The 83,138-nt window shown below is 71.2% G+C and carries 80 protein-coding genes and 1 riboswitch; of the genes, 42 read left to right on the top strand and 38 right to left on the bottom strand.

Annotated elements, in window-relative coordinates; genetic code table 11:
- Nucleotides 1-487: 487 nt before the first annotated feature.
- Nucleotides 488-1,129 (bottom strand): DNA-3-methyladenine glycosylase, encoded by a 642-nt coding sequence (locus IEY79_RS19195; protein ID WP_189108744.1) that lies wholly within the window; start codon nucleotides 1,127-1,129, stop codon nucleotides 488-490.
- Between the two features lie 75 nt (nucleotides 1,130-1,204).
- Here IEY79_RS19195 and IEY79_RS19190 point away from each other — a divergent pair, with 75 nt between their 5' ends.
- The 3 genes from IEY79_RS19190 (at nucleotide 1,205) to IEY79_RS19180 (ending at nucleotide 3,313) form a co-directional block, all read left to right on the top strand.
- Nucleotides 1,205-1,987, top strand: coding sequence for a sporulation protein (locus IEY79_RS19190; protein WP_189108743.1), 783 nt, complete (start codon nucleotides 1,205-1,207; stop codon nucleotides 1,985-1,987).
- Between the two features lie 85 nt (nucleotides 1,988-2,072).
- A complete protein-coding gene (locus IEY79_RS19185) occupies nucleotides 2,073-2,612 on the top strand; it encodes a YbhB/YbcL family Raf kinase inhibitor-like protein (protein ID WP_189108742.1) in 540 nt (179 codons plus the stop codon).
- A 188-nt stretch (nucleotides 2,613-2,800) separates the two neighbouring features.
- Nucleotides 2,801-3,313: an HNH endonuclease gene (locus IEY79_RS19180; RefSeq protein ID WP_189108741.1), complete on the top strand. Its 513-nt coding sequence runs from the start codon at nucleotides 2,801-2,803 to the stop codon at nucleotides 3,311-3,313.
- A 115-nt stretch (nucleotides 3,314-3,428) separates the two neighbouring features.
- Here IEY79_RS19180 and IEY79_RS19175 read toward each other — a convergent pair whose 3' ends face one another.
- From IEY79_RS19175 to IEY79_RS19160, 4 genes are all read right to left on the bottom strand, one after another.
- On the bottom strand, nucleotides 3,429-4,196 hold the full coding sequence (locus tag IEY79_RS19175) for a sulfite exporter TauE/SafE family protein (protein ID WP_189108740.1): 768 nt from the start codon (nucleotides 4,194-4,196) through the stop codon (nucleotides 3,429-3,431).
- A gap of 161 nt (nucleotides 4,197-4,357) precedes the next feature.
- Nucleotides 4,358-5,287, bottom strand: a complete 930-nt coding sequence (locus tag IEY79_RS19170) for an SPFH domain-containing protein (RefSeq protein WP_189108739.1) — start codon at nucleotides 5,285-5,287, stop codon at nucleotides 4,358-4,360.
- A gap of 146 nt (nucleotides 5,288-5,433) precedes the next feature.
- The gene (locus tag IEY79_RS19165) at nucleotides 5,434-5,862 is read right to left on the bottom strand and encodes an NfeD family protein (protein WP_189108738.1); all 429 of its coding nucleotides are present in this window, start codon (nucleotides 5,860-5,862) and stop codon (nucleotides 5,434-5,436) included.
- Nucleotides 5,863-6,025: 163 nt separating this feature from the next.
- Entirely contained in the window at nucleotides 6,026-6,817 is a 792-nt protein-coding gene (locus IEY79_RS19160; protein ID WP_189108737.1) for an ABC transporter ATP-binding protein, read from the bottom strand.
- Nucleotides 6,818-6,941: 124 nt separating this feature from the next.
- Between IEY79_RS19160 and IEY79_RS19155 the strand changes: the two genes are divergently transcribed.
- Nucleotides 6,942-7,730, top strand: coding sequence for an Rv1486c family protein (locus IEY79_RS19155; protein WP_189108736.1), 789 nt, complete (start codon nucleotides 6,942-6,944; stop codon nucleotides 7,728-7,730).
- 89 nt (nucleotides 7,731-7,819) lie between these two features.
- On the opposite strand, the gene IEY79_RS19150 is transcribed toward IEY79_RS19155, so the two are convergent.
- The 3 genes from IEY79_RS19150 to IEY79_RS19140 form a co-directional block, all read right to left on the bottom strand.
- Complete coding sequence (locus tag IEY79_RS19150) at nucleotides 7,820-8,065, bottom strand: chaplin (protein WP_189108735.1); 246 nt, start codon at nucleotides 8,063-8,065, stop codon at nucleotides 7,820-7,822.
- 140 nt (nucleotides 8,066-8,205) lie between these two features.
- The gene (locus IEY79_RS19145) at nucleotides 8,206-8,853 is read right to left on the bottom strand and encodes a response regulator (RefSeq protein WP_308426679.1); all 648 of its coding nucleotides are present in this window, start codon (nucleotides 8,851-8,853) and stop codon (nucleotides 8,206-8,208) included.
- Nucleotides 8,846-9,991: a GAF domain-containing sensor histidine kinase gene (locus IEY79_RS19140; protein ID WP_189108734.1), complete on the bottom strand. Its 1,146-nt coding sequence runs from the start codon at nucleotides 9,989-9,991 to the stop codon at nucleotides 8,846-8,848. The genes IEY79_RS19145 and IEY79_RS19140 overlap by 8 nt, the downstream gene beginning before the upstream one ends.
- Before the next feature lie 197 nt (nucleotides 9,992-10,188).
- Here IEY79_RS19140 and IEY79_RS19135 point away from each other — a divergent pair, with 197 nt between their 5' ends.
- From IEY79_RS19135 to IEY79_RS19125, 3 genes are all read left to right on the top strand, one after another.
- Complete coding sequence (locus tag IEY79_RS19135) at nucleotides 10,189-10,887, top strand: SDR family NAD(P)-dependent oxidoreductase (protein ID WP_189108733.1); 699 nt, start codon at nucleotides 10,189-10,191, stop codon at nucleotides 10,885-10,887.
- Between the two features lie 26 nt (nucleotides 10,888-10,913).
- A complete protein-coding gene (locus IEY79_RS19130) occupies nucleotides 10,914-12,038 on the top strand; it encodes an S-adenosylmethionine:tRNA ribosyltransferase-isomerase (RefSeq protein WP_229700963.1) in 1,125 nt (374 codons plus the stop codon).
- Nucleotides 12,039-12,298: 260 nt separating this feature from the next.
- The gene (locus IEY79_RS19125; protein WP_189108732.1) at nucleotides 12,299-13,048 is read left to right on the top strand and encodes a transglycosylase SLT domain-containing protein; all 750 of its coding nucleotides are present in this window, start codon (nucleotides 12,299-12,301) and stop codon (nucleotides 13,046-13,048) included.
- Between the two features lie 128 nt (nucleotides 13,049-13,176).
- On the opposite strand, the gene IEY79_RS19120 is transcribed toward IEY79_RS19125, so the two are convergent.
- Nucleotides 13,177-15,768: an ABC transporter ATP-binding protein/permease gene (locus tag IEY79_RS19120; protein ID WP_189108731.1), complete on the bottom strand. Its 2,592-nt coding sequence runs from the start codon at nucleotides 15,766-15,768 to the stop codon at nucleotides 13,177-13,179.
- Between the two features lie 285 nt (nucleotides 15,769-16,053).
- Between IEY79_RS19120 and serB the strand changes: the two genes are divergently transcribed.
- Nucleotides 16,054-17,289 carry a phosphoserine phosphatase SerB gene (gene serB / locus IEY79_RS19115; RefSeq protein ID WP_189108730.1) on the top strand — a complete coding sequence of 412 codons (1,236 nt, stop codon included), beginning with the start codon at nucleotides 16,054-16,056 and terminating at the stop codon, nucleotides 17,287-17,289.
- Nucleotides 17,290-17,404: 115 nt separating this feature from the next.
- On the opposite strand, the gene IEY79_RS19110 is transcribed toward serB, so the two are convergent.
- The 4 genes from IEY79_RS19110 to IEY79_RS19100 form a co-directional block, all read right to left on the bottom strand.
- On the bottom strand, nucleotides 17,405-17,923 hold the full coding sequence (locus tag IEY79_RS19110; protein WP_189108729.1) for a SixA phosphatase family protein: 519 nt from the start codon (nucleotides 17,921-17,923) through the stop codon (nucleotides 17,405-17,407).
- An 85-nt stretch (nucleotides 17,924-18,008) separates the two neighbouring features.
- Entirely contained in the window at nucleotides 18,009-18,215 is a 207-nt protein-coding gene (locus tag IEY79_RS19105; RefSeq protein ID WP_189108728.1) for a hypothetical protein, read from the bottom strand.
- Between the two features lie 171 nt (nucleotides 18,216-18,386).
- Nucleotides 18,387-18,503 (bottom strand): SGM_5486 family transporter-associated protein, encoded by a 117-nt coding sequence (locus IEY79_RS38025; RefSeq protein WP_268240593.1) that lies wholly within the window; start codon nucleotides 18,501-18,503, stop codon nucleotides 18,387-18,389.
- A gap of 17 nt (nucleotides 18,504-18,520) precedes the next feature.
- A complete protein-coding gene (locus IEY79_RS19100; RefSeq protein ID WP_189108727.1) occupies nucleotides 18,521-19,816 on the bottom strand; it encodes a CynX/NimT family MFS transporter in 1,296 nt (431 codons plus the stop codon).
- Between the two features lie 104 nt (nucleotides 19,817-19,920).
- On the opposite strand from IEY79_RS19100, the gene IEY79_RS19095 reads away from it, so the two are divergent.
- Nucleotides 19,921-20,595: a FadR/GntR family transcriptional regulator gene (locus IEY79_RS19095; RefSeq protein WP_189108726.1), complete on the top strand. Its 675-nt coding sequence runs from the start codon at nucleotides 19,921-19,923 to the stop codon at nucleotides 20,593-20,595.
- A 19-nt stretch (nucleotides 20,596-20,614) separates the two neighbouring features.
- Here IEY79_RS19095 and IEY79_RS19090 read toward each other — a convergent pair whose 3' ends face one another.
- The 3 genes from IEY79_RS19090 to fabG all read right to left on the bottom strand — a co-directional run bounded on the left by IEY79_RS19090 (nucleotide 20,615) and on the right by fabG (nucleotide 22,769).
- Entirely contained in the window at nucleotides 20,615-20,896 is a 282-nt protein-coding gene (locus tag IEY79_RS19090; protein ID WP_373292580.1) for a hypothetical protein, read from the bottom strand.
- Nucleotides 20,897-21,274: 378 nt separating this feature from the next.
- Nucleotides 21,275-22,045, bottom strand: coding sequence for an enoyl-ACP reductase FabI (gene fabI, locus IEY79_RS19085; RefSeq protein ID WP_189108725.1), 771 nt, complete (start codon nucleotides 22,043-22,045; stop codon nucleotides 21,275-21,277).
- A 4-nt stretch (nucleotides 22,046-22,049) separates the two neighbouring features.
- Entirely contained in the window at nucleotides 22,050-22,769 is a 720-nt protein-coding gene (gene fabG / locus IEY79_RS19080) for a 3-oxoacyl-[acyl-carrier-protein] reductase (protein ID WP_189108724.1), read from the bottom strand.
- Between the two features lie 190 nt (nucleotides 22,770-22,959).
- On the opposite strand from fabG, the gene IEY79_RS19075 reads away from it, so the two are divergent.
- From IEY79_RS19075 to IEY79_RS19055, 5 genes are all read left to right on the top strand, one after another.
- Nucleotides 22,960-24,483, top strand: a complete 1,524-nt coding sequence (locus tag IEY79_RS19075; RefSeq protein ID WP_189108723.1) for a TldD/PmbA family protein — start codon at nucleotides 22,960-22,962, stop codon at nucleotides 24,481-24,483.
- Between the two features lie 82 nt (nucleotides 24,484-24,565).
- Nucleotides 24,566-25,963, top strand: a complete 1,398-nt coding sequence (locus IEY79_RS19070; protein WP_189108722.1) for a metallopeptidase TldD-related protein — start codon at nucleotides 24,566-24,568, stop codon at nucleotides 25,961-25,963.
- Between the two features lie 66 nt (nucleotides 25,964-26,029).
- A complete protein-coding gene (gene tyrS, locus IEY79_RS19065; protein WP_189108721.1) occupies nucleotides 26,030-27,307 on the top strand; it encodes a tyrosine--tRNA ligase in 1,278 nt (425 codons plus the stop codon).
- 181 nt (nucleotides 27,308-27,488) lie between these two features.
- Nucleotides 27,489-27,863, top strand: a complete 375-nt coding sequence (locus tag IEY79_RS19060; RefSeq protein ID WP_189108720.1) for a DUF3099 domain-containing protein — start codon at nucleotides 27,489-27,491, stop codon at nucleotides 27,861-27,863.
- Nucleotides 27,864-28,092: 229 nt separating this feature from the next.
- A complete protein-coding gene (locus IEY79_RS19055; protein ID WP_189108719.1) occupies nucleotides 28,093-28,350 on the top strand; it encodes a hypothetical protein in 258 nt (85 codons plus the stop codon).
- Here the strand turns inward: IEY79_RS19055 and moaA are convergent.
- From moaA to IEY79_RS19040, 3 genes are all read right to left on the bottom strand, one after another.
- Nucleotides 28,333-29,322 carry a GTP 3',8-cyclase MoaA gene (gene moaA, locus IEY79_RS19050; protein ID WP_229700958.1) on the bottom strand — a complete coding sequence of 330 codons (990 nt, stop codon included), beginning with the start codon at nucleotides 29,320-29,322 and terminating at the stop codon, nucleotides 28,333-28,335. The genes IEY79_RS19055 and moaA overlap by 18 nt on opposite strands.
- A 211-nt stretch (nucleotides 29,323-29,533) precedes the next feature.
- Nucleotides 29,534-31,183, bottom strand: coding sequence for a monocarboxylic acid transporter (locus IEY79_RS19045; RefSeq protein ID WP_373292579.1), 1,650 nt, complete (start codon nucleotides 31,181-31,183; stop codon nucleotides 29,534-29,536).
- The gene (locus IEY79_RS19040) at nucleotides 31,180-31,551 is read right to left on the bottom strand and encodes a DUF485 domain-containing protein (protein WP_189108718.1); all 372 of its coding nucleotides are present in this window, start codon (nucleotides 31,549-31,551) and stop codon (nucleotides 31,180-31,182) included. The genes IEY79_RS19045 and IEY79_RS19040 overlap by 4 nt, the downstream gene beginning before the upstream one ends.
- Nucleotides 31,552-31,786: 235 nt before the next feature.
- Here IEY79_RS19040 and IEY79_RS19035 point away from each other — a divergent pair, with 235 nt between their 5' ends.
- Nucleotides 31,787-33,319, top strand: coding sequence for a S8 family peptidase (locus IEY79_RS19035; protein ID WP_189108717.1), 1,533 nt, complete (start codon nucleotides 31,787-31,789; stop codon nucleotides 33,317-33,319).
- 49 nt (nucleotides 33,320-33,368) lie between these two features.
- Here the strand turns inward: IEY79_RS19035 and IEY79_RS19030 are convergent, their stop codons facing one another.
- Entirely contained in the window at nucleotides 33,369-34,031 is a 663-nt protein-coding gene (locus tag IEY79_RS19030; protein WP_229700957.1) for a lysoplasmalogenase, read from the bottom strand.
- Entirely contained in the window at nucleotides 34,028-34,861 is an 834-nt protein-coding gene (locus IEY79_RS19025) for a sterol desaturase family protein (RefSeq protein WP_189108716.1), read from the bottom strand. The genes IEY79_RS19030 and IEY79_RS19025 overlap by 4 nt, the downstream gene beginning before the upstream one ends.
- Before the next feature lie 196 nt (nucleotides 34,862-35,057).
- On the opposite strand from IEY79_RS19025, the gene IEY79_RS19020 reads away from it, so the two are divergent.
- The 5 genes from IEY79_RS19020 to IEY79_RS19000 all read left to right on the top strand — a co-directional run bounded on the left by IEY79_RS19020 (nucleotide 35,058) and on the right by IEY79_RS19000 (nucleotide 39,880).
- Nucleotides 35,058-36,056, top strand: a complete 999-nt coding sequence (locus IEY79_RS19020; protein WP_189108715.1) for a DEDDh family exonuclease — start codon at nucleotides 35,058-35,060, stop codon at nucleotides 36,054-36,056.
- Between the two features lie 63 nt (nucleotides 36,057-36,119).
- On the top strand, nucleotides 36,120-36,353 hold the full coding sequence (locus IEY79_RS19015; protein WP_189108714.1) for a metallothionein: 234 nt from the start codon (nucleotides 36,120-36,122) through the stop codon (nucleotides 36,351-36,353).
- 118 nt (nucleotides 36,354-36,471) lie between these two features.
- Nucleotides 36,472-37,260 (top strand): SURF1 family cytochrome oxidase biogenesis protein, encoded by a 789-nt coding sequence (locus IEY79_RS19010; RefSeq protein WP_189108713.1) that lies wholly within the window; start codon nucleotides 36,472-36,474, stop codon nucleotides 37,258-37,260.
- 29 nt (nucleotides 37,261-37,289) lie between these two features.
- Entirely contained in the window at nucleotides 37,290-39,119 is a 1,830-nt protein-coding gene (locus IEY79_RS19005) for a glycoside hydrolase family 15 protein (protein WP_189108712.1), read from the top strand.
- Nucleotides 39,120-39,124: 5 nt separating this feature from the next.
- Nucleotides 39,125-39,880 (top strand): SDR family oxidoreductase, encoded by a 756-nt coding sequence (locus tag IEY79_RS19000; RefSeq protein WP_189108711.1) that lies wholly within the window; start codon nucleotides 39,125-39,127, stop codon nucleotides 39,878-39,880.
- A gap of 111 nt (nucleotides 39,881-39,991) precedes the next feature.
- Here IEY79_RS19000 and amaP read toward each other — a convergent pair whose 3' ends face one another.
- Genes amaP through IEY79_RS18975 form a run of 5 tightly spaced genes read right to left on the bottom strand, consistent with a single transcriptional unit; the run spans nucleotide 39,992 to nucleotide 42,327 of the window.
- Nucleotides 39,992-40,570: an alkaline shock response membrane anchor protein AmaP gene (gene amaP / locus IEY79_RS18995; protein ID WP_189108710.1), complete on the bottom strand. Its 579-nt coding sequence runs from the start codon at nucleotides 40,568-40,570 to the stop codon at nucleotides 39,992-39,994.
- Between the two features lie 4 nt (nucleotides 40,571-40,574).
- Nucleotides 40,575-41,270 (bottom strand): DUF6286 domain-containing protein, encoded by a 696-nt coding sequence (locus IEY79_RS18990; protein WP_189108709.1) that lies wholly within the window; start codon nucleotides 41,268-41,270, stop codon nucleotides 40,575-40,577.
- The gene (locus tag IEY79_RS18985) at nucleotides 41,267-41,611 is read right to left on the bottom strand and encodes an Asp23/Gls24 family envelope stress response protein (protein ID WP_189108708.1); all 345 of its coding nucleotides are present in this window, start codon (nucleotides 41,609-41,611) and stop codon (nucleotides 41,267-41,269) included. The genes IEY79_RS18990 and IEY79_RS18985 overlap by 4 nt, the downstream gene beginning before the upstream one ends.
- Before the next feature lie 6 nt (nucleotides 41,612-41,617).
- The gene (locus IEY79_RS18980; protein ID WP_189108707.1) at nucleotides 41,618-41,809 is read right to left on the bottom strand and encodes a hypothetical protein; all 192 of its coding nucleotides are present in this window, start codon (nucleotides 41,807-41,809) and stop codon (nucleotides 41,618-41,620) included.
- A 35-nt stretch (nucleotides 41,810-41,844) separates the two neighbouring features.
- Nucleotides 41,845-42,327, bottom strand: a complete 483-nt coding sequence (locus IEY79_RS18975; protein ID WP_189108706.1) for an Asp23/Gls24 family envelope stress response protein — start codon at nucleotides 42,325-42,327, stop codon at nucleotides 41,845-41,847.
- 93 nt (nucleotides 42,328-42,420) lie between these two features.
- On the opposite strand from IEY79_RS18975, the gene IEY79_RS18970 reads away from it, so the two are divergent.
- Entirely contained in the window at nucleotides 42,421-43,149 is a 729-nt protein-coding gene (locus IEY79_RS18970; RefSeq protein WP_189108705.1) for a hypothetical protein, read from the top strand.
- Between the two features lie 207 nt (nucleotides 43,150-43,356).
- On the opposite strand, the gene IEY79_RS18965 is transcribed toward IEY79_RS18970, so the two are convergent.
- From IEY79_RS18965 to IEY79_RS18955, 3 genes are all read right to left on the bottom strand, one after another.
- On the bottom strand, nucleotides 43,357-44,148 hold the full coding sequence (locus tag IEY79_RS18965) for an enoyl-CoA hydratase/isomerase family protein (protein ID WP_189108704.1): 792 nt from the start codon (nucleotides 44,146-44,148) through the stop codon (nucleotides 43,357-43,359).
- A gap of 130 nt (nucleotides 44,149-44,278) precedes the next feature.
- Nucleotides 44,279-44,497, bottom strand: a complete 219-nt coding sequence (locus IEY79_RS18960) for a helix-turn-helix domain-containing protein (RefSeq protein ID WP_023542602.1) — start codon at nucleotides 44,495-44,497, stop codon at nucleotides 44,279-44,281.
- Nucleotides 44,498-44,835: 338 nt separating this feature from the next.
- Nucleotides 44,836-46,434, bottom strand: coding sequence for an ABC-F family ATP-binding cassette domain-containing protein (locus IEY79_RS18955; protein ID WP_189108703.1), 1,599 nt, complete (start codon nucleotides 46,432-46,434; stop codon nucleotides 44,836-44,838).
- Between the two features lie 235 nt (nucleotides 46,435-46,669).
- Between IEY79_RS18955 and IEY79_RS18950 the strand changes: the two genes are divergently transcribed.
- Nucleotides 46,670-47,071: a VOC family protein gene (locus IEY79_RS18950; protein ID WP_189108702.1), complete on the top strand. Its 402-nt coding sequence runs from the start codon at nucleotides 46,670-46,672 to the stop codon at nucleotides 47,069-47,071.
- Nucleotides 47,072-47,149: 78 nt separating this feature from the next.
- On the opposite strand, the gene IEY79_RS18945 is transcribed toward IEY79_RS18950, so the two are convergent.
- The 3 genes from IEY79_RS18945 to IEY79_RS18935 form a co-directional block, all read right to left on the bottom strand.
- Nucleotides 47,150-48,583 (bottom strand): hypothetical protein, encoded by a 1,434-nt coding sequence (locus IEY79_RS18945; RefSeq protein WP_373292578.1) that lies wholly within the window; start codon nucleotides 48,581-48,583, stop codon nucleotides 47,150-47,152.
- Nucleotides 48,584-48,765: 182 nt separating this feature from the next.
- A complete protein-coding gene (locus IEY79_RS18940) occupies nucleotides 48,766-49,893 on the bottom strand; it encodes an alpha/beta hydrolase (RefSeq protein ID WP_189108701.1) in 1,128 nt (375 codons plus the stop codon).
- A gap of 95 nt (nucleotides 49,894-49,988) precedes the next feature.
- Nucleotides 49,989-50,756, bottom strand: a complete 768-nt coding sequence (locus tag IEY79_RS18935) for a class II aldolase/adducin family protein (protein WP_189108700.1) — start codon at nucleotides 50,754-50,756, stop codon at nucleotides 49,989-49,991.
- 237 nt (nucleotides 50,757-50,993) lie between these two features.
- Between IEY79_RS18935 and IEY79_RS18930 the strand changes: the two genes are divergently transcribed.
- From IEY79_RS18930 to cobI, 9 genes are all read left to right on the top strand, one after another.
- Entirely contained in the window at nucleotides 50,994-52,262 is a 1,269-nt protein-coding gene (locus IEY79_RS18930; RefSeq protein WP_189108699.1) for an inorganic phosphate transporter, read from the top strand.
- A 50-nt stretch (nucleotides 52,263-52,312) separates the two neighbouring features.
- Complete coding sequence (locus IEY79_RS18925) at nucleotides 52,313-52,546, top strand: hypothetical protein (RefSeq protein ID WP_189108698.1); 234 nt, start codon at nucleotides 52,313-52,315, stop codon at nucleotides 52,544-52,546.
- A 436-nt stretch (nucleotides 52,547-52,982) separates the two neighbouring features.
- Nucleotides 52,983-53,058: riboswitch (cobalamin riboswitch) on the top strand.
- Nucleotides 53,059-53,200: 142 nt separating this feature from the next.
- Nucleotides 53,201-54,187, top strand: coding sequence for a cobalamin biosynthesis protein (locus IEY79_RS18920; protein ID WP_189108697.1), 987 nt, complete (start codon nucleotides 53,201-53,203; stop codon nucleotides 54,185-54,187).
- A complete protein-coding gene (locus IEY79_RS18915; protein ID WP_189108696.1) occupies nucleotides 54,184-55,746 on the top strand; it encodes a cobyric acid synthase in 1,563 nt (520 codons plus the stop codon). Before IEY79_RS18920 ends, IEY79_RS18915 begins: the two co-directional genes overlap by 4 nt.
- A complete protein-coding gene (gene cobN / locus IEY79_RS18910) occupies nucleotides 55,743-59,474 on the top strand; it encodes a cobaltochelatase subunit CobN (RefSeq protein ID WP_189108695.1) in 3,732 nt (1,243 codons plus the stop codon). The genes IEY79_RS18915 and cobN overlap by 4 nt, the downstream gene beginning before the upstream one ends.
- A 100-nt stretch (nucleotides 59,475-59,574) precedes the next feature.
- Nucleotides 59,575-61,632, top strand: coding sequence for a putative cobaltochelatase (locus tag IEY79_RS18905; protein WP_189108694.1), 2,058 nt, complete (start codon nucleotides 59,575-59,577; stop codon nucleotides 61,630-61,632).
- Nucleotides 61,632-62,231, top strand: coding sequence for a cob(I)yrinic acid a,c-diamide adenosyltransferase (cobO, locus tag IEY79_RS18900; RefSeq protein ID WP_189108693.1), 600 nt, complete (start codon nucleotides 61,632-61,634; stop codon nucleotides 62,229-62,231). Before IEY79_RS18905 ends, cobO begins: the two co-directional genes overlap by 1 nt.
- Nucleotides 62,228-63,736 (top strand): cobyrinic acid a,c-diamide synthase CobB, encoded by a 1,509-nt coding sequence (locus tag IEY79_RS18895; RefSeq protein WP_373292577.1) that lies wholly within the window; start codon nucleotides 62,228-62,230, stop codon nucleotides 63,734-63,736. Before cobO ends, IEY79_RS18895 begins: the two co-directional genes overlap by 4 nt.
- Nucleotides 63,733-64,488, top strand: coding sequence for a precorrin-2 C(20)-methyltransferase (gene cobI, locus IEY79_RS18890; protein ID WP_189108692.1), 756 nt, complete (start codon nucleotides 63,733-63,735; stop codon nucleotides 64,486-64,488). The genes IEY79_RS18895 and cobI overlap by 4 nt, the downstream gene beginning before the upstream one ends.
- Before the next feature lie 17 nt (nucleotides 64,489-64,505).
- Here cobI and IEY79_RS18885 read toward each other — a convergent pair whose 3' ends face one another.
- On the bottom strand, nucleotides 64,506-65,270 hold the full coding sequence (locus tag IEY79_RS18885) for a ZIP family metal transporter (RefSeq protein WP_189108691.1): 765 nt from the start codon (nucleotides 65,268-65,270) through the stop codon (nucleotides 64,506-64,508).
- A 92-nt stretch (nucleotides 65,271-65,362) separates the two neighbouring features.
- On the opposite strand from IEY79_RS18885, the gene cobM reads away from it, so the two are divergent.
- The 6 genes from cobM to cobC are packed head-to-tail and all read left to right on the top strand — an operon-like array spanning nucleotide 65,363 to nucleotide 71,848.
- Nucleotides 65,363-66,190 (top strand): precorrin-4 C(11)-methyltransferase, encoded by an 828-nt coding sequence (gene cobM / locus IEY79_RS18880; protein ID WP_189108690.1) that lies wholly within the window; start codon nucleotides 65,363-65,365, stop codon nucleotides 66,188-66,190.
- A complete protein-coding gene (cbiE, locus tag IEY79_RS18875; RefSeq protein ID WP_189108689.1) occupies nucleotides 66,187-67,470 on the top strand; it encodes a precorrin-6y C5,15-methyltransferase (decarboxylating) subunit CbiE in 1,284 nt (427 codons plus the stop codon). The genes cobM and cbiE overlap by 4 nt, the downstream gene beginning before the upstream one ends.
- Entirely contained in the window at nucleotides 67,467-69,191 is a 1,725-nt protein-coding gene (gene cobJ / locus IEY79_RS18870; RefSeq protein ID WP_189108688.1) for a precorrin-3B C(17)-methyltransferase, read from the top strand. The genes cbiE and cobJ overlap by 4 nt, the downstream gene beginning before the upstream one ends.
- Nucleotides 69,188-69,826 carry a precorrin-8X methylmutase gene (locus tag IEY79_RS18865; RefSeq protein WP_189108687.1) on the top strand — a complete coding sequence of 213 codons (639 nt, stop codon included), beginning with the start codon at nucleotides 69,188-69,190 and terminating at the stop codon, nucleotides 69,824-69,826. The genes cobJ and IEY79_RS18865 overlap by 4 nt, the downstream gene beginning before the upstream one ends.
- Nucleotides 69,823-70,773 (top strand): sirohydrochlorin chelatase, encoded by a 951-nt coding sequence (locus IEY79_RS18860; RefSeq protein ID WP_189108686.1) that lies wholly within the window; start codon nucleotides 69,823-69,825, stop codon nucleotides 70,771-70,773. Before IEY79_RS18865 ends, IEY79_RS18860 begins: the two co-directional genes overlap by 4 nt.
- The gene (gene cobC / locus IEY79_RS18855; RefSeq protein ID WP_189108685.1) at nucleotides 70,757-71,848 is read left to right on the top strand and encodes an Rv2231c family histidinol phosphate aminotransferase CobC; all 1,092 of its coding nucleotides are present in this window, start codon (nucleotides 70,757-70,759) and stop codon (nucleotides 71,846-71,848) included. Before IEY79_RS18860 ends, cobC begins: the two co-directional genes overlap by 17 nt.
- Nucleotides 71,849-71,911: 63 nt before the next feature.
- Here the strand turns inward: cobC and IEY79_RS18850 are convergent, their stop codons facing one another.
- Both IEY79_RS18850 and IEY79_RS18845 read right to left on the bottom strand, forming a co-directional pair.
- Nucleotides 71,912-72,838 carry an SCO1860 family LAETG-anchored protein gene (locus tag IEY79_RS18850; RefSeq protein WP_373292576.1) on the bottom strand — a complete coding sequence of 309 codons (927 nt, stop codon included), beginning with the start codon at nucleotides 72,836-72,838 and terminating at the stop codon, nucleotides 71,912-71,914.
- Nucleotides 72,839-73,087: 249 nt separating this feature from the next.
- Complete coding sequence (locus tag IEY79_RS18845) at nucleotides 73,088-74,179, bottom strand: amidohydrolase family protein (RefSeq protein WP_189108683.1); 1,092 nt, start codon at nucleotides 74,177-74,179, stop codon at nucleotides 73,088-73,090.
- Between the two features lie 116 nt (nucleotides 74,180-74,295).
- Between IEY79_RS18845 and IEY79_RS18840 the strand changes: the two genes are divergently transcribed.
- The 5 genes from IEY79_RS18840 to thpD all read left to right on the top strand — a co-directional run bounded on the left by IEY79_RS18840 (nucleotide 74,296) and on the right by thpD (nucleotide 79,028).
- Nucleotides 74,296-75,408 (top strand): pyridoxal-phosphate-dependent aminotransferase family protein, encoded by a 1,113-nt coding sequence (locus IEY79_RS18840; protein ID WP_189108682.1) that lies wholly within the window; start codon nucleotides 74,296-74,298, stop codon nucleotides 75,406-75,408.
- Between the two features lie 324 nt (nucleotides 75,409-75,732).
- Nucleotides 75,733-76,284 (top strand): diaminobutyrate acetyltransferase, encoded by a 552-nt coding sequence (gene ectA / locus IEY79_RS18835; protein WP_189108681.1) that lies wholly within the window; start codon nucleotides 75,733-75,735, stop codon nucleotides 76,282-76,284.
- A gap of 59 nt (nucleotides 76,285-76,343) precedes the next feature.
- Nucleotides 76,344-77,612, top strand: coding sequence for a diaminobutyrate--2-oxoglutarate transaminase (ectB, locus tag IEY79_RS18830; RefSeq protein WP_189108680.1), 1,269 nt, complete (start codon nucleotides 76,344-76,346; stop codon nucleotides 77,610-77,612).
- A gap of 114 nt (nucleotides 77,613-77,726) precedes the next feature.
- Complete coding sequence (locus tag IEY79_RS18825; protein WP_189108679.1) at nucleotides 77,727-78,125, top strand: ectoine synthase; 399 nt, start codon at nucleotides 77,727-77,729, stop codon at nucleotides 78,123-78,125.
- A 6-nt stretch (nucleotides 78,126-78,131) separates the two neighbouring features.
- Nucleotides 78,132-79,028, top strand: coding sequence for an ectoine hydroxylase (gene thpD / locus IEY79_RS18820; protein ID WP_189108678.1), 897 nt, complete (start codon nucleotides 78,132-78,134; stop codon nucleotides 79,026-79,028).
- Nucleotides 79,029-79,098: 70 nt separating this feature from the next.
- Here thpD and IEY79_RS18815 read toward each other — a convergent pair whose 3' ends face one another.
- From IEY79_RS18815 to IEY79_RS18805, 3 genes are all read right to left on the bottom strand, one after another.
- Nucleotides 79,099-80,148: an aminotransferase class V-fold PLP-dependent enzyme gene (locus IEY79_RS18815; protein WP_189108677.1), complete on the bottom strand. Its 1,050-nt coding sequence runs from the start codon at nucleotides 80,146-80,148 to the stop codon at nucleotides 79,099-79,101.
- 69 nt (nucleotides 80,149-80,217) lie between these two features.
- On the bottom strand, nucleotides 80,218-80,952 hold the full coding sequence (locus tag IEY79_RS18810; protein ID WP_189108676.1) for a DsbA family oxidoreductase: 735 nt from the start codon (nucleotides 80,950-80,952) through the stop codon (nucleotides 80,218-80,220).
- Nucleotides 80,953-81,050: 98 nt separating this feature from the next.
- Complete coding sequence (locus tag IEY79_RS18805; protein ID WP_189108675.1) at nucleotides 81,051-83,060, bottom strand: elongation factor G; 2,010 nt, start codon at nucleotides 83,058-83,060, stop codon at nucleotides 81,051-81,053.
- Nucleotides 83,061-83,138: the final 78 nt, after the last annotated feature.

The raw sequence follows: 83,138 nt of genomic DNA, 5'->3' as shown, positions 1-83,138 counted from the left end.
AACCAGTCGGAATAAGACCAGTCATTCACAGCGTCCTCGCTGTGTTTCTATCAAAGGAACCCGAACCCAACCCACCAATGTGGACCAGGCCGGGGTATCAACATATCTGGCGTTGACTTTTGGCACGCTGTTGAGTTCTCAAGGAACGGACGCTTCCTTCGTACTCACCCTCTCGGGCTTTCCTCCGGGCTTCCCTTCGGTCCTGCTGTCTTGCGTTTCCGACTTTATCAGAACCTTTCGGCGCCTGATTCCCAGTCGGCGGGCCGCCCAATGAGTTATCCGCTTTCGCGTTTCCCTTTCGGCGTGTCCACTACGTTAACCGATTCCCCGGGCGACTCATAATCGGGTCTGGAGAGTTCGAATTTCGGCATGCCGAAATAGAACCCGTCAGGGGAAATCGTAGGTAGTGGGTGGCCGCCTCAGGCTGCTGAAGAGCAAGACCCGTGTAAAGCGGCTCGGACTACATTAGGCGTCCCGCCCCGGCGCGTCAAGTTGCCCGTCTGCGTGGAGTGTGGGCGCGGTACGGGCTCACCGTCGGGTCGCCGTCGATCCAGAACCGCCAGGGGTGCGGGGCGCCTTCGCCGCCCACTCCGGTGCGTGGGCCGCTGCGTACCTGGTCACGGGGCGGCGGCGTACCCATGAGTACCGACAGGGGCGCGTCGCCGTCGGCGCACACGTCCGTGCCGTTCAGCGCGCGGTCGACGTCAAGGCCCGTGGCCAACCGGGCGGGACCTTTGGCCAGTTCCTTGTCGTTGCGGGCCGAGACCCGTCGTTTCCGTACCTGCTCCGCTCCCTCCCGGATCTCACCGGCGCGCAGCAGTACACCGCTCGCCCGGCCCTCCGGGCCGCACACCAGGTTGAGGCAGTGCCACATGCCGTACGTGAAGTAGACGTATGCGTGGCCGGGGGGGCCGAACATCACGCTGTTGCGGTCGGTGCGGCCGCGGTAGGCGTGGGAGCCCGGGTCGATGTCGCCCGCGTACGCCTCCACTTCCGTGAGGCGGAGTTCTATCGTTCCTTCCGCCGTGCGGCGCAGGAGAGTTCGGCCCAGCAGGTCGGGGGCGACTTCCAGCACGGGCCGGTTGAAGAAGTCACGGGGCAGCGGCGTACGGTCGGGGCGCTCGATCATGTCGTCCGAGCGTAGCGGGGGAACCGCCCGCGGTCGTGACGCGTATGTAGAGGTCAGGATCTAGGAGGAGTGACTATGGGCTTCAAGAGGCTGCTCGCGAGCATGGGCGCCGGCGGCGCGTCCGTCGAGACCGAGCTGACCGAGCAGAACGTCGTGCCGGGCGGGGTCGTCCAGGGCGAGGTGCGTATCCAGGGCGGATCGGTCGACCAGCAGATCGAGGGACTCTCCGTCGGTCTCCAGGCCCGTGTCGAGGTCGAGGGCGGGGACCAGGAGGTCAAGCAGGACCTGGAGTTCGTCAAGCAGCGTCTCGGTGGTGCCTTCGAGGTCAAGGCCGGTGGGGTCCACATCGTGCCGTTCGGACTTGAGATCCCGTGGGAGACCCCGGTCACGAGCATCGGCGGGCAGCAGCTGCACGGCATGCACATCGGTGTGACGACGGAGCTGGAGATCGCCCGCGCGCTGGACTCCGGCGACCTGGACCCGATCAACGTGCACCCGCTGCCGGCGCAGCAGGCGATCCTGGACGCCTTCATCAGCCTGGACTTCCGGTTCCGCAGCGCGGACATGGAGCGCGGCCACATCCGGGGGACGCGTCAGCGGCTGCCGTTCTACCAGGAGATCGAGTTCGCGCCGCCGCAGCGGTACCGCGGGCTGAACCAGGTCGAGCTGACGTTCGTCGCGGACGACCGTGAGATGGACGTCATCCTGGAGATGGACAAGAAGCCGGGTCTCTTCAGCGAGGGCAGTGACTCCTACCGCGCCTTCAAGGTGGGTCTGAACGACTTCCAGGGCACCGACTGGGCCGCCTATCTCAACCAGTGGATCGCGGACGTCGGCGGGCGTCGCAACTGGGCCTGAGGTCCGTAGGCCTTAGTCTCGGCTTCGGAAGGCCGCCGGGTCCCGCGAGGTCCGGCGGCACCAAGCCGAATCCGGAGGTTCTGTAGTGACCGAGGCGAAGAGGGCTCCACTCCCTCATGACTTCCTCCCGCCGGTGCCGTCCTTCACCGTGGTGAGCGACGACATCGCGCCCGGTGCGGTCCTGAAGGACGCCCAGGTCTTCGCGGCGGGGAACACGTCGCCGCATCTGCGGTGGGAGGGGTTCCCCGCGGAGACCAAGAGCTTTGCCGTGACGTGCTTCGACCCGGACGCGCCGACCGGCAGCGGTTTCTGGCACTGGGCGCTGTTCGACATCCCGGCGTCGGTCACCGAGCTTCCGGCGGGGGCCGGTTCCGGCTCTTTCGAGGGGCTGCCCAAGGGCGCCGTGCACGCCCGTAACGACTACGGGTCGAAGGACTTCGGGGGCGCCGCTCCCCCGGCGGGTGATCCCGCGCACCGTTATGTGTTCACGGTGTACGCGGTGGACAGTGACACGCTGGGCCCGGACTCTGACGCCTCGCCCGCGGTCGTCGGCTTCAATCTGCGGTTCCACACGCTCGCGCGTGCGCAGCTGATCGGTGAGTACGCCGCACCCGCGGAGAGCTGACCGTTCAGCTGTTGTTTGCCCTGCCCTGGTCTTGGAGAGATCAGAGCAGGGCATTTTTTCGTTGCGGGGGTTATTGGGGTCGTCCTCGGAACTCGGTAGGCGGATATTGCGTTGTCCATCTTGGCGCGCCCGGCCAGAGTTGATCCCAGCCCGCCGTCCGGCGGGACGGCACACGGGAGGTGGGCGGAATGCGGGACACGCTGGTGCTGAATGCGAGCTTCGAGCCGCTGTCGACGGTGACACTCAACCGTGCGGTGGTGCTGGTCCTTCAGGACAAGGCCGTCGTCGAGCAGTCCCACCCGGCTCTGCGGGTGCGTGCGGCCGCGGTGGATCTGCCGGTGCCCCGGGTGATCAGGCTCTGCAGGTATGTACGGGTGCCCTTCCGAAGACAGGCACCGTGGTCGAGGCGTGGGGTGCTGATACGGGACCAGCACCGGTGCGCGTACTGCGGGCGGCGCGCGACGACCGTGGACCATGTGCTGCCGAGGTCGCGTGGCGGTGCGGACAGCTGGCTCAATACGGTCGCCTCGTGTGCCGAGGACAATCACCGTAAGGCCGACCGGACACCGGAGCAGGCGGGGATGCCGCTGCTGAACGAGCCTTTCGTGCCGTCGCCGGCCGATGCGATGCTGCTGGCGCTGCGGGCCGGTGAGCGGTCGGCGCTGCCGCAGTGGCTGGCGGGGGCCGGTGCGGCCGCGTAGGTCTTGAGGCCGCGTAGACCCTTGAGTTCTTCCTCTTCCGTCGCTCCCGTCGCCGTTGTCGCCGGACAGCCCGTCTCCGTAGTGCCGGAGGCGGGCTCTCGCGTACGGGGTCCGCTCAGCGGGTGACGAGTTGGACGATGGCGGCCGTGCCGACGATCACGATCATCGTGCGCATCACGGTGGGTGAGAGTCGCCGGCCGACCTTCGCGCCGAGTTGGCCGCCGATGGCGGAGCCGACGGCGATGAGGACGACGGCTGTCCAGTCGAACTCGGCCACGAAGAGGAAGAAGATCGCGGCGATGGTGTTCACGATCGCGGCGAGGACGTTCTTGACGGCGTTGAGGCGCTGCATCTCCTCGTCGATCAGCATGCCCATGAGGGACATGTAGATGATTCCCTGGGCGGCTGTGAAGTAGCCGCCGTAGACGCTGGCGGCCATGACGCCGCCGAAGAGGAGCGGTCCGCCGTCGGTCTTTGTGACGACGTTCTTCCGCGCGCGGTGGCGCTGGACGCTCTTGGAGAGCCGGGGCTGGAGGATCACCAGGACGAGGGCGAGGCTCACCAGGATCGGCACGATCGTCTCGAAGGCCGTCGAGGGCAGTGAGACGAGCAGGATCGCCCCGCAGAGCCCGCCGCAGACGGCGGCTGTGCCCAGGCGGATGATGCGCCGCCGCTGTCCGGTGAGTTCCGCGCGGTATCCGATGGCTCCGCTGACGGCGCCCGGTATCAGGCCGAGCGCGTTGGAGACGGTGGCGGTGACGGGCGGCAGGCCGGTGGCGAGCAGCACGGGGAAGGTGATCAACGTGCCCGAGCCGACGATGGCGTTGATGGTGCCGGCGCAGGTGCCCGCGACGAACACGGCGAGCATCTCCCAGATGGTCACGCGACACGTCCCTCGGTGATCGGTGGTTGTTGAACCGATCATGCCCGAGGGCGGGGCCGTTCCCGTACGACGGGTGGTGCGTCGCACGGGAACGTGACGTACGGATCAGAGACGGACGGATCAGGGAGAGGAGCGCGGATGGTGCCGGGCGGTGGAGCCCGTCAGTCGAGCGGTGCCTGCTGGCGGCGCTCCTTGCCGGTGTTGAAGCCCGGTACGCCGGAGCCCAGGTTGTCGAACGCTCCGCTGAGTCCCTTGAGCGCGTCGCCGATCTCGCTGGGCACGATCCAGAGCTTGTTGGCGTCGCCCTCGGCGATCTTGGGGAGCATCTGGAGGTACTGGTAGGCGAGGAGTTTCTGGTCGGGGTCGCCGGCGTGGATGGACTCGAAGACCGTACGGATGGCCTGGGCCTCGCCCTCGGCGCGCAGGGCGGCCGCCTTGGCCTCACCTTCGGCGCGCAGGATCGCGGACTGCTTCTCGCCCTCGGCGGTGAGGATCGCGGACTGGCGGATGCCCTCGGCGGTGAGGATCGCGGCGCGCTTGTCGCGGTCCGCGCGCATCTGCTTCTCCATCGAGTCCTGGATGGAGGTCGGCGGCTCGATGGCCTTGAGCTCGACGCGGTTGACGCGGATGCCCCACTTGCCGGTGGCTTCGTCGAGGACGCCGCGCAGGGCCGCGTTGATCTCCTCGCGGGAGGTGAGGGTCCGCTCCAGGTCCATGCCGCCGATGATGTTGCGCAGCGTGGTGACGGTGAGCTGTTCGATCGCCTGGATGTAGCTGGCGACCTCGTACGTCGCGGCGCGGGCGTCCGTGACCTGGTAGTAGATGACGGTGTCGATGTTGACCACCAGGTTGTCCTGGGTGATCACCGGCTGGGGCGGGAAGGGGACGACCTGTTCACGGAGGTCGATGCGGTTGCGGATCGAGTCGATGAACGGGACCACGATGTTCAGGCCCGCGTTGAGCGTGCGGGTGTAGCGCCCGAAGCGCTCCACGATGGCGGCGCTCGCCTGCGGGATGACCTGGATCGTCTTGATCAGGGCGATGAATACAAGCACCACCAGGATGACCAAGACGATGATGATTGATGGCATCGCGTTCTCTACTGCCCTTCGCTGCCGAACTGCCGGACTGTCAGATGATCGAGTTTCGCAGAACATGCCTGCGTGTGCGGGGCGTTCGGTCTGGTTGCCTGGTCGGGCTCACGTGGCGCGGGGTGCGCGGCGGCCCTTGGAGGCGGTCACATCACCACCGCGGTGGCGCCGTCGATGTCGGCCACGTCGACCTTCTCCCCCGGTTCAAAGGCCTGTTCGGCGTCGAGTGTGCGTGCCGACCAGATCTCTCCGGCGAGTTTGATCCGGCCGCCGCTTCCGTCGACCCGTTCGACGACAACGGCCTGACGCCCCTTCAGGGCGTCGATTCCGGTGGCCAGCCGGGGAGTTCGGGCGCCTTGTCTGGCCGCCAGGGGCCGGACGACGGCGATGAGCGCGACCGAGACCACCACGAAGACAAGGACCTGCGCCACGATTCCGCCACCGAGCGCGGCGACGACGGCACCGGCCACCGCGCCCGCGGAGAACATCCCGAACTCGGGCATCGCCGTCAGGACGAGCGGTATCGCCAGTCCCACGGCCGCGATCAGCCACCACACCCATGCTTCGATTTCCACATCATCATGGTAGGTGGGCGGGTCCGGTCCGGACAGGGGGTGCGATCAGGTCATCTACGCTGCCCAGGCGCCGTCTTGGCCCTCGGCGGCCATGAGACGGCCGTGGGATCGGCGTGGGATCGGCGTGGGATCGGCAGGGGACGACCGCGCGATCGGCGTGGGATCAGCGCAGCGGGAGACCGCGTGCGGACCAGCGGTCGTCGGACTGCTCCACGACGAGGGGGAGGCCGAAGCAGAGGGAGAGGTTACGGGACGTCAGCTCGGTCTCCATGGGGCCGGCGGCGAGGACCTTGCCCTGGCGGATCATGAGGACGTGGGTGAAGCCGGGGGCGATCTCCTCGACATGGTGGGTGACCATGATCATGGAGGGGGCGTACGGGTCCCTGGCGAGCCGGCCGAGGCGGCGTACGAGATCCTCCCGGCCGCCGAGGTCGAGACCGGCGGCGGGCTCGTCGAGCAGGAGCAGTTCGGGGTCGGTCATCATGGCGCGGGCGATCAGGGTGCGCTTGCGCTCACCCTCGGAGAGGGTGCCGAACCTGCGGTCGAGGTACTCGGTCATGCCGAGCCGGTCGAGGAAGGCGCGGGCGCGCTGTTCGTCGACGTCGTCGTAGTTCTCGTGCCAGGTGGCGGTCATGCCGTACGCGGCGGTGAGGACCGTCTGGAGCACGGTCTGGCGCTTGGGGAGCTTCTCGGCCATGGCGACGCCGGCGATGCCGATGCGGGGGCGGAGTTCGAAGACGTCGACCTTGCCGAGCTTGTCGCCGAGGATCTTCACCTTGCCGGCGGAGGGGAAGAGGTAGCTGGAGGCGAGGTTGAGGAGGGTCGTCTTGCCGGCGCCGTTGGGGCCGAGAATCACCCAGCGTTCGCCTTCCTTGACGGACCAGGAGACATCGTCCACCAGAGCGCGTCCGTCGCGGACCACGGATACGTCCACCAGCTCCAGTACATCGCTCATGAGCGCGTTGTCTCCCCATGCAGTCTTGAGATCTGGCATGCGCCTGTGGGCGCAGCTCCACAGGGAAAACCTACGCCACCGGTCCGGGGGCCAACTCCTTAGGTCCGTTCCCTAGGCTGGGGCCATGCTTTCCGAACCACGCTCAGGACTGTTGGCGGCCTGGGGAAATGCCCTCCTTGCCGGTTTCGTATCGCCGGACGACGCGGCTCTCGCGATCGTCGGGCCGGACGCGGTGCACCGGGTGGCGGGGCTGCCGGGCGAATCGGGGCCGGTCGGGCTGACGCTGGCGCTCGGGCGGCTGCGCGCGCTGGGGGTGACCGGGTACCGGGTGGCGCTGCCGGCGCCGGGTCATCCGCTGGGGCTCAGCGGGCCGCCGGAGTTCAACGCCCGTGCGCTGGAGGCGGAGGAGGCGGTGATCGCCTCGGGGGCGCCGTACGGGCTGGTGCCCGAGGTGTCCGCGGCGGGGCCCGAGGGCGATCTTCATGTGGAGGTGGCCTGGCACTGTCTGCCGGTGCGCGAGGCGCCGCCCGCGGACGTGCCGTCGCTCGGTGAGGCGGAGCGGGAGCTGGCCGAGGCGCTGCGGGACGCGACGAACGCGCTGTCGCAGCTGGACGTGGCGGCGTCGGGGCCGGTGGCCGAGGCGGCGCTGGACGCGTACCGGGCGCGGTCGGAGCGTGGCCGGGAGGTGCTGGCTCCGGGCTATCCGCCGCGTGCCGTACGGGTGCTGGAGCTGGCGCAGCGGGTGGGGCTGCTTGTCGCGCTGGCGCGGGAGCACGGGCACGGCGGGGCGGTGAGCGCGTCGGAGATGGCGGCGCGTGGTGAGTTGCTGCGGCCGGTGGAGCGGGTGTCGCGGCGGGCGCAGGTCGCCGCGTACAACGCGTATGTGGAGGAGATGGAGCGCGGGCCGCGCTGAGCGGGGCCCTGGTGTGTGAGATGTGGCACGGCCCCGGTGCCCGTCGCTGAGGACGGGCACCGGGGCCGTGGCGCCTGGCGGGCGGTGGATCAGTGGTTCAGGCCGAGGTTGCCGAACGCCGGGTTGAGGACGCCGATCACGTTGACCGTGTTGCCGACCGCGTTCACGGGGATGTGGATCGGAGCCTGAACGAGGTTGCCGGAGCCGACGCCCGGGGAGTGCACGGCCTTGCCGTCGGCGTGGGAGCCGCCGGTGGCGAAGGCGGCGCCGGAGCCCGCGGCGACGAGACCGCCGGCGATCATGGTGAGGGCGGCGGCCTTCTTAAGGTTGTTCATTTTCAGGATCCTCCATCGCAAGGGCCGCGGCGGTTCTCCGCGGCACGTCATGGAGAACGCCCGGACGCCTCCGGGGATACGCCGTGTGGGGGACATACACCCGACGGTATGAATCTCAGATCGGAATACGACGCTCCGGATCAGCCGGTGATGCCGTGCCGTACGGCCCACAGCGCCGCCTGCGTACGGTCCGCGAGATCCAGCTTCATCAGGATGTTCGAGACATGCGTCTTGACGGTCTTCTCCGAGAGGACGAGCGCGCGGGCGATCTCCCGGTTGGAGCGGCCGTCCGCGATCAGGGTGAGCACCTCACGCTCCCGGTCGGTGAGCGAGGACCCCCTGCCCTGTCCGGACCCGGGGTCGTCCTGGGCGAGCAGGGCGCCCGCCACCTCCGGCTGGAGCAGGACATGGCCGGCGTGTACGGAGCGGATGGCGCCGGCCAGCGCCTCCGGGTCGACGTCCTTGTACACATAGCCCGCGGCCCCGGCCCGCAGCGCGGGCACCACCGTGCGCTGCTCGGTGAAGCTCGTCACGATCAGCACCCTGGCCGGGTTGGCGAGCTCGCGGAGCTTGCGCAGCGCCTCGATACCGTCCGTGCCCGGCATCTTGATGTCCATCAGGACGACGTCCGGGCGCAGCTCCTCCGCGCCGGCCACACCCTCGTCGCCGTCGGACGCCTCGCCGACGACCTCTATGTCGTCCTGGATCTCCAGGAAGGTACGCAGTCCGCGGCGGACCACCTGGTGGTCGTCCACCAGCAGTACACGGATTCTCTTGTCGTCAGCCACCGGGAACTTCCATCTCGATCGTGGTGCCCTGTCCGGGCGCCGATTGCACCGTCAGCCTGCCGCCGACACCGCTCGACCTGTCCCGCATCGAGACGAGCCCGAGGTGGCGGCCGGCCCTGCGGACCGTCCTCGGTTCGAAGCCCTTGCCGTTGTCGGTGATGCTGAGCACCGCGCCCTGGCCCCGGCGGGCGATGGTCACGTCGACCCGCTCGGCGCCGGAGTGGCGCAGTGCGTTGTGGAGCGCTTCCTGGGCCACGCGCAGCATCGCCTCCTCCTGGGAGGCGGGCAGGGCCCGTACGCCGCAGCTGTCGAAGGTGACATGCGCGGCGTGCGCGCGGTCGAGGACCTGGATCTGGGTGCGCAGGGTGTGGACGAGGCCGTCCTCGTCCAGGGCCGCGGGGCGGAGCTCGACGACGGCGGCGCGCAGCTCGTCGGCGGCCTCGGCGGCGAGGTCGGCGACCTGCTGGAGTACGCCCTTGGCCCGTGCCGGGTCGCGGTCGATGAGGCTGGAGACGGCCTGGGCGGTCAGCCGCAGCGAGAAGAGTTTCTGGCTGACGGCGTCGTGGAGCTCGTGGGCGAGCCGTGAGCGTTCCTCGGCGATGGTCAGCTCCCGGCTGCGCTCGTACAGCCTGGCGTTGGTGAGGGCGATCGCCGCGTGCTGGGCGAGGATGCCGAGCAGTTCCTCGTCCTCCTCGGTGAATCCGCAGCCGCCGGCCGGCTTGGGGCAGCGCTTGTTGGCGAGGAAGAGCGTGCCGATGGTCTCGTCGCCGTCGCGGATGGGCAGCCCGAGGAAGTCGGACATGTCGGGGTGGGCGGCGGGCCAGCCCTCGAAGCGGGGGTCCTCCTTCACATCCGCGAGCCGTTCGGGCCGCGCGTCGTGCAGCATCGCCGCGAGGATGCCGTGCTGGCGCGGGAGCGGGCCGATGGCCTTCCACTGGGCGTCGCTGACGCCGTCGACCACGAACTGGGCGAAGCCGCCGTGGTCGTCGGGCACCCCGAGCGCGGCGTACTCCGCGTCCAGCAGCTCACGGGCGGAGGCGACGATCGTCTTGAGGACGTCCCGCACCTCCAGATGCCTGCTCATCGCGAGGAGTGCGGTGCTCACGGCCGCGAGCCCGGAGCTCGGTCGATGGCTCATGGCCTCACCGTACCGGCGGCCGGGACGGGCCGGATCGGACCTCGGACGCAGGGGACGAGGGCTTGCGGCCTAGGCCGAAGTGCCTCCGGGCGCAGGGACCCGCGCCCGAGGCGACGGGCCGGTTGTCCTTTCTATGTTGAGGACAACGGCACCCGGCGACGCCCGGGGCCGACGCGAGGCGAGAAGGAGCGGACGCCATGTCGGTAGCGATCATCACGGGGGCTTCCAAGGGACTGGGGCGCGCACTCGGCGGGGCGCTCGCCGAGGACGGGTGGGACCTGGTGCTCGACGCCAGGACGCCGGGCGCCCTGGAGGACGCGGCCCGGGAGATCAGGGCCCACGGGACGCGTGTGACCGCGATCCCCGGGGATGTGACCGATCCCGTCCACCGCGCGGAGCTGGTCGCGGCGGCGGGCGCGCTCGGCGGGCTCGATCTGCTGGTGAGCAACGCCAGCGCGCTGGGCGCCGAGCCGCTCGTACGGCTGGACGAGCTGGCGCTCGACGGGCTGCGCGCCGCGCTGGAGACGAATGTGGTGGCGGCGCTCGGGCTGGTGCAGGAGTCCCTGCCGCTGCTGCGGGCGGGCGGCGCGGGCACGGTGATCGCCGTCAGCTCGGACGCGGCGGCGGAGGCGTACGAGACCTGGGGCGGGTACGGGGCGTCCAAGGCCGCGCTCGACCATCTGGCTGCCGTGCTCGCCGTGGAGGAGCCGGGGCTGCGGGTGTGGACGGTCGATCCGGGTGACATGCAGACCGATCTGTACGCGGCTGCCGTGCCGGACGACGGTGACGCACGGCCTGATCCGCGGTCCGTGGTGCCGGGCTTCTTGCGGCTGCTCCGGCAGCGGCCGACGAGCGGGCGCTACTCGGCCACCTCGTTGCTGGGGGTGGCCTTGTGACCGGGGCGGGCACCCGGCGGACGGGCCTGGAGGGGCCGGGCGGCCCGAAGGGGCTGGAGGGGCTGCGGGTGCCCGACGGGCTCTCCGCGCGGGTGCCGGCCGAGCAGCGCGGCTCGGGGCGGGACGACGTACGGCTGCTGGTGTCCCGGGGCACGGAGGTGTCGCACCACGTCTTCGGGGAGCTGCCCGGGCAGCTGCGGGCGGGGGACGTGCTGGTGGTGAACACCTCGCGGACGCTGCCGGCGGCCGTCGACGCGCGGCTCGGGGCCGAGCGGCTGGTCGTCCACTTCTCCACGCGGGGGGACGACGGCCGGTGGGCGGTGGAGCTGCGGACGCCGGGGCCGCCGGGCCGGAGCGGGCACAAGGGAGCGACGCTGGCGCGTGCGGGGGGCCCGGCCGGAGCGGTGGTACGGCTGCCGGGCGGCGGGCACCTCGTGCTTCAGGAACCGCTCGACCCGGCGGGCACGCGGCTGTGGTGGGCGCGGGTCGACGGAGGCGGGGACGTGCCGGGGCTGCTGGGGCGGCACGGCCGTCCGATCCGCTACGGGTACACGGAGCGGGACCAGCCGCTCTCGGCGTACCAGACGGTCTTCGCGCTCCCCTCCCCCGACGGCACGGGCTCGGCGGAGATGCCGAGCGCCGGCCGGCCGTTCACCGCGCGGCTGGTGGCGGAGCTGGTGAGCCGGGGGGTGCAGTTCGCACCGATCAGGCTGGACACGGGGGTGGCGTCGGCCGAGGCGCACGAGCCGCCGTACCCGGAGCGCTTCGAGGTGCCGGCGACCACGGCCCGCCTGGTGAACGCGGCCGTGGCGGGCGGCGGGCGGATCGTCGCGGTCGGGACCACGGCCGTGCGGGCGCTGGAGTCGGCGGCCGGTCCTCGCGGGGGCGTTCGGGCGGCTTCGGGCTGGACGGATCTGGTGATCACGCCGCGGCGCGGGGTGCGCGTCGTCGACGGGCTGCTGACCGGGCTGCACGAGCCGGAGGCCTCGCACCTGCTGATGCTGGAGGCGATCGCCGGCCGCGAGGCGCTGGAGGCCGGTTATACCGAGGCTGTACTGCATCTCTACCTCTGGCACGAGTTCGGCGACGTCCACCTCGTACTGCCGGACGAGAACGCTCACTCTCCGAGTTGCGCCAGCAACCTCTGGTGAAACCGGACCCTGCCTAATGTGACGCCGCACATAGGACGCAGATCACTTACGAAGGTATGTAGTGGACATATCGACGGGTGTAGAGATGTCATAAATGGGTAGTGCGGTGTCTCATTTACCCCCCTTTCAACTATCACGGGTCGTACGTCACACCTTTGCCACAGGGTTTTGCTGCCGCTAAGAATTGCAGCCGTCGCCGCCGCTCAGGCATCTGGCTATCCGGCCTCCGCGACGCCCCGCTATTCGAAGAGGTATGTCGTATGACCGCGCCCAGCACCACTGGCAACCGACTGAACAAGAGCCACCGGCTCTCGATCGCCGGCGTGACAGCTGCCGCCGCCGCGGCCCTCACCTTCTCCTTGATCCCGGGTAACGCATCCGCCGAGGGCTCGGGCAAGGCCGTGGCCGCGTCCACGTCCGCGTCCACGTCCACCGCCCCGGTGGCGTTCAACTCGACCACGGGCGGCACGCAGGCCGCCGCCATCCAGAAGAGCCTGGCCAAGCAGCACAGCATGGCCGACCGCATCGCGGAGATTCACGCGAAGCAGGACTCGGCCGAGGCCAAGGCCAAGGCCAAGGCGAAGTCCGACGCCAAGGCCGACGCCAAGGAAGAGGCAGCCGCGAAGGCGAAGAAGCGTGCGGCCGCGAAGGAGAAGGCCAACCGCTCCGCCGACCGCAAGCCCACCTACGCCAACAACCTGAACGGGTGGATCAAGGAAGCCCTGCACATCATGAAGAAGGAGAAGATCCCCGGCACGTACGAGGGTCTGCACCGCAACATCATGCGTGAGTCCAGCGGTGACCCGAAGGCGATCAACAACTGGGACATCAACGCGAAGAACGGCGTCCCGTCGATCGGCCTGCTCCAGGTGATCAAGCCGACCTTCGACACGTACCACGTCAAGGGCACGCCGCACAGCCAGTACCACCCGGTCGCCAACATCGTGGCCGCGGCAAACTACGCCGCCGACCGGTACGGCTCGATCGACAACGTCGACAGCGCGTACTGAGTCATCGCACGACAAGGCACGGCCACGCACGACCACGCACCGACGCGTGGTACCCGTGACACGCACAGACGCCGGTGGGCGGCACCCCGCGAAGGGGTGCCGCCCACCGGCGGCGTGCGTGTTCCGCGTTACTTGCGCATGACCTCCGGCTCGTGGCGGCGCAGCAACCGCGCCACCACAAAGCCGCACACGATGCCGATGAGCAGCAGGACCGAGAGGTTGAACCCCCACTGCCCGATCGAGTGGTCCCAGAGCGGGTCCAGATCGTTGGGGCTCTTCGGCTCCCACGGCGGCATCAGATGCGCCAGGTCGAGGGTCGAGCCGGTGCCGGCGATAGCCCAGCGCGAGGGCATCAGCCAGGCGAACTGCTCCAGGCCGGGCGAACCGTAGACCTGGAAGAGCGTGCCGGTGAAGACGACCTGGACGATCGCGAACATGACCAGCAGCGGCATGGTCTTCTCGGCGGTCTTCACCAGCGAGGAGATCACCAGACCGAACATCATCGACGTGAAGCCCAGCGCGATGATCACGATGCACATCTCGACGGCCGGCGGCATGATCAGGCCCTCGTCGGGCAGCGCGCGCGGCGCGAAGCCGATGCCGCAGATGATGACGCCCTGGAAGGCCGTGATCACGCCGAGCACGATGACCTTGGACATCAGATACGCGGAGCGGGACAGACCGGTGGCCCGTTCCCGTTCGTAGATCACCCGTTCCTTGATCAGTTCTCGTACGGAGTTGGCCGCACCCGAGAAGCACATGCCGACCGCGAGGATCAGCAGGATCGTTCCGGCCTTGCCGTTGAACTGGGCCGGCGGGTCCGGCGGTCCCAGACCGAAGTCCGCCGGGATCACGACGCTCACCACGCCGAGGACGGCGGGCAATATCACCATCAGACCGAGGAAGCCCCGGTCCGAGGCGATCACCGAGGAGTAGCGGCGGATCAGCGTCCACAGCTGGGAGCCCCAGCTCTGCGGCTTCGGCGGGCGCATCTGCTGCGGCGAGGGCATATGGACGGACTGCGCGGCGACGGCGTCGATGTCGGCGGCGTACATCTGGTAGTGCTGCGAACCGCGCCAGCGGCCCGCCCAGTCGTAGTCGCGGTAGTTCTCGAACGCCGAGAAGACATCGGCCCAGGTGGTGTAGCCGAAGAAGTTGAGCGCTTCCTCAGGCGGTCCGAAGTACGCCACCGAGCCGCCGGGCGCCATGACGAGCAGCTTGTCGCAGATCGCCAGCTCCGCCACCGAGTGGGTGACGACGAGGACGGTACGGCCGTCGTCGGCGAGGCCCCGCAGGAGCTGCATGACGTCGCGGTCCATGCCCGGGTCGAGGCCGGAGGTCGGCTCGTCCAGGAAGATCAGCGACGGCTTGGTCAGCAGTTCGAGTGCGACGGAGACACGCTTGCGCTGGCCGCCGGAGAGCGAGGTGACCCGCTTCTCCTTGTGGATGTCGAGCTTGAGTTCGCGAAGCACCTCGTCGATACGGGCCTCGCGCTCGGACTCGGCGGTGTCACCGGGGAACCGGAGCTTGGCGGCGTACTTGAGCGCCTTCCGTACGGTCAGCTCCTTGTGCAGGATGTCGTCCTGCGGGACCAGACCGATGCGCTGGCGCAGCTCGGCGAATTGCTTGTACAGATTCCTGTTGTCGTACAGGACGTCGCCCTCGTTGGCGGGCCGGTAGCCGGTGAGCGCCTTGAGGAGCGTGGACTTTCCGGAGCCCGAGGGGCCGATGACCGCGATCAGCGACTTCTCGGGGACACCGAAGGAGACGTCCTTGAGGATCTGCTTGCCGCCGTCGACCGTCACCGTGAGGTGGCGGGCGGAGAACGAGACCTCACCGGTGTCGACGAACTCTTCCAGCCGGTCGCCGACGAGGCGGAAGGTCGAGTGACCGACGCCCACGATGTCGTTCGGGCCGAGGAGCGCCGTTCCGGACTTGGCCATCGGCTGACCGTTGACGTACGTGCCGTTGTGGGATCCGAGGTCGCGGATCTGGAAACGGCCGTCGGGCGTCGAGGTGAACTCGGCGTGCAGACGGGAGACCTGGAGGTCGGAGACGACCAGTTCGTTCTCCAGCGCACGGCCGATGCGCATCACCCGGCCGAGAGCCACCTGGTGGAAGGTGGTCGGGCTGCGGTCCCCGTACACCGGTGGGGCCCCCGCCGCGCCACCGGATCCGGGACCGCCATGACCACCGGGACCGCCGGGCGCGGGGCCCCCCGGCCCTCTGTGCTGCGACGGTACGTAGCCAGGCTGCTGTTGCTGCTGTTGCTGGGGCGGCTGCTGTTGCTGCGGCGGCCAGCCCTGCTGCTGAGGAGGCTGCTGCTGAGGGGTCCAGCCGGGCCCGCCCTGCGGTTGCGGCTGCGCGGGCGCGTGCTGCGCCTGCGCGTGCTGCGCCTGCGGCGTCTGGGGCGCTGCCGCGCCGTTGAGACTCAGCCGCGGTCCGTCGGTCGCATTGCCGAGATGCACGGCGGTACCGGGACCGATTTCCAACTGGTGGATCCGCTGGCCCTGCACATAAGTGCCGTTGGTGCTGCCGTGGTCCTCAATTACCCAACTACGGCCCCCCCAGCTGATGGTGGCGTGACGCCACGAGACACGCGCGTCGTCGATCACCAAGTCGCCCTGCGGATCACGCCCCAGGCTGTACGACCTGGACTGGTCGAGCGTCCAGGTCCTTCCGTTCAATTCAAGTACGAGTTCCGGCACTCCATGCCCCACTTGTTGTCCCCCGGGTTACCCCCATCACAGGGAGTCTAGGGATGGCGAACATCGTGGGGAACTATTTCAGGCCCGGCCCCTTATACGAAAGTCGGGCCTCACGAAAGAGCGCAAAATCCCGTTCGTGGCGCGGCGAAACGTAAGTGAACACGCTCAAACCCCACAAGCGGGACGGGGGTCGGGACCGGGGCCGGGTCGTATGCCGGCGCGGGGTTCGGGGACGGCTGTCCGGCACGCGGGACACCCGGTCGCCCCACCCGTCCCGCCCGATACGGTGGGATCACCATGAGCGCATCGCAGCCCCGTCAGACCACTGACGCAGCCCCCACGCTTCTCGTCAAGATCTTCGGGAAGGACCGCCCGGGGATCACCGCAGGCCTCTTCGACACCCTCGCCGCCTACTCGCTCGACGTCATAGACATCGAGCAGGTCGTCACCCGTGGCCGTATCGTCCTGTGCGCGCTCGTCACCTCGCCCGAGGCCGGCGGCAGCACGGAGGGCGAGCTGCGCGCGACCGTCCACAGCTGGGCCGACTCCCTGAAGCTCCAGGCGGAGATCATCTCCGGGACCGGCGACAACAGGCCGCGCGGCAGCGGCCGTTCCCATGTCACCGTGCTCGGACATCCGCTGTCCGCCGAGTCGACGGCGGCCATCGCCGCACGCATCACCTCGACCGGCGGGAACATCGACCGTATCTTCCGGCTGGCCAAGTACCCGGTCACGGCGGTGGAGTTCGCGGTGTCCGGCACGGCGACCGAACCGCTGCGCACCGCGCTGGCGACGGAGGCGGCCGAGATCGGGGTGGACGTCGCGGTCGTCTCGGCCGGGCTGCACCACCGGGCGCAGCGGCTGGTCGTCATGGACGTCGACTCGACCCTCATCCAGGACGAGGTCATCGAACTCTTCGCCGCGCACGCGGGCTGCGAGGAGCAGGTCGCGGAAGTGACGGCCAGGGCGATGGCCGGTGAGCTGGACTTCGAGCAGTCGCTGCACGCGCGCGTGGCGCTGCTGGCCGGACTCGACGCGTCGGTGGTGGAGAAGGTACGCGCGGAGGTACGGCTCACGCCCGGCGCCCGCACCCTGATCCGTACGCTCAAGCGGCTCGGCTACCAAGTGGGCGTCGTGTCGGGCGGGTTCACCCAGGTGACGGACGGGCTGAAGGACCAGCTCGGGCTGGACTTCGCCTCGGCGAACACGCTGGAGATCGTGGACGGGAAGCTCACGGGGCGGGTCGTGGGCGAGATCGTCGACCGGGCGGGCAAGGCCAGACTGCTGCGCCGGTTCGCCGCGGAGGCCGGGGTGCCGCTGTCCCAGACCGTGGCGATCGGCGACGGTGCCAACGACCTCGACATGCTGAACGCGGCGGGGCTGGGGGTCGCCTTCAACGCCAAGCCCGTGGTCCGCAGGGCCGCGGACACGGCGGTGAACGTGCCGTTCCTCGACACCGTGCTCTATCTGCTGGGGATCACGCGTGAAGAGGTCGAAGAGGTGGAGACCGCGGAGGCGGGCCCGTCGCTCTGAGACGAGGCCCTGCCCCGGACCCGTACGCGAGACGGAAGAGCCCCGGCACGCACACCGTGCCGGGGCTCTGTCGTAAGGGAGTTGGGGCGGTCGGGAGGGTGGGAGAGGCGCGTGGTCAGTCGTGCGGGGCCCAGTATTCGAGCAGTGTCCCCACGTCGGGCTCCACGGTCTTCCACGAGCCCGCGATCTCGATGACGGCGAACGCCGAGGTCGGGAACGCGCTCGCGGTCAGCCGGCCCAGCGCGTCACCCTCGGCGCGCGCCGAGAGAGCGTCGGCGAGGGCGTGCATACCCGGGTTGTGGCCGATCAGAAGGAGATCCTTCACCTCGTCCGGCGTCTCGGTGACCAGTGCCAGGAGATCGCCGAGCGTGGCGTCGTACAACCGGTCCTCGTAGACGGTCCTGGGCCGTGACGGCAACTCGTGCACCGCCAGTTTCCAGGTCTCGCGCGTACGGGCCGCCGTCGAGCAGAGGGCAAGGTCGAAGGCGATGCCGGTCTCCGCAATCCGGCGGCCGGACACCGGGGCGTCCGCGCGGCCTCGCTCTGCGAGCGGCCTCTCGTGGTCGGCCACGTCGGGCCAGTCGGCCTTCGCGTGCCGGAGTAGGACAATCCTGCGGGGTGTTTCGACGCTCATGCATCCCAGCTTCGCACGAAATGCGCCGTCAGGCGCGGGGTGTTGAAGGGGCCGCCCGACAGGGGGGAGCGTGACTACGACGCCACTAGCGGGCGAGCGTCTGCTGGATCTGGATCACCACACCGCCGACACCGGGCTCGCTCGCCGCGGCGCCGGCCGGGACGGGACCGGCCATCAGCAGCAGGAGCGCGGCGAACGCGAGGGCCGGGAGCACCACCGCCCACCAGGGCAGACGGATGTCGACGCTGTCGGGGGACGAGTGGTGGGACCGGGTGTGCGTAGGGGCCGCCATGGCCGCCTCCGTAGGTCAGCGGTTGAAGTACCTCAAAGCTACGGATCACCGGCCCCCGCTCCCATCCGGAGACCCACCCACTTGACCCTGACCCTGACCCCCTAGGGGGAGGTGGGGCCAGCCCTACCCTCCCTTCGGGCGGCTCACTCGCCGTACCCCCCACCGGGACGCTCAGGGGGAGGCGATCGAGGCGATGACGGCGATCACGACCATGATGCCGATGATCGTGCCGAACATCATCAGCAGTTTCTTCTGGCCGTTCTGGGGATTCGGATCAAGGACTGGCATGCGCCCAGTTTCTCATCTCAGCATTCGTCCTCGACCGTGCGGTCCCGGCCCGCGACGACCCCCAGAATGATCTGCGGCACCATGAGCCCGCCCATCAGCGTGATCGGCAGCTCCCAGCCGCCGCTGTGCTGGTAGAGCACGCCCACCAGCAGCGGACCCGGAATGGAGATCAGATAGCCGGTGCTCTGCGCGAAGGCGGACAGCCGCACGACCCCGGCGCCCGTCCTCGCGCGCATGCCGATCATCGTGAGTGCCAGCGGAAAGGCACAGTTGGAGACGCCCAGGAGCACCGCCCACACCCAGGCCCCGGCGGCGGGCGCGAGAAAGAGCCCCGCGTAGCCGGTCAGACCGCAGGCTCCCAGGGCGACCACGATCGGACCCTGGTTCTTCATGCGGGTGGCCAGCCGGGGGATCACGAAGGCCAGCGGGACGCCCATGACCATCGTGACGGCGAGCAGCAGCCCCGCCGTGCCCGCCGAAACCCCCGCGTCGCGGAAGATCTGCGGCATCCAGCCCATGGTGATGTACGCGCCGGTGGCCTGGAGGCCGAAGAAGCAGCCGAGCGCCCAGGCGGTAGGGCTGCGGACGATCCTCGGCCCCGCCGCCGGCGCCGCCGAGGCCGGCGCCCGCCCGCGCTCGGGCCGCCGCCCCGTGGCCTTCCGGTCGCGTACGAGAAGCGCCGCCCACGGGAGTACGGCGACGGCGGCGACCACCGCCCACAGCCCCAGGCCGAGACGCCAACTGCCGCCCAGCGCCGAGGTCATGGGGACGGTCGCGGCCGCCGCCACGGCCGTGCCCGCGGACAGCGCCATCGAGTAGAGGCCGGTCATGGTGCCGACCCGGTCGGGGAAGTACCGCTTCACGATCACCGGCATCAGCACGTTGCCGACGGCTATCCCCATCAGCGCCAGCGCGCTCGCCGCGAGGAAGGCGGCCGTGCCGGTGGTGAAAGGGCGGATCAGCAGACCGGCCGTGATGGCCACCATTCCCGCGCAGACCACCGTGGCGGGCCCGAAGCGGCGGGCCAGGCGCGGGGCCGTGACGCCGAAAACGGCGAAACAGAGCGCCGGGACGGAGGTGAGGACGCCGGCGACGCTGCCGCTCATATGGAGTCCGACGCGTACGTCTTCGAGCAGCGCGCCGAGGCTGGTGATGGCGGGGCGGAGATTGACGGCCGCGAGGACGAGCCCGACGACGAGGAGCCTCGTCAGCCACACGGTCTTCCCGGGTGAGGGCACCGGTGCGGAAGAATCGGCGGGCAGGGGCGCGGCGTCCTCCCGGAGCGGGAGTGGGGTCGTGGTCTCGTCCAGCATGGAGCCATCATAGAATCATGGGATGATTGGTTGTCCAATCGCTTGACGTCATCCACGGGACCTCGGGCACACGTCGTCCCTCGGCAGCGAGAACTTGGAGCACCATGGCCCTGACCTCTCCCCGGAGATCCGCGCTCTCCGATCAGGTGATCACCGAGCTGCGGAACCAGATCACGTCGGGCGAATGGCCGGTCGGCTCACGCATCCCCACCGAGCCCGAGCTGGTCGAGCAGCTGGGCGTGGCCCGTAACACCGTCCGCGAGGCGGTCCGGGCGCTGGCGCACAACGGGCTCCTGGACATCCGGCAGGGCTCGGGCACCTATGTCGTCGCCACGAGTGAGCTCGCCGGTGTGATGCACCGCAGGTTCGCCGACGCCGACGCCCGGCACATCGCGGAGGTGCGCTCCACCCTCGAAGCCTCGGCGGCCCGGCTGGCGGCCGAGCGCCGCACGGAGCGGGACGTGCGGCAGCTGGACACATTGCTGGCGCGCCGCGAGGAGGCGTGGGCCGGCGGGGACGCCGATCTGTTCGTGGCCGCGGACGCGACCCTGCACCTGGCGGTGGTCTCGGCCTCGCACAACGAGGTGCTCACCGCGCTCTACGCGGATCTGAGCGATCTGCTGCGCGACGGTCTGCGCGCCGATGTGGGCCGTGAGCTGCGCCCCGCGTTCCATCTGGACCACTCGCGGCTGGTGGAGGCCATCAGGGCGGGGGACACCGAAACGGCGGGCGCGGAGGCGGCGAGCCACGCCTTCAGCTGTCTGCGCGAGACGGCCTGAGGGCGGCCGGGAGCCCCGGTCAGGGCACCACGCGCGCGTGGCTGACCCAGGCCGATTCGATCTCTTTCCAGCAGCGCCCGGTGAGCCGGACGTAGCCGGCGGGCCGGGCCTCCGCGGGCGCGCTGTCGGAGTCGACGTCCCACCAGCGCGCGCACTCGATGTGCAGCTGGACCCGGTCGGTCTCCGGGTACGGGTTGTGGCAGAACGCGGTCACCACGGAGCCCTCGGCCGCCGTACGGCAGGAAGCCCCGAACGGTTCACGCTCGCGCTCCTTGTCGCGCCCGTCCCGACGGTCGCGCACGCCGTCGGGGCCGTCGGCGCCGTTGGTGTCGTGGGAGTCGTCGGCCTCGTGGGCGTCGTCACTGTCCGCGTCCACCGCGACGCGGTCGACACCCAGTACGTCCGCCGCCGAGGTCCTGGCCGCCGGGGGCGGCGACTCGTCCCGTACGACTGCCGTGACGGCGAGGCCCGCCACGATCAGCACCGCCGCCGTCAGCGAGGCAGCCGCCTTGCGCGCTTTCCGGTACACAGCGACACCTCCTCCCCGATCAGTGTGCGGGGAGTTGTCGCTCTTCTCGACTCCTACGGTCACGGAAAGTGACGGTCGAGGCTGTACGACGCACGGAACCGCGTGCCGCCGTGGGGCGGTCACGCGGTTCCGTGGTCGAGCTGTCTTCGCTCAGGCACCCATCATGTGGACGCCGCCGTCGACGTGCAGGATCTCGCCCGTCGTCTTCGGGAAGAAGTCGGACAGCAGCCCGACGACACCACGGCCGGTCGGCTCCGGGTCGGACAGGTCCCAGCCGATGGGCGCGCGGTGGTTCCACACGTCGGCCAGCTCCTCGAAGCCCGGGATGGACTTGGCGGCCATGGACCTGAGGGGGCCGGCCGAGACCAGGTTGCAGCGGATGTTCTTGGCGCCCAGGTCACGCGCGAGATAGCGGTTGGTGGATTCGAGCGCCGCCTTGGCGATGCCCATCCAGTCGTACTTGGGCCAGGCGAACTGCGCGTCGAAGGTCAGGCCGACGACCGAGCCGCCGCGCTCCATCAGCGGAAGGCAGGCCATGGTCAGCGACTTGAGCGAGTACGCCGAGACATGCACCGCCGTACCGACGTCCTCCCACTCCGCCTCCAGGAAGTTGAAGACTCCCTGCGGGCCGAAGGCGATCGAGTGCACGATGCCGTCGAGGCTCGCACCCTCGCCCTGGTGCTCCCGGATCCGGTCGGCGAGGGAGTCCAGATGCTCCTGGTTGGTGACGTCCACCTCGATGACGGGGGCCGGCTTGGGCAGCCGCTTGGCGATGCGCTCGACGAGCGAGAGGCGCCCGAAGCCGGTGAGGATGACGTCCGCGCCCTCTTCCTGCGCCACCTTGGCGGCGTGGAAGGCGATGGAGGCGTCGGTGAGGACGCCTGTGACGAGAATGCGCTTGCCGGCGAGGATTCCACTCATGTGATCAGTGACCCATGCCCAATCCGCCGTCAACGGGAATGACGGCTCCAGTGATGTACGCGGCGTCGTCCGAGGCGAGGAAGCGGACCGCCGCCGCGATCTCCTCGGGCTGTGCGTAACGGCCGAGGGGGACGTTGGCGACGATGTTCTGGCGCTGCTCGTCGGTGAGCACGTTGGTCATGTCGGTGTCGACGAAACCGGGCGCCACGACGTTGAACGTGATGTTGCGCGAGCCGAGTTCACGGGCGAGCGAGCGGGCGAAGCCGACAAGGCCGGCCTTGGAGGCCGCGTAGTTCGCCTGGCCGGCCGAGCCGAGCAGCCCGACCACGGACGAGATGAGGACGACGCGGCCGCGCCTGGCGCGCAGCATCGCGCGGTTGGCGCGCTTGACGACCCGGAAGGTGCCCGTGAGGTTGGTGTCGAGGACGGAGGTGAAGTCCTCCTCCGACATCCGCATCAGCAACTGGTCCTTGGTGATGCCGGCGTTGGCGACCAGCACCTCCACGGGGCCGTGCGTCTCCTCGATCTCCTTGTAGGCCTGCTCCACCTGCTCGGAATCGGTGATGTCACAGCGGACGGCCAAGCAGCCCGAATCCGTCAGGGCCTTGGGCGGTTCGCCCGAGCGGTAAGTGATGGCGACCTTGTCGCCGTTGCCGGCGAAAGCCAGGGCGATGGCAAGGCCGATGCCCCGGTTTCCTCCGGTGACGAGAACCGAGCGGCTCAACGGAGCACCTTTCGTAGCTGTCTGGTACCTGCAAAACCTATCGCCCGAGCCGCCCGTCCGTGGACTCGGGCATGGACAGCGCCTCGGTACGGTCACTGTGGGGTCCCTACATAAACGCGGCGAAACCCCGCTCCGTACCGCATGATTCACTGCGGACACCTTTACCGAGGCGTGTGAAAGGGAGGCCGACGTGCCCCACGAGGTAGATCAGTCGTTTCTGGCACTGCCGCTGAGGGCGCTCGCCGACGCGGCCCTCGCCAGGGCGCGTGCGCTCGGCGCCGATCATGCCGACTTCCGGTTCGAGCGGGTACGGAGCGCGGACTGGCGCCTGCGGGACGCCAGGCCCGCCGGGTCGTCGGACTCGACCGATGTCGGGTACGCGGTACGTGTCGTGCACGGCGGCGCCTGGGGGTTCGCCTCGGGGGTCGACCTGACGATGGACGCCGCGGCCAGGGTCGCGGGACAGGCCGTGGCGATGGCGAAGCTGTCGGCGAAGGTGATCGCGGCGGCGGGTTCGGACGAGCGTGTGGAGCTGGCCGACGAGCCGGTGCACGCGGAGAAGACCTGGGTGTCGGCGTACGACATCGACCCCTTCGAGGTACCCGACGAGGACAAGAGTGGACTTCTCGCGGAGTGGAGCGCGCGGTTGCTGCGCGCGGAGGGTGTCGCGCATGTGGACGCCTCGCTGCTGACCGTCCACGAGAACAAGTTCTACGCGGACACGGCGGGCACCGTCACCACACAGCAGCGCGTGAGGCTGCACCCGCAGCTCTCGGCGGTCGCGGTGGACGGTGAGACCGGTGAGTTCGACTCGATGCGCACCATCGCCCCGCCGGTCGGCCGGGGTTGGGAGTATCTGACGGGCACCGGCTGGGACTGGGACTCCGAGCTGGAGCGGATCCCGGCGCTGCTCGCCGAGAAGATGCGCGCGCCGAGTGTCGAGGCGGGGACGTACGACCTGGTGGTCGACCCGTCGAACCTCTGGCTGACGATCCACGAGTCGATCGGGCACGCGACCGAACTGGACCGGGCGCTGGGGTACGAGGCGGCGTACGCCGGTACGTCCTTCGCCACCTTCGACCAGCTGGGGAAGCTGGCGTACGGCTCGTCGATCATGAACGTGACGGGTGACCGGACGGCCGAGCACGGTCTGGCGACGATCGGGTACGACGACGAGGGTGTCGAGGCCCAGTCGTGGGACCTCGTCAAGGACGGCACGCTCGTCGGTTACCAGCTGGACCGGCGGATCGCGAAGCTCACGGGCTTCGACCGCTCCAACGGCTGCGCGTACGGGGACTCGCCGGGGCATGTGCCGGTGCAGCGCATGGCGAACGTGTCGCTGAAGCCGGATCCGGGCGGGCTCGCCACGGAGGATCTGATCGGCGGGGTGGAGCGCGGGATCTATGTGGTCGGCGACCGCTCGTGGTCGATCGACATGCAGCGCTACAACTTCCAGTTCACCGGGCAGCGGTTCTTCCGGATCGAGAACGGCAAGCTCGCCGGCCAGCTGCGGGACGTGGCCTACCAGGCGACGACGACGGACTTCTGGGGCTCGATGGAGGCCGTGGGCGGACCGCAGACGTATGTGCTCGGCGGCGCCTTCAACTGCGGCAAGGCCCAGCCGGGCCAGGTCGCGGCGGTCTCCCACGGCTGCCCCTCCGCCCTCTTCCGCGGAGTGAACATCCTCAACACGACGCAGGAGGCCGGACGATGACGCGGGCCACGGGAATCGGACGGGGGTCCGGGGGTCGCTCCCCGGGTCGGCACAGTCTCAACACGACGCAGGAGGCCGGACGATGAGCACGAGCAGCAGTGGCAAGCCGCACGAGATCGTCGAGCGGGCCCTCGAACTGTCGACCGCCGACGGCTGCGTGGTCATCGCCGACGAGCACTCGACGGCCAACCTCCGCTGGGCGGGCAACTCGCTGACGACCAACGGTCTGACCCGGGGCCGTACGCTCACCGTCATCGCGACCGTCGACGGCAAGGAGGGCACCGCCTCCGGTGTGGTGTCGCGGTCCGCCGTCACCGCCGACGAGTTGGAGCCCCTGGTGCGCGCCGCCGAGGCCGCCGCGCGTGGTGCGGGCCCCGCCGAGGACGCCCGCCCGCTCGTGGAGGCCGGTCCGGTGTCGGAGGACTTCACCGACGAACCGGCCGAGACGACGTCCGCCGTCTTCGCGGACTTCGCGCCCGCGCTCGGTGAGTCCTTCGCGCGCGCCCGGGCCGGCGGCCGTGAGCTGTACGGCTTCGCGAACCACGAGCTGACCTCGACGTATCTCGGTACGTCCACGGGTGTACGGCTCCGGCACGACCAGCCCAACGGCACGCTGGAGCTCAACGCCAAGTCCCCCGACCGCTCGCGGTCGGCCTGGGCGGGGCGGTCGACGCGTGACTTCAAGGATGTGGATCCGGCGGCGCTCGACGCCGAGCTGGCGCGGCGGCTGGTCTGGGCGGAGCGCCGTATCGAGCTGCCCGCGGGCCGGTACGAGACGCTGCTGCCGCCCACCGCGGTGGCCGATCTGCTGATCTACCAGCTGTGGTCGTCCTCCGCGCGGGACGCGGCCGAGGGCCGTACGGTCTTCTCGAAGCCCGGCGGCGGCACCCGCGTCGGCGACACCCTCGCCGAGCTGCCGCTGGCGCTGCGCAGTGATCCGAACGAACCGGGTCTGGAAGCCGCGCCGTTCGTGATCGCGCACGCGTCGGGCGACGACTCGTCGGTGTTCGACAACGGTCTTCCGCTGTCCGCCACGGACTGGGTACGGGACGGCAGGCTGGACCGGCTGGTCACCAGCCGGCACAGCGCGGAGCTGACCGGGCTGCCGCTGGCGCCCGCGGTCGACAACCTGGTCCTGGACGGCGGCGGTGAGCGTTCGCTGGAGGAGATGGTCGCCGGCACCACGCGCGGGCTGCTGCTGACGTGCCTGTGGTACATCCGCGAGGTCGACCCGGCGACGCTGCTGCTGACGGGGCTCACCAGGGACGGCGTCTATCTCGTCGAGAACGGTGAGGTCGTCGGCGAGGTGAACAACTTCCGCTTCAACGAGTCGCCGGTGGACCTGCTGTCGCGCGCGTCGGAGGCGGGCCGGACGGAGAAGACGCTGCCGCGCGAGTGGGGCGACTACTTCACCCGGGCCGCGATGCCCGCGCTGCGAGTGCCTGATTTCAATATGAGTTCGGTCAGCCAGGGCGTATAACCTCGAAGGGGTTCCGGCGTCGTGGACGCCGGACCGACCTGACTCAGCGAAGGAGACGCGAGAAACGTGACGGATATCGTCGACGAGCTGCGGTGGCGTGGGCTGATCGCCCTGTCCACCGACGAGGACGCATTGCGCAAGGCGTTCGCGGACGGCCCCGTCACGTTCTATTGCGGCTTCGACCCGACCGCGCCCAGCCTCCACCTGGGGAATCTGGTCCAGATCCTCACGATGCGCCGGATCCAGCTGGCGGGGAACCGTCCGCTGGGGCTGGTCGGCGGGGCGACGGGGCTGATCGGCGACCCGAAGCCGAACTCGGAGCGGACGCTGAACGAGCCCGAGGTCGTCGGCGAGTGGGTGGGACGGCTGCGCGCGCAGATCGAGCGGTACCTGGACTTCGAGGGTCCGTACGCGGCGACCATGGTCAACAACCTGGACTGGACGTCGGGTCTGTCGGCGATCAGCTTCCTGCGCGACGTCGGGAAGTACTTCCGGGTCAACAAGATGATCGCGAAGGAGGCGGTCGCGCGGCGGCTGAACTCCGACGCGGGCATCAGCTACACCGAGTTCAGCTACCAGATCCTCCAGGGCATGGACTTCCTGGAGCTGTACCGGCGCCACGGCTGCACGCTCCAGACCGGCGGCAGTGACCAGTGGGGCAATCTCACGGCGGGTACGGACCTGATCCACCGGGTCGAGCCCGAGGCGTCGGTGCACGCCCTGGCGACCCCGCTGATCACGAAGGCCGACGGCACCAAGTTCGGCAAGACGGAGACCGGCACGGTCTGGCTGGACCCCGAGCGGACGACGCCGTACGCGTTCTACCAGTTCTGGCTGAACGCGGACGACCGGGACGTCTCCAAGTTCCTGCGGATCTTCAGCTTCAAAACCCGGGCGGAGATCGAGGAGCTGGAGAAGCTGACCGAGGAGCGTCCGCAGGCCCGGGCGGCGCAGCGTGCGCTGGCCGAGGAGCTGACGACACTCGTCCACGGCGCCGAGCAGTGCGCCGGGGTGGTCGCGGCGTCGAAGGCGCTGTTCGGCCAGGGTGAGCTGACCGGGCTGGACGCGCTAACGCTGGCGGCGGCCCTGTCCGAGGTGCCGCACGCGCGGGTGGCGGAGCTGGCGCCGATGGTGGACCTGCTGACCGAGGTGGGCCTGGCGTCGAGCAAGTCGGCGGCCCGCCGCACGGTGAAGGAGGGCGGGGCGTACGTGAACAACACCAAGGTCACGGACGCCGAGGCCGTACCGGACGCCGGGGAGCTGCTGCACGGACGCTGGCTGGTGCTGCGCCGCGGCAAGAAGAACCTCGCCGCGATCGAGGTCACGGCGGAAACGGCCTCCTGAGCCGGGGACACCCGATACGGCCCGGTACGCCCACCCGCGTACCGGGCCGTACGTGACGTGCGGGTACAGGGTGCGACTCCATCAGGCGGTACCCCCTCTCGTAGGAGGCGCACGGCGGGCGTACCGTGGAGCGGATCCGGCACTGGGAGCGGCCGGCGAGGGAATCGGATGGTGGACCGTGATGCGGAAGCAGCGCAGCACCGAGGTTTTCCGTATCACGGGAGCGAGGCGGGGGCTCGACGAGGACGTGCGCGGCAGACAGCGGCGCTATGTCATCTCCATGCTGGTGCGGACGCTCGCGGTGATCCTGGCCGTGGCTCTGTGGAACGTGGAGCGTTATGTGGCGATCGGCTGCCTCGTGCTCGGCGTCCTGCTGCCGTACGTGGCCGTGGTCATCGCCAACGGGGGCCGGGAGAACGCCGGTTCCCTGCCGTCGACCCACCTGCCCCCGCCGGCCCGGCCGATGATCGCTCCCGCGCCCGTGCCGGGTGGAGCGGAATCCGGCGCGCGGTCCGCGAACTTCGAACACCCGGGTCCCCCGCACGGCCGGAGTTGACTCGAACGCTCTCGAAGCTCAAGAAAAGCTCAGATCAATCATGAAGTTCCAGTGCACTTGAGCCGGTTACCCGTGACATACTTTGTAGGCGCTCCGCATCCCCCGTCGGAGCGACGGACCGACGCCGGGCAGCTCCCCCCGTGGCTGCTCGGCGTCGCCTTTTTCGGGGCCGGTCTCCCAGGATCAGCGGCTGTCGGCCACGCCCCCGTCACGCTCTAGGCTTGAGGTCGTGGACCTCTTCGAATCTCCCGGCGCCTCCGTCGGACCCGACGGACCTGTCTGTTCGGCCAAGGGCTGCCGCGCCGCCGCCGTGTGGGTACTGGCCTGGAACAACCCCAAGCTGCACACGCCCGAGCGCCGGAAGACCTGGCTGGCCTGCGACGAGCACCGCGAACACCTGTCGTCGTTCCTCGGTGTCCGCGGTTTCCTCAAGGACGTCGTCACCCTGGCCGAGTGGGAGCGGGACACCTCACCCGCCGATGGCTGACATGGGCCGGTCGGGCTGGAGGAACAGCGGGTCGTCCAGGCCGGAGCCCGCCTTCTTGCCCCACATCGCCAGCTTCCAGAGCGTCGCGACGGCCTCGTCGGTTGCGTCCGAACGCAGGGCCGCGCGCAGGTCGGTCTCCTCGCGGGCGAACAGACACGAACGGACCTGACCGTCGGCGGTGAGCCTGGTGCGGTCGCAGGCCGAGCAGAACGGCCGGGTGACGGAGGCGATGACACCGACCCGGTGCGGTCCGCCGTCCACGAGCCAGCGCTCGGCGGGGGCGGATCCGCGCTTCTCGCCGCCTTCCTCGGTGAGCGTGAAGCGGGTGCTCAGCGACTGGAGGATGTCGCCCGCGGTGATCATGCCGTCACGCTTCCAGCCGTGCTGGGCGTCGAGGGGCATCTGCTCGATGAAGCGCAGCTCGTAGCCGTTCTCCACGGCCCAGGCCAGCAGCTCGGGGGCCTCGTCGTCGTTGAGTCCCGGCATCAGGACGGTGTTGACCTTGACGGGGGTCAGGCCCGCGTCGCGCGCGGCGGCCAGCCCGTCGAGCACGTCCTGGTGGCGGTCGCGCCTGGTGAGGGTCTTGAAGACGTCGGGGCGCAGGGTGTCGAGCGAGACGTTCACCCGGTCGAGACCGGCGCTCTTGAGCGCCTCCGCCGTGCGCTTCAGCCCTATGCCGTTGGTCGTCACGGACATCTTGGGGCGGGGTGCGAGGGCGGCGCACCGCTCGACGATCCCGACGAGGCCGGGTCGCAGCAGCGGCTCACCGCCGGTGAAGCGGACGTCGCGCACGCCGAGCCGGGTCACGGCGATACGGACGAGTCTGACGATTTCGTCGTCGGTGAGGAGATCCGGCTTCGCGAGCCACTGCAGGCCCTCTTCCGGCATGCAGTACGTACACCGGAGATTGCACTTGTCGGTGAGCGAGACTCGCAGGTCGGTCGCCACCCGGCCGTAAGTGTCGATGAGCACTCGTGAGCCCCCTTCCTCGTGGTGCCTCTGGTACCTCTGGGACTGGCGTCTCGGTGCTCGTAGCAGCCGATCTTCCGAGCGTACGGCAGACCTGTGACATCCACAGGGTCCGTTTGCCACGAGGAGAGGCGTGGCCGCGTCGTAGGACTCTACGACGCGGCCACGCCAAAGGCCCGCTCTTCGATTGAATTCGATCAGTGAAGGGACCGGATCAGTGCGCTCCGGTGCCGGTGAGCGACTTGACCTCCAGCTCGGCGTACTTCTTGACGTCGGGCTCCTCCTTGGAGAGGACCGATCCGAGCCAGCCGAGCAGGAAGCCCAGCGGGATCGAGATCAGTCCCGGGTTCTCCAGCGGGAAGAAGGCGAAGTCCACGCCGGGGAACATCGAGCTGGGCTTGGAGGAGACGACCGGCGAGAACAGCACCAGCAGGACGGACGAGGCGAGACCGCCGTAGATCGACCAGAGCGCGCCGACGGTGGTGAACCGCTTCCAGAAGAGGCTGTACAGAAGCGTCGGCAGGTTGGCGGAGGCGGCGACCGCGAAGGCGAGGGCCACCAGGCCGGCGACGTTCAGGTCGCGGGCGAGGGCGCCGAGCGCGATGGAGACGACGCCGATGGCGACGGTCGCCCAGCGGGCCGCGCGCACCTCCTCCTTCTCGGTGGCCTTGCCCCGGCGGATGACGTTGGCGTAGATGTCGTGCGCGAAGGACGACGAGGACGCCAGCGTCAGACCGGCCACGACCGCGAGGATGGTGGCGAAGGCGACCGCGGAGATGATGGCGAGCAGGATGGCGCCGCCGGTGGAGTCTCCGCCGCCGCCGATCTCCATCGCGAGCAGTGGCGCGGCCGTGTTGCCCGCCGGGTTGGAGTCGGTGATCTCCTTCGGGGTGAGCAGCGCCGCGGCGCCGAAGCCCAGGGCGATGGTCATCAGGTAGAAGCCGCCGATGATGCCGATGGCCCAGTTGACCGACTTACGGGCCGCCTTGGCCGTGGGCACGGTGTAGAAGCGGATCAGGATGTGCGGCAGACCGGCGGTGCCGAGGACGAGCGCGATGCCCAGCGAGATGAAGTCGAGCTTCGAGGTCTCGGTCAGGCCGTACTTGAGTCCCGGCTCCAGGAACGCCGAGCCCTTGCCGCTGTTGGAAGCGGCGGAGCCGAGCAGGTCGGAGATGTTGAAGTTGAACTTGAGCAGGACCAGGAAGGTGATGAGCAGGGTGCCCGCGATGAGCAGGACGGCCTTGACCATCTGGACCCAGGTGGTGCCCTTCATGCCGCCGATGGTCACGTAGACGATCATCAGGATGCCGACCAGGGCGACGATCAGGATCTTGCCCGCGTCGCTGGTGATGCCGAGCAGCAGGGAGACGAGCACACCCGCGCCGGCCATCTGGGCGAGCAGGTAGAAGATCGAGACGACGATCGTGGAGGCGCCCGCCGCCGTACGGACCGGGCGCTGGCGCATCCGGTAGGCGAGGACGTCGCCCATGGTGTAGCGGCCGGAGTTGCGCAGCGGTTCGGCGACCAGCAGCAGCGCGACGAGCCAGGCGACCAGGAAGCCGATGGAGTAGAGGAAGCCGTCGTAGCCGAAGAGGGCGATGGCGCCGGCGATACCGAGGAAGGAGGCGGCGGACATGTAGTCGCCGGAGACGGCGAGGCCGTTCTGGAAGGCGGTGAACTGGCGGCCGCCCGCGTAGAAGTCGGCGGCGCTCTTGGTCTGCCGGCCGGCCCAGACGGTGATGACGAGGGTCGCGATGACGAACAGCGCGAAGAGCGTGATGATCAGCGGCCGGTGCTCGCTGGCGTCGGTGTTGGCCGCCAGCTGGATTCCCGCGGCCTCGGTCAGCTGGATGGTCGGGCTCACAGGTCGGCCTCCATACGGGACTTGATCGCCGCGCCCTTGGGGTCGAGCTTCTGCGATGCGAACTTCGAGTAGAACCAGGCGATGAGGAACGTGGTGAGGAACTGACCGAGGCCGAAGACGAAGGCGACGTTGATGTTGCCGAAGAGCTTGGTACCCATGAAGCCGCCGGCGTAGTTGGACAGCAGCACGTAGAGCAGGTACCAGGCGATGAAGGCGATGGTCAGGGGGAAGGCGAAGGAGCGGTAGGTACGGCGCAGTTCGCCGAATTCGGCGCTCTCCTGGACCTCTACGAACTGTGCTGTCGTGGGCTGGGCAGGGGTGCTGGGGTCCGAGTTGCCCTTGGGCGGCGGCGGTCCATCGGTAGCCACGGAATCTCCTCGTGACGCGGGTGCGATAGGGGTGGTCGGGGGGACGCTGACTGAAGGGGTGATGTTGTCCACCCCCTGACAACGGCACGGAGAGCACGTCGAAGTGGTTCAACACCGGCGATTTTCTGACCGAAATCATTGATGAGCAGGGATGATCAGCGATAGCTTCGCTCGTCATGTACCCGTCCATGCGCGCTGTGCGCAGGGGCGGCCTCACGGATGATGTGGAGAACCCATGGCTCATCTGAGATCCAGACGGCGGCACGCACTGGCTCTGCCCGTCGGTCTGGCGCTCATCGCCTCGCTCGGCTTCCTGCCGGCCGGGTCCGCGTCGGCGGCGCCGGTCGACGACATCCCGGCCGCTGTGTCGACGGACGGCCCGAAGCTGTCGTACGTCGTGAACACCAACGGCGGGCACTCCACCGTCAAGTCGGTGAAGAAAGCCATCACCAAGGCCGGCGGAACAGTGGTGATCGCCTATGACCAGATAGGCGTCATCGTCGTCCACTCGCAGAACCCGGAGTTCGGTCAGACGATCCGCAAGGTCCGGGGCGTCGCTTCGGCGGGAGCCACCCGTACGAAGCCGCTGACGGCCCAGACCACCACGGACATCGAGGCCGAGCAGCCGCTGTCCGCCAAGGAGGCGAAAGCCGCCACGGCGAAGGCGTCCGACGAGCAGGACGCGCTGGAGCCCCTCCAGTGGGACCTGCCGGCCATCAAGGCCGACAAGGCGCACAAGAAGTCGCTCGGCAGCAGCAAGGTCACGGTCGGTGTGATCGACACGGGTGTCGACGACACCCACCCCGACCTCGCGCCGAACTTCGACCGTCGCGCGTCGGTCAGCTGTGTGGGCGGTACGCCCAACACGGCGGACGGCGCCTGGCGTCCCGGCCCCGGGGAGAGTGACCACGGCACGCACGTCGCGGGCACGATCGCCGCGGCCAAGAACGGCACCGGTGTCACCGGTGTCGCTCCGGGCGTGAAGGTCTCGGGCATCAAGGTGTCGCAGCCCGACGGCTTCTTCTACACCGAGGCGGTCGTCTGCGGCTTCGTCTGGGCCGCCGAGCACGGCGTCGATGTGACGAACAACAGCTACTACACCGACCCGTGGCTGTTCAACTGCGAGGACGACCCGGACCAGAAGGCCCTGGCCGACGCCGTCACGCGGGCCACCCGGTACGCCGAGGGCAAGGGCATCGTGAATGTCGCCGCCGCCGGCAACTCCGACATGGATCTGGCCGCCGACGAACTCACCGACGGTTCCAGCCCGAACGACACCACTCCGGGCGACCGTGTGATCGACCCGGACGAGTGCCTGGACATCCCGTCCCAGGTGTCGGGTGTCGTCACGGTCTCCGCGACCGGTGCGAAGAACCTGAAGGCGTCGTACTCCAACTACGGCAACGGGGTCATCGACGTCGCGGCGCCCGGTGGCGACCTCACGGTGTATCAGACGCCGGAGGCGCCCGCCGTCAACGGTCTGATCCTGAGCACGCTGCCCGGTGGTGGCTTCGGCTACAAGGGCGGTACGTCGATGGCGTCCCCGCACGCGGCGGGTGTCGCGGCGCTGATCAAGTCGACCCACCCGTACGCCTCGCCGTGGCTGGTCAAGACGTTGCTGAACGTCCAGGCCGACGCGACGTCGTGCACCAACCCGTACGACATCGACGGTGACGGCACCGTCGACGCGGTGTGCGAGGGCAGCAAGTACAAGAACGGCTTCTACGGTGTCGGCGTGGTCGACGCGCTGGACGCCGTCCGCCGCTGAGCACGGCTGCGTGAGTAGCTGAGCGGGCCGTCCCGGTGGGGCGGCCCGCTCAGTCGTGCACGGCGCCGGCCGTCGGGCTCCGCGCGGCGGGCGGGGCGCCGGTGCGGCCCCGCAGGACGCCCGCCGTGAGCAGGGCCTGGGCCGCGACGTAGGTCAGCATGATCCACAGATCGGCGCCCGGCGGCCGGGGCCACTCGGCGACACCGGTGGCGATGAGCGTGTCGGAGAGCAGGAAGAGCGCGCCGCCCGCCCCGGCGAGCGGTCCGAGAGCGGTCGCCCGGTAGGCCATGGCGGCCAGCAGCAGGCTGTAGGCGGCCACGGGGACGCGCAGTTGGGCGGGGAGGCCCGGCCACAGCAGGGCGAGCGTCACGACGAGCACGAGGCCGTATCCCACCGCCAGGTCGGCACGCGTACGGGCGCGGCCGAACAGCGCCAGATAGCAGAGGTGTCCGGCGGCGAAGCACCCCATGCCCGCGAGGAACGCCCCGTCGGCGGAGGAGAGCAGGAACACGTCGCCGCCCCAGCCGAGGAGCAGCGCGGCGACGAGCGGCCGAGGCCCGCCCCGGGCGGCCACGTACGCGGCGAGGAGCGGCATCAGCAGGGGCTTGGCGACGAGTTGACCGGTACGTGAGCCGACGGCTACGCAGACCAGCTCGCCCACGGCGGCCAGTGCGAAGGCCACCAGGAGCGGCTTCGTGAGGCGGCGGCTCACTCGGGCTGCCAGCCGGGCCCCCGGAACACCCGTCCGGCCCGTTCGCGCCAGTCGCGGGCGGCCCGTACGTCGCGTGCGATGGCGGCGTACTCGTGGGTGGCGACCCGCAGCGGGTTGTAGGTCTCTATGTTCTTCGTGAGCCCGTAGACGGGCCGCTCGGTCTCGGCCGCGAAGGAGCCGAAGAGACGGTCCCAGACGATCAGGATCCCGCCGAAGTTGCGGTCCAGATAGCCGCCCTGGGAGGCGTGGTGCACCCGGTGGTGGGAGGGCGTGTTCAGGACGTACTCGAAGGGCCGCGGCAGCTTGTCGATCCGCTCGGTGTGCACCCAGAACTGGTAGACGAGGTTGGCGGACGAGCAGAAGGCGAGCGCCGCGGGATGGGCACCGAGCAGGATGAACGGGAGGTAGAACGGCCAGACGGTGAGCGAGGTCCAGGGCTGGCGCAGCGCGGTGCTGAGGTTGAACTTGCGGCTGGAGTGGTGCACCACGTGGCAGGCCCAGAGGATCCGCACGACATGGTGGCCGCGGTGCGACCAGTAGTAGAAGAAGTCCTGCGCGAGCAGCATCAGCGGGATCGTCCACCACAGGACGGGGACCCGCAGGGGCGTCAGTTCGTACGCCGCCGTGTAGACCGCCACGACGGGGATCTTCCACAGGAGGTCGAAACCGAGGCTGCCGAGCCCCATGGAGAGGCTGGTGGCGGCGTCCTTGCCCGAGTACCCGGCCGCGTCCTCGTCGGGATGGAGCCGGTAACTCACCACTTCGACCAGGGTGAGCAGGACGAAGGCGGGGATCGACCACAGCACGACATCGGGCAGGTTCGGGGGCATGCCAAGCACCGTAGGGGCGGGTGCGCGGCCCCGGCTAGATGTTGTTACTGACAAGTATATGAGACATCCTGTCAGCGGATTTTGGTGACTTCCACCAACGGGTGACCGGACGGCCCGTCAGCACCCGTGCCGTGCGGACCGGGCGACGGCTGGTCAGAGGCGCGTCACGGACTGTCAGTCGTGGCCCGTATTCTCTGTGACCATGCTCGACGACCCCGCGACTTCGACGATGTGGCCGGCCGCGTACCCCGAGGGATACGCGGTCGTCGACGTGGAGACCACCGGACTCGCCCGCGACGACCGGATAGTGTCCGCGGCCGTGTACCGGCTGGACGCGCGGGGCGACGTCGAGGACCACTGGTACACGCTGGTCAACCCCGAGCGGGACCCGGGGCCGGTCTGGATCCACGGACTGACGACCGAAGTGCTGGCGGACGCCCCGCTGTTCAGGGATGTCGCGCGGGAGTTCTCCGAGCGGCTGGCGGACCGGGTGCTCGTCGCGCACAACGCGTTCTTCGACTGGTCGATGATCTCCCGGGAGTACGCGCGCGCGAAGGCGATCGCGCCCACGCGTCAGCGGCTGTGCACCATCGCGCTCGCCAAGGAGCTCCGACTACCGCTGCCCAACCACAAGTTGGCCACGCTCGCCAAGCACTTCGGCGTCGCGCAGCGGCGGGCGCACCACGCGCTGGACGACGCGCGGGTGCTCGCGGAGGCGTTCCGGCCGAGCCTGCACGCGGCGGCCCGGGACGGGGTGCGGCTGCCGCTGCTCGAATGCCTGCCGCTCACGGAGTGGTCGGACAGCCCGGCGAAGCCGCTGATCGGCCATCAGCCGGCGTACCGACCGGCGACCTGGCGGCCGTCGCGCCGGCTGCCGCCCTGTCCGTATCCGAACCCCGGGCGGTACGAGAGCGACAAGCCGCTCGCGCAGGGGATGCGGGTGGCCTTCTCGGGTGACACGTCGGTCGACCGTGAGCTGCTGGAGGACCGGGCCATCGAGGCGGGGCTGCATGTCGCCACCAGCGTCTCGCGGAAGACGAGCCTGCTCGTGACGAACGATCCCCGCTCGGCGACGTCCAAGACGGTGAAGGCGGCGGAGTACGGCACGCCGGTCGTCGACGAGGCCGCGTTCACGCACCTGCTGCGCGACGTGGCGCCCGCCCGGCCCCCGGCGGTGCCCCCGGCAGACGGGTGATTGCGCCGCGACTCGCCCGCTGTCCGCTCGCACACCGCGCCGCCACGTCCCAACCTGTGGCGCATGGCACGTTGCGAAGTCTGCGGAAACGAATACGGCATGTCCTTCGAGGTGCACGCGCAGGGCGCCGTGCATGTCTTCGACTGCTTCTCCTGCGCCATCCACCGCATGGCGCCCGTCTGTGAACACTGCCGCGTCCAGATCATCGGCCAGGGGGTCGAGGTCGAGGGCCGGTGGTTCTGCGGCGCCCACTGCGCCCGCGCCGAGGGGAAGGCGGGCATCGTCGACCGGGTGTGAGGGCTGTTCGACAGGCGTACGGACGGGCGTACGGGCACTCGGCCGGCGGGGCGGGGCGCAGTCCCGGCGGCCGGACCCGCTGCCGGGCACGGCGGAGCCGCCGGGTACCGTCAAAGGCGTGTACCGGTTCCTCTTGTCACGGCAGTGGGTGATTCTCACCCTGCTCGCCCTCGCCCTCATCCCCGTGATGATCGAGCTCGGCTTCTGGCAGCTGCACCGGCACGAACACCGGGTGGCGCAGAACACACTGATCGCGGACAACCTCAAGACGAAGCCGGTCCCGGTCACCGAGCTCACCTCCCCCGGCCACACCGTGCCGCGCGCCGACTTCTGGCGGCAGGTCGAGGCCACCGGCACCTTCGACACGGCGCACGAGGTCGTCGTACGCCGCCGGACCAACGCCGACGAGACCGTCGGCTTCCACGTCCTGACCCCGCTCGTGCTCGGCGACGGCCGCGCGGTCCTCGTCAACCGGGGCTGGATCCCCTCCGGCGCGGACCAGCGCTCCTTCCCCGACATCCCGGCCGCGCCCAAAGGCGAGGTCACCGTCACCGGCCGCCTCAAGGCCGACGAGACGACCGGCACCAGCGGTATCAAGGAGCTCAGCGACCTCCCGGACCGCCAGGTCATGCTGATCAACAGCGAGCAGCAGGCCAGGTCACTCGGCCGGACCGTCCTCGGCGGCTACATCGAGCAGACCGCCCCCGCGGCGGCCGGCGGCAGCCCCCGGCAGATCCCCGAGCCCGACTCCGGCTCCATCGGCCCGCACATGGCGTACGCCGTGCAGTGGTGGCTGTTCACCGCCGGCGTTCCCGTGGGTTGGGTCATTCTCGTACGGCGCGAAAGGCGCGACCGCGCGGCGGGCGCCGCACGCGGCGCCCCCGAGCGCGAGACCGCCGCCGCATAACGCGCCTGTCCTGCGGGAACAGGGCAGAAGTGACCCAACGCATCGAGGACTACGCCCTCATCGGCGACTTGCAGACCGCGGCTCTCGTCGGCATGAACGGCTCCATCGACTGGTTGTGCCTGCCACGCTTCGACTCGGCCGCGTGCTTCGCGTCCCTGCTCGGCAACAAGGAGAACGGCCACTGGTCGCTCGCCCCCCGGGGGGCGAGCCGCTGCACCAGCCGCCGGTACGTGGGCGAATCGCTCGTGCTGGAGTCCCTCTGGGAGACCAGGAGCGGCACGGTGAAGGTCACCGACTTCATGCCACAGCGGGATGTCGCGCCCGATGTCGTACGCATCGTGGAGGGCGTCAGCGGCTCGGTGGAGATGAGCGCCACTCTGCGGCTGCGCTTCGACTACGGCTCCATAGTGCCGTGGGTGCGCAGGACCGACGGGCAGCGCGTCGCCGTCGCCGGGCCCGACTCGGTCTGGCTGCGGAGCATCTCGCGGGCCCGGCCGGTCGGCGGTGAACTGGCGCCGAACGAGAAGCCGTTGGTCAAGACGTGGGGGCAGGAGTTCAGCACCTGTTCGTCGTTCACCGTCGGCGCCGGGGAGAAGGTCGCCTTCGTCCTCACCTGGCACCCCTCGCACCTGCCGCGCCCCGATCTGGTCGACCCGTTCGAGGCCCTGGAGCACAGCAAGGCGGACTGGGAGGAGTGGGCGGGACTCTGTACGTACAAGGGGCCGTACCGCGAAGCCGTCGTGCGCTCCCTGCTCACGCTGAAGGCGCTCAGCTACGCCCCGACGGGCGGCATCGTGGCGGCGCCCACGACCTCGCTCCCCGAGGAGCTGGGAGGCGTACGGAACTGGGACTACCGCTACTGCTGGCTGCGTGACTCCGCGCTCGTCCTGAACGCCCTGCTGTCCGCGGGTTACGTGGACGAGGCCAGGGCCTGGCGCGACTGGCTGCTGCGGGCGGTCGCCGGTGACCCCTCCGACCTCCAGATCATGTACGGGGTCGCCGGCGAACGGCGGCTCCCGGAGACGGAGTTGCCGTGGCTGAGCGGTTACGCGGGCTCCCGCCCGGTCCGCACCGGGAACGAGGCGGTCCAGCAGCTCCAGCTCGACGTGTACGGCGAGGTCATCGACTCCCTCTACGTGGCGCGGGAAGTCGGCCTGGCCGGGCAGCCGCACGCCTGGGACCTCCAGCTCGCCCTGCTGGGCTTCCTGGAGTCGAAGTGGCGCGAGCCGGACGAGGGACTGTGGGAGGTGCGCGGCCCCCGGCAGCACTTCGTGCACTCCAAGGTGATGGCGTGGGTCGCCGCGGACCGCGCCGTGAAGACGCTGGAGGCGGATCCGTCGCTGCGCGGCGATGTGAACCGGTGGCGGACGATGCGCGACGAGGTGCACCGGGAGGTCTGCGAGAAGGGTTTCGACCCGGTTCGCAACACCTTCACGCAGGCGTACGGTTCGACGGAACTGGACGCGGCGACACTCCTGATCCCGCGCTTCGGCTTTCTGCCGCCGGAGGATCCACGGGTGGTGGGCACGGTCGACGCGGTGCGGGCGGAGTTGGGAGGGGACGGGCTGGTGCACCGCTACAGCACGGAGAGTTCGTCGGTCGACGGACTGCCGGGCGGCGAAGGAACGTTTCTCGTCTGCTCGTTCTGGCTGGCGGACGCCCTGCTCATGACCGGTCGCAGAGAGGAGGCGACGGAACTCTTCGAGCGCCTTCTCGCCCTCTGCAACGACGTCGGTCTGCTCGCCGAGGAGTACGATCCGGCGATCGGCCGGCAACTGGGCAACTTCCCGCAGGCGTTCAGCCACATCGGTCTCGTGGGGACGGCCCTCGCCCTGGCCGAGGAGGACGAGGCAGGATAGGGGCCATGGATCTTGGACTGAAGGACCGCGTCTACGTCGTCACGGGCGCGTCCAGGGGGCTGGGTCGCGCGTCCGCCGAAGCGCTGGTGGCGGACGGGGCGAAGGTGGTTGTCACCGGGCGGGACGAGAAGTCCGTCACGGAGGCGGCGGAGTCGATCGGCCCGAACGCGTTCGGCGTGGTCGCGGACAACGCCGATCCCGCTGTCGCGGAGCGTCTGATAGCCGTGGCACGTCAGCGGTTCGGCGGCTTCGACGGGATCCTGATCAGCGTCGGCGGCCCGGCGCCGGGGCTCGCGCTGGACACGACGGACGAGCACTGGCGGTCGTCGTTCGACTCGGTCTTCCTCGGCGCGGTACGGCTGGCGCGTACGGCGGCCACGGAACTGGGTGACGGCGGGGTCATCGGTCTCGTCCTGTCCGGTTCGGTCTACGAGCCGATCCGCGGTCTCACGATCTCCAACGGCCTGCGGCCGGGCCTCGCGGGATTCGCCAAGTCGCTCGCCGGCGAGGTGGGTCCCCGCGGCATCCGTGTGATCGGCCTGCTGCCCGCCAGGATCGACACGGACCGGGTCCGTGAACTGGACTCACTGGGCGGCGACCCGGCGGCGGCGCGGGCGGCGCAGGAGGCCCGGATACCGTTGCGCCGCTACGGCACGCCGGAGGAGTTCGGGCGTACGGCCGCGTTCATGCTCTCGCCGGCGGCGTCGTACCTGACGGGCCTGATGCTCCCGGTGGACGGCGGCACCCGCCACGGCTACTGACGATCCCCGCCCCGCCGCCATTCCGCCCCCCCTGGGGCCTGAGCCGGGCGGGCCTTTTCAGCTGAGGGAAAGGACGGGTCGGGGAACGGGCCCGCGCAGCGACCCGTCCACCTACGTCACCCGCTGCGCCCGGTGCTTGGCGGCCCGCAGCCTCGCCTCCGTCGGCAGCGCCGCCAGCCCCGCCGAGTCCCGCGCATGCGCCACGGCTTCCTCCGTCAGCTCCTCCAGCGCCTGCCCAGGCACCGCGTGCGGCTCCAGCAGCAGCCGTACCCGCGCCTCCGGCGCCGTGCGCCTGCCCGTCAGGCGGACCCGGGCGCGGGCCACACCCTGCAGCGACTCCGCCTCACTCTGCAGCACGTTCTCCAGGGCCCGGCCGCGCAGCAGCGCGCCCTCGCCGTTGCCGCTCTCGACCAGCACCTCCCCCAGCCGCGCGCGCCGCAGTTGGGACAGCAGCCACCAGAGCATCAGCAGTACCAGGACCGTGAGCACCGCGATGACGACCGGCCACCACCAGCCCTGGGCGCTCCACCGGTCCCGGTCCGCGCGGCTCAGCAGCACGTCGTGCTTGCCGGTGTAGGGCCACCAGGACGGCACGGACACGCCCAGCCCCGTCGCGAGCACCCCGCCGCCCACGCAGAGCAGCGCCAGCCCGACGACGCCCAGCAGGACACGGTTGACGACTCTGAGCATCCCGTCATCCCTTCTTCGGCCGGCGGACACGTACGGAGAGCGCCGGCGGATCGACGAGGCCCAGCTCTCCGATACCGGCGGTGAGAGCGGTGTCGAGATCGGCGCGTACGTCGTCGAGTTCACGGAAGTGGGCCAGGGCCCGCACCCGGACCTTCGAGCGTCGGGCGCGCACCTTGACGGACTGCACACCGGCGACTTCGAGCGCCCGGTCGCGCAGCGCCAGCGCCGCCGCGTCCCGGTCGAGCCCGGCCCGTACGCGCGAGGGGCCGCGCCGCATCGGCAGCACCTGCCGCAGTCCCGGTGTCAGGGCGAGGGCGATCAGCCAGAGGCCGACGAGCCCGGCGACACCCGATCCGACCAGGAGCCAGGTGTCGTCCAGGGGCACGGTGGCGAGCTGGTCGGCCAGCCACCGGCGCCAGTACATGGCCGGATGTTCGGCGCGTACCGCCGCGACGTCGTACAGCACCAGGGCCGCCGCGCCGAGGAGGATCGCCGCGACCACGGCGGCCGGGATCCGGCGCCAGGACCAGAAGCGGCCGGCCTTGGCGTCCCCGTCACCATCCCCGTCACCGGCACCGTGCTCCAGCGTCGGGCGCCGCGGTTCGTACCGCGCGGCGGAGGACGACTGGTCCAGCTCGACCACGTCGGCGCGGACGGAGCCCGGGGAGCTTTCGGTCCCCTTGCCCTCCGGCTCGCTCATTGGGTCCTCCCCTGTGCCGCGCGGGTGTGGACGGAGTGGAGCTGTTCGACCCTGACCACCACTTCGGGCACCTCCATCCCCGCCAGAGCATGTACCCGCTGGACGACCCGGTGACGCACCGCGCCGCACTGGGCGCCGATGTCGGAGGGGTAGTCCAGCTCGACACCGATCCGTACGCGCGCCACGCCGTGGTTGACAAGGACGCCCGCGTGGGGCGCCGTACCGCCGTCCGGTACGCCGCCCAGTGCCTCCCGCGCCGCCTGCGCCGCGATCTTCGCGACGACGCGGTCGGCGATCGTGGTCGCCCCGCGCTCGGCGGCCGCCACCCGCTCACCGGCCACAGCCGGTCACCTCCGACGTTCGTCGCGACCGCGACCGCGGAAGAAATCGCCCGCTTCCAGATCGCCGTCGAGGAACCGGCCGGCCACGAACCCGACCGCGCCCAGGGCGGCCACCAGCAGAAAGGCTCCGAAACCGCCGAAGTATCCGGCGAACGCCAGGGCCATACCGGCCAACAGGCCGACCAGCGCCATGTTCATCTAGTGACTCCTCTTCGGTCTTCCGGAAACGGCCGTTACTGGAGCCGTGACTCGGAATCGTCGTCCTCTTCGTCGGGCAGCTTCACATCGCTGACGGCGATGTTGACCTCGACGACCTCAAGGCCCGTCATCCGTTCCACCGCCGAGATCACGTTCTCCCGTACATCACGGGCGACATCGGAGATCGACACGCCGTAGTCGACGACGATCTCCAGATCGATCGCGGTCTGCACCTCGCCGACCTCGGCCTTCACGCCGCGCGAGACGGACTTGGTGCCGCCGGGGACCCTGTCCCGTACGGCGCCGAAGGTGCGGGACATGCCGCTGCCCATCGCATGGACGCCGAGCACGTCGCGTGCGGCGAGGCCGGCGATCTTCTCGACGACCCCGTCGGCGATGGTGGTCCGGCCGCGGGTGCCCGGGTCGCCGCCGCCCCTCTTCATGGCGGCCTTCCGTTGCTCATCGGCCGACGTCTTGGCGGCGGGCTCGGACTCGTTGCGCTGTGCGGTGTCAGACATAGCGATTCGCCCCTTTCCGGGCGCTGATGGACTCGATGTACACATTAGGGCGCCTTGCCCGGTCTCGCGCCGGGAATGCGGCAGTCTGGGGCCATGACGACTGGGCAGGGCGAGAAGGACGCGGACGGCTGGACCGCGGCGGTACGCGCACGGCTCGACCTCGGCCGGCTGCTCCCCCTCGGTGAGACGGCGGACGGGGCGTGGCTGGCCGAACGGGCGGCGACAAGCGCGCTCCGGCGTGCGGCGACGGAAGTGCGGGGGGCCGAACTGGGCCGGCTGAGGATCTGCCTGGCCGACCCCGGTTCGGCGGAGCCACCCGCCGTGCCCCCGCCGCCCAGTGCGCTGCCGCCGGGGGCACTCCGTATCGAGGGGGACTTCGCCGCGGTCGCGGGCGAGCCGCTGCCGGACGTGGCCGAGCGGGTGCGCATGGCGCTGCACACGCACGCGGTGGACCGGCTCGGTCTGCGGGTGACGGAGGTCGATCTGCGGGTGACGGCGCTGCTGGAGGAGGAGCCGGACGCCCGTGCCGAGGGCGGGGCCGGGAATTCCGTGGCGGGCACTGAGCCCTTCGGGGTAACCGCCGTGGCCCCGAAGGGCACGGCGGCCGTGATCGCGGCGAACGTCCCCGGCGTGGCCCATCTGTCGGGGTCGCTCGGTACGCCGGTGCTGGTGACCAAGGGCCATGTCCGGATCGAGCTGGCGACGTCGCCGGGCCACCACCCGTCGGAGGTGGTACGCGCCGTCCGCCGGGCGGTCACGGCATCACTGCCGAGTCACCCGACGGTGGCGGTACTGATCACGGCGGTCGACGCGACGGACTGAGCCGCGAAGACCGGCCCGGCCGCACTCGGCCGACTCCGACAACGCAGGGGGCACCTCCCGTGCCCGAAGGGCTACGGGGGAGAACGCGCGTTGTCGGGTCGCCCGAGTACGGCCCGGTACGAGGGCGGTCCTCCGCCCTGGGATCGCACGCACCAGACGCCGTGGGCCCCGCCCCGCGGGCGGACGACGCTACTTCCGGAACACGCCCTAGTCGCCGAGGCCCGCCAGGTCGCGCAGACGGCGGGCCTGGGCCGCGCGCTCGGCGGCGCGCTGTTCGTCGTAGGTGCGTGACGAGGCGCCCTGCAGCAGGGCCTTCGTCTCAACGGTGGCGTCGCGCGGCGCGGCGAGCAGCGCGGCGGTCAGGTCCTTCACCGCCTCGTCGAGCTCCGCGGGCTCCACCACCAGATTGGCCAGGCCCGTGCGTTCGGCCTCGTCCGCCTGGACGAAGCGGCCCGTCGCGCAGATCTCCAGCGCGCGGGCGTGGCCGACCAGGCCGACGAGGGGATGCGTACCGCCGAGGTCGGGGACGAGCCCCAGGCTGGTCTCGCGCATGGCGAACTGCACGTCCGACGCGACGACGCGCAGGTCGCAGGCGAGCGCCAGCTGGAATCCGGCGCCGATGGCGTGACCCTGGACAGCGGCGATCGACACGATGTCGCTCCGGCGCCACCAGGTGAAGGCGGACTGGTACGCGGCGATGACCGCGTCCAGGTCCGTGTCGGAACGGCGTGCCAGCTCCGGAAAGGAAGGTTCACCGTCGAAGCCCTCGGGGCTGAACGCCTGCCGGTCGAGGCCCGCGGAGAAGGACTTGCCTTCGCCGCGCAGCACGACGACCCGCACGCTGCCCGGCAGTGACCGCCCGGCTTCCGTCAACGCCCGCCACAGAGCGGGAGACTGAGCGTTGCGTTTGTCCGGGTTGGTCAAGGTCACCGTGGCAACCGCGTCCTCGACGGTGAGCCGTACGCCGTCCTTGTCGAGTACGGGATCGAGCGACGTCATGGGGTGCCTCCGGTTCGGTGCAGTCAGCTCAAATTAGCCAAGTGACTGCACAGTAACCACCCGGTCGACCGCGACGACCGGCCGGGTGGTCACCGGCGGAACCGGTGGCCGGAGAAGCCGTACGCGGTCGTCAGGCCGAGGCCTTCTTGCCGCGTGTCGCTCCGCCGCGTCCCCGCAGCGTGACTCCGGATTCACTGAGCATCCGGTGGACGAATCCGTATGACCGGCCCGTTTCCTCGGCCAGTGCCCGGATACTCGCACCGGAGTCGTACTTCTTCTTCAGGTCTGCCGCGAGCTTGTCGCGCGCGGGGCCGGTTACCCGGCTGCCCTTCTTCAGAGTCTCGGCCACCCGTGCCTCCTCATGGAAGTGCGCTCTGGACTTCTCATGATCACCCCTCGGGCCGCTCCTGGCCACCCATTCAGCAAGGTTCGCACCACAAGCTTCGACGGAGCGCAGCATTCGAACACGAACGGAATTACTACTTCCAGAGCGGCGTATGCAGGCAGAACACCGAAGGCGCATAAGAAACAGCAGGTCAGGACTGGTGTGCCGGAGAGCTGATCCAACTGGTCACGGAACGGCTTGATCGTCGGCGCGCCACGCCAAAGTACGAGACGCACTCACTCAGATGATGGATCACCACTCAGCCGAATGATCCATACGGAGTGGATCACGCCCGTCCCGGGTCAGGCCAGCGCCACCAGATCCGCGTAGTCCGCGCCCCACAGGTCCTCGACACCGTCGGGCAGCAGGATGATCCGTTCAGGTTCGAGCGCCTGGACGGCGCCCTCGTCGTGCGTGACGAGGATGACCGCGCCCTTGTACGTGCGCAGCGCGCCGAGGATCTCCTCGCGGCTCGCCGGGTCGAGGTTGTTCGTGGGCTCGTCCAGGAGCAGCACGTTGGCCGACGAGACCACCAGGGTCGCGAGGGCGAGGCGGGTCTTCTCACCGCCGGACAGGACACCGGCCGGCTTGTCGACGTCGTCCCCGGAGAACAGGAACGAGCCGAGGGTCTTGCGGACCTCCACCAGATCCAGGTCCGGCGCGGAGGACCGCATGTTCTCCAGGACGGAGCGCTCGGGGTCGAGCGTCTCGTGCTCCTGCGCGTAGTAGCCGAGCTTGAGGCCGTGGCCCGGTGTGACCTCACCGGTGTCGGGCTTCTCCACCCCGGCGAGCAGGCGCAGCAGGGTGGTCTTCCCCGCGCCGTTGAGGCCCAGGATGACGACGCGCGAGCCCTTGTCGATGGCCAGGTCGACGTCGGTGAAGATCTCCAGCGAGCCGTACGACTTCGACAGGCCCTCGGCCGTCAGCGGCGTCTTGCCGCACGGCGCCGGGTCGGGGAAGCGCAGCTTGGCGACCTTGTCCGACTGGCGTACGGCCTCCAGGCCCGACAGCAGGCGCTCGGCGCGGCGCGCCATGTTCTGCGCGGCGACGGTCTTGGTGGCCTTGGCGCGCATCTTGTCGGCCTGCGAGTTGAGTGTGGCGGCCTTCTTCTCCGCGTTGGCCCGCTCACGCTTGCGGCGCTTCTCGTCGGACTCGCGCTGCTGCTGGTAGAGCTTCCAGCCCATGTTGTAGACGTCGATCTGGGAGCGGTTGGCGTCCAGGTAGAAGACCTTGTTGACGACCGTCTCGACGAGGTCGACGTCGTGGGAGATGACGATGAAGCCGCCGCGGTACGTCTTCAGATAGTCCCGCAGCCAGACGATGGAGTCGGCGTCGAGGTGGTTCGTCGGCTCGTCGAGGAGCAGGGTGTCGGCGTCGGAGAAGAGGATGCGCGCGAGCTCGACGCGGCGGCGCTGACCGCCGGAGAGCGTGTGGAGGGGCTGGCCGAGGACCCGGTCGGGCAGGCCGAGCGCGGCGGCGATGGTGGCGGCCTCGGACTCGGCGGCGTAACCGCCCTTGGTCAGGAACTCCGTCTCCAGGCGCTCGTACTTCTTCATCGCCTTCTCGCGGGTGGCGCCCTTGCCGTTCGCCATCCGGTCCTCGTTCTCGCGCATCTTCTTCAGGACGGAGTCGAGGTCCCGGGCCGAGAGGATGCGGTCGCGCGCGAGGGTGTCGAGATCGCCGGTGCGGGGGTCCTGCGGCAGATAGCCGACCTCGCCGGAGCGGGTGATGGTGCCGGCGGCGGGGATGCCCTCACCCGCGAGGCACTTGGTGAGGGTGGTCTTGCCGGCTCCGTTGCGGCCGACGAGGCCGATGCGGTCGCCCTTGGCGATACGGAACGAGGCTGACTCGATGAGGACGCGGGCGCCGGCGCGCAACTCGACACCGGTGGCGGTGATCACGGAAAAACTCCAAGGCGGGTATGGACGGCGGAAGGGCGGGCGGAGGGGATTCTTCGACGCCGGCTAATGCACAAGGAGAAATGCCATGGGGCCGAGTCTACCGGGGCCGCACAACTGGTTTACGCCCCATGGGGTCCCCCGGGGGCACGCGGCCGGGCTGCGTTGTCGGTGGCCGGTGCCAGACTGGAGGAACTGAGACACAGGTCACAGCCGAGCTTGGAGAAGGGTGATCAGCATGGCCGGTGCGCCGAGTATCTGTCCGACGCTCGTCTACGAGGACGCGAAGGCGGCCATCAGGACGCTCAAGGATGCCTTCGGCTTCACGGAGGTGAGTGTGTACGAGGGTGAGGACGGCAGCGTCCTCCATGCCGAACTGGCCCATGGGAACGGCATGGTGATGCTGGGGTCCAGGAAGAGCGAGGGCCTCTTCGCCGAGGCGATGGCGGGCGGCGGGCCCGCCGGGATCTATGTGGTCGTCGAGGACGTCGACGCGCACCACGCGCGCGCCGCCGGGCAGGGCGTGGAGATCCTGATGCCGCCCACGGACCAGGACTACGGCTCCCGGGACTACATGGCGCGCGACGCGGAGGGCAATGTGTGGAGCTTCGGGACGTACGCACCGGGCGCCGGCAGCTGAGCCTCCGGCTCCGGGCGCGAAGGGCCGGGCGGTGGACGCTCCGGTGCGTGGTGGATCGGTGCGTGGCTCGCCAGCCGGTCAGGCGCCTCCCGTGTGGACCTGGAACGCCGCCCGGCGTACGGCCTTGGCGAGCGCCGGGTCCGGGTGCGCGGCCGCCAGTGCGACCAGCACCTGCACGGTGCGCGGATGGCCGACGGCCCTGACCTCGTCGAGCAGGGCGGGGACGGTGCCCTGGACGGCCGAGTCGAGGTGGCGGACCAGCAGCGCGGTCTCGCCGTGGTCGGCGACGGCGGCGGCGGTGTCGACCCAGAGCCAGGTCGACTCCTCACGGGTGAGGACGTCCGGTGCGTCCTCGGGGTCCACGCCCTCGTACTCCGCGAGCCAGAGCAACGCGTAGGGGCGCAGGGAGGGTTCGGCCGACGCGGTGCGGACCTCCGGCTCGGCGGGGGCGCCGACGACGCGCAGCGCCTCGAAGGCGAGTCCGCGCAGGAGCGCGTCCTCGCCGCGTGCCACGGCGATGAGTTCGGTGACCGCGCTGCCGACGGTGCGGGCGGCGAGCCAGGCGCGGTATTCGGCGCGGGCCGGTCCGGGGGTGAGCCGGGCGCAGCCGCGCAGCATGTTCTCGGCGGACTGCTCGATGTTGCCCGCCGGGCTCTGCGCCGCGACGCAGATCTGCTCAAGCTTGACCCAGACCGCCCAGTTGCCGAGCGGGGTGAGGGTCGCCTGGCCCTCACCGAGGGTCAGTGCGCCGACGGCGGCCAGCCCCTCCAGCGCCCAGTCGAGAAGCCGCGGCAGCGGGACGGTCGTGGCGGCGGCCGGCGCGGCCTCGGAGCCGGGCTCCGGCGCGGAGGCGGTCGGCGCCGGGGGGCGGGACGAGGTCGTGGGGTCGTACGGCACCTCGCAGCGCTCGTCGCGCAGTTCCGCCACGCGCTGCTGGAGCAGGTCGAGAAGGGCCGGTACGAGCACGGGGCCGGCCGAGAGCTGGAGGAGGGAGAGCACCTGGGGGACGGCTTCCACGACCTCGGCGACCGTCGTCGGGGCGAGGTCGTCCGGGGCCGCGTGGACGAGCGACCAGGCGTCGAAGAGCGCGACCCAGCCGCGCAGGACGGCGGAGTCGTCACGGTCCCAGGCGCGCAGGCGCCAGCCGGGGCGCGCGGTGCCGCCGTGCAGTTCGACGAGCCCGGCGAGCCTGGCGCGGTCCCAGCCCGCGCTCACCTGGTCCGGCGTCAACTCCAGGGCGGCGGCTGCCCGTTCACGGGCCTTCGGAGCGAGCGGGCCCGCTCCGGGGTCCCGGTCGGCCGCGGCCCAGCGGGCGATCCGGACGGCGTCGGCGAGGACGGCCCGCGCCTGACGGGCCAGCTCCGCGGGCGGCGGTGTGCCCTCCGGCGGACGGGGCGCCGGACGTGTTCGCCCGGTGGTCACGGCCCGGCGGGCCGTGGTCAGGGCCCGGGGACGGACCAGTCGGAGTCTGGAGTTGCGCGCCAATTGCTCATCAGGCTTTCGGGACGTCACGGGAGCAGTCTTCCCGCTGATTGCCCGAAAGCCCAAACGGAACCTCCCGCCGGGGCCTTTGCCCGCCGGTCACAGGCCCGGGAAGACACCGGAGCGGAGGGTGGTCGAGGGCCGCCCTGGCGGCCGTCGGTGGCGGTACCGCGCCAAGATGGCGCGCGGGGGTGAGCCAGGGTGACGCGGGGTTACATGAGGGGGGTGAGGAAGCGGCGGAGCGTCTCCTCGTAACCGGTGGGGTCCGCGTTCCACATGGCGCCGTGCGGGGCGTCCGAGACCGTGTGCAGGGTGACCAGGTCGGTGCGGCGGGCGGCCAGTTCACGGGAGGGGTACCAGGGGGCCAGGCCGTCGTCGGGGCCGTGGATGATCAGCGTGGGGACGTCGAGCTTCCCCGGATCGGCGACCACGGGCAGCCGGCCGCCGCGCAGTCCCGTCCGGCCCTGTGCCGCGCGGACGGCGAGGGGCAGCAGCGGGCCGGGGGTGCGGCGGGCTGTGGCCAGGGCGCGCAGGGTGGCCTCCCAGTCGAGCACGGGGCTGTCCAGGACGAGTCCCTTGATCCGGTCCCGCTGTCCGGACTTCCCGGCGGTGTGCAGGGCCATCGTGGCCCCGACGGACCAGCCGTACAGGATGACGTGCTCGGCGCCGCCCCGCACGGCGAACCGGATCGCGGCGTCGAGGTCGCGCCACTCGGAGTCGCCGAGGTGCCCGAGGCCGTCCGGGGAACGCGGGGCGCCCGGGTCGCCCCGGTAGAACAGGTTCAGCACCGGGAGATGCTGATCCACCAGGAACTCCATGACGTTCATCGGGTGCTCGGGGGTCGCGCCGAGGCCGTGCGCGGTGATCACCCAGGTCTCGCGGCTGCCGGGCACGAACCACCCGGGCAGTGTGCCGAGTTCACCCGGGATCTCCACCCGGTCGTATTCGAGGCCGAGCGCGCTGCCGGGGTCGCCCTGGTGGATCTGGGGGGTGAGCCGGACACGGCTGCCGGCGCCGAGGGTGCCGCGGCCGACGCGCTCCAGCCGGCGGACGACGGTGTCGGCGGGGTGCGGTACGTCGTCGATGACCGGTCCGACGACCGCCTGGATGTCCGGGGACTCCAGCCCGTAGGTGCCGGGGCGCAGGGAGGCCAGGCAGCGCGTGAGGGTCACCCGGCCGGCGGCCGTGGCGTGCACGGTGAGCCGTGGATCGCCCGGCAGTGGCCGTCCGGGAGGCGCCTTGAGCGCGGCGTCGCTGGCGTACCGGCCGACCGCGACAGCGGCCGTACCGACACCGATCACTGTGGTGACGGCCGCTGCCGTCGCTCTCGCCGGGCGCATTTTCCCAGTGTCGGTACGGACGGCCGGTACGGCCAGCGGAGCAGGCGTCCGGGGTGACGCGCCAGACGCCGCCCGGGGCCGCCCGGCGTGCGCGGTCAGCCCGGCTGGCCGTAACCCTTGAGCCGCTGCTCGACGTCCCGCACCTGCTGCCGGGAGAGCAGGGTGGGGGCGTGGCCGGGGACGGAGCTCGCGGTGAGCCAGAGGCGGCACATCCACTCCAGCTGGGCCGTACGGTCGTAGGCCTTGTCCAGGGTGGCGGCGTGCGTGACGGTGCCGTGGTTCTGGAGCAGACAGCCCGTGCGGCCGCGCAGCGCGCGCACCATGTTCTCGGCCAGGGCGTCCGTGCCGTACATCGCGTAGGGGGCGACCCGGACCGGACCGCCGAAGTCCGCCGCCATGTAGTGGATCAGCGGGAGTTCGGGCACGAGGGTGGAGACGGCGGTGGCGTGGACGGCGTGGGTGTGGACCACGGCGCCGGCGTCCGCGTTCCGGTAGACCTCCAGATGCATCGGCAGCTCGCTGGTGGGCTTGAGACGGCCGATCACCTGGCGGCCGTCCAGATCCACCGCGACGGTGTCCTCGGGCGTCAGCCGGTCGTACGGCACCCCGCTGGGTGTGACGAGGACCAGATCTCCGACCCGTACGGACACATTGCCCGAGGTGCCGACGACCAGTCCGTCCGCCGCGCTGCGGCGGGCGGTGGCGACGAGGTCCCGCCATGCCCGTTCGATCGCCTGCTCCCGGGCCGCCCGGTGGCCGGCTTCGCGCACGTCCCTGTCCGTGTCTCTGCCCGTGTCCTCGTGCGTGTCCTGGCGCTCGTGTTCGTCTCCGTGGCGCTCGTGCCCGTCTCCGGTTTCCGTCATGCGGCGATCCTGCCAGGTGGCCGAACCGGGGTCGCGCGGGTCCACGGGGGCCACCTTCGGGTGAATCTCAGCAAGGCGCCGACCCCGCCGGGAGGCCGCCGCTCGGCGTCCGGATGGAGCGTCGGGCGAATACCCCCCGGTGAGAGTCACCGCAAAGCCTGCCCCAGTTCATCTTCCGTTCATTCAACGTACCTACGTTCCTGAACGGCCGATGACGTCAAGGGATTGCCAGGGTTAATGGAACACCTCACGCTGCTGCTAGCGATCGTGATCGTGACGGCGCTCGTGTTCGACTTCACGAACGGTTTCCACGACACCGCCAACGCGATGGCGACGACCATCTCGACCGGCGCACTGAAACCCAAGACGGCGGTCGCGATGTCCGCCGTGCTCAACCTCGTCGGCGCGTTCCTGTCGGTCGAGGTCGCCAAGACCATCTCCGGCGGGCTCATCAACGAGCAGGGCATCAGAACAGAAGTGATCTTCGCGGCGCTCGTCGGCGCCATCCTGTGGAACTTGTTCACCTGGCTGCTCGGCCTTCCGTCGAGCTCCTCCCACGCTCTCTTCGGCGGTCTCATCGGCGCCACGCTGATGTCCGTCGGCACCTCGGGTGTCAACGGCGGGGTCGTCGTCACCAAGGTCCTGCTCCCGGCGCTCGCCGCGCCCCTGGTCGCCGGTCTGGCCGCGATGCTCGCCACCCGGCTGACGTACCGCATCGGCCGTAACACGGACGAGAAGGCCACCGCGAAGGGCTACCGCGCGGGACAGATCGCGTCGGCCGGCCTCGTGTCCCTCGCCCACGGCACCAACGACGCGCAGAAGACGATGGGTGTCATCACCCTGGCGCTGGTCACCGGCGGCGTCCTCGCCCCCGGCTCCAACCCTCCGCTGTGGGTGATCGTCTCCGCCGGTGTCGCGATCGCGCTGGGCACCTATCTCGGCGGCTGGCGCATCATCCGCACCATGGGCAAGGGCCTCACCGACCTCCGCCCGCAGCAGGGCTTCGCCGCCCAGACCAGCGCGGCGACCGTCATCCTCGCCTCCTCCCACCTGGGCTTCTCGCTCTCCACCACACAGTCCTGCTCCGGCGCGGTGATGGGCGCCGGCCTCGGCCGCAAGGGCGGAGTCGTCCGCTGGTCGACCGCCACCCGGATGTTCATCGCCTGGGGGCTGACCCTGCCGGCCGCCGGTCTGGTCGCGGCGGGCGCCGAATTCCTGACCGGGCAGGGCCCGTGGGGCATCGCGGCCACGGCCGCGCTGCTCGTCCTGCTCTCGGCGGTCATCTGGTTCGCGTCGCGGCGCCAGCCGGTCGACCACACCAATGTCAACGGCGCGGACGAGTCCGCCGACGCCGACGGGCCCGCGGGCATCGTGGCCGCGGCCGTCGCCGCCGTCACCCCGCCCCCGGTGACCGGCCCGGCGTCGGAGATCGCCGCCACCATCCCGGCCCCGGGGACGGGCACCTCGGACCCGACCACCGAACCGGCCCGGCCCGCGGCCGTCTGACATCAGCGGCCCGACACCGAGGGCCTGACGAAGCGAAGGACTCTTTCAGCATGAACATCGACTGGGCGGCGCTCGGCTCCGTCTTCGGCGTCAGTCTCGTGACCACCGTCGCCCTGGTGGGCCTGTTCACCCTGGGCATCGTCGGGCTCTCGAAGAGCGCGCCACCCGCGGGGGCCGGCACCACGGGCACCGGCTCCGTCGCCGTCGCCCGCACCGGCGCGTACGTCTGCTTCGGTCTGTGCCTGGCGGCCGTGTCGTACGGGATCTACATGATCGTCGCCTGACCGGACCCCGGCCGGACCCCGGCCGGACATGGTGGAGGGGGTGGCCCGTACGTCACGGGCCACCCCCTCCACCGCGTTCGCGCGTCAGCGCGGTTCGCGCACCGCCCGGTACACCTCGTCGGTCGCCGCGTGCGTGTGGGCGAACGCCCGCGCGCCGGAGCCGGCGACGGCGATCCGGCCGTGCGACCGCCTCGCGAGCACGTAGGGGCGCCTCTCCTCCGGCTCGAACAGCGACGGGTCGTCCAGGGAGTTGTACTCGTACGTGTAACCGTGCGCCCACCGGCCGTCGCGTTCGACGCTGCGGATTCCTGATTGATCGCGTTGTCTCCCGCCCCCGCCGTGTGGGCCTCAGCACACTGCCCCGCCGCAGGTCAAAGCCTGGTTGACGGGAATTCGCACGCGTGGTGGACTGCCGAGGCCAATACGGCGACAGCGAGAGGAAGCCGGTGCGAATCCGGCGCGGTCCCGCCACTGTGACCGGGGACAGCCATGTCCCCGGGAGCCAGGAACTCTTGTCGCCGCATCACGTCGAACCAGGGCGCGGACCCTGAGTGAGGACAAGTCGCCATGCCCGGCTGCGGTTCAGCTGTCGCGTTCAGACCTTCGAGTACGAGAACCCCGAGAGCGTCCCGAGGCGTATCGGCGGGCTGAGCGATGCGTGCCGAGTATTCGGCGGGCCGCGAAGTACCGGCCCAGGGAAGCGTTTTCGCGTACGGCGCCACCGCCGGTCTCCTCGCCGACCGGCTCTTCGGCGATCCCCGGCGCGGCCATCCGGTCGCCGCTTTCGGGCGGGCCGCGGGCGCCGTTGAGCGCCTGCTGTGGCATGACCACCGGGGCTGGGGCGCGCTGCACGCCGTCGTGTGCGCGGGGGGTACGGCCGGGGCGGCCGCCCTCGTGGCGCGTGGGCTGCGGCGCCGTACGGCCGCCTCGGTGGCCCTGACCGCCGCCGTCACCTGGACCGTGGTGGGCGGTACGTCGCTGGGGCGCGAGGCCCGCGCCGTCGGCGGGGCGCTGGCGGCCGGGGACGTCGAGGTGGCGCGGGAGCGGCTGCCGCGTCTGTGCGGGCGGGACCCGCAGGAACTGGACGAGCGGCAGATCGCCCGCGCCGTCGTGGAGTCCGTCGCCGAGAACACCTCGGACGCCGTCGTGGGAGCCCTGGTCTGGGGCGCGTTGGGCGGGGTGCCCGGACTGGTCGCGTTCCGCGCCGTCAACACCCTGGACGCCATGGTCGGCCACCGGTCGCCGCGCCATCTGCGCTTCGGCTGGGCGTCGGCGCGGCTGGACGACGCGGCCGGCTGGCCGGGCGCCCGGCTGACGGCGGCGCTGGCGGCGGTGGCGGGCGGCGAGCCCGCGCGGGCGCTGCGGGCGGTGCGGCGCGACGCGGGCCGTCATCCGAGCCCCAACGCGGGCCCCGTGGAAGCCGCGTTCGCGGGCGCCCTGGGTGTACGGCTCGGGGGCACCCTCGCGTACGGCGGGCGGGTCGAGCACCGGCCGGTGCTGAACGGCGGTGGGCGGCCGGTCGAGGTGGCCGACATCGAGCGGGCGGTCGGACTGTCGCGCCGGGTGGGTGTGCTGGCGCTCGGGGTCTGCGTGGCGGGGCGGCTGCTGGCCGGCCATCTCCTGAGGAGGAGGGGCCGATGAGCCGCGAAGGGAGACGCGGGGGCGGTCTGCTCGTCGCCGGGACGACGTCCGACGCCGGGAAGAGCGTCGTCACGGCCGGTATCTGTCGCTGGCTCGTCCGCCGGGGCATGAAGGTGGCGCCCTTCAAGGGGCAGAACATGTCGCTGAACTCGTTCGTGACGCGCGAGGGCGCCGAGATCGGCCGGGCACAGGCGATGCAGGCACAGGCGGCGCGCGTCGAGCCGACGGCGCTGATGAACCCCGTCCTGCTCAAGCCGGGCAGCGACCGCAGCAGTCAAGTCGTCCTGATGGGGCGGCCGGTGGGCGAGCTGAGCGCCCGCGGCTACCACGGCGACGGCGCGGGGCCCGGCCGCCAGGAGACCCTGCTGGGCACCGTCGTGGAGTGTCTGGAGGAGCTGCGGCGTACGTACGACGCGGTGATCTGCGAGGGCGCGGGCAGTCCGGCGGAGATCAATCTGCGGCGTACCGACATCGTGAACATGGGCGTCGCGCGGGCGGCCCGGCTGCCGGTCGTCGTGGTCGGCGACATCGACAGGGGCGGTGTCTTCGCCTCCTTCTTCGGTACGACGGCGCTGCTGAGCCCCGGGGACCAGGCACTGGTCGCGGGCTATCTCGTCAACAAGTTCCGGGGCGACGTGTCGTTGCTGGAGCCGGGGCTGGAGATGCTGCGCGGGCTGACCGGCCGTGCCACGTACGGTGTGCTGCCCTTCCGGCACGGTCTGGGCATCGACGAGGAGGACGGGCTGCGGGTCTCGCTGCGCGGCGCCGTACGCGAGTCGGTGGTGGCCCCTCCGTACGGAGAGGACGTCCTGCGGGTCGCCGTCTGCGCGGTGCCGCTGATGTCCAACTTCACGGACGTGGACGCGCTGGCGGCCGAACCGGGCGTGGTGGTGCGGTTCGTGGACCGGGCCGACGAGATCACGGACGCGGACCTGGTGATCGTCCCCGGTACGCGCGGCACGGTGCGCGCGCTGGCCTGGCTGCGCGAGCGCGGTCTCGCCGACGCGCTGCTGCGGCGAGCCGCCGAAGGGCGCCCCGTGCTCGGTGTCTGCGGCGGTTACCAGCTTCTCGGCGAGCACATCGAGGACGACGTGGAGTCCCGCGCGGGCTCGGTCGACGGGCTCGGACTGCTGCCTGTCCGCGTGAAGTTCGCCCGCGAGAAGACCCTGGCCCGGCCGGTCGGCGAGGCCCTGGGCGAGCACGTCGAGGGCTACGAGATCCACCACGGCGTCGCCTCCGTAGAAGGCGGCGATCCGTTCCTCGTCGACGGCGCCGGCCGCCGTCTGGACGGATGCCGTTCGGGCCAGGTGTGGGGCACGCACTGGCACGGCTCGCTGGAGAGCGACGGCTTCAGGCGCGCCTTCCTTCGCGAGGTCGCCGGCGCGGCCGGGCGGCGCTTCGTACCCGCCCCGGACACCTCGTTCGCCGCCCTGCGCGAGGAGCAACTCGACCTTCTCGGCGACCTGATCGAAGAACACGCGGACACGGACGCGCTGCTGCGGCTGATCGAGTCGGGCGCCCCGTCAGGACTTCCCTTCATCGCACCTGGAGCGCCATGACCACCGTGAGCAACGCGACCACCGTGAGCGACGGGAGCGGTGGGCGGGGCAACACCGTCCTGCTGCTGTCCACCGCCGACACCGATCTGCTGGCCGCCCGCGCCTCCGGGGCGCCGTACCTCATCGGCAACCCGACCCGGGTCGACGCCGCCGACGACCTGCCCGCGCTGATCGCCGGGGCCCGGATCGCCGTCGTGCGTCTCCTCGGCGGCAAACGCGCCTGGGAGGACGGGCTCGCCGCGCTCGCCGCGTCCGGCATACCGACCGTGCTGCTGGGCGGGGAGTCCGTTCCGGACGCGGAGCTGATGGCCGACTCGTCGGTGCCCGCCGGTGTGGTGGCCGAGGCGCTGCGCTACCTGGTCGAGGGCGGGCCGGAGAATCTGGCGGAGTTGGCACGGTTCCTCTCCGACACCGTGCTGCTGACCGGGGAGGGGTTCGAGGCGCCGCGCCCGATGCCCGAGTGGGGTGTGCACGGTGAGCGCTCCTTCGTGGAAGGGCGGCCGACCGTCGGGGTGCTCTTCTACCGCGCACACCAGCTCTCCGGGAACACCTCCTTCGTGGACGTGCTCTGCGACCGCGTCGAGGAGCGGGGCGCCAACGCCCTGCCGGTGTACTGCGGTTCACTGCGCGGCGCCGATCCCGCCCTCTACGAACGGCTCGGCGCGGCGGACGCGCTGATCGCGACCGTGCTCGCGGCCGGCGGCACCGTCGCCTCGGACGCGTCGGCCGGCGGGGACGACGAGGCCTGGGACATCGGGGCACTGGCCGACCTCGACGTGCCCGTCCTGCAAGGGCTCTGTCTGACGTCGTCACGGGCCGCCTGGGACGCGTCGGACGCCGCCCTGTCCCCCATGGACGCGGCGATGCAGGTCGCGATCCCGGAGTTCGACGGGCGGCTGATCACGGTCCCGTTCTCCTTCAAGGAGCAGGGCCCGGACGGGGTCCCGGTGTACGTCGCGGACCCCGAGCGGGCCGGCCGGGTCGCCGGGATCGCGGTGCGTCACGCCCGGCTGGCGCACATGCCGAACGCGGAGAAGAAGCTGGCGGTGGTCTTCACCGCGTATCCGACGAAGCACTCACGCGTCGGCAACGCGGTCGGTCTCGACACCCCGGCGTCGGCGGTGCGGGTGCTGGACGCCCTGCGCGACGCCGGTTACCGGGTGGGGGACGGCGCGGACGCGCACCCCGACAACGGTGACGAGCTGATCCACCGGCTCATCAGCGCCGGTGGCCACGACGTGGAGTGGCTGACGGAGGAGCAGCTGGCCGTCGCGCCCGCGCGGGTGCCGCTGGCCGACTACCGCGCCTGGTTCGACACGCTGGAGCCGGAGCTCCGCGCGGGCATGCTGGAGCACTGGGGCGAGCCGCCGGGCTCGCTGTACGTGGACGGCGAGGACATCGTGCTCGCGTCGCTCCGGTTCGGGAACGTTGTGGTGATGATCCAGCCGCCTCGCGGCTTCGGCGAGAACCCCATCGCGATCTACCACGACCCGGACATGCCGCCGTCGCACCACTACATGGCGGCGTACCGGTGGCTGGAGACGGCGGCCGACCGGAACGGCTTCGGCGCGGACGCGGTCGTCCACATGGGCAAGCACGGCACGATGGAGTGGCTGCCCGGCAAGGGCCTCGGTCTGTCGGCGGGCTGCGGCCCGGACGCGGTGCTCGGTGAACTGCCGCTGATCTACCCGTTCATCGTCAACGACCCCGGCGAGGGCACCCAGGCCAAGCGGCGCGGCCACGCCACGGTCGTGGACCATCTGGTGCCGCCGATGGCACGGGCCGACACCTACGGGGACCTGGCCAAGCTGGAGCAACTGCTCGACGAGTACGCGCTGGTCAGCGATCTCGACCCGACGAAGGCCCCGGCCGTGCGCGCCCAGATCTGGACGCTCGTCAAGGCCGCCGAGCTGCACCATGACCTGCATGTCGACGAGCAGCCGGACGAGGACGACTTCGACTCGTTCGTCATGCATGTCGACGGCTATCTCTGCGAGATCAAGGACGTCCAGATCAGGGACGGTCTGCACATCCTCGGCGGCGGCCCCGAGGGCGAGGCACGGGTCAACCTGGTGCTCGCCGTGCTGCGGGCCTCGCAGGTGTGGGGCGGCGAGGCGAACGCCCTGCCGGGCCTGCGGGCGGCCCTCGCGGAGCACTTCGGGCTGGTCGAGAAGGAGTTGCTGGGCGAGCCGGGGGCGCCGGTGAAGGTGCCGGCCGAACTGACGGATCTGGTGGCGGGTCCCGCGCGGTCGGCGGCGGACGCGATCGATCTGCTGGAGCAGCTCTGCCGGCGGCTCGCGGAGGGCATGGAGGAGCGGGGCTGGGAGCTGACGGCGGCGGCGCCGCTGGTCGGTGAGGTCCTGGGGCACGAACTGGCGTCCGCGGTGGCCGTGCTGGGCTTCGCCTCCACCGAGGTGGTGCCGAGGCTGGCCCGTACGACGGACGAGATCTCCAACATCCTGCGCGCCCTGGACGGCGGTTTCGTCCCCGCGGGCCCCTCCGGGTCTCCGACGCGCGGGCTCGTCAACGTCCTGCCGACGGGCCGCAACTTCTACTCCGTCGACCCCAAGGCCATTCCGTCGCGGCTTTCGTGGGAGGTGGGCCAGGCGCTGGCCGACTCGCTGATCGCGCGCTATCTGGCCGACACGGGCGCCTATCCGGCGTCGGTGGGGCTGACCGTCTGGGGCACGTCCGCGATGCGCACCCAGGGCGACGACATCGCCGAGATCCTGGCGCTGCTGGGCTGCCGGCCGGTGTGGGAGGACGCGTCGCGGCGGGTCACCGGTTTCGAGATCGTGCCCGCCGCGGAGCTGGGGCGGCCCCGGATCGATGTGACGGTGCGGATCTCGGGCTTCTTCCGGGACGCCTTCCCGCATGTGGTGGGGCTGATCGACGACGCGGTACGCGCGGTGGCGGAGCTGGACGAGCCGGCCGAGGCCAACTACGTACGGGCGCACGCCGATCAGGACACGGCGGAGCACGGCGACCGCCGGCGTGCGACGGCGCGGATCTTCGGGTCGAAGCCGGGTGCGTACGGGGCGGGTCTGCTGCCGCTGATCGACGCGCGGAACTGGCAGTCGGACGCGGACCTCGCCGAGGTGTACGCGGTGTGGGGCGGTTACGCGTACGGGCGCGGGCTCGACGGGCGCGCGGCGCGCGGCGACATGGAGACCGCGTTCCGGCGGATCAAGGTGGCTGCGAAGAATGTCGACACGCGGGAGCACGATCTGGTCGACGCCGACGACTACTTCCAGTACCACGGCGGCATGGTCGCGATGGTGCGGCATCTGACGGGTGAGTCGCCCGAGGCGTATGTGGGTGACAGCGCGACGCCGGACCAGATCAAGACACGGACGCTGGGCGAGGAGACGCACCGGGTCTTCCGGGCGCGGGTGGTCAACCCCCGCTGGATGGCGGCGATGCGGCGGCACGGCTACAAGGGCGCTTTCGAGATGGCCGCGACCGTGGACTACCTGTTCGGGTACGACGCGACGGCGGGCGTCGTGGACGACTGGATGTACGAGAAGTTGTCGGCCGAGTACGTCTTCGCGCCGGAGAACCAGGAGTTCATGCGGCAGTCCAACCCGTGGGCGCTGAGGGGCATCACGGAGCGGCTGCTGGAGGCCGCCGAGCGGGGGCTGTGGGCGGAACCGGACGAGCGGACGCTGGAGCGGCTGCGCGCGGCGTATCTGGAGCTGGAGGGCGATCTGGAGGGGGGCGGCGAGTGAGCACGGAGCCGCGCGGGGCGGACTCCCGGGGCCCCGCCCCGGGGCCGCGCCCCCGAACGCCGGACGGGCCGAACACGCCGATCCATGCCTTGGAGGCACTGTGAGTACGCCGTATCCCTTCACCGCACTCGTCGGGCAGGACGATCTGCGGCTCGCGCTGCTGCTCAACGCCGTGTCCCCGGCCGTGGGCGGGGTGCTCGTGCGGGGTGAGAAGGGGACCGCCAAGTCCACCGCCGTACGAGGGCTCTCGGCGGTGCTGCCCGACGTCGCCGTCGTCGCGGGCTGCCGCTTCTCCTGCGACCCGGGAGCTCCCGACCCGGCATGCCCCGACGGGCCGCACGAGACGGGGCCGGGGGCTTCGCGGCCCGCGCGGGTGGTCGAACTGCCGGTCGGCGCCTCCGAGGACCGGCTGGTCGGCGCGCTCGACATCGAACGGGCCCTGGCGGAGGGCGTGAAGGCCTTCGAACCGGGACTTCTCGCCGACGCCAACCGGGGAATCCTGTACGTCGACGAAGTCAACCTGTTGCACGACCATCTGATCGACGTCCTCCTGGACGCCGCCGCGATGGGCGCCTCCTACGTGGAGCGTGAGGGCGTCTCCGTACGTCATGCCGCGCGGTTCCTGCTCGTCGGGACGATGAACCCCGAAGAGGGCGAGCTGCGGCCCCAGTTGCTCGACCGGTTCGGGCTCACCGTCGAGGTCACCGCCTCGCGCGAGCCCGATCTGCGGGTGGAGGTCGTACGGCGGCGGCTCGCCTACGACGACGACCCCGCCGGATTCGCCGCGCGCTGGGCCGACGAGGAGAACGAGCTGCGGGCCCGCATCGTGGCCGCGCGGGCGCTGCTGCCCGAGGTGCGGCTCGGCGACGCGGCGCTGCGGCAGATCGCCGCGACGTGCGCCGCGTTCGAGGTGGACGGCATGCGCGCCGACATCGTGATGGCCAGGACCGCGACGACGCTCGCCGCGTGGGCGGGGCGCACGGTCGTGCTCGCCGAGGACGTGCGGCAGGCGGCGCTGCTGGCGCTGCCGCACCGCAGGCGGCGCAATCCGTTCGACGCGCCCGGCCTGGACGAGGAGAAACTGGACGACACGCTGGAGGAGTTCGGCGGGGGCGAGGACGACTCGCCGGACGACGATCCGGACCCCGACGGGCCCGGAGGCGGGCAGCCGCCCCAGGACGGCTCCGACGGCCCGCAGGGGCCGGAAGCGCCCGAAGCACCCGGGGGTTCGGCCGATCCGGCGGACTCCCCCGAGCGGCCCGAAGAGGGGCAGGGCGGCCGGCCCGCCGGGGGCGGTGAACAGTCGGCCGTACGCGCCGCCGAGCCCTTCCGTACGAAGATGCTCAGCGTGCCCGGTCTCGGTGAGGGCGCGGCAGGACGGCGTTCACGGGCGCGTACCGACCACGGCCGTACGACCGGGGCCCGGCGGCCACGGGGCGCGCTGACCAAACTGCATCTGGCCGCGACCGTCCGGGCCGCCGCGCCGCACCAGCGGGCGCGCGGCCGTTCGGGGCGCGGGCTGGTCGTACGGCGCGACGATCTGCGGCAGGCGACCCGCGAGGGGCGCGAGGGCAATCTGGTGCTGTTCCTGGTGGACGCCTCCGGGTCGATGGCCGCGCGGCGGCGCATGTCGGCCGTCAAGGGAGCGGTGCTGTCGCTGCTCCTGGACGCGTACCAGCGGCGCGACAAGGTGGGTCTGATCACCTTCCGTGGGAAGGACGCCACGCTGGCGCTGCCGCCGACCTCCTCGGTCGACGCGGCGGCCGTACGGCTGGAGTCGCTGCCCACCGGCGGGCGGACCCCGCTGTCCGCCGGGCTGTTGAAGGCGCACGACGTCCTGCGGGTGGAGCGGATGCGCGATCCCGGGCGGCGCCCGCTGCTCGTCGTGGTCACGGACGGGCGGGCGACCGGCGGGGCCGATCCGGTGGCGCTCGGTACCCGCGCGGCGCGGCTGCACGCCGCCGAGGGCACGGCGTCGGTGGTCGTGGACTGCGAGTCGGGGCCGGTACGGCTGGGGTTGGCGGTCGCGCTCGCGGGAGAGCTGGGCGGCACGGCCGTCACACTCGACGAGCTGCGGGCGGACAGCATCGCGGGGCTGGTCAGGGATGTGCGGGGCGCCCAGGGCGCTTCTGGGGGCGCGCAGAGGAGGGTTGCCTGATGCCGCAGGGACAGCCGGCGGTCGTGCCGGACGACGGGCTCACCACCCGGCAGCGCCGTAACCGCCCGCTCGTCGTCGTCCACACGGGCATCGGCAAGGGCAAGTCGACGGCGGCGTTCGGGCTGGCGCTGCGGGGCTGGACGCAGGGCTGGCCGATCGGGGTGTTCCAGTTCGTCAAGTCGGCGAAGTGGAAGGTGGGCGAGGAGCACGCGCTGAAGGTGCTGGGGGCGAGCGGCGAGGGCGGTTCGGTCGACTGGCACAAGATGGGTGAGGGCTGGTCCTGGGTGCAGCGGGACAGTCAGCTTTCCAATGAGGACGCGGCGCGCGAGGGCTGGGAGCAGGTCAAGCGCGACCTGGCGGCGGAGACGTACCGGCTGTATGTGCTGGACGAGTTCGCGTACCCGATGCACTGGGGCTGGGTGGACACCGACGAGGTCGTACGGGTGCTGCGGGACCGGCCGGGGACGCAGCACGTCGTGATCACCGGGCGGAACGCGCCCGAGGCGCTGGTCGAACTCGCCGATCTGGTCACGGACATGACGAAGGTCAAGCATCCGATGGACGCGGGGCAGAAGGGGCAGAGGGGCATCGAGTGGTGAACACCGCCCCGGTCTCCGCCGTCTCGCCGGTGTCCGTGCCGCGGCTCGTCATCGCCGCGCCGGCGTCCGGCAGTGGCAAGACCACCGTCGCCACCGGGCTGATGGCGCTCTTCGCCGCGCGTGGCCTCGCCGTGTCCCCGCACAAGGTCGGGCCCGACTACATCGACGCGGGTTACCACGCGTTGGCGACGGGTCGGCCGGGCCGGAACCTGGACGCGTATCTGTGCGGTACGGAGCTGATCGGACCGCTCTTCGCGCACGGCGCGGCGGGCTGTGACCTGGCCGTCGTCGAGGGCGTGATGGGGCTGTACGACGGCGCCGCCGGACAGGGCGAACTCGGGTCCACCGCCCAGGTGGCGAAGCTGCTGCGCGCGCCCGTGGTGCTCGTCGTGGACGCGTCGTCGCAGTCGCGGTCGGTGGCGGCGCTGGTGCACGGGTTCGCTTCGTGGGACCCGGAGGTGCGGATCGGCGGGGTGATCCTCAACAAGGTCGCGTCCGACCGGCACGAGGCGTTGCTGCGTGAGGCGCTGGACGAGTCGGGGGTGCCGGTGCTCGGCGTGCTGCGGCGGGCGGCCGAGATCGAGACGCCGTCGCGGCACCTGGGGTTGGTGCCGGTGGCGGAGCGGTGGGAGGACGCGACGAGTGTTGTGCGGGGGGTGGCGGAGCGGGTGCGGGTGGGGTGTGACGTGGAGGGGTTGCTCCGGTTGGCGCGCGGTGCGCCGCCTTTGGACGTGGCGGTGTGGGATGCGGGGCGTGCGGTGCGGGAGGCGGGGGGTGGCGCCCGCGGCGGGCCTGTTCCCCTGCCCGCCCCTTCCCACCACCGGGGCTCCGCCCCGGACCCCGCTCCTCAAACGACGGAGGGGCTGAATCGGCCCGCCGGGCTCAAGGCGCCGGAGGGGCTGGATGCGCCCGTCGTCGCCGTTGCCGGGGGGTCCGCCTTCACCTTCTCCTACGCCGAGCACGCCGAGCTTCTCCGCGCCGCCGGCGCCGATGTCGTCGTCTTCGATCCTCTCCGGGACGAGCGACTGCCGCCCGGCACCGGGGGGCTGGTCGTCGGCGGTGGGTTTCCCGAGGTGTACGCGGCCGAGTTGGGGGCCAACGAACCCCTCCGGAGAGCCGTCGCCGAACTGGCCCGCTCCGGCGCCCCCGTGGCCGCCGAGTGCGCCGGGCTGCTCTATCTCGCGCGGTCGCTGGACGGGGCGCCGATGTGTGGTGTGCTCGGCGCCGACGCGCGGATGTCGGAGCGGCTGACGCTCGGATACCGGGAGGCCGTCGCCGTCGGGGACAGCGTCCTCGCCGCCGCCGGAACGCGCCTGCGGGGGCACGAGTTCCACCGGACCGTGCTCGAACCGGGGGCCGGTACGGCGCCCGCGTGGGGGCTCGTGCGGCCGGAGCGCCGGGTCGAGGGATTCGTACAGCGGGGCGTGCACGCGAGCTATCTGCATACGCACTGGGCGGCGGCGCCCGGCATGGCACGGAGATTCGTCGAAAGGTGCACGGCATGAGCGGCAGACTCGTCGGGATCGGGGTGGGGCCCGGTGACCCCGAACTGATAACGGTGAAGGGCGTGCGTCTCCTGCGGGAGGCGGACGTCGTGGTCGTACCCGTCATGGCGGCGGCCGACGGCACGGACGGCGGGGAGCCCGGCCGCGCCGAGGCGACCGTGCTGCACCACGTCGGTGCCGAGAAGGTGCGGCGTGTGGTCTTCGCGCTCAACGAGCGCGCCGACCGGGCCCGTCGTGAGGCCGCCTGGGACGCGGCGGGCGAGCGCGTCGCCGGGCTGCTGCGCGCGCATCCGTACGGAAGCGTGGCGTTCGCGACGATCGGCGACCCGAACGTCTACTCGACCTTCACCTATCTCGCGCAGACCATCGGTGAGTTGGTACCGGGCACGGTCGTGGAGACCGTGCCGGGGATCACCGCCATGCAGGACCTGGCCGCACGCGGCGGCGCCGTTCTTGCCGAGGGCACCGAGCCGTTGACGCTGGTGCCGGTGACGGCGGGCGCCTCCGTACTGAAGGACGCCCTGGACGGTCCGGGCACCGTGGTGGCGTACAAGTTCGGGCGGCTGGCCGGTGAGGTCGCCACCGCGCTGCGGGAGACCGGCCGTACGCAGGGCGCGGTGTGGGGGTCGGCGCTGGGGCTGCCGGAGGAGTCGATCCGCCCCGCCTCCGAACTGGAACAGGGGACGCTGCCGTATCTTTCGACGCTCATCGCACCCGCGCGGCGCGACGGCGGGCGCGGGGGCAAGCTGTGAGCGCCCGCCGACGCGGGTCAGTTGGCCAGCGCCACCACCAGCCAGATGAAGCCCACGCCGCCGACGGTGCACAGCAGCGTCGACAGCGCCGGGTGTTCGTGGTGGGCCTCGGGCAGGATCTCGGCGGCGGCCAGATACAGCAGTGCGCCGCCGAAGAACCCGAGATAGCTGCCGACCAGTTCCTCCGGAAGGGTGAACAGCAGCGTGGAGGCCGCCCCGACGACGGGCGCGACGGCGTCGGCGAAGAGCATCGTGAACGCCCTGCGGCGGTCGTTCCCGTAGAGGCTCGTGAGGGTGTACGTGTTGAAGCCGTCGGCGAAGTCGTGGGTGATGACGGCGAGCGCGACGGTCGCGCCCATGCCGCCGCCGACCTGGAAGGCGGCGCCGAGCGCGATGCCGTCCATCAGGCTGTGCAGCACCATCGCGGACGCCGCCGTGAGGCCCACCTCGGGCGCGCGGTCGGTCCGGCCGGCGCCGCCGCTGTGGCCGTGCGCGGTCTCGGCGTCCGCCGCGCCGTGTGCGGCCCTGCGTACGGCCAGCAGCCGCTCCACGACGTGTGCGAAGAGGAATCCGCCGACGAACAGCAGAAGCGCCCGGTGGACGCCCAGGAAGTCCTCGCCCGCCGCGTCCATGGCCTCCGGCAGCAGTTCGAGACCGACCACGCCGAGCATCAGCCCGCCGGCCAGACCGAGTACCAGATGGCGGCGGTCGGTGACGCGCTGCGCCGTCCAGCCGCCGAAGAGCGTCATGAGGAACGCGCCGAGCGCGACGAACACCGCCATGCGCCCTTGCTAGCCGATCGGACCCCCGGTCCGCACCTCCACGTTCACCCCTTCCGCTCCCCCGCCCCGTTGACCCGCGAGGACCCCCGCTCATGACCGATCACACCGCCGGCAAGGTGACCTTCGTCGGCGCGGGCCCCGGCGCCGCCGACCTGCTGACCTTCCGCGCCGCGCGCGCCATCGCCGCGGCCGACGTCGTCATCTGGGCGGCCAGCCTGGTGCAGGAGGAGGTGCTCGACCACGCGCGCGAGGGCGCCGAGATCCTCGATTCGGCGGCGCTGTCTCTGGAGGACGTCGTCGCCGTGTACGAACGGGCGGCGCGCGAGGGGCTGAAGGTCGCCCGGATCCACTCCGGGGACCCGGCCCTGTGGGGCGGTACGCAGGAGCAGGTGGACCGCTGCGACGCGCTCGGTCTGGAGGTGGAGATCGTGCCGGGCGTCTCGTCGTTCTCGGCGGTCGCCGCCGTCGCTGGGCGGGAGCTGACGATTCCGGAGATCGCGCAGTCGGTGATCCTGACCCGGCTGGGCGGCGGCAAGACGCCGATGCCGCCGGGTGAGGAGGTACGGGAGTTCGCCAGGCACGGCACGACGATGGCGGTGTTCCTGTCGGCCGCGCGGTCGGGACAGCTCACGCAGGAGCTTCTGGAGGGCGGCTATCCGACCTCGACGCCGGTCGTCGTCGCCCATCAGGTGACCTGGCCGGAGGAGCTCGTCGTGCGCTGCACGATCGGCACGCTGGAGGAGACCGTCAAGGAGCACAAGCTCTGGAAGCACACCCTGTTCCTGGTCGGACCGGCGCTGTCCGCGTCGGGAACGCGCTCGCACCTCTACCACCCCGGGCACTTCCACGGGTTCCGGCGGGCCGATCCCGCCGCCCGCAAGGCTCTGCGCGAGGAGCGGACCCGGGGCGCCGCACGGTGATCACCGTCATCGGTACGGGGACGGGGACACCGCTCTCCGCGGACTCCCTGCGGGCCCTGGCCGAGGCGACGCTGGTCGTCGGCGGGCGGCGGCATCTCAAGGAGGCCGCGGCGGTGGCCGGACTGCCCGAAGGAATCCCACGGGTCGAGCTCGGGCCGCTGGCGCCCGCGCTGGACGTGATCGCTCGGCACCACGCCGGTGCGGACGCCGGGCGTGCCGTGGTGCTGGCCTCGGGCGACCCGGGGCTGTTCGGGATCGTACGGGCGCTGGCCGGGCGTTTCGGGGCCGGCGCTCTCGACGTACGGCCCGCCGCCCCGTCCGTCGCCGTGGCGTTCGCCCGGATCGGCCTGCCGTGGGACGACGCGGTCGTCGTCAGCGCGCACGGACGCGACCTCCGTACGGCGGTCAACGTCTGCCGCGCGCATCCCAAGGTGGGGGTGCTGACCGGTCCCGGAGCGGGCCCGGCCGAACTGGGCGCGGCTCTCGCGGGCACCGGGCTGCCGCGCACGCTCGTCGTCGCGTCGGCGCTGGGCGACCCGGACGGCGAGCGGGTCCAGCGTCTGTCCCCCGCCGAGGCGGCGGGCCGCGAGTGGCCCGAGCCGCTCACCGTGGTGCTCTGCCTGGACGAGGTGCGGGCGCACGCCCCGGTCCCGCGCACGCTGGCCGGTAGCGGCCCGGGGCCCGCGCGCTGGGCGCTCGGCGAGGAGGAGTTCGCGCACCGCGACTCCATGATCACCAAGTTCGAGGTGCGTGCGCTGGCACTGGCCAGGCTCGGGCCGAGGACGGGCGACCTGGTGTGGGACGTCGGCGCGGGCTCGGGTTCGGTGGCCGTGGAGTGCGCGCGCTTCGGCGCGGCGGCGATCGCGGTGGAGAAGTCGCCCGACGGTGTCGAACGCGTCCGCGCCAACGCGCTGGCGCACGGCGTCGACGTCCAGACGGTGCACGGTGCCGCCCCGGCGGCGCTGTCCCGACTGCCCGATCCGGACGCCGTGTTCGTCGGTGGCGGCGGCCGTGAACTGTCCGCCGTCGTCACGGAGTGCGCGCGCCGGGCGCGCCGGACGGTCGTGGTGTCGGTGGCCGCCCTGGACCGGGTGCCGGCGGTGCGGGCGGCCCTGACCGACGCCGGGTTCGCCACCGGCGGCGTACTGCTGCACTCCTCGCGGCTCGCGCCGCTGCCCGGCGACGTGACCCGTCTCGCGGCCACGAACCCTGTCTTCCTGCTGTGGGGCGACCGCCCCGCCGCGCCGGAACCCCACCCCCTGCAAGGAGCGACCCAGTGATCGGCCTGATCTCCGCGACGGCGGCGGGCGCCTCGGCCCGCGACCGCCTGGCCACGGCCTGGCCCGGCCGCACGCGCGTCTACGACGGTCCGGTGGGCCGGGCGGTGGAGCGCGCGTTCGCCGAGTGCGAACAGTTGGTGTGCTTCCTCGCCACGGGGGCGACGGTGCGGCTGCTGGCCCCGCTGCTCGCCGGCAAGACGACCGACCCGGGTGTCGTGTGTGTCGACGAGGCGGGGCGGTACGCGGTGTCACTGCTCGGCGGCCACGGCGGCGGGGCGAACTCCCTGGCGTCGGAGGTCGCGTCGGTCCTGGCGGCCACGCCGGTGATCACGACGGCGACGGACGCCACGGGCGTCCCGGGCCTCGACACGCTGGGCCTGCCGGTCGAGGGCGCCCTGGCGGCGGTCACGCGCGCGGTGCTCGACGGCGCGCCGGTGGCGCTGCGGGCGGACGCCGTGTGGCCGCTGCCACCGCTGCCACCGAACGTGACGCGCGGCGGGGCGGACACCGTGACGCCGGGCGGCGCCACCCTCCTCCTCACCGACCGGGTCGTGCCCCTCGGGCCGACGGACGTCGTCCTGCGCCCGCCCTCGCTGGTCGTCGGCGTCGGCGCCGGCAGGGGCGTGAGCGGCGACGAGGTGTACGACGTCGTCCGGGACGCCCTGCGGGACGCCGGGCTGTCGGTGCTCAGCGTCGCGGAGCTGGCCACGGTCGACGCCAAGGCGGACGAGCCGGGGATCGTCGAGGCGGCCGGCAGGCTCGGGGTGCCCGTCAGGACGTATCCGGCCGGCGTGCTGGCCGGGGTCGCCGTGCCCAACCCGTCCGACGCGCCCCTCGCGGCCGTCGGCACCCCGTCCGTCGCCGAGGCCGCGGCGCTCACCGCCGGGCGCGGCGGTGAACTCCTCGTACAGAAGCGGAAGTCCAGCCCGGAGGGGCGGCCCGCGATGGCGACCTGCGCCGTCGTGCGCAGGCCTCCGCGCGGGCGGCTCGCCGTCGTCGGGCTCGGGCCCGGCGCCCGGGACCTGCTGACTCCGCGCGCCACGGCCGAACTGCGGCGCGCGTCGGTGCTGGTCGGGCTCGACCAGTACGTCGACCAGATCAGGGACCTCCTCCGGCCCGGCACGCGCGTCATCGAGTCGGGGCTCGGCCACGAGGAGGAGCGGGCCCGTACGGCGGTGGCGGAGACCCGGGCGGGCCATGCCGTGGCCCTCATCGGCAGCGGCGACGCGGGCGTGTACGCGATGGCGTCGCCCGCGCTCGCGGAGGCGGCCGACGACATCGAGGTGGTGGGCGTACCGGGTGTGACGGCCGCGCTGGCCGCCGCCGCGATTCTCGGCGCGCCCCTGGGACACGACCACGTCTCGATCAGCCTGTCCGACCTGCACACGCCGTGGGAGGTCATCGAACGCCGCGTCCGCGCGGCGGCCGAGGCCGACATCGTGGTGACCTTCTACAATCCGCGCAGCCGGGGCCGGGACTGGCAACTGCCCAAGGCGCTGGAGCTGTTGGCGGAGCACCGTACGGCGACGACGCCTGTCGGAGTCGTACGCAACGCGTCCCGCCCCGACGGCACCAGCCGGCTCACCACGCTCGCCCGGCTCGACCCGGCGACGGTGGACATGATGACGGTGGTGACGGTGGGCAACACGGCCACGCGTGAGATCGCGGGCCGTATGGTCACGCCCCGGGGCTACCGGTGGCAGTCGGAGGGAGCCCGATGAACCTCGACCCCGCTGTGGACCGAGTCGTCCGTCCCCGAGTCGTCCATCCCATCGAGGAGGAGTCGTTCCGCAGGCTGCGCGCCCGCGTCGACACCTCGCACCTCGCGCCGCTCACACGCGCCGTCGTGGAGCGCGTGATCCACTCGGCGGCCGATCCGGCGTATCTGGACGATCTCGTCTGCGACGAGGCCGCGTTGGCCGCCGCGCACGGCGCGCTGCACGCGGGCGCGCCGGTCGTCGCCGACGTAAAAATGGTCGCCGCCGGCATCACCCGCCGCACCGCGGTCTGCCGTCTTGAGGAGGCCGTGTCCGGGCCGGGGCTCACCCGTTCCGCGCACGCGGTGCGCCTGGCGTACGAAGAGGTCGGCCCCGGCGCGCTCTGGGTGATCGGCTGCGCCCCCACCGCGCTGGAGGAGCTGCTGCTCCTGGACGCCGCGCCCGCGCTCGTGATCGGGCTCCCGGTCGGCTTCGTCGGCGCCGTCGAGTCCAAAGCCGCGCTGCGCGACAGCGGGCTGCCCGCGGTGAGCAACGTCTCGGAGAAGGGCGGCTCCGCCGTGGCCGCCGCGGCGCTCAACGCCCTGCTCTACCACCCGTATCAGCCACCCCGGCACCACCTCGCCAAGGAGAACGCGTGACCACCCCCCGACCCGCACTGCTCATCGCCGGCCACGGCACCAGGGACACCGGGGGCGCCGAGGCCTTCCGGGAGTTCGTACGGGAGTTGGGCAGGCGGCACCCCGAACTGCCCGTGGCGGGCGGCTTCATCGAGCTGTCGGCGCCGCCCATCGGCGACGCCGTGGCCGAACTCGTCGAGCGGGGTGTCACCCGGTTCGCCGCCGTCCCTCTGATGCTGGTGTCCGCCGGGCACGCCAAGGGCGACATACCGGCCGCGCTCAGGCGCGAGCGGGAGCGCCACCCGGGGATCTCGTACACCTACGGCCGTCCGCTCGGCCCGCACCCCGGGCTGCTCACGGTCCTCGAACGGCGCCTGGAGGAGGCCCTGGCGGGCCTTGAGGGGTTCGACGGCGACAGGTCCGAGGTGACCGTGCTGCTGGTGGGGCGCGGTTCGACCGACCCCGACGCCAACGCGGAGGTACTGAAGGCGGCGCGGCTTCTTTGGGAGGGGCGCGGTTACGCGGGCGTGGAGACGGCCTTCGTGTCACTGGCGGCGCCGGACGTGCCGAGCGGGCTCGACCGCTGCGTACGGCTCGGGGCGCGCCGGATCGTGGTCCTGCCGTACTTCCTGTTCACCGGGATCCTGCCGGAGCGGGTCGTGCGGCAGACACGGGAGTGGGCGGCGGCGCATCCGGAGACCGAGGTGGCCTCGGCCGATGTGGTGGGTCCCACGGAGGAGTTGCTGGACCTGGTCATGGAGCGCTATCGCGAGGCGGTCCAGGGCGATCTGCGGATGAACTGCGACTCGTGCGTCTACCGGATCGCGCTGCCCGGTTTCGAGGACAAGGTGGGGGCGCCGCAGCAGCCGCACTTCCACCCCGACGACGACGGGCACGACGGGCACGGACATGGCGGCCACGGGCATCAGCACGGCAGCGGACACGGCAGTCATGCGCACGCGCACTGACTCCGACGACCCCGTCTCCCCCGGCCTCGCCCACCACGATCTGCGGCACCACGGCGACGCCGAGGTGCGGGACGACGGCGCGGACCTGACCGACCTCGCGGTCAACGTCCGCCCCGGCACACCCCCCGACTGGCTGCGGGAGCGGATCGCCGCGTCGCTCACCACCCTCGCTGCCTACCCGGACGGACGCGCCGCACGGGCCGCCGTCGCCGCGCGCCACGGGCTGCCGGTGGAGCGGGTGCTGCTGACCGCGGGTGTCGCGGAGGCGTTCGTCCTGCTCGCCCGCGCGCTTCCCGCGCGCCACCCGGTCGTGGTGCACCCGCAGTTCACGGAGCCGGAGGCGGCGCTGGCCGGCGCGGGGCACACCGTACGGCGCGTGCTGCTCGACGCCGGTGACGGCTTCCGGCTGGATCCGGCGGCCGTCCCCGAGGAGGCGGATCTGGTGGTGGTCGGCAATCCGACGAACCCGACGTCCGTGCTGCATCCGGCCGAAGACCTCCTTCGACTGGCGCGTCCGGGGCGGACGCTGGTCGTGGACGAGGCGTTCATGGACGCGGTGCCCGGGGAGCCGGAGGCGCTGGCCGCGCGCGGCGACGTCCCCGGGCTCGTGGTGCTGCGCAGCCTGACCAAGACGTGGGGGCTCGCCGGTCTGCGGATCGGCTACGTACTGGCCGATCCGGCGACCGTCGCGGCTCTCGCGGCGGCCCAGCCGCTCTGGCCGGTCTCGACGCCCGCGCTGGCCGCCGCCGAGGCGTGCGTGACACCCGCCGCGCTCGCGGAGGCCGAGGCCGCCGCGCGCCGCAAGGCGGTGGAGCGGGCCCATCTGCTGGCCGGGCTGGCCGAGTTCGACGGCGTACGCGCCGTGGAACCGGCCGCGGGGCCCTTCGTGCTCGTGGCGACGGACTCGGCCGACGCGGTACGGGAGCGGCTGCGCGCGCTGGGCTTCGCCGCGCGGCGCGGTGACACGTTCCCGGGGCTCGGGCCGCGGTGGCTGCGGCTCGCGGTGCGGGACCGGGAGACGACGGACCGCTTCCTCCGGGCGCTCGGCCTCGCCCTGTCGGCGGTCCGCGCCTGAGCGGCGCACGCCTACGGGACGGGTCGTCGGACGGGCCCGGGCCGGTCCGACGACCGCGCCCCGTCAGCTCCTGTCGCGCCCGCGCACCAGCAGCATCGCGCCGCCGCCCACGGCGAGCAGCAGCACCGCCCCGCCCACCAGATACGGCGTCGTCGAACTGCCTCCCGTCTCGGCGAGGTTCTCGGGGGCCGGCTCCGAGGCCGTCTGCGGTTCGACACCCTCCTTCTCCGGCTCCGGGCGCTCCTGCTCCACCGGCTCGGCGGGTGCCTCACAGGTCGCCTCGGCGAGCGTGAGGGTGCCCTGGACGTCGGCGACGTTCAGCTTGAGCGGATTCACCGCCACCCGCAGTCCGAGCGCGGTCGCGGCGGCGGTACGGGACGTGGTCCGCGTCTTCGACAGGTCGAGCGTCACCTCGCCGACGCCCGGCACCTCGACGCGGGTGGGCCCGCCCGCTGTCAGCGTGACCTTCTTACCGAGGACGGTGACGGAGCCGAGCAGGTTGGACTCGGCGACGGGCTTCTTCCCGACCTCGCAGACCGCCTTGGAGGTGACCTCCTGGACCTCGATGAGCGACAGCAGCGGCAGCCCGGGGACATGGACCTTGGCGCGGGCGATGTCGGCGTAACCCTCGGCCTTGCGGTCGTCGGCGGTCGCCCGCGCGGTCGCGGCGTCGGCGCGCAGCAGGGTGAAGGGCCTGCCCTTGTCGACCCCGTCGAGTTCGACGGTCAGCGCGGTCCTGTCGGCGTCGGCCGGGGCCCGCACCTCGTTGAGCGACGCCCGCAGGGGCACCTCGACCGACTTGTTGAGCAGGGACACGTCGAGGGCGGTCCGCAGAACGACCGCGCCCGCCTTGCCCTTTCCCGAGGTCGCTCCGGTTCCTCCGGTGGCCTGCGCCGGGGCGGCGAGCACGACGGGCGCCGCGACCAGGGCCGCGGCTGCGGCCAGTGCGGCGGAGCGGCGTGCGGGCATGCGGAAGACATTGCTGTTCAAGATGGTGGAACCCCCACAGAGATTTGACGTCGCCGACCGGCCGGCACGGGGACACATGGGCGGCGGCGACCGAGACACCGGAATCCTTACGCACCGAGAGTGAACTGGCGGACACCTGCGGTGAGTTCACTCCAAAGTGGGGTTTCCGTGTCCACGTTCGAATCTGCGGGTACGGGCGTTCCTCCCGGCCACCCACACGGAGGACGCACGGTCGCGCACCCGGCCGTTCCGGCAGGGGCGCGCCGAACGTCAGCCCACGACGCGCCCGTTGAGCACGATCCGCCGCGGCGCCGCCAGCACCCGCACATCCACCCTCGGGTCCCCGTCCAGCACCACCAGATCGGCCGGAGCGCCCTCCTCAAGGCCCGGACGCCCCAGCCAGGCCCTCGCACTCCACGCGGTCGCCGATACCGCCTCCAGCGGCGGAATACCGGCTTTCACCAACTCCGCGACCTCGTCGGCCACCAGACCGTGCGCCAGGGAACCGCCCGCGTCCGTGCCGACGAAGACCGGGATGCCCGCGTCGTACGCGTCGCGCACCGTGTCGTAACGGCGTTCGTGCAGCCGCCGCATATGGGCCGACCAGCGCGGGAACTTGGTCTCGGCGCCCGCGGCGAGATCCGGGAACGTGGCGATGTTGACCAGCGTGGGGACGATCGCGACGCCGCGCTCGGCGAAGAGCGGGATCAGGTCGCCGGTGAGCCCCGTCGCGTGCTCGACGCAGTCGATCCCCGCCTCGACGAGGTCGCGCAGCGCGACCTCCGCGAAGCAGTGAGCCGTCACGCGGGCGCCGAGCCGGTGCGCCTCCGCGATCGCCGCCTCGACGTCGCCGCGCGGCCAGCACGCGGTCAGGTCCCCGGCCTCACGGTCGATCCAGTCGCCGACGAGCTTGACCCAGCCGTCGCCGCGCCGGGCCTCCTGGGCGACGAGCGCGACGAGGTCGCCGGGCTCGACCTCGTGGGCGAAGTTACGGATGTAGCGGCGGGTGCGCGCGATGTGCCGGCCCGCCCTGATGATCTTCGGCAGATCGTCACGGTCGTCGATCCAGCGGGTGTCGGACGGCGACCCCGCGTCGCGCAGCAGCAGCGTGCCCGCGTCCCGGTCGGCGAGCGCCTGCTTCTCGCTCGTCGCCTCGTCCACCGGGCCCCGGGTGTCCAGACCCACATGGCAGTGGGCGTCGACCAGGCCCGGCACGGCCCAGCCCGCGACCGTCCGGATGTCACGCGCGCCGGACGGGCGTTCATAGGTGGTCCGCCCGTCCACCACCCACAGCTCGTCCCTGACGTCGTCGGGACCGACGAGCACCCGCCCCTTCACATGCAGCACCGCGCGATCACTCATGGGCCGAACTTTACGAGGCGCTGAGTACTCTCGACGAGGGAGTGTCCGAACACCGTTCGAGCGACGACCGACCCGCCCCGACCGCCCACCGACCGACCCGAAGAGAGCACACCGCCGTGACCCACCCCCTGCTGGATCTGACGCCCCTCACCCCCGCCCACTTCGCGGCCGTCGAGCGACGGGTCGCCGCCCTGCTCGACACCGAGCAGGACGTGGTGATCATGCAGGGTGAGGCGCTGCTTCCCCTGGAGGGCTGCGTCCGCGGCGGCGCCCGCCCCGGCTCGACCGCGCTGAACGTCGTCACCGGTCCGTACGGCCGGACCTTCGGCAACTGGCTCCGCGAATGCGGTGCCACGGTCGTGGACCTTCAGGTGCCCTTCCACGGCGCGGCGACCGCCGAGCAGGTCGAGCGCGCGCTGGCCGAGCACCCGGAGATCGACTTCGTGTCGCTGGTGCACGCGGAGGCGGCCACCGGAAACACCAACCCCGTGGCCGAGATCGGCGAGGTCGTCCGCGCCCACGGGGCCCTGTTCATGCTGGACGCCGTCGCGTCCGTCGCGGCCGAGCCGCTGCTGCCCGACGCCTGGGGCGTCGACCTGTGCGTGATCGGCGCGCAGAAGGCCATGGGCGGCCCCGCCGGGGTCTCCGCGGTGTCGGTCAGCGCCCGCGCCTGGGAGCGGCTGGCCGCGAATCCGGGGGCGCCGCGCCGCTCGTACCTCTCGCTCCTCGACTGGAAGGAGCGCTGGATCGACACCGGCCGTGCCGCTCTGCCGCACGCCCCGGCCCAGCTGGAGATGCTGGCCCTGGACGCCTGCCTGGAACGCATCGAGGAAGAGGGGCTCGCCACCCGAATGGCGGCACATGCCTCGGCGGCCTCGGCCACCCGATCGGGCGCGCTCGCACTCGGCGGTGGAATTGAGCCGTACGTGTACTCCGCGCGGGACGCCGCGCCGGTCGCGACCACGCTGCGCACCCCCACCGGGATCGACGCCGCCGCGCTGGTCGCCGACGCCCTGGCCGCCGATCCCTCGGTGCCCCTGATCGCCGGGGGCGGGGCGCTGGCGAAGGAGATGATCCGGGTCAACCACTACGGCTCCGACGCCACCCAGCGAGCGGTGCGCTCGTCGCTCGCCGCACTGGGCGCCGCGCTGAGGGCCGCGGGCGCCGATATCGATCCCGCGGCGGCCGAGAAGGCAGTATCCGACAGTTGGCCCGCAATCGCATCCTGAAAACAAAGGAAGCGTTAATTCGAGAATACGGGAATACATTCTTCTCCGCACAGCTTCCCGTATTCGTCTGCCCGCTTTTTTTGATCCTAAACGCCAAGGTTTCAACAACGGCGAGGGCGTAATTCCGACAGGGGTCGAGAGCGTTACGCATATGTGACCGAGTACACAAGCGCGCCCGTCTTGCCCGGTACCTCCTGGTCAAACCACCCCATACCCCCTACCCGTCACCGTGGCGCACGCGCCCGCGTGATAACACAGATCGGGTCGCCGCCCAACCCCTGCCGACGATGCGATTTCCGAATCCGCTCGGTAAATTCAATAGACATGACTGCCGTCCAAGCAGACCTTGCAGGTGTCCGAAGCGAATTCACGCGATCCCTCCGGATCGACGCCCCACGAGTGGAGGACGGGGCCGCGATCTGGCGCATCGCACGCGATTCCGAGGTGCTCGACCTGAACTCCTCGTACAGCTATCTGCTGTGGTGTCGTGACTTCGCCGCGACCTCGGTCGTGGCCCGCGACACCTCCTCCGGAGCCGACGGGGCCCCCATCGCCTTCGCCACGGGCTACATCAGGCCCGAGAGGCCGGAGGCCCTGGTCGTCTGGCAGGTGGCCGTCGACAGCGCCCACCGGGGCAAGGGCCTCGCGGGCACCCTGCTCGACTCACTCGTCGGACGGGTCACCGAGGAGCAGGGGATCACCTCTGTCGAGACGACCGTCACCCCCGACAACACGGCGTCGGACCGCATGTTCCACGCCTTCTCCGAGCGTCATGGCGCGACCCTGGAGCGCGAAGTGCTCTTCGACGGGGAGCTCTTCCCCGACGAGGGACACCAGCCCGAGGTGCTGTACCGGATCGGCCCGCTCACGACCTGAGCAGAGCGCCACTCCCCCAATCCCTCACTCCTCTCTCCCCCACCCTTCAGGAGACTGCTATGACCATCACCCCGCCCGTCCTGAGTGTCTTCGAGACCCTCGAATCCGAGGTACGGAGCTACTGCCGCGGCTGGCCGGCCGTGTTCGACCGCGCGCAGGGCAGCCGTCTCACCGACGAGGACGGTCACAGCTACCTCGACTTCTTCGCCGGCGCCGGTTCTCTCAACTACGGGCACAACAACCCCGTACTGAAACGGGCGCTGATCGACTACATCGAGCGCGACGGCATCACCCACGGCCTGGACATGGCGACCACCGCGAAACGCGCCTTCCTGGAGTCGTTCCAGAGTGTGGTGCTGCGGCCCCGTGACCTGCCGTACAAGGTGATGTTCCCGGGCCCCACGGGCACCAACGCCGTCGAGTCGGCACTCAAACTGGCCCGCAAGGTGAAGAACCGCGAGTCGATCGTCTCCTTCACCAACGCCTTCCACGGCATGTCGCTGGGCTCGCTCGCCGTCACCGGCAACGCGTTCAAGCGCGCCGGAGCGGGCATCCCGCTGGTCCACGGCACCCCGATGCCGTTCGACAACTACTTCGACGGCCAGGTCCCGGACTTCCTCTGGTTCGAGCGGCTGCTCGGCGACCAGGGCTCCGGGCTCAACAAGCCCGCCGCCGTCATCGTCGAGACGGTGCAGGGCGAGGGCGGCATCAACGTCGCCCGCGCCGAGTGGCTGCGCGCGCTCGCCGATCTGTGCGAGCGCCAGGACATGCTGCTCATCGTCGACGACATCCAGATGGGCTGCGGACGCACCGGCGGGTTCTTCTCCTTCGAGGAGGCCGGCATCACCCCGGACATCGTCACGCTGTCGAAGTCCATCAGCGGCTACGGCATGCCGATGGCGCTGACGCTCTTCAAGCCGGAGCTGGACATCTGGGAGCCCGGCGAGCACAACGGCACGTTCCGCGGCAACAACCCCGCCTTCGTGACCGCCGCCGCCGCGCTCAACACCTACTGGGCCGACGGCCAGATGGAGAAGCAGACCCTGGCGCGCGGCGAGCAGGTCGAACGCGCACTGCTGGCCATAGTCGAGGAGTGCGCGCCCGACAGTGTGAGCTTCCGCGGCCGTGGCCTCGTCTGGGGCATGGAGTTCGAGGACAAGCAGCGGGCCGGCGCGATCTGCCGCCGCGCCTTCGAACTGGGGCTCCTCCTGGAGACCTCCGGCCCGGAGAGCGAGGTCGTGAAACTGCTTCCCGCGCTGACCGTCACGCCCGAGGAACTGGACGAGGGCCTGCGCACGCTGGCCCGCGCCGTACGAGAGACCGCCTGACCGCGAAGGTCACCCCTGGGGCCCGGGTCTGACCCGGGCCCCAGGGGGGCACCCGAACAAGACAACGCGGCACAGCACAGCAGCACGCCGCAGCACAGAAGGGTCCCAGTCACCGTGATCGTCTCATCGTTGAAGGACATCGAGAACACCGACCGCCACGTGAAATCGGCGTCGGGCACCTGGGAGAGCAAGCGCCTGGTGCTTGCCAAGGAGAAGGTCGGCTTCTCCCTGCACGAGACCGTGCTCTACGCGGGTACCGAGACACCGATGTGGTACGCGAACCACATTGAGGCGGTGCTGTGCGTGGAGGGCGAGGCCGAACTCACCAACGACGACACGGGCGAGACGCACTGGATCGTCCCCGGCACGATGTACCTGCTCGACGGCCACGAGAAGCACACGCTCCGTCCGAAGACCGACTTCCGCTGTGTCTGCGTCTTCAACCCGCCGGTGACAGGGCGGGAGGACCACGACGAGAACGGCGTATACCCGCTGCTGACCGAGGAGGGCTGAACGACCATGACCACCGCCCCTGCACGCACCGACCTGTACCCGACCCGTGGCGTGGGTGAGGTGACCACCCCGCGTCAGGACCCCGTCGTCTGGTCACCCCCCGGCACCCCCGGCCCGGTCACTCCTGGCGAGCTCCAGGGGCTGGAGCGGGACGGATTCCTCAGCGTCGACCAGCTGATCGGCGCCGACGAGGTGGCGCTCTACCGCGCCGAGCTCGACCGGCTGGTCACCGACCCGGCTGTCCGGTCCGACGAGCGCTCGATCATCGAGCCCAAGTCCCAGGACGTACGGTCGGTGTTCGAGGTCCACAAGATCAGTGAGCTCTTCGCCGGTCTGGTGCGCGACGAGCGTGTGGTGGGCCGGGCCCGGCAGATCCTCGGCTCGGACGTGTACGTCCACCAGTCCCGTATCAACGTGAAGCCGGGCTTCGGCGCCTCGGGCTTCTACTGGCACTCGGACTTCGAGACGTGGCACGCCGAGGACGGTCTGCCGAACATGCGGACCATCTCCGTGTCGATCGCGCTGACCGAGAACTTCGACACCAACGGCGGCCTGATGATCATGCCCGGGTCGCACAAGACCTTCCTGGGCTGCGCGGGCGAGACGCCGAAGGACAACTACAAGCAGTCGCTGAAGATGCAGGACGCGGGGACGCCCTCGGACCAGGCGCTCACCGCCCTCGCCTCGGAGCACGGCATCAAGCTCTTCACGGGCAAGGCCGGTTCGGCGACGTGGTTCGACTGCAACTGCATGCACGGCTCGGGCGACAACATCACCCCGTTCCCGCGCAGCAACGTCTTCATCGTCTTCAACAGCGTGGAGAACGCGGCGGTCGAGCCGTTCGCGGCGCCCGCCCCGCGGCCGTCGTTCATCGGCTCCAGGGACTTCACGCCGGTCCGCTGAGTCCGCCTTCGCGGAAGGTGCGGGGCCGGTCGTCACGACCGGCCCCGCACCCATGGGTGGGACCCGGTGCTCAGCCCGCGAGGACGTCGAGCGCGCGGTCCACGTCCGCCGTGGAGTTGTACAGATGGAAGGCGGCGCGCAGATTGCCCGCGCGGACGGCCACCTTCACGCCCGCCGCCACCAGCCGGGGATGCAGGTCGCCGAGGCCGGGGACGGCCACGACGGTGGAGCCGGGGGCGGCGACCGGCTCGTGTCCGAGGGAGGCCAGGCCGGCCCGGAAGCGGTCGGCGAGCGCGGTGACATGGGTGTGGATCCGCTCGACGCCGACCTCCTCCAGCACGGCCAGGGACTGTTCGGCGCCGTGGTACGCGAGGAACGCCGTCGGCTCGTCGAACCGGCGGGCGGAGTGGGCCAGTTGCTCGACCGGGCCGTACGTGCTGGCCCAGATGGACTCGCCCGAGACCCATCCCGCGTGGATGGGCACCAGGCTCTCCTGCGCCTCCTCGGTGACGGTCAGGAACGAGGTGCCGCGCGGGCTCACCAGGAACTTGTAGCCACCGGTGACCGTGTAGTCGTACGCCCCCGCGTCCACGGGCAGCCAGCCCGCCGCCTGGGTGCAGTCGAGAAGCGTACGGGCGCCGTGCGCCGCGGCCGCGGCCCGTACCGCAGGCAGATCGGCGATACGGCCGTCGCCGGACTGGACGGCCGAGACGGCCACCAGCGCGGTCTCCGGCCGGACTTCGCCGGCCAGCGACTCCAGCGGCACGTATCGCGGCTTGAGATCACCGCGTACGGCGAACGGGGTGACGACGGAGCTGAACTCGCCCTCGGCCATGAGGACTTCGCTGCCCGGCGGCACCGAGGCCGCGATCAGACCGACATGGACCGCCACGGAGCCCCCGACGGCCACGCGCCCGGCGGGAACCCCCACGAGGCGGGCGAACGAGGCACGGGCGGCGTCCACCGAGTCGAAACTGCCCCCGCCGTCCCCTGCCCCGGTGCCGTTCTCGGCGGCCAGCGCCTGTACCGCCTCGACGGCCCGGCGCGGGAGCAGACCGCAGGTGGAGGTGTTCAGATACGTCGTCGCGGGCTCGAACTCGGAGCCTCCCAGACTGTTCATGACCTCACCCTGGGACCCCCGCCCCTCTCAGTCAATCACGCCTTCCCCAGGGGAAGGCCCAAGGGATCCTTATGGATGGGTGTGGGACCCCGGGATCTCGCAGGAGCCGTCCGCGTCGCAAGTGGCGGCCGGGTCGTCCCCCGTGACGCCTCCGACCGGCGTGATCGCACGTCCCTGCCACGCCTGTTCCAGCGCCTGGGTGAAGACCTCGGCGGGCTGGCCGCCGGAGACACCGTAGCGGCGGTCGAGGACGAAGAAGGGCACGCCGGTCGCGCCGAGTTCGGCGGCCTCCCGTTCATCGGCCCGTACCTCGTCGGCGAACGCGTCCTCGTCCGCGAGGAGCACCCGCGTCTCGGCCTCGTCGAGGCCCGCCTCCACGGCGAGATCGACCAGCGTCTCCAGGTCGTAGACGGAGCGCTCCTCGGCGAAGTTCGCCCGGTAGAGCACGCTCAGCAGCTCGTCCTGCCGGCCGCGTGCCTTGGCCAGATGGAGCAGCCGGTGGATGTCGAAGGTGTTGCCGTGGTCCCGGTCGCCGACGCGGTAGCCGAGCCCTTCGGAGCGCGCGTGCGAGGCCACCTGCTCCTCCATGGCGAGGGCTTCCTGCCGGGAGCGGCCGAACTTGGCGGCGATCATGTCGACCACGGGAGCGACGTCGTCCTTGGCGTGCCCGGGGTCGAGCTCGAAGGAACGGTGCACCACCTCGACGTCGGCCCGGTGCTCGAAGGATTCGAGTCCCTTCTCGAACCGGGCCTTGCCGATGTAGCACCAGGGACAGGCGATGTCGCTCCAGATCTCCACGCGCATGTGTCTGCTTCTCTCCAGGGCAGGTCGGTGCGGAGCCTCCCTCCGCTCCTACCGCAACCCGTCGGACACACGTCCCATTCCCGGCTGTCCCGGCCGTCTCACCGCGCCCCGGCCGAGACCCGGCGCACGACGCTGAGCAGGTACTCCTTCCGGTTGAGCGGGTCGTGGTCGGTACGGGAGCGGACCGGGGGCGGGCCCTGGACGGGCTGGTGGTGGTCGAAGGACGCCTCCAGGACCCCCTCGCCGCTCGTGAGTGTCGGCAGCTGTTGTTCGAGGGCGTGCACCTGGGCCGCCGGAATCTCGCCCTCCACCACATACGACGTCCCGCGCACCGACGGTGTGTGCGGCACGGCCCGCCGCCGGGCGAGAGCGGGCAGGACCACTCCGAACGTGTCGGCCGGTACATCGAGGCGGAAGTGGTGCATCGGTTCGCACACGACCGTGCCCGCGTCCTTCAGCGCGGCCATCAGCACCAGCGGGGTCAGCAGCCGGAAGTCACCGCCGGTGCTCGACATGCTCTTGTCGAACGTGGCGTGGGCGTGACTCTGCCGGGGCGCGTAGCCGCAGCGGGTCAGCACGACGACGCAGTCGGGGACCGCCCACCCGTACAGCCCCTCGCGCAGGGTGAGCCGCACGGTGTCCTCGATGGCTTTCATGAACGCGTAGGGCATGGAACCGAGTTCGACCTCCAGCCGGAATTCCACGCCGCTGCCGGGCGGCGCGGGTTCGACCCGCAGTCCGACGGTCGCGAGGAACGGATTGGGTTCCTTTCCCATGACCTCCGCCGCGTTTCCCGTTCCGGCGAGCCTTTCGACACAGATCGTCGTCGTCTCATGGAAGGTGACGTCGACGCCGTATTCGTCGGCGAGCGTCGCCTGGATGACCTCTTTCTGCACCTCGCCGTAGAGCGAGACCGAGATCTCCCCCCGGATCTCGTCCTGCCGCAGATTGATCAGCGGGTCCTGCTCGGCCAGTTGGGTGAGCGCGGCGTGCAGCGCGCCCTTGTCGGCCCGGTCGCCGGGGACGACGACGGTCTCCAGCGTCGGCGGGGAGAAGTGGCGGCGGGCGGCGGTGGCGGCGGCCGGGTCGCCGATCACGTCGCCGATCCGGATGTCACCGAGCCCCCAGAGCTTGCCGATCCGGCCCGCGCCGACGGAGGCGCGGCGCACCGACGAGCCGTCCTCGAAGACGTTGATCGCGGTGACCCTGCCCTCGGCGCCGTCCCCGACCGGCAGCCGGTCGCGTACCCGCAGGGCGCCGGAGAACATCCGTACGTACGCGATCTTCTCGCCGGCCGAGCCGCGCTCGACCTTGAAGACCGAGCCCGACGCCGGACCCCGTTCGTCGCCCGCCGTGACGGGCAGCAGTTCCCTGATGGCGCCGGTGAGCGTGTCCACTCCCGCGCCCGACACGGCCGAGCCGAAATACACCGGATGGATCAGCGCCCGCCCGGTCCGCGCGGCCAGTTCGCGGCGGAGCCTGTCGTACGAGAGGCGGGCCGGGTCCTCGACGTACGCCGCGAGGAAGGCGTCGTCCTGTTCGGCCAGTCGCTCGGCCAGCTGGCCGGTCGGGGAGAAGGCCGGGTCCGTCGCCCCGTACGGAATGAAGTCGGCGCCGCGCGTGCCGAGTCGGCGTACCGATCCCATCGGGACGACCGCGGGTGTGAGCTTCGCGGCGAGATCACGCAGGAGGCCGTCGTGGCGGGCACCGGCACGGTCGATCTTGTTCACGAAGACGAGCGTGGGGACGCGCAGCCTGCGCAGCGTCCGCATCAGGACGCGCGTCTGCGCCTGGACACCCTCGACGGCCGAGACGACCAGGACGGCGCCGTCGAGCACACTCAGGACTCTCTCCACCTCGGCGATGAAATCCGGGTGTCCTGGGGTGTCGATGAGATTGACGGTGACGTCGTCGATGGCGAACGAGACGACGGCGGACTTGATGGTGATGCCGCGTTGGCGTTCGAGTGCCAGGGAATCGGTCTGCGTGTTCCCGTCGTCGACACGGCCGATCTCGTCGATGACTCCGGCGGCGTGCAGCAGCCGCTCAGTCAGGCTGGTCTTACCGGCGTCGACGTGCGCCAGGATTCCCAGGTTGAGCGTACTCACTAAGCGTCATGTCCTTTGAATAGGCAGGGGTTCCCTTCCGCTGGATGGACAGTGACGCTCGGCGCATGACGGCTCCTG

The sequence above is a fragment of the Streptomyces camponoticapitis genome, from assembly GCF_014646115.1.
GTDB lineage: Bacteria > Actinomycetota > Actinomycetes > Streptomycetales > Streptomycetaceae > Streptomyces > Streptomyces camponoticapitis.
The sequence above is the reverse complement of the archived record's forward strand: the minus strand, read 5'-3'. Positions and strand labels throughout refer to the sequence as shown.

Coding starts and splice junctions, on each gene's coding strand:
- IEY79_RS19095 (WP_189108726.1), top strand. CDS start 19,921: ATGGCCCTGACCTCTCCCCGGAGATCCGCGCTCTCCGATCAGGTGATC.
- IEY79_RS19160 (WP_189108737.1), bottom strand. CDS start 6,817: ATGAGCGATGTACTGGAGCTGGTGGACGTATCCGTGGTCCGCGACGGA.
- IEY79_RS19100 (WP_189108727.1), bottom strand. CDS start 19,816: ATGCTGGACGAGACCACGACCCCACTCCCGCTCCGGGAGGACGCCGCG.
- IEY79_RS18990 (WP_189108709.1), bottom strand. CDS start 41,270: ATGAGCGAGCCGGAGGGCAAGGGGACCGAAAGCTCCCCGGGCTCCGTC.
- IEY79_RS19125 (WP_189108732.1), top strand. CDS start 12,299: ATGACCGCGCCCAGCACCACTGGCAACCGACTGAACAAGAGCCACCGG.
- IEY79_RS18920 (WP_189108697.1), top strand. CDS start 53,201: ATGCGTGCCGAGTATTCGGCGGGCCGCGAAGTACCGGCCCAGGGAAGC.
- cobO (WP_189108693.1), top strand. CDS start 61,632: ATGCCGCAGGGACAGCCGGCGGTCGTGCCGGACGACGGGCTCACCACC.
- IEY79_RS19190 (WP_189108743.1), top strand. CDS start 1,205: ATGGGCTTCAAGAGGCTGCTCGCGAGCATGGGCGCCGGCGGCGCGTCC.
- cobC (WP_189108685.1), top strand. CDS start 70,757: ATGCGCACGCGCACTGACTCCGACGACCCCGTCTCCCCCGGCCTCGCC.
- IEY79_RS19140 (WP_189108734.1), bottom strand. CDS start 9,991: ATGAGCCATCGACCGAGCTCCGGGCTCGCGGCCGTGAGCACCGCACTC.
- IEY79_RS19025 (WP_189108716.1), bottom strand. CDS start 34,861: ATGCCCCCGAACCTGCCCGATGTCGTGCTGTGGTCGATCCCCGCCTTC.
- IEY79_RS19170 (WP_189108739.1), bottom strand. CDS start 5,287: ATGCCATCAATCATCATCGTCTTGGTCATCCTGGTGGTGCTTGTATTC.
- IEY79_RS18970 (WP_189108705.1), top strand. CDS start 42,421: ATGACGACTGGGCAGGGCGAGAAGGACGCGGACGGCTGGACCGCGGCG.
- IEY79_RS19000 (WP_189108711.1), top strand. CDS start 39,125: ATGGATCTTGGACTGAAGGACCGCGTCTACGTCGTCACGGGCGCGTCC.
- IEY79_RS18930 (WP_189108699.1), top strand. CDS start 50,994: ATGGAACACCTCACGCTGCTGCTAGCGATCGTGATCGTGACGGCGCTC.
- IEY79_RS19105 (WP_189108728.1), bottom strand. CDS start 18,215: ATGGCGGCCCCTACGCACACCCGGTCCCACCACTCGTCCCCCGACAGC.
- cobI (WP_189108692.1), top strand. CDS start 63,733: ATGAGCGGCAGACTCGTCGGGATCGGGGTGGGGCCCGGTGACCCCGAA.
- IEY79_RS19150 (WP_189108735.1), bottom strand. CDS start 8,065: ATGAACAACCTTAAGAAGGCCGCCGCCCTCACCATGATCGCCGGCGGT.
- IEY79_RS18975 (WP_189108706.1), bottom strand. CDS start 42,327: ATGTCTGACACCGCACAGCGCAACGAGTCCGAGCCCGCCGCCAAGACG.
- IEY79_RS19060 (WP_189108720.1), top strand. CDS start 27,489: ATGCGGAAGCAGCGCAGCACCGAGGTTTTCCGTATCACGGGAGCGAGG.
- IEY79_RS19195 (WP_189108744.1), bottom strand. CDS start 1,129: ATGATCGAGCGCCCCGACCGTACGCCGCTGCCCCGTGACTTCTTCAAC.
- IEY79_RS19015 (WP_189108714.1), top strand. CDS start 36,120: ATGGCACGTTGCGAAGTCTGCGGAAACGAATACGGCATGTCCTTCGAG.
- IEY79_RS18865 (WP_189108687.1), top strand. CDS start 69,188: ATGAACCTCGACCCCGCTGTGGACCGAGTCGTCCGTCCCCGAGTCGTC.
- IEY79_RS18980 (WP_189108707.1), bottom strand. CDS start 41,809: ATGAACATGGCGCTGGTCGGCCTGTTGGCCGGTATGGCCCTGGCGTTC.
- IEY79_RS19070 (WP_189108722.1), top strand. CDS start 24,566: ATGAGCACGAGCAGCAGTGGCAAGCCGCACGAGATCGTCGAGCGGGCC.
- IEY79_RS18940 (WP_189108701.1), bottom strand. CDS start 49,893: ATGCGCCCGGCGAGAGCGACGGCAGCGGCCGTCACCACAGTGATCGGT.
- IEY79_RS18950 (WP_189108702.1), top strand. CDS start 46,670: ATGGCCGGTGCGCCGAGTATCTGTCCGACGCTCGTCTACGAGGACGCG.
- IEY79_RS19035 (WP_189108717.1), top strand. CDS start 31,787: ATGGCTCATCTGAGATCCAGACGGCGGCACGCACTGGCTCTGCCCGTC.
- cobM (WP_189108690.1), top strand. CDS start 65,363: ATGACCGATCACACCGCCGGCAAGGTGACCTTCGTCGGCGCGGGCCCC.
- IEY79_RS38025 (WP_268240593.1), bottom strand. CDS start 18,503: ATGCCAGTCCTTGATCCGAATCCCCAGAACGGCCAGAAGAAACTGCTG.
- serB (WP_189108730.1), top strand. CDS start 16,054: ATGAGCGCATCGCAGCCCCGTCAGACCACTGACGCAGCCCCCACGCTT.
- ectB (WP_189108680.1), top strand. CDS start 76,344: ATGACCATCACCCCGCCCGTCCTGAGTGTCTTCGAGACCCTCGAATCC.
- thpD (WP_189108678.1), top strand. CDS start 78,132: ATGACCACCGCCCCTGCACGCACCGACCTGTACCCGACCCGTGGCGTG.
- cobN (WP_189108695.1), top strand. CDS start 55,743: ATGACCACCGTGAGCAACGCGACCACCGTGAGCGACGGGAGCGGTGGG.
- IEY79_RS18810 (WP_189108676.1), bottom strand. CDS start 80,952: ATGCGCGTGGAGATCTGGAGCGACATCGCCTGTCCCTGGTGCTACATC.
- amaP (WP_189108710.1), bottom strand. CDS start 40,570: ATGCTCAGAGTCGTCAACCGTGTCCTGCTGGGCGTCGTCGGGCTGGCG.
- IEY79_RS19155 (WP_189108736.1), top strand. CDS start 6,942: ATGCTTTCCGAACCACGCTCAGGACTGTTGGCGGCCTGGGGAAATGCC.
- ectA (WP_189108681.1), top strand. CDS start 75,733: ATGACTGCCGTCCAAGCAGACCTTGCAGGTGTCCGAAGCGAATTCACG.
- IEY79_RS19180 (WP_189108741.1), top strand. CDS start 2,801: ATGCGGGACACGCTGGTGCTGAATGCGAGCTTCGAGCCGCTGTCGACG.
- IEY79_RS19135 (WP_189108733.1), top strand. CDS start 10,189: ATGTCGGTAGCGATCATCACGGGGGCTTCCAAGGGACTGGGGCGCGCA.
- IEY79_RS19110 (WP_189108729.1), bottom strand. CDS start 17,923: ATGAGCGTCGAAACACCCCGCAGGATTGTCCTACTCCGGCACGCGAAG.
- IEY79_RS18915 (WP_189108696.1), top strand. CDS start 54,184: ATGAGCCGCGAAGGGAGACGCGGGGGCGGTCTGCTCGTCGCCGGGACG.
- fabI (WP_189108725.1), bottom strand. CDS start 22,045: ATGAGTGGAATCCTCGCCGGCAAGCGCATTCTCGTCACAGGCGTCCTC.
- IEY79_RS18965 (WP_189108704.1), bottom strand. CDS start 44,148: ATGACGTCGCTCGATCCCGTACTCGACAAGGACGGCGTACGGCTCACC.
- IEY79_RS18935 (WP_189108700.1), bottom strand. CDS start 50,756: ATGACGGAAACCGGAGACGGGCACGAGCGCCACGGAGACGAACACGAG.
- IEY79_RS18885 (WP_189108691.1), bottom strand. CDS start 65,270: ATGGCGGTGTTCGTCGCGCTCGGCGCGTTCCTCATGACGCTCTTCGGC.
- IEY79_RS18925 (WP_189108698.1), top strand. CDS start 52,313: ATGAACATCGACTGGGCGGCGCTCGGCTCCGTCTTCGGCGTCAGTCTC.
- IEY79_RS18815 (WP_189108677.1), bottom strand. CDS start 80,148: ATGAACAGTCTGGGAGGCTCCGAGTTCGAGCCCGCGACGACGTATCTG.
- IEY79_RS18845 (WP_189108683.1), bottom strand. CDS start 74,179: ATGAGTGATCGCGCGGTGCTGCATGTGAAGGGGCGGGTGCTCGTCGGT.